Source organism: Paraburkholderia sp. BR10923, assembly GCF_040948765.1.
GTDB classification, from domain to species: domain Bacteria; phylum Pseudomonadota; class Gammaproteobacteria; order Burkholderiales; family Burkholderiaceae; genus Paraburkholderia; species Paraburkholderia youngii.
Genome location: NZ_JBFPKO010000015.1, coordinates 1 through 113,915, shown reverse-complemented (window position 1 = coordinate 113,915; position 113,915 = coordinate 1). Strand labels below are relative to the sequence as shown.

The following is a 113,915-nucleotide window of genomic DNA, read 5'->3' as shown; positions in this document are numbered from 1 at the left end:
CGCGTATTCGGACCCACACACGTTTCTGATGTCGGCCGCGCTGCTCGGGCCCGGGGACGTGGTCGTCGCGATTTCCAACACGGGCCGCACGCGCGACATCATCGATGCCGCGAGGGCCGCGCTGAACGCGGGCGCGAAGGTGATCGCGATCACGCACGGCAACTCGCCGCTCGCCCGGCTCGCGACCGTGGGACTCTTCGCTAACGTCGACGAAGACACCGACATCTTTTCGCCGATGACCTCGCGCGTGTCGCATCTGGCGATCGGCGACATTCTGGCGGTCGGCGTCGCGCTGAGCCGCGGGCCCGAACTGGTGGAGAAGCTCGCGCAGACGAAGGAAGTGATACACCGGCGGCGGGTGGACTCACAGGGGTAATCCGCTCCGATAAGAGTGGAACGACGGGCATAACGAAAAAGGGCGGTGTGCCATTCAACCGGCACACCGCCCTTTGTCTTTTCCAGCGCCCAGCTTAACGCCGTCAGCCGCTCAGAACGGCTTGATGACCACCAGCGCGACCGCCGCGAGCATACCGAGCACCGGCAACTCGTTGAACATCCGATACCACTTGTCCGAGCGGCGATTTTCGCCGCGCTCGAACCTGCGCAGCAGCACGCCGCAATACGCGTGATAGATGACGAGCAGCACGACCACGCCGACCTTCGCGTGAATCCAGCCCTGCCCGCTGCCGATGCCGATCACGAGCCACAACCACAAGCCGCACGCGATCGCGGGCATCGCGATGAAGCTCATGAAGCGGAACAGCTTGCGCGCCATCAGCAGAAGACGCGCCGTCGCGGCGGGTTCCGTTTCCATCGCCAGATTGACGAAGATGCGCGGCAGATAGAACAGGCCGGCAAACCAGGAGGCAATCAACACGATGTGAAACGTCTTTACCCAAAGCATCGGCGGGGGTCCTTGTGGTTCTTGTTGTTGTGTTCGTTGTGGCGGTGCTTCGCTGCGCGCTTATTGACGACCTTCGCCGTGCCCGAGCACGATGTACTTCAGCGAAGTCAGCCCTTCCAGTCCGACCGGGCCGCGCGCGTGCAGCTTGTCGTTCGAGATGCCGATCTCGGCGCCGAGACCGAACTCGAAGCCGTCCGCGAAACGCGTCGACGCGTTGACCATCACGCTCGCCGAATCGACTTCGCGCAGGAAGCGCATCGCGCGGTCGTGGTCTTCGGTAACGATCGCATCGGTGTGCTGCGAGCTATAAGTGTTGATGTGCTCGATCGCCGCGTCGATGCCGTCGACCACCTTGATCGCGAGCACCGGCGCCAGATATTCGGTGCGCCAGTCTTCCTCGGTCGCGTCGACGAGCGGGCCGACGCCCGCATCGGCCAGCACCGCGCGCGCCGCCGCATCGACGCGCAGCTCGACGTCCTTGCCTCGATACAATTGCCCAAGCGGCGGCAGCACTTCGGCCGCGATGCCGCGCGCGACCAGCAGCGTTTCCATCGTGTTGCAGGTGCCGTAGCGGTGCGTCTTCGCGTTGTCGCAGACGTTGAGCGCCTTCGCCAGGTCCGCGCGATCGTCGACATAGACGTGGCAGATGCCGTCGAGGTGCTTGATCATCGGCACGCGCGCTTCGTTCATCAGACGCTCGATCAAACTCTTGCCGCCGCGCGGCACGATCACGTCGACGTATTCGGTCATCGTGATCAGCTTGCCGACCGCCGCGCGGTCCGGCGTCGCGACCACCTGCACCGCGTCCTGCGGCAGACCGGCTGCTTCGAGCCCTTCGCCGATCAGCCTGGCGAGCGCGGTATTGCATTCGAGCGCTTCCGAGCCGCCGCGCAGAATGGTCGCGTTGCCCGACTTCAGGCACAGAGCGGCCGCGTCGATCGTCACGTTCGGGCGCGATTCGTAGATGATGCCGATCACGCCGAGCGGCACACGCATCTGGCCGACCTGGATGCCGCTCGGTCGATACTTCAGATTGCTGATTTCGCCGATCGGATCGGCCAGCGCCGCGACCTGGCGCAGGCCTTCGACGATCGTCTTCAGCGCCTTGTCGGACAGCGTCAGACGGTCGATGAATGCGGCGTCGTGGCCCTTGCCGCGGGCGCGTTCGAGGTCGCGCGCGTTGGCGGCCTTCAGCAGATCGGCATCACGTTCGATCGCCTCGGCAACGGCTGCAAGCGCGGCATTCTTCGCGGCGGTCGACGCCCGCGCCATCGCGCGCGAAGCCTGGCGAGCGCGTTGGCCGAGGTCGGTCATGTACTGGTCGATATCCATGGTCATTCTCGTGATGCCCCGCACGTTGGCGTACGGTGGTCGGGCAAGATTAGCGAAAGATCAAACGATTGTAAGTCGGGTACCGGGGCTTTGCTCGCGAGGGGGCAGCGGGTGCGCTGTGCTGTCGCGGGGTTTGCCGTTGCGTTGTGTTGAGCCCGTGGCATGGGAAACACGGCGGTCTGCATGTGACGCGATTGACGGTTGCTGTGCGATTGCAATCGCCGCTGGAACTCTCCCGCGCCTGGCTGTTTAGATTGGCCGCCGCGCTGGCGCCGCAGTCGGCGCCCGAGCTCGCGGCGGCACTGGCGACGCCGCCGACGGTTTTGGCGCGGCCACCGTCATTGCGAGTTCGAACAGGCCGTCCCACGGATCGGGCGGCGGATCGTTGCGATGATTGCCCGGCGTGCCGCCCGACAAGCCCTTGACCTGCCGGTCGAGCCGCGCCGCCAGCGCGAGCGCCTTCTCGAGCGCCGCTTCGCTGACACGCGACAGCGCCGGTCCGATCAGCCGTTCGCGCGGACCCCACACGCGGTTCTCGCGGGTGAGCATCGCGAGCGGCTTGCCGGCCGCGACGCCGCGCTTGATCCGCAACAGCGTGCGCACTTCCTCGACGACGGCCCACAGCACGAGCACCGCAGCCTCGCCTTCACCGCGCAGGCCGTCGAGCATGCGCGCGAGACGGCCGACGTCGCCCGCGAGCATCGCCTCATTGAGCTTGAACACGTCGTAACGCGCGACGTTGAGCACCGCGTCCTGCACCTGATCGAAGCTCAGCGAGCCGCTCGGATACAGCAGCCCGAGCTTCTGGATTTCCTGATGCGCAGCAAGCAGATTGCCCTCGACGCGCTCGGCGATGAACGCGAGCGCGCGCCGCCCTTCCTCGCCGGCTGCAACGCGCTGACCCTGGGCCGCGAGCCGCTGTCCGACCCAGTTCGGCAGCTGCGCGCGCTCGACCGGATCGATCTTCAGCGCGACGCCCGCATCGGCGAGCGCGGTGAACCATGCCGACTTCTGCGTGGCCGCATCGAGACGCGGCAGCGTGATCATCGTTAGCACGTCGTCGTTGACGGTGGATGCCAGGGCCTTCAGCGCGTCGGCGCCTTCCTTGCCCGGCTTGCCCGATGGAATGCGCAATTCGACCAGTTGACGGTCGCCGAACAGCGACATCGACTGGCTCGCGCCGAGCAGCGAGCTCCAGTCGAAATAGCGCTCGGCCGTGAACACCGAGCGGTCGGTGAAGCCTGCCGCGCGCGCCGCCGCGCGGATGCGGTCGCACGCTTCCTGCGCGAGCAGATGCTCGTCGCCGTACACGACGTACAGTCCGGCGAGGCCTTTGGCGAGATGCGCTTCGAGCGCGTCAGGTCGCAGTTGCATGGCTGGCGGTTGACGGGATGGATGAGATTCGACGACTCACGAACGGCGCGATGCTCACAGCGGCGGCGGCGGCAGCGGCGCGCGCGGCACGATGCCCGGCACGGCCTCGGCCGGCGTCGGATGCAGCGAGCGCACCACGCCGAGACGGCGGATCAGCTGATCGACCGCGTCGTTTTCCATGTCGGCGAACAGGATGTCGGACTCGGCGGCCTTCGCTTGCGAGAACTGGTCGCTATAGGTCATCGCGCGGTTCAGCGCGATAACGCTGCCCGGAATCAGCACGGTGCCGTCCTTGCCGGTCAGCGTGTAGGTCATCTGCAGATTCAGCTGATACTCGGCGACGACGCCCAGCGAATTCAGCGTCAGCGTGCTGAGGTTGCGGTTCTGCGTGATTTGCAGGATCGCGTCGGCATTGGCGACCGAGTTGACCACCACGGTGTCGCTGCCGCCCTGCACGATGCGCGTGAAGCGCGCGATGGCCGCGGGCGAGCCGCCCGACACATAGAGGCGCTTGAACGCGTAGTCCTGCTGGCCGCGCAACTGGAAGCCGCAGGCCGACAACATCATTACGCTGCAAGCGAGCGTCAAAAACGATCTGCGAGTCACATTCGCTCCCGGTTCGCAGTGGATTCGCAATGCCGAGGAACGCCGCCGGACGGGCGGCGCTCCATCTGCCGGATGAGGGCTCGGAACGTCAAACGACCACGTTCACGAGACGGCCCGGCACCACGATGATCTTCTTCGGCGCCTTGCCTTCGCTGAACTTCGCGACCATTTCGTGCGCGGCCGCTTGCTGCTCGATCGCGTCGCGCGATGCGTCCTTCCCTACCGTGATCGCGCCGCGTACCTTGCCGTTCACCTGCAGCACGAGTTCGATCTCGGCCTGTTCGAGCGCCTTCTCGTCGACCTTCGGCCACGGCGCGTCGAGCAGCGGGCCGAATTCCTCGGCATAGCCGAGCTCCTGCCACAGCTGGTACGTCAGGTGCGGCACGACCGGATACAGTACACGCAGCATCACGCCGTAAGTTTCACGCAGCACTGCCGTCTGCGCGCCCTTCGCGCCATCGAGCGCGTTGAGCATCTTCATCGCGGCCGATACCACCGTGTTGTACTGCAGACGCTGATAGTCGAAATCGGCCTGCTTCAGCACGCTATAGATCTCACGACGCAGCGCCTTGTCGGCGTCGTTGAATTGTGCGGCGTCCAACTGGCCGCCCGTGCGCAGCGCGGCTTCGTTCGTGTAGCCGAAGTTCCACACGCGACGCAGAAAGCGGCTCGCGCCTTCGACGCCCGAACCCGACCACTCGAGCTGCTGCTCGGGCGGAGCCGCGAACATCACGAACAGACGCGCGGTGTCCGCGCCGTGCTGATCGATCAGCATCTGCGGGTCGACGCCGTTGTTCTTCGACTTCGACATTTTCTCGACGCCGCCAAGCACGACCGGCTCACCGTCGGCGTTCAGCACCGCGCCGACCGGGCGGCCCTTGTCGTCGAACGAGACGGTGACGTCCGCCGGGTTGTACCAGGTCTTCTTGCCCGCTTCGTTTTCGCGGTAGTAGGTTTCGTTGAGCACCATGCCCTGCGTGAGCAGGTTCTTGGCCGGTTCGCCGAACTTCACGAGGCCGAGGTCGCGCATCACCTTCGCCCAGAAACGCGAGTACAACAGGTGCAGGATCGCGTGTTCGATACCGCCGATGTACTGATCCATCGGCGCCCAGTAATCGGTGCGCTCGTCGACCATCGTCTTCGCATCCGGCGACGCGTAGCGATAGAAGTACCACGACGAATCGACGAAGGTGTCCATCGTGTCGGTTTCGCGCTTCGCCGCGCCGCGGCAGCTCGGGCACGTGCAGTTCAGGAACGCTTCGGACTTCGCGAGCGGATTGCCTGTGCCGTCCGGCACGAGGTCTTCCGGCAGCACGACCGGCAGGTCTTTTTCCGGCACCGGCACGTCGCCGCATTTCGGGCAGTGGATGATCGGAATCGGCGTGCCCCAGTAACGCTGGCGCGACACGCCCCAGTCACGCAGACGCCACGTGATCTGCTTGTCGCCGAGGCCGAGTTCCTTAAGATCGGCGGCGATGCGGTCCACCGCTTCGTCGTACGCGAGGCCGTCGTACTTGCCGCTGTTGACCAGCGTGCCGGCCTTCTCGCCGTACCACTCCGCCCAGGCTTCAGTCGAAAACTCCTTGCCCTCGACCGCGACCACCTGCTTCACCGGCAGACCGTACTTCTTCACGAAAGCGAAGTCGCGCTCGTCGTGCGCCGGCACGCCCATCACCGCACCTTCGCCGTAAGTCATCAGCACGTAGTTGCCGATCCACACCTCGACCTGCTCGTGCGTCAGCGGATGCGTGACGTAGAAGCCGGTGGCCATGCCCTTCTTTTCCATCGTCGCGACGTCGGCTTCGGCGACGCCGCCGCGCTTGCATTCGTCGATGAACGCCTGCAGTTCCGGCTTGTCCTGCGCGAGACGCGTGGCGAGCGGATGCTCGGCGGCGATCGCGCAGAACGTGACGCCCATGATCGTGTCGGCGCGCGTCGTGAACACGCGCAGCAGCTTCTGCTCACCGTCGATTTCATACGGGAAGCCGAAGTTCACGCCAAAGCTCTTGCCGATCCAGTTCTGCTGCATGATCTTCACGCGCTCGGGCCAGCCGAGGCCGTCGAGATCGTTCAGCAGTTCATCGGCGTACTGCGTGATGCGCATGTAGTACATCGGGATTTCGCGCTTTTCGACGAGCGCACCCGAGCGCCAGCCGCGCCCGTCGATCACCTGCTCGTTCGCGAGCACGGTCTGGTCGACCGGGTCCCAGTTCACGGTGCCGGTTTTCTTGTACGCGATGCCCTTTTCGAGCATCTTCAGGAACAGCCACTGGTTCCACTTGTAGTAGTCGGGGCTGCAGGTCGCGACTTCGCGCGACCAGTCGATCGCGAGACCCATCGACTGCATCTGCTTCTTCATGTAAGCGATGTTGTCGTAGGTCCACTGCGCGGGCGGCACGTTGTTGGCCATCGCGGCGTTTTCCGCCGGCATGCCGAACGCGTCCCAACCCATCGGCATCAGCACGTTGTAGCCGTTCATCCGCAGATAGCGGTACATCACGTCGTTGATCGTGTAGTTGCGCACGTGCCCCATGTGCAGCTTGCCCGACGGATACGGCAGCATCGAGACGCAGTAGAACTTGGGCTTGTCGGTGGTTTCCGTCGTCTTGTAGGCGTCGATGGCGCGCCATTGCCCTTGCGCGGCGGCTTCGACGTCGGAGGGAACGTATTTTTCGTGCATGGTGTGATGGGATCGCTAGGTTCGGTGCTTTCGCACCGGCCCGGTGCTCTGCAGAATGTCGTTGCGTCGTTTCCCCTTCGGCGGGGAAAGGGCTGATTATACCGTTCGCGGACGGGTGCGCCGCTACGCGCGGCATGGTGCGGGGCGGGGTGTGCCGGATTCGTCAACGCGCTGCGCGCCCGCCAGCGCCCGGTGATGCTCAGTGCTGCGCGGCGGGCGGCGGCGGGTCCGTCACGAAGCCGATCCGCTCGAGCCCCGCCTGCTGCGCGGCGCCCATCACCTGCGCGATTACTTCGTAGCGCGTCGAACGCTCCGCGCGCAGTTGGATGTCCGGCTGGTCCGCCTGCTTGCCGGCCTCGGCGAACTGCACGCGCATCTGCGCGAGCGTGATCGGCTTGCCGTTCCAGTAGAGCTTGCCGGCGCCGTCGATCGACAGGGAGATGGTTTGGGGGGTCTGGCGCGCGGGCGCCGCCGCGACCTTCGGCAGATCGAGCCGGATCGCGTGCGAGAACAGCGGCGCGGTAATGATGAAAATCACCAGCAGCACCAGCATCACGTCGATCAGCGGCGTCATGTTGATCTCGGCCATCGGCGCGGCCGTCTGCTTCCTCTCGAGTCCGCCGAATGCCATGTCGCCTCCTTGCGTCTGAGCTTGGCCCTGCCCGCCGCACGCCAAGCGTCAGCGGTGCGCCTCGTGCGCCGCCTGCTGCGCGCGGGGCGGCGTCGGCGCATGCTCGGGGGAGCACACGTACGCGTGCAAATCGTGCGCGAAACCGTCCAGCTCCTCGGTTAATTGCCGCACGAGGCGGCCCAGCACGTTGTACCCGAGCACCGCCGGAATCGCGACCACCAGACCGAACGCGGTCATGATCAGCGCCTCGCCGACCGGTCCCGCGACGTTCTCGATCTGCGCCTGCCCGCTCGCCGCGATGCTGCCGAGCGCGTGATAGATGCCCCATACGGTGCCGAGCAGACCGACGAACGGCGCGGTGCTGCCCACCGACGCCAGCAGCACCTGACCGAACTCGAGCCGCCGCTGCGACGCGTTGAGCGCCTGGCGCAGCGCGCGCAGCACCCGTTCGCTGCGCTCGACGCGCGCGAGCAGCGCGCCCGGAATGTCGACCTCGGCCGCATGGAGCGCCGCTTCGGCGAGCGGCGCGAACACGCGCTCACGGTCGGTGCGGCGCAGGATGGCGACGCCTTCGGCGAGCGTCGGCGCTTGCCAGAAGCGCGCGATCGCCCGCGAGGACTGGCGTTTCGCGCGCGCCAGAATCCAGCTCTTGACGATCAGAAAACACCAGCTCGCAATCGACATGGCCAGCAGCACGTAGGCGACGGCATGCGTGATCGCGTCGCTCGTTTGCAGGTAATGGATGATGCCGCTGCTGCCTGCCATCTGACCTCGCGTTAGGAAAGTGACTTCGGGAGGGCGCGCTCGGGATGCGCTGCCCCGCCTATGCGCAACGAACTTCGCTCAACGCAGGCCGAGCACGTCCTGCATGTCGAAGAAGCCGTTGTCGCGGCCTTCGAGGAAGCGTACAGCACGAAGCGCGCCTTGTGCATATGACAGGCGGCTCGCCGATTTGTGCGTGATCTCGATGCGCTCGCCGATGCCTGCGAACAGCACCGTATGATCGCCGACGATATCGCCGCCGCGAATCGCCGAGAAGCCGATCGTCGACGGATCGCGTTCGCCGGTCACGCCTTCGCGGCCGTAGACCGCGCAGTCGTCGAGATTGCGGCCGAGCGCGCCCGCGATCACTTCGCCCATCGTCAGCGCGGTGCCGGACGGCGCATCGACCTTGTGGCGATGATGCGCCTCGATGATCTCGATGTCGTAGCCGGTCGAGAAGTGCCGCGCCGCGTATTCGAGCAGTTTCAGCGTAACGTTCACGCCGACGCTCATGTTCGACGCGAACACCACGCCGATCTTCTGCGCCGCCGCTCGCAGCTGCGCTTTTTGCGCGTTGTCGAAGCCGGTCGTGCCGATCACCATTTTCACGCCATGGCGCTGCGCGGCTTCGAGATGCGCGAGCGTCGCGTCCGGGCGCGTGAAGTCGATCAGGTAGTCGGATTCGGCAAACACGCGCTCGATATCGTCGGACAGCAGCACGCCCGTCTCTTTGCCGAGGAACGCGCCGGCGTCCTGGCCAAGCTGCGCCGCGCCCGTGCGGCAGAGCGCGCCGGACAGCGTCGTGTCGGCGTCGTTGAGGACGGTTTCGATCAGCATGCGGCCCATACGGCCCGATGCGCCTGCAATGGCAATTTTCATGACGATGAGGATTCGAAAAGAGTCAACCGGGATGGAGCCCGGCAAACGCGGCCCGGCGAATGCACCGACCAGTGTGCCGGGGAATGCGCCCGGTCGATATAGGGACAAGCGGCGACAGGCGGCACGGTCTTAGGCCGGGCGGCTCGCTGCTGAAGCCAACGTCCGCGGCCAACCGGGACGGCTCGCTCAGGTGACTGACTGATACCGCCCGCTGCGGCGAGCCACTGCCGCGGCGCACTGCGGCAACAGGTTCATGCGGCCCAAGCGGCGCACTTCCGGCCTCGCCTGACGCCGGACGAACACACATCTGGCGGGCGCCGCACATGCTGCGCGCAGCCCGCCTCACAACACCGACAAGCGGATCAGTTGCTCGTTCCGGACGTTGACGGCGAAGCGCTCGGCGTCGAGCTGTCGCCGCTTTGCGAGCCCGTCGGGCCGACCGGGTTGCTCTCGTTTTCCGGCGCCGGCGGCGGCGGGCGTTTGAACTGGAACTGCGGCTGACCACCGGCCGTCGGGCCTTGCGTCGGGATCCCGCCAGCGCCCGCTCTCGGCACGGCCGGACGCACGGACGGCGCGCCGCTCGGCGTAGACACCGCGCTGGTCGCGCGATTGGCCGCCTGGGCAGCTTCCGCGTTGGCGTCCATGGACGGCGTGGCGGCTTGCTGGGCGCCTTCGACCGACGGCGAGCGCGTCGTGTCCACCGTGACCGGCGCCGCGGCGGCAGCCCCGCTTGCGGCGGCTGCGGCGCTGGCGGCCTCGGCCGCGCTCGCCGCGCTCGGCGGCGTAGCGTTCGAGCGACGGCCACTGCGGTCGCCGTCGATTTCGGCCAGCAATTCGAGATTGGTCGGCAGATCCTCGCCACCCGTCCAGTGGGTCACGGTGTCGCCCGAGAAGAACACGACGAAGTCGCGTTGCTGAACGATCGAGGTGTTGCCACGCTTGAAATAGAACGTGTAGTCCCAGCGATCCGCGTGGAACATGTCGGTCAACAGCGGCGTGCCGAGCACCTGACGCACCTGTGCGCGCGTCATGCCGACCTTCATCTGGCCGGCCATTTCCTGCGACACGAAGTTACCTTGCACGACCGTAATCCGATACGGCGTAATGCTTTGGGCAACGCGCTGGGTCAGGCTGTCGTACGTGGAACATCCGGCAAGAACCGCGACAGTCGCAACCGCGATCAAGGTACCCCGCATGCGGCTCCCCCGGTAGATCAATTGAGATTTAGAAATCATTTCACTCACCGTGCGGGCCCGCTTGCGGGCCGCGCTCATTCCATCGAAAATGACCAGAACGGCAAAACACATTACTATGAGAGCCCAGCATTGTACTCTAGGGATCCCTTGTCATGACCAATCCAACCGATCTCAAGAATATCGGGCTCAAGGCGACCCTTCCGCGCCTCAAAATCCTTGAGATTTTCCAACACAGCCCGGTACGTCATCTAACCGCCGAAGACGTATATCGCAACCTCCTGCACGAGGAACTCGATATCGGTCTCGCCACCGTGTATCGCGTGCTGACGCAATTCGAGCAGGCCGGCCTGCTCTCGCGCAGCAATTTCGAGTCGGGCAAGGCGGTGTTCGAACTGAACGAGGGGACGCACCACGATCACCTCGTGTGCCTCGATTGCGGGCTCGTGGAAGAGTTTTTCGACCCCGAAATCGAAAGTCGTCAGCAGTCCATCGCCAAGGCACGCGGCTTCAAGCTGCAGGAGCATGCGCTGGCACTGTATGGGGCGTGCACGAAGGAAAATTGCCCGCATCGTAAGCACTGATGCATCGCTGGCCGCGTGCGAATACGCGGCCTGGCAAGTCAGAAGAAAGACCCGGCCGATGAGAATCGGTCGGGTTTTTTTGTTCAGGCGACGGACGGCGAATACGGCTATCCGACCGGTTCCACGCTCGGCTCGAAGGCGAGCCGCCACGGCTCGGCCAACTGCAATTCGTCGCAATTCGGCGCGTCGCCGCCACGATCGACGACGATGAAGTCGCTGACCTGATCCAGCGCGAGCAGCGGATGATGCCAGACCCCTTTCGCGTAATTGACACCCTGCCACGCGTCGGTCCAGAACGCGCGCATCCGCGTGGCGTCGAACTCGCCGGCCGGCGCGACCACCACCAGATAGCGGCCCGCGCGTAAGGGAATGAAAGCCTGGCTCCCGAGCGGATGCCGCTCCATCATCGTGATCTCGACGGGGAGCGCGCGCGGCTGCGCGCGAAACAGATTGACGAGCGGCCGGCCGCCCTGCTCCGCCACGTCGACGCGCGCTAGGTCGTGATAGCGCTCGGTGGTGCCGCCATTGATCGGAAAATGACGCGCGCCGTCGAGTTCGATCACGTCGCCGAACGGCGCGAAGGCCGCGCGCGTCAGGCGTTCCATCTGCAGGATCTTCATGCGTGCCGCTCCCTGATGTTGCGTGCGTTAAGCGATCTCGCCCCACAGACGCAGGCGCGACACGCCGCCGTCCGGGAAGATGTTGAAGCGCACGTGCGTGACCGGCCCGAGCGCGGCGAGGTCGTCCGTGAACGTGTGCACGTGGTCCATCTGCAGCTTCTGTTCGCCGAGCAGCACCGGCCAGAACATCGCCTGCGTGACGAGCGAATCGTCGGTGCCCCCCGTCACCGATGCCGCCTGCAGCGAGCAGCGGTCCGGGAAGTTGCCCTTGAAGTGCGCCGTATCCACTTCGATCTTGCGGATCACGCCGGGCCGCGCGAGCGCGACGATCGCCCAGTCGTTGCCCGGCTCGCGACGCCGCCGGGTTTCCCAGCCGTCGCCCATGTTCACGCCGCGGCCTGGCATCAGCATCTGCGAGGCCGGCCCGAAATGCTGGTTGTTCGCGGCGACGAGGTACGCGCCGTTTTCGATCGCGGCGAGATCGAGCAGCGTGCCGCGCTCGACGCGGCTCCAGTCCCGCTGCGGCTGGCCGTACACGCGCAGTCGGGCGAGCCCGCCGTCCGGATAGAGATTCACCCGCAGATGGGTGACCGGGCGCGCGTCTTTCACTTCAACATAGTGATGCTGGTTGCCCTGTAGCGTCGTCGCCGGCACGAGCGGCTGCCAGTCGGCGTGCTCGGGCGGCACGTCAGCGTCGCTGTGACAGGCATCGATCGACGCCGCCGGCGGGAAATTGCCGGTGAAGTGGCTCGTATCGAGATCGACGCCATGCACGACGCCCGGCCGCGCGAGACGGATCACGCAATGGTCGTGGCCGTTCGTGCGCTTGCGGCGCGTCTCCCAGCCGTCCATCCACTTGCCGTGGTCGTCGTATTTGCCGGGGATGAACACCGCCGGCTGCGGCTCGAGCATGCGCTCTTTCGGTGCGAAGAATTCGTCGCTCGCGAACAGCGCCTTTGCGCCGAGGCGCGGATCGGCGAGGTTCATGTAGCGGCGCGTGAAGACGGGGGCGTTCGGGTCGAGGATCGGGTTGGCCATGATGTCGGTCAGTGTGGAAGAGGTCAGAAACGGCCGGCGGCGCCACGGCAGCCGCCGGTTTGCGAAAAAACTCCGTCTGAAGACGATGCCGGTTGGTCTGGTCAGACCAGAGCCGGCGCCGCCGTCAGACTGCCGGCGCGTGTTCGCCCGCACCCGGCTCGGCGAGCGTGTCGTCGACAGCGGGCACATAGCGCAGCGCCGCGTCGCGATTCAGCACGCGGTGCGCGCGCGCCTTGTCGATATCGTTTTCCCACACGGCGACCACCACCGTCGCGACGCAGTTGCCGATCAGGTTGGTCAGCGCGCGGGCGATGCCGACGAACCAGTCGACCGGCAGAATCAGCACGAGACCGAGCACCGGAATCGCGGGAATCGCGGAGAGCGTCGCAGCCAGAATCACGATCGCCGAGCCGGGTATGCCGTGCGCGCCCTTCGACGTCACCAGCGACACCAGCACGACGACGATCAGGTCATGAATAGACAGCGGGGTGTTGGTCGCCTGCGCGATGAACAGCACCGCAAGCGTCAGATAGATCGAGAAGCCGTCGAGGTTGAACGAGTAGCCGGTCGGAATCACGAGACCGACCGTCGAATCCTTGACGCCCATCCATTCGAGCTTGCGCATGATCTGCGGCAGCACGGCGTCGGACGACGCGGTGCCGAGCACGATCGACAGTTCTTCGCGCAGATAGCGGATCAGCTTGAAGATGCTGAAGCCGGCGAGCCGCATCACGGCGCCGAGCACGAGCACGACGAACACCACGCAGCTCGCGTAGAACACCAGCACGAGCATGCCGAGTTGCTTCAGCGACTCGACGCCGTAGGTGCCGGTCGTAAACGCGATCGCGCCGAGCACGCCGAGCGGCGCGAGCTTGATGATGAAGCCCATCACGCGGAAGAACACCTGTGACAGCTCATCGATCAACCCGCTCACGCGTTGCGCGCGCTTGCCGAGCAGCGACAGCGCCGAGCCGAACAGTACCGAGAACACGAGGATCTGCAGGATGTCGCCGGTCGCGAACGCGTTGATCGCCGTGTCGGGGATGATCTTCAGCAGAAAGCCGGCGGTGTCCTTCAGGCTCTTCGCGTGCTCGGTATAGGTCGTGAGCGACGCCGCATCGAGCGAACTCAGGTTCACGTTCATGCCGGCGCCCGGACGCGTCGCGTAAGCGAGCACCGCGCCGATCACGAGCGCGATCGTCGTCATCGCCTCGAAGTAGATCACCGACTTCAAACCGACGCGGCCGACCTTGCGCAGATCGCCCGCATGCGCCATACCGCTCACCACCACGCAGAACACGATCGGCCCGATCACCATCTTGATCAGCTTCAGAAAACCGTCCCCAAGCGGCCGCAAGGACTGCGCGAAATGCGGAAACACGGCACCGAGCACGATGCCGACCACGAGCGCGATCACGACCCGGCCAAATAGCGAATTGAAGAATTTCAACACGGCTTCCTCCTGCGGATGGTTGTCTCGGTCACTTCTGTTCAGACTGGTCCGACCAGAACTGTTATGGCGAATAGTAGGAAGCCGATATAGTCCCGTCAAGGATTGATCGAACAGTGTTTACCCGTTGTTTTTTCGGCGTTTTCGGGTCGGATTCGGGATTTCAGACGGCCGGAAGCGCGCCTTCTTTCTCGTAAGGATTAGAATTGCGGTCAGACCACGCCACCAAGTGAGTTTTTATGAAAAGCGTCCCGCACACCGTCACCGACGCGGCCATCGCGACCGTCCGCGAACGCATCGAAGCGGGCGTCTATCCGGTGGGCAGCCTGCTGCCGGCGCAGCGCCAGCTATCCGATGAACTGTCGATCAGCCGCGCGTCACTGCGCGAAGCGCTCTCCACGCTTGAAGCGCTCGGCCTGCTGGTAATCCGGCCGGGCAAGGGCGTGTACGTGGAAAGCGCGCAGGCGAAAGCCGCTCAGGCGTGGCGTTTCGCCGAGCAGTCGTCGCTGCCCGACACGTATCAGATGCGCTACGCGCTCGAAGGCTTCGTTGCGCGCATGGCGGTGCTCGCGGTCACCAACGACGACCTCGCGTGGCTCGAGGAAAACGTCACCGCGATGCAAAGCGCGCTCGCCTGCGAGGAACTCGACGAAGCGGCGCGGCTCGACTACGCGTTCCATATGCGCATCGTAAGCATCGCAGGCAATGCCGCGATCGAGTCGATCCTGCGCAGCAGCGCCGAGATCATGAAGGAAAGCCAGCGCATGCCGTTCTACCGGCGCGAGCGGGTGCTGTCCACCTACACCGAGCATCGCGCGATTCTCGACGCGCTGAAGGCCCGCGATTCGCTCGCGGCCGGCAAGGCGATCGAGACGCACATCGCGAACGCCGCGCAGCGCGCGGGCGTCTATTTCCCGACGCCGTAGCCGTCGCGCCGATACCGCAGACGAAAAAAAGCCGCTCCGAGGAGCGGCTTTCATGCAGCGTGAAACCCGAAACTTACTTCGCGTTCGCGAGCGCCACAGCCGTGTCCAGCATGCGGTTCGAGAAGCCCCACTCGTTGTCGTACCAGCTCGACACCTTCACGAGACGGCCCGACACCTTGGTCAGCGTCGAGTCGAACGTCGACGAAGCCGGGTTGTGGTTGTAGTCGATCGACACGAGCGGTGCGTCGTTGTAACCGAGAACGCCCTTCAGTGCGCCTTCCGACGCTTCCTTCATGATCGCGTTGACTTCCTCGACCGTCGTGTCGCGCGCGGCGATGAACGACAGGTCGACGACCGACACGTTGATGGTCGGGACGCGGATTGCGTAGCCGTCCAGCTTGCCGTTCAGTTCCGGCAGCACGAGGCCGACCGCCGATGCCGCACCGGTCTTGGTCGGGATCTGGCTATGCGTGGCCGAACGCGCGCGGCGCAGGTCTTCGTGGTACACGTCGGTCAGAACCTGGTCGTTCGTGTACGCGTGGATCGTCGTCATCAGGCCGTTCACGAGGCCGATCTTGTCGTTCAGCGGCTTGACCAGCGGCGCGAGGCAGTTGGTCGTGCACGATGCGTTCGAGATGACCGTGTCCGATGCCTTCAGCACGTTGTGGTTCACGCCGTAGACGACGGTCGCGTCGACATCCTTGCCGCCCGGCGCCGAGATGATGACCTTCTTCGCTCCGCCCTTGATGTGCGCGCTGGCCTTTTCCTTGGTCGTGAAAAAGCCCGTGCACTCCATCACGACGTCGACGCCCAGCTCGCCCCACGGCAGTTCGGCCGGGTTGCGGTTCGCCAGCACGCGGATCTTGTCGCCGTTCACGACGAGGTAGTCGCCGTCCACCGACACCTGGCCCGGGAACTTGCCGTGCGCGGTGTCGTACTGCGTCAGGTGGGCGTTGGTCTTCGCATCGCCCAGATCGTTGATGGCGACGATTTCGATATCGTGCTTCTTGCCGTTTTCATAGAAGGCGCGCAGGGTATTGCGGCCGATCCGGCCGTAGCCGTTGATTGCGACGCGAATCGTCATGATGTATCTCCTGATGGCTAAAAAATCCGTTTATGTTCGCCTGGTCGGACATCCGGTTCGGTGCGTTGCCCCGCGCAACCACGAGGGGCGCGACGGCAACGCGACGCAACCATCAGCCGAGAGCGGCCTTGACCGTCGCCACCACGTGCTCGACGGTGAAACCGAAATGCTTGAACAGCACACCTGCCGGGGCCGATTCGCCGAACGTGTCGATGCCGACCACGCCGCCTTCCAGACCCACGTACTTGCGCCAGAAATCCGACACGCCCGCTTCGATCGCGACGCGGCGCACGCCGTGCGGCAGCACGCGTTCGCGGTACTCGGCGTCCTGCTTGTCGAACACGGTCGTCGACGGAATCGACACGACGCGTGCGGCGATGCCTTCGCGCGCGAGCGGCTCGACGGCCTTCATCGCCAGTTCGACTTCGGAGCCCGTCGCGATCAGGATGATCTTACGCGCGACGATCTCTTCGTCCCAGTCGCGCAGCACGTAGCCGCCCTTCTCGATGTTGGCGATCTGCGCGTCGGTGCGCTCGTTGAACTGCAGGTTCTGACGGCTGAAGATCAGGCACGACGGACCTTCATGTTCGATCGCATGGGTCCAGGCCACCGCGGTTTCGACCGTATCAGCCGGACGCCATGTTTGCAGATTCGGGATCAGGCGCAGGCTCGCGACGTGTTCGATCGACTGGTGGGTCGGGCCGTCTTCGCCGAGACCGATCGAGTCGTGCGTGAACACGAAGATCGACTGCGACTTCATCAGCGCGGCGACGCGCAGCGCGTTGCGGCTGTAGTCCGAGAACGTCAGGAACGTGCCGCCGAATGCCTTATAGCCGCCATGCAGCGCGACGCCGTTGATCGCGGCGCTCATGCCGAATTCGCGCACACCGTAGTTCACGTAGTTGCCGGCGGCACGGCCTTCGGCGTTCACGCGCACCGGCTTCGCGGCCTTCCAGTTGGTCAGGTTCGAGCCGGTCAGGTCGGCGGAACCGCCGAGCAGTTCGGGCAGCACGGCCGACAGGCCTTCGATGGCCTGCTGCGACGCCTTACGCGTCGCGACGGTCTCGGCGCGTTCGTTCGCGCCGGCGATGATCGCCTTTGCCTTGTCCTTCCAGTCGGCCGGCAGCTGCTTCGCGCTGCGGCGCTTGAACTCCGCCGCTTCCTGCGGATACTTGGCCGCGTAGGCGGCGAACGCCTTGTCCCATTCGGATTCGAGGCGCCCGCCCGCATCCTTCGCATCCCATGCCGCGTAGACTTCCTGCGGAATCACGAACGGCTCCCACTTCCAGCCGATCGCTTCGCGCGTTGCCGCGATTTCCTTGTCGCCGAGCGGCGCGCCGTGCGAGTCGTGCGAGCCCGCCTTGGTCGGCGCGCCTTCACCGATCACGGTCTTGCAGCAGATCAGCGTCGGCTTGTCCGACAGCTTCGCTTGCTTGATCGCCGCGTCGACCGCGTCGACGTCATGGCCGACCACGTTCGGGATCACGTTCCAGCCGTACGCGTCGAAGCGCTTCGGCGTGTCGTCGTGGAACCAGTGCACCACTTCGCCGTCGATCGAGATGCCGTTGTCGTCGTAGAACGCGATCAGCTTGTTCAGCTTCAGCACGCCTGCGAGCGAGCACGCTTCGTGCGAGATACCTTCCATCAGGCAGCCGTCGCCGACGAACACGTACGTGTGGTGGTCGACGATCTTCGCGTCGGGCTTGTTGAATTCGGTGGCGAGCAGCGACTCGGCGAGCGCCATGCCGACCGCATTCGCGAGACCCTGGCCGAGCGGACCGGTGGTCGTCTCGACGCCCGGCGTGATGCCATATTCCGGGTGACCCGGCGTCTTCGAATGGAGCTGGCGGAAGTTCTTCAGCTCTTCCATCGGCAGGTCGTAGCCGGTCAGATGCAGCAGCGAGTACAGCAGCATCGAGCCGTGACCGTTCGACAGCACGAAGCGGTCGCGATCGGCCCATTGCGGGTTCTTCGGGTTATGGCGCAGATGACGCGACCACAGGGCAACGCCGATTTCGGCCATGCCCATCGGCATGCCGGGGTGGCCGGAGTTCGCCTTTTGAACGGCGTCCATGGACAACGCGCGGATCGCGTTGGCCATCAGGGAAGTGGGTGCGGGAGACGGGGTCGTCATGTCGAGTCCGGAGACAGAGTCAGAAAGCGGGGCGCGCTTGAGGCCCGGAAGCTCGGCGGCCAGTTCGCTACGGCGCACGATGCGGCGCCAGGAGACGCGAAACGGGCAGAGCAAGCGGACAAGGCTGAAAGCGTCACATTCTAGCAGAAGGTTAACCCCTAGCCGGCCGGAAAGCCGCCCGGCCGCGCGGTTCAACGCACTACGCCCGGCGGCGGCATTCACGATTCGAGCAGCTGATTTGCCCACGCTGCCGATCGAGCCCGTCCGCCGTGAACGCCCCGCTATTGTTCCAGCCTTGTGCCGACGCCGTCTACGGATTTCCTCATGCACGCCTCGATCCGCTCGATGCCCGGATGCCTATCGAGTTCCGCGACGACTCGCCCGATTCACCCGCTCGTCGAACGTCTCGCCGCGCGCGGCATCGATTCGCTGCGTCATGACGAACCAGCCCTGCACGCGGGGCTACTCTCGGCAGCGCGAACGGCGCGCGATAAACTGAGTCCGACGACGAAACCATCCATTTGAAGCGTGGGCACGTGGAGCGAACCAGTTCGAGCGAAGCCGGCATGCCGCGCCCGAGCGAAACCCGCAACAGTCGCACGCTGCCCCACGAAATCCGGAGAACTCCATGACCGCCCCCCGCCCCGCCGGTGTGCCCTGGCTGACCCCCTATCTGACGGTGCGCGACGCGCGCGCGTCGACGGCGTTTTTTTCGGCGGCGTTCGGCTTCGACGTGCGCGACAGCGTGCAGGACGACGGCGTCGTCATGCACGTCGAGATGACTTACCAAGGCCAGTTGATCGTGATGTTCGCACCCGAAGGCGCGTTCGGCTCGACCGCGAAGACGCCGAAAAGCGCGGGCACGATTGCGCCGCAATCGTTCTATGTCTATGTCGAGGACGTCGATGCCGTGTATGCTCGCGCGCTCGCGGCTGGCGCGAAGTCGCTGAGCGAGCCGCAGGACCAGTTCTGGGGCGACCGCTTCGCGCAGGTCGAAGATATCGACGGCTATCGCTGGGCGCTCGCCCGCCACCTTTCCTGAATCCGAGAGTCATTCGTCGATGCCCCGTTTTTTTGTTGACGCGCTGCTTTACCCCGACGACGTGATCGCATTGCCCGACGACGTCGTCCGCCACGTGGCCGTGCTTCGTCTGCAGCCTGGCGATTCGCTCGTGCTGTTCAACGGCCAGGGCGGCGAATACGGCGCCGAACTCGTCGAGGTCGAGCGCCGTTCGGCTCGCGTGAAAATTGGCGAATTTCGCGCGGTCGAGGTCGAGCCGCCGTATCGGCTGACGCTCGCCCAAGGCATCGCCGGCGGCGACAAGATGGACTGGCTGATCGAGAAGGCGGTCGAACTCGGCGCCTCTGGCTTCGTGCCGCTCGCGACCGCACGCAGCGTCGTGCGGCTGACCGGCGAGCGCGCGCAACGGCGGCAGCAGCACTGGCAAGGTGTGGTGCGGGCGTCGTGCGAACAGTGCGGGCGTAATCGGCTGCCGGACGTCATGCCGGTGTGTGAGATTGGCGCTTGGCTCGATACCCTGTCGCGCGAACCGGCACCCGACGAGTTGCGCCTGCTGCTGTCGCCACGCGCGAGCATCGGTTTCACGGCGCTGCCGGACGCGCCGCCGCCTGGCGGCGTGACGCTGCTGATCGGCCCCGAAGGCGGCCTTTCCGCCGACGAGGAAGCCGCCGCCGTTGAACAGGGCTTTGCCGCGGTGGGCTTGGGACCGCGTGTGCTGCGCACCGAGACCGCAGGGATCGCGGTGCTTGCTGCGCTTGCGGCGCGCTGGGGCGGTTGGTAAGCGGGAGCTATGCGCCAAACACCGCCACGAAAGCAAAGGCCCGCCAATTAGCGGGCCTTTAGCGTCTGTAGCGCGATGTTCGCCGTCAGAGCCAATCAACTACGCCTGAACAGGTGAAACATCCTACGAGCCTCAGGCGAACGAGTAAAACACCCGGAACGCGACCTTGCGCTCGGCCCAGAATTCGGCCGCTTCGCGGAACACGTCGAGCAGCGTCTCGCGCCCTTCCTTGTCGAATTTCTGCGCGATCGGCAGGTGTTCGAGCACGATCACGAAGCCGGGCTGCGCGCCGGCCTTGTGCACGAGGTCGGTCAGGCAGTCGTAGAGCGCGTCGTAGTTCTTGCCGAAATGCTTGGGAAACAGGAACGACGTCGCGATCGTCTCGAGCACTTCCTGCTTCGACGCGGCGTTCGCGCAGTATGCATACAGAAAGTGCTGGCCAAGGTGGTTGGCCTCGTCGGCTAGATCCTGCACGCGGAACGCGCGGATCGACTGCACGATGTTCGGCCGCACCGTCCTGAAAAGGCTCATGGGCTCTTCGTTCGATGAAACCACCGTGCCAGCCTCGCTTTGGTTGTCGCGACCCTGCTCGTCGGCGCGCATCTTCATGACGCGTTGGAACAAATTGCCGTCGCCGGCCGCGAAAAGATCCGTCGCGACTCCGGAATCGTGCGCGTAGATGTTGTCGCTCATGCCGTTCATCCCAATGTCATTCAACAATACGGTTAAAACTGGTGTAATGGTCGTCCGAGTAATAACAATTGTCGGTTCGCTGTAGCGGACCTCCGCAGACGATGCGGCGCGCCCCGCGATTGCGCGCGTGAGGCGTGGGGACGGTGTATTCGTGGTAATAGCCGCGCCAATGAGCGGGCAGCACCCGTTCGTAGTTGCCGAATACGATGCCATCCTTCTGATACGGGTAAGGCCCGCCGGTAGCAATGAGGTTCAACGTATCGACCGCTTCGCGCGGCAATTGCGCCAGCGCGATGGTGCCTACCTGCGCTTCCGCCGCAGCTGGCGCCGAGTTGTCTCGCGCCAGCGCCTCGGGCGCCGAACTTGACAACGCGCAGAGCGCGGCAGCACCGATCAGCACGCCTTTCATGCGCAACCAGTTGCGTGCCATGTATCAGGTTTCCCCGCTGTCAGACCACGAGTTTGACGACCATGAAAGTCGTAAGGGTATCGCTAATAGCCTTTGGAATCAACGTTCGACGGCCGGACGACACCCCGCCTCACGGCGCGCAAAGCCGGCCAATCGGGGCTTTGACGACTTTTGACAGAATATTTAGCTCGATCAGGCTAAACTGAGCTCAACCGCGATCGAGCGCAGCGCAAGCGATGCAAGCGGCCGGTGGCCGAGGCGCTCGCTCGCGGTTGTCAAAGCCTGGAACCATTCAGCCGAAAGGCTGTGTCATTGCCATTTTTCGGGGTGGCGATCCCCAGCTTGCCCCGAGGGCGTGCCCATTGCGGGCACGCCTTTTTTTTCAGGGCGCGCCGGTCGGAGAACCGGCGCCGGGCCTGTCGCGGCCCGGTCACGATGCGCGCTTAGCGGGTTGCGCTGACGTCCGCAACCAGCAGCGCCGCCATGTTGACGATCCGGCGTACGGTCGCCGACGGCGTCAGCACGTGCACCGGCTTGGCCGCGCCGAGCAGGATGGGGCCAATCGCGATGTTGTTGCCGGCCGCCGTCTTCAGCAGGTTGTACGCGATATTGGCCGCATCGATGTTCGGCAGCACCAGCAGGTTCGCGTCGCCTTCGAGCGTCGAATCGGGCAGCACTTCGCGGCGCAGATTGGAGTCGAGCGCGACATCGCCGTGCATTTCGCCGTCAATTTGCAGCTCCGGCGCGCGTTCACGCAGGATCTCGAGCGTATCGCGCATCTTCTGTGCGCTCGGCGCGTTGCTCGAACCGAAGTTCGAATGCGACACCAGCGCGACTTTCGGCTCGATACCGAAACGACGCACTTCCTCGGCCGCCATGATCGTGATCTCGGCCAGCTCCTCCGGCGTCGGATCGACATTCACGTGCGTATCGACGAGGAAAATCTGCCGATTCGGCAACACCAGCCCATTCATCGCCGCATACACCTTCGCGCCCGGCTTCTTGCCAATCACCTGGTCGATGAAATGGATATGGCGGTGCGTCGTGCTGACCGTGCCGCAGATCATGCCGTCCGCCTCGCCCTTCCTGACCATCATCGAGCCGATCAGCGTGGTGCGGCGACGCATCTCGAGCTTGGCCATCTGCGTGGTGATGCCCTTGCGCGACATCATCTTCGCGTATTCCTGCCAAAACTCACGGTAACGTTCGTCATGATCCGTGTTGACGACCGTGTAATCCTGCCCGGCGACGAGCCGCAGGCCATAACGCGCGATCCGCTGTTCGATCACGGCAGGCCGGCCGATCAGGATCGGTTTGGCGAGCTTTTCGTCGACGACGATCTGGATCGCGCGAAGCACACGTTCCTCTTCGCCTTCCGCGAACACGATGCGCTTCTTCTCCGGCTCGACGCTGCGGGCGAGCTGGAAGATCGGCTTCATCGTCGTGCCGCTGTGGTAGACGAATTGCTGCAGATGCTGCGCGTACGCGTCCATATCCTCGATCGGACGCTCGGCGACGCCGCAGTCCATCGCGGCCTTCGCCACCGCGGGCGCGACCTTCACGATCAGACGCGGATCGAACGGCTTCGGAATCAGATACTCCGGTCCGAACGACAGATCCTGGATGCCATACGCGGTCGCGACGATGTCGCTCTGCTCCTGGCGCGCCAGTTCGGCGATCGCGTTGACGGCGGCGATTTCCATTTCGCGCGTGACCGTCGTCGCGCCGGCGTCCAGCGCGCCGCGGAACAGGAACGGGAACACCAGCACGTTGTTGACCTGGTTCGGGTAGTCGGTGCGGCCCGTGCACAGCACCGCGTCCGGACGCACTTCGAGCGCGAGTTCCGGCAGGATTTCCGGCGTCGGGTTCGCGAGCGCGAGGATCAGCGGCTTGGCGGCCATCTTCTTGACCATGTCCTGCTTGAGCACGCCGCCAGCCGACAGCCCGAGGAACACGTCCGCGCCGTCGATCACCTCGGCGAGCGAGCGCGCGCTGGTTTCACGCGCGAAACGCTCCTTGTCCGGGTCCATCAGTTCGGTACGGCCCTTGTAGACGACCCCCGCGAGGTCGGTCACGGTGATGTTTTCGAGCGGCAGGCCGAGGTCGACCAGCAGGTCCAGACAGGCGAGCGCCGCCGCGCCCGCGCCCGAGGAAACCAGCTTGACTTCCTTGATGTCCTTGCCAACGACCTTCAGACCGTTGGTGACTGCCGCCGCGACGACGATCGCGGTGCCGTGCTGGTCGTCATGGAAGACCGGAATCTTCATGCGCTTGCGGCATTCGCGTTCGACGATGAAGCAGTCCGGCGCCTTGATGTCTTCGAGGTTGATGCCGCCGAAGGTCGGTTCGAGCGCGGCGATCACGTCGACCAGCTTGTGCGGATCGGTCTCGTTGATCTCGATATCGAACACGTCGATGCCGGCGAACTTCTTGAACAGGACGGCCTTGCCTTCCATGACCGGCTTGGACGCGAGCGGGCCGATGTTGCCGAGACCCAGCACCGCGGTACCGTTCGTGACGACGCCGACGAGGTTGCTGCGCGCAGTGAAGCGCGCGGCGTTCAGCGGGCTCTCGACGATTTCCTCGCACGCAAATGCGACGCCAGGCGAATACGCCAGCGCGAGGTCGCGCTGGTTGATCATCTGCTTGGTCGGGGCGATCGCGATTTTGCCGGGAGTCGGAAACTCGTGGTAATCGAGGGCTGCTTCGCGGAGTTTGGTATTGACGGGATTCGACATAAGGCGGGCTTCGGAGTGCAGATTAGAATAGACGTTCGACGGCATTGTAGCCCCAATTGCCTACGCAATTCCTTCAATACGGGTACAACTGCCGCGACTGAAACAGCGTGAAAGCGCGTTGCCCGTCGCACGGGGTGGTCCGGTGCTTGCGAAGGGGGCATTACGCTCGAACCTGGCCACCTACGCTATTTCTACGATCCTTCTCCGCTCATCGTCCGCCATCATGCTTTCCGAGTTTTCGCTGATCGACCGCTTCTTCGCCCGCCGCGCCGCCCACGCGCGGCCCTCTACTCCCGAAGACGGCACGCTCGGCATCGGCGACGACTGCGCGTTGCTGGCCCCGCCTGCCGGCGAAATGCTCGCGATATCGACGGACATGCTGGTCGAAGGCCGTCACTTCTTCGCCGATATCGATCCCGAAGCGCTCGGTCACAAGGCGCTGGCGGTCAACCTGTCGGACCTCGCCGCGATGGGCGCGCAGCCGCAGGCGTTCACGCTCGCCTTCTCGCTGCCGCAAGCCGACGAAGCCTGGCTATCGGGGTTCAGCGAAGGCCTGTTCGCGCTGGCCGAGCGCTACGGTTGCGAGCTGATCGGCGGCGATACGACGGGCGGACCGCTCAATCTGTGCATCACGGTGTTCGGCAGCGTGCCGCCGCAAACGGCATTGCGCCGCGATGCCGCGCAACCCGGCGACGACATCTGGATTTCCGGCACGCTCGGCGACGCGCGCGCCGGCCTCGGCGTGCAGCGCGGTGAATGGGCCGCCGATCGGAACGACGCCGCGGCGTTCCGCCAGGCACTCGAACGCCCCGAGCCGCGCATCGCGCTCGGCCTCGCGCTGCGCGGCGTCGCACACGCGGCGCTCGACCTGTCGGACGGACTCGCCGGCGATCTGCTGCATATCCTCGAGCGCTCGTCGGTAAGTGCGAGCGTCGACGTCGACGCGGTGCCGCGCTCGGCCGCGCTGCGCCGCCTGCCGCCCGAGGTCCAGCAGCGCTGCACGCTCGCCGGCGGCGACGATTACGAGCTGTGCTTCACCGCGCCCGGCGCCGCGCGCGCCGCGGTCGAGGCCGCCGCGCACAAGGCCGCTGTGCCGGTCACTCGCATCGGTACAATAAGCGCACTGGAGGCGGCCACCGACCGCCCGGCCATCGCGTGGCGCAACGCCACCGGCGTGCCGCTCACTTTGACCTTGCAAGGTTTCGATCACTTTCATGCAGAATGACCCCCCGCTCGGCCCCGCCGACGACTTCCTCGGCAACAAGCCGCCGCAAGTACCAGGACCGCGCGCGCCGAAGCCCGCTAAGCCACGCCGCGCGACCGCGCGCTTCATGCTGTCGCACCCAGTCCACATCCTGTCGCTCGGCTTCGGCAGCGGGCTGTCGCCCGTCGCGCCGGGCACGATCGGCACCCTGTTCGGTTGGGCGTCCTTCGTGGTACTGAGCCGCTATCTGACCGTTATCGAATGGGGCGTGCTGATCGGCGTCGGCTTTCTCGCCGGCATCGCGCTGTGTGGCTTTACGGCGAAGCGGCTTGGCGTCGAGGATCCGTCGGCGGTCGTGTGGGACGAAATCGTCGCGTTCTGGCTCGTGCTGCTGATGGTCACGCCTGCCACGCTCGCCGCTCAGATGTGGGCGTTCGTGATCTTCCGCTTCTTCGACATGGTGAAGCCGCCACCGATCGGCTACTTCGACCGCCGGCTGAAAGGCGGCTTTGGCATCATGTTCGATGACCTGATCGCCGCGTTCTTCACGTTACTCGTGATTGCGCTGTGGCGAATGTCGGTTTGAGCGCTGCCCGACCGCGATCTGAGTACCGTTCGACTCTTTCGGTCGCCACCCGGCCCCTGCCGTTCGCCGCGCCTCACGGCCGGCTTCGTTTTCCGGATTGACTGACGCCATGCCTACCGATTCCGTCGTTCACCAGCTTGCGATCCGCGTGAGCAACCGTCTGCGCGACGAGCGCCTGATGCTCGTGACCGCCGAGTCTTGCACAGGCGGCATGGTCGCGACCGCGATCACCGACATCTCCGGCAGCAGTGGCTGGTTCGAACGCGGCTTCGTCACGTATTCGAACCAGGCGAAGAGTGAAATGATCGGCGTGCCGGCCGACCTGATCGAAAAGCACGGCGCGGTCAGCGAACCGGTCGCGCGAGCGATGGCCGAAGGCGCGCTGCGCAACAGCCGCGCGCAAGTGTCGCTGTCGATAACCGGCGTCGCTGGGCCCGGTGGCGGCACCGAAACCAAGCCGGTCGGCATGGTGTCGTTCGGCTGGACCAACCGGCTGCATACGTCGGTGGAAACGAAGATTTTCAAGGGCGATCGCGAGCAGATCCGCGTGCAGGCGGCAGCGCACGCGCTGCGCGGTCTGCTGGCGCTACTCGACGAACGCGAGCATTGAGCGGCGCCTGACTATTACTGGAGAGGCGGACAATGCCGGATTCGCGCACCATCGCTGATGACCTGATCCGTCGCTTCGACCTGAAGCCACATCCTGAAGGCGGCTTTTTCGCGGAGACTTATCGCTCGGCCGCGCGCGTGCTGCGCGCCGGCGAAGCGAGCGAGACTGAGAACACCCGTGCGGCGTCGACCGCGATCTATTACATGCTGTGCGATCGCGCGCATTCGGCGTGGCATCGGATCCGATCCGACGAGGTCTGGCATTTCTACGCCGGCGAGCCGCTGCTGGTTCACGTGCTCGATGAAAGCGATGCCGGCGGTGCGCTCGTTACGCACCGGCTCGGCAATCCGCTCACGCATCCCGACACGGTGTATCAGGCCGTCGTGCCGGCCGGCATGTGGTTCGCGGCTGAGTGCGCCGATCCGGCGTCGTTCGCGCTGGTCGGCTGCACGGTCGCGCCGGGTTTCGAATTCAGCGAGTTCGAACTCGCGGAGGTCGATGCGCTGAAGGCGCGGCATCCGCGCCATGCGGAGTTGATCGGGCGGCTCGGACCGGCGCGCTGACGCGCCGCACGGCCCGGCGCGGGACCGCCCGCCGAATCAACGAAACGCGTTGATCCGGTCGCGGGTGTCCTTCGCGGCCTGCGCGGCCGCTTGCGCAAAGTCGTCGCCCTTGCCCGCGTAGATGATCGCGCGCGAAGAGTTGATCAGCATGCCGGTGCCGTTCGCGGTGCGTCCGGCGCTCACGGTTGCCTGCACGTCGCCGCCTTGCGCGCCGATGCCCGGAATCAGCAGCGGCATGTCGCCGACGATCCCGCGCACCACTTCGATTTCCTTCGGAAACGTCGCGCCGACCACGAGCCCCAGCTGGCCGCTCGCATTCCACTTCTGCGCGGCCAGTCGAGCGACGACCTGGTACAGCGGCCGGCCGCCCGTCTCGAGAAACTGCAAGTCCGAGCCGCCCGCGTTCGACGTGCGGCACAACACGATCACGCCCTTGCCCGCGTGCTCGAGATACGGTTCGATCGAATCGAAACCCATGTACGGATTGACCGTCACCGCGTCCGCCTGGTAGCGCTCGAACGCCTCGCGCGCGTACTGCTCGGCGGTGCTGCCAATATCGCCGCGCTTGGCGTCGAGAATCACCGGCAGGCCCGGATGGTTCGCGTGAATGTGGGCGATCAGCTGCTCGAGCTGGTCTTCCGCGCGATGCGCGGCGAAGTAGGCGATCTGCGGCTTGAACGACGACGCGTACGGCGCGGTTGCATCGACGATCGTGCGGCAGAACTCGAAGATCGCATCGGCGCGGCCCGCGAGCGCGCCCGGAAATTTGCTGGGCTCGGGATCGAGCCCAACGCACAGCAGCGAGTTCGTGCGCTGCCAGGCGTCGTTGAGTGTCTGGATGAAGTTGGACATGGTGAGTCTCGCGGCGAGCCTGTATTCGGGGGAGGCGCGTATTTTACCCGTCCCACGATCGCCATCCGTCGATGGCGGTCACCGCGCGGCCCGCACCTCATTGGCGGTAGCAGCGCCAGCCGCCCTTCCGGCGGCCCGGCGGCTGCGGCGACAACTACTGCCTGCGCCGCGCGCCACGCCCGCCCGGCATCGAGCGCAGCCCAGTCCGCTCGACGGTGAAGCGGAACGTGCGCGTCAACCGCTCGCCGCGCTTGAGCAGCGTCATGCCGTTTTCGCTCGCGCCGCCGGCCAGGTTCATCGCATTGATCGGATGATCGACCGGCTCGAAGCAGAAGAAGTCTTCGCCGGGCGGCGTGTACAGCACGTAGTAGTCGGTATCGGCGGCGATGTTCAGCGACAGCCGGCGCTTCGGCCACACCACCGCCGCCTGGCCGCTCCAGCCGGTGAACGCGTGATTGACGATCGTCTCCGGCAGCGGATACGCGACGCCGAACTGCCACGCGGGCGGCGCCGGCACGTGGCGCACCGGCAGCCAGTCGTCGCCCGACAGCCACAGGCCGCCAGCCGCCGCCGATAGCTCGGTGTCCGCGTCGCGCACAAAGAATGGATGCACGCCGAGCCCGAACGGCAGCGTCTCACGGCCGGCGTTTTCGATTTCGAGCGCGATGACGAGCGTCGGGCCGTCGAGCGTGTAGGTTTGCGTCGCGCGGAACGCGTACGGCTTGCCTTCGCAGCGCTCGAGCGCGAGGCGCACGTGCTCGCGGCCCGCGTCGAGCACCTCCCATTGCGCGAGCCAGCCGTCGCCGTGAATCGGCAGGGGTTCCTCGGCGCGGTTGCGCGGCACCTCGACGCGCCGCCCGCCCACGCTGAAATGACCGCCGCCGATGCGGTTCGAGTACGGCAACAGCGGATAGCAGGCAAGCTGGTTCGGTTCCGTATCGACGCCGACTTGACTGCAGCGCCGGAAGATCGGCGTCAGTGCGCCGTCGTCGCGCCAGTCGAAGCGGGTCACGCCGCCGCCGAGCGTCGGTGCGACATCGAGACGCAATTGCGAGTTGGCGAGCGTAATGCACGCGACATCGCCGGCACTGCCTTCGCCGAGCGCCACCGCCGACGTGCTCGGGCCCGCCAGCACGGGATTGGCCGCCGCGGCAAGTCGCGAGCGTCGCGTTTGAGAGGTTGGGGATGAGGCTGAAACGAGATTCGCAACAGTCATATCTGGCTCCATCGAGAGGCGTGGGACGTTGCCGTCAGGGTTGACGGGAGTTGCGGGCGACTTTTTATGACCAATTCGCCTCGAGTCCGAACTGCATGCTGCCGATTCGTTGCCGGCCGGTCGCGGGCGTATCGCTCGCGGACCGAAACTGCCACATCGACTTCTGCTTCACCTTCAGGATCGCGGCCCCGGCGCGCGGCCGGGGCTGCGTCATTCTGCGCTAGATAGGCGCGCCCTGGAACAGCGGTTCCGCAACACCACGCCGTGAAAGCGTCGCGACGAACAGGTCGCCCGCGAGCGTATCGGCCGCGCGCGCCGTTGCATCGAGTTCGGCGTAGGCGCTCGTGATGTACAGCGTGTCGAGCGCCGTCTCGCCCCGGGCGCTGCCCGGGGCCTCGCCGAGCGCGGCACCGCCGATCGCGACGCAACTAGGCTGCGTGGTCGGCACGTCGATGCGCTCGGTTTCCACACCGTCGGGACCGTAGCGCACCACGCGCGCGCCGCCCCACTGCGCGTTCCACAGGCCGCCGTCGCTGTCGACGGTCGAGCCGTCGGGGATGCCGTTCGCATCGGTTAGACGCGTGAACAGGCGATCGTTCGCGATGCTGCCATCGGCGCGATAGTCGCACGCGCGGATTTCACGCGTCGGCGAATCGCAGTAGTACATCGTCGCGCCGTCGGGACTGAATGCGATGCTGTTCGAAATTGCCGGCGCTGGCAACGGTAAGCGTTCGAGCGATAGATCGTGATTCAACCGATAGAAGCCGGCGACCGTCTGCCGTTGCCCGCTTTCGTCCTTGGTGCCGAACACGAAGCGCCCTTGCCGATCGCAGCGCCCATCGTTCACGCGCGTGTTCATGCCGGGCTCGACGTCGACGATGTGCTGCGTGCTGCCCTTCTCCAGATCGAAAAACGCGAGATGCGATGCGAGCCCGAGCAGCACGTAGCGCGGGTTTTCGCACAGCGCGAAGGTGGCGAGCCGCTCGGGCATGTCGAACGAATCGCTGCGGCCGTCGGCCGGATCGTAGCGCCACAGCCGCGCGCCTTCGATGTCGGTCCAGTAGAAACGGCCGCTGCGGGCGCACCAGGTCGCGCCTTCGCCGAGTTCGCACTGCGCGTCGAGCAGCAGCGTGGCCCGTTGCACGCGCGGGCTGCCGCTCACGCCCAGCCTCCGTCGACGACGATGTCCTGCGCGGTGATCATGCGGCTGTCGTCGGCGGCGAGGAATAGCGCCATGCGCGCGAGGTCGGCCGGCATCAGCTCGGCGTCGATGCATTGGCCTTCCTTGATCTGCCGGCGGCCGTTGTCGTCGAGCCACAGGCGCAGCTGCTTCTCGGTCATCACCCAGCCCGGCACGAGCGTGTTGACGCGGATATTGAAGTGGCCGAGGTCGCGCGCGAGCCCGCGCGTGAGCCCCTGCACCGCCGACTTCGACATCACGTACACCGGATAGCCGCCGTTCTTCAGCATCCAGCTGATCGAGCCGAGGTTGATGATCGAGCCGCTACGCGCGGCCTTCATGTCTTCCATCACGGCCTGCGCCGCGAAGAACTGGTGGCGGATGTTCACGGCGATGCCGGCGTCGAACGACTCGCGCGTCACGTCGGCGATCTGATGGCGCTTGTCGTTCGCCGCATTGTTGATCAGCACCTGGATCGGACCCAGCGCCGCCTTCACGTCGGCGATCGCTTTTTGCAGTGCGTCGACATCGGTCAGATCGCACGGGAGAAAGAGCGGCTTGTGCTTCGAATCGCCGAGCTGGTCGGCGAGGGCTTCGCCGGCGCTCGCATCGATATCGAAGAAAGCGACGCGCGAGCCCTGCGCCGCGAAGTGCTCGACGAACGATGCGCCGATGCCGGTCGCGCCGCCCGTGATCAGCACCGTACGGTCGACGAGGCTCGGATAGCGCGCGTACGCGGTGTCAGAGAGGCTGGCGTTTGCATTGGCCGGAGACGACATCGTTCGATTCCTTTATGAACTTGGGATGAGATGAAAGCGACTCAGTCGCGCGAGCCGCGGTTCTTCAACTGGTCCAGCAACACGGCCGCGAGCAGGATCGCGCCGCGCACCAGGTACTGGTAGAACGCGTCGATGTTCAAGAGGTTCATCACGTTCTCGACCGTGCCCATGATCAGCACGCCGATCACGACACCGGAGATCGTCGCGCGGCCGCCCAGCAGCGACACGCCGCCGAGCACGCACGCGGAGATCACGTTCAGCTCGAAGCCTTCGGCGGCGTTCGGCTGACCCGACGTGATACGCGACGCGAGAATCACGCCGGCGAGCGCGGTGACGGCGCCCTGGATCAGGAAGATGTAGACGCGAGTGCGCTCCACGTTGATACCGGCCAGGCGCGACGCTTCCGGATTACCGCCGATCGCGAGCGTATTGCGGCCGTACACGGTCTGGTTCAGCATCACGCCGAACACGATGAAGCAGATCAGGGTGACCCAGATCGGCAGCGACACGCCGAAGAACGTCAGGCCGCCCAATGCGATGAAGGTATCCGACGATACGCCGACCGCCTGACCATGCGACACGATGAAACCGAGGCCGCGGACGATTTCCATCGTCGCGAGCGTCGTGATCAGCGCATTGATGCGCAGATAAGCGATCACCGCGCCGTTGACGAAGCCGATCACCGCGCCCGCCGCGACCGCCGCGATGATCGCGATGACCGTGCTGTCGGTCGCGTTGAGCACCATCGCGCACAGCACGCCGGCGAACGCGACGGTCGAGCCGACCGACAGGTCGAAGTCGCGCGACGCGAGACAGAACATCATCGTGCACGCGACCATGCCGATCTGCGAGATCGACAGCGCGAGGCCGAGCATGTTCTCGATCGAGAAGAAATGATCGACGGTCAGCGACATCGTGACGAACATCACGATGAAGATCACGATCAGGCTGTACTCGGTGATCTGCTGCCACCACTTGGCCTTGTCGGTAGGCTGCGGAATCAGCGCGTCGGCCGCGCTCTTGGCGGCCTGCTGCGCGAGGTTTTCTCTGGCTTGCATGTTCAATACTCCTCCCCGTCCCCACGGGTTGCGGACTCTCGTCCGGATAAGGTTCAGGCCGCGCGCGAGCCGCTCTGGTTGGCCGCGTTCGCGTCTGCGTTCGGGTTTGCGGCATCAGGCAGCGCGGTCGAGCTTTGCGGCAGCGCGAGGCTCAGCACCGACTGCTCGGTCGCGTCCTTGCGCGCGAGCTCCCCGGAAATGCGGCCCTGGCGCATCACGACGATCCGGTCGGACACGCCGAGCACTTCCGGCAATTCCGACGAAATCATCACGATCGCGCAGCCGCGCTCGGCGAGCTGATAGATCACGTTATAGATCTCGTGCTTCGCGCCGACGTCGATGCCGCGCGTCGGTTCGTCGAGAATCACGACTTTCAGATCAGGCTCGGCGAGCCAGCGCGACAGAATCGCCTTCTGCTGATTACCGCCCGACAGGAAGCGGATCTTCTGCCGGCGATGCGGCGTCTTGATCTTCAGCAGCTTGATGAAACGGTCCGCCGTCTGCGCCTCTTTCTTGCGATCGAGAAACACGCCCGCGCGCAGATAGTGACGGCGGCAGCTGATGTTGATGTTCTCCGCGACGCTCGCCATCGCGACGATGCCCTCTTCCTTGCGATCCTCGGGGCACAGCACGATGCCGTGTTTGATCGCCTCGCCCGCGCTGCGCACCTTGATCGGCTTGCCGTCGAGCACGAGTTCGCCGCCCTTGCGATGCTCGGCGCCGTACACCAGATGCATCAGCTCGCTGCGGCCCGCGCCGACGAGTCCGAAGAAGCCGACGATCTCGCCGCGCCGCACCTCGAAGCTGGCCGGCTGCGCGAGCGGATGACCTTCGATCGCCTTCGCCGCGAAACGCACTTCGCCGAGCGGCCGCGCCGTATAGCTATAGATGTCCGAAATTTCGCGCCCGACCATCTCACTGACGATCGTGTCGCGCGACACGCCTTCGAGCGTCGGATGCGACGCGACCTTGCGGCCGTCGCGGAAGATCGTGCACGCGTCGCACAGCTCGTAGATCTCGTCCATCCGATGCGAGATGTAGATCATCGCGCGATTGTCGGCGCGCAGATCGCGCACCAGCTTGAACAGCACCTCGGTCTCGCGATGCGACAGCGAGCTGGTCGGCTCGTCGAGCGCGATCACACGCGCGTTGCGCATCAGCGCCTTGCAGATTTCGACCATCTGCCGCTGCGCGATCGACAGCTTGCGCAGTTTCGCGTTCGGATCGAGCGCGACGCCCATCGCTTCGAGCCGCTCGCGCACGAAGCGCTTCGCCTCGCGCTTGTTGACCCAGCCGAGAGAATTGGGCAGCTGGCCGAGCAGCAGGTTCTCCGCGACCGTGAGGTCGGGCACGTACTGAAGTTCCTGGTGAATCACCGCGATGCCGGCACCGATCGAGGCGGCCGCGCTCGGAAAGCGCACCTCGTTGCCGTCGATCATCATGCGGCCCGAATCGGGCTGATACTCGCCGCCGAGAATTTTCAGCAGCGTCGATTTTCCCGCGCCGTTTTCGCCCATCAGGCCGTGCACCTGGCCGACGTTGACGTCGAAGGACACACCGTCGAGCGCACGCACGCCTGGAAAAACCTTGCCGATATTGTCAAAACGTAGCGTCGCTGACACTTCGCCTCCTCATCCCTCATGTAGACCGTACGCGCGCCGCCCTCCGCAACTGGCAGAGAAAGCGGCGCGCCGGCGGTGTACTTCATGTCACCGCAAGACCCGCGATTACTTCGACGCGAGGCCCATCTTCTCGCGCACTTCGCCGACGTTGTCGCGCGTCGCCAGCATGCCGGTCGTGAGCGTCAGCAGCGGCGGCTCCTTGCCCTGGGTGATCCACGAGTACATCAGTTCCGAGGTTTCCTCGCCGTGGCGCTTCGGGCTGATGATCACGGTGCCGAAGAAACCCGTCGGCTGCGGCTTCTTGAACTCGTTCAGCGCGGAGTCCGAGCCGCCGATGCCGATACCGATCATGTTGTCGGCCTTGAAGCCACGGCCTTCCGCCGCGCGCACCGCGCCGAGCACGCCTTCGTCGTTCAGCGCGTAAGCGACCCAGTGCTTGAACTGCGGGTTCTTCGTCAACGCGATGTTGGCGGCGTTGAAAGCGTTTTCGGTGTCGGTCTTCGCTTGCGGCGCGGTGACGATGTTCGCTTTCGGGAAGCCCGCGGCGACGAGGGCGTCGGTCGCGCCGGTGGTGCGGTCATGCGCGGTCGGCAGCTGCTCATAGGTCACGTCGATCGCGCCGACGTCCTTCATGTCCCAGCCGCGCTTCTTGATTTCAGCCGCGATGCCGTCGCCGACCTGCTTGCCGATGTTATACGCCGAGATGCCCATATGCGGCACCGCTTCGATCGGCTTGCCCGCGCCGTCGACGAGGCGGTCGTCGACCGTCATCATCTTCAGGCCGTCGGCCTTCGCCTTCGCGACGATACCCGGCCCGAGCTTGACGTCGGGCGTGCAGATCACGAAGCCCTGCGCCTTCTGCGCGGCGAGGTTATCGATTGCGCTCATCACCTTCTCGCCCGACGGCGCGCCGATTTTCACGAGCGTGAAGCCCTTGTCCTTGGCGGCGATCTCGGCGAACTTCCATTCGTCCTGGAACCACGGCTCTTCCGGCTGCTTCACGACGAAGCCGATCTTGACCGTATCGGCTGCCTGTGCGACCGGCGCATTGAAGAGCACACCCGTCGCCGCCGCTGCCAGCGTGAGGAAAATTCTACGTTTCATGATGCGTGTCTCCTGACTAATTGATAACGAGAAGGTAATCGGCCGCGTCTTCTTATACCGGTCCTGACACACGCGGCCAGCGCGTCGTCCGGTGTTCTGTGCATCTCTTCGCGATGCGAATTCAGTCGTGATACAGCGCCGAGCGGCCGCCATCGACGGTGATGCAGCTCGCGTTGATGAACGGCGCCTCGTCCGACGCGAGGAACACCGCGGTCATCGCCACCTCCTCCGGGCGGCCGATGCGCTTCATCGGTTGCAGATCGAGCGTCGCCTGCTGCGCGGCGGCCGGATCGGGCTGCTCGTTCCACCAGTCGTGCGTCAGCTGCGTCTCGATGTAGCCCGGCGCGATCGCGTTCACGCGCACGTTGCACGGCGCGTACTCGATGCCGAGCGCGCGCGTGAGGCCGATCACGCCATGCTTCGCGACCGGGTACGGAAAGCAGCCCGGAATGATCTTGAACGCGTGGGTCGACGCGATGTTCACGATGCTGCCCGCGCCGCGTTCGACCATCCCCGGCAGTACCGCGCGACAGCCATTCCACACGCCGTCGAGATCGACCGCGAAGCAGCGCCGCCAGTCGGCGTCGGTCATCGTCAGCGGATCGCAAAACACGTTGATGCCCGCGTTGTTGACGAGGATGTCGAGCACACCGAACGCGCGCTCGCCTTCGCTCACCGCATGCCGCAGCGACGGGGGTTGGGTCACGTCGGTCTGCACGGCGAGCACGCGCGCGCCGGCGCCGAGTTCCGCCTCGATCCGCGCGGCCGTGCGCTGCGCCGTGTCGAGATCGAGTTCCGCCAGCACGACCGCCGCGCCCTCGCGCGCGAACGCGAGCGCGATCGCCGCGCCGATGCCGCGCCCGGCGCCGGTCACGAGAGCGGCTTTGCCGGCGAGCCGGTTCATTTCTTCGCTCCTGCGCGAGCGATCCGCAGACCGTTGATGAACGCCTTCGCATGCGACGCGGTCACCGCCGCGCTCTGGCCCGGCTTGTACAGCGCCGAGCCGAGGCCGAAACCGTTGGCGCCGGCGCTCAGGAACGGGCCCATGTTGTCCGGGTTGATGCCGCCGACCGGCACGAGCGGCACCTGCGCGGCGATCACCGCGCGCCATGCCTTGACGACCTGGCAGCCGAGCTGCTCGGCGGGGAACATCTTCAGCACGTCGGCGCCGTTCTTCAGCGCGATGAACGCTTCGGTCGGCGTCGCGACGCCGGGCGCGCAGGCAAGGCCGCGCGCCTTCGCGGCGATCACGACTTCCGGGTCGCTGTGCGGCATCACGACGAGCTCGCCGCCCGCCGACTTCACTTCGTCGACGTAGAGCGGATGCAGCACGGTGCCCGCGCCGACGATCGCGTCGGCCGGCAGCACCTTGCGGATCGCGGAGATGCTGTCGAAAGGCTGCGGCGAATTGAGCGGTACTTCGACGATGCGGAAACCCGCTTCGTACAGCGCTTGACCGTGATCGGCCGCGTCGGCGGGCGTGACGCCGCGCATGATCGCGATCAGCGGACAGACTTCGAACGCGGCGATCAGACCCGCGTGCGGCATGTACGGTCCGGGCAGATTGATATGTGGTTGCATGTCGGTTCCTTGTTTCGTGAGCGTCGTAAAGGGCTCTACCGCCGGTCAGCCCGCGCGCGCCGCCTGCGCGGACGGCTGCACGAGCCCCGCTGCTACGGCAACGCGCCACAGGCCGCGTTCGGTCGCGTGCCTGACCGGCTCCGCGCGCAGACAGCCGAATTGCGCGAGCGCGAGGCGGTAGCGCTCGCACAGCGCGTCGTTGCCGATCAGCCGCAGACTCTGCTGAGCGAGCGAGCTGCCTTGCTGCGCGAGTACCGCTTCGAGGCCGGCGAGTTCGTGTCCGATCAGCAGGCCCGACAGATAGTCGGGCTGTGCCTCGCTCGACAGCGCGCCGGTCAAGCCGAGCGTGCGCGTGCTGAACACGGTCGCGAGCACGCCCGCCTGACCTTTCTCGCGCGCGATGTTCACGCCGCGCAAAAATGCTCCGGTATCCGGCCGATCGGGCGTGACCATCGTGCGGCCGAGAATGGTGTGCTCGCGCAGCGCGGCGAATACCTCGCCGGTCATGAAGGTATGAAAACGCTCGATGCGCTCCGCTTGCACGACCGCCCATTTCGCGTGCGTGCCAGGCAGGCCGATCAGTGAACGGGCGGTACTGTCGACCGCGCTCGCGTCTTGCGCGCCGTTCGCGTCCGCGCTGAGCGCGCCGAAAATCTGTGTCTCCTCACCGCGCATCACGTTCGGCAACTCGCCGCGTTGCAGCACGCCCGGCACGATGTGCAGCGTCGCGCCGCGCGCGGTCGGCACGCGGACGATGCCGGCCACCAGCGCATCGGCGTTGGCGGGCGTCTCGACATACGGCGCTTCGAGCCAGCCTTGCGCGCTGCCCACCATCCCCGCCGCGATCACCGGCACGCCGCGCGCGTGCTCGAGCCACGCGCCGCAGGCGTCGTCGAACGCCGCGTCGAAGCCGCTCTCGGCCGCGCTGCGCGGCAGATTCATGATGCCGGCCGTCGATGCGCGCGTCGCCAGCACGCGACCGTGCGCGTCGAACAGATAGGCGCGCAGCGACGTCGTGCCCCAGTCGAGCGCGATCAGCGCGGCATGCGTGAAATCGACGGCGGCGGTATCTGTGCCATCGGTCGCGTCCGGCTCCCCGCCCGAGGTGGGCGCGGCGGGCGCCTGGTGGTTCGCCAGCGTGGCGGTGCCCGCTTGTTTCATCGCTTGATCCTGCGCGTGGCCGGTTGCGGTGCGCGCCAACCAAGTTCTTCCGAAATCGCGCGCGCCTCGCGCTGCACGACCGGAATCAGTTCGTCCATCCGTTCGAGCGGCATATACGGAATCGTGCTCGCCACCGACAACGCCGCGACGATCGCGCCCGACGCATCGCGCACTGGCGCCGCGACGCAACGGATCGACGCTTCGTTCTCTTCGAGATCGAACGTGTAGCCGCCGGCCGCGTAGTTCGTCATGCGCTGCAGGAAGGTCGGCGCGTCGGGGCGGTTGTCGGGCTTGAAGCTGACCCCCGCGAGCGCGCGGCGCGACGCGTCGAACAGCGACTGCCATGCGTCCGGCGCGAGGTCGAGCATCATCGCCTTGCCGATGCCGGTCGACGCGAGCGGCATCCGATGGCCGACGCGCGAGCGCATTTCGAGGCCGCGCGTGCCAGGGATCTTGTCGATGTACAGCACGTCGTCGCCATCGCGCACGCCGAGGTGGATCGTGTCGAGCGTCTGCTCGGCCAGCGACTGCAGATGCGGACGCGCGACGGCCGTCAGCGGCATCTGTTCGAGCGCGATCGTGCCGAGCTCGATCAGCTTCGGCCCGAGCAGATAGCCGCCCTGCACCTGACGCAGATAGCGCGCCTGCACGAGGCTGCTAACGAGTCGATGCGTGGTGCTGCGGGTGGTGCCGAGCGCGGCGCCGAAGCTGCGCAGATCGCGCACGCCGGCCGCCGCCGCCTCGAGAATCGCGAGGCCGCGCAACAGTGTCTGTGTGCCGGCCTGCTGCGGCGTGATTTCCAGCAATGTGACCGGCAGCCCGAGTCCGTCGACGGTTGCCGCGCGCTGCACCGGGCGCGACGCCCTCGCGGTAGCGGACGCACTGGCGGCGACATTGGCGGTGACGGCTGAAGCCTCGCGCGGCGCGGGATTCGCGGCACTGTCCGGCCCGCCGTTCGACCCCGGCGCCGCCTCGGCCGGGCTAGCCCCGTGAGTAGGCATCGCTTTGTTCATGGCGATTCGCTTTCCGATGGTTTCTGCGCTTAGCGCGCGGGGCCGGAGCACAGGGCGGGAATGCGTGCGGCGCCGCGCTCGCGCGGCTGCTGTGGTTGGCTGCCAGACATGTTGGCCTCGTCTCCGGTTTTTCTGTCGCAGTTCGCTGTTTCGGCGCGCTGGAGCGTCTACTTGCGATGCATGTTGGCTTGGATTGTAGGGCGACTTTTGAGAATCACCAATATGTGAATGTTGAGTCCAGATACTGAGATTTTAGTGGGCGATCAACTGTTTAGCGGGACGCCATGCCCTGCGAAAAGACACAAAAAAACCCGCGCGAGGCGGGCTTCGGAACCGAAAACCAGGGAGATCGACGGCGCTTTTCAATCCGGCAATTCGGCCGCGCCCATCCGCCGCGCGATGACTCGCGCGCGTTGTGCGAGATACGCCGAATTCCTGTGTTCATCGAAATATTTGGGGCGCGGCAGCATCACCGCGAGCCGCGCGGACTGCGCGGCCGTGAGTTTGCTCGCCGAGGTCTTGAAATAGTACTGCGCGGCCGCCTCGGCGCCGTACACGCCGTTGCCCCATTCGACCGAGTTCAGATAGATCTCGAAGATGCGCTGCTTGTCCATCAGCGTTTCGAGCATCCACGTGATGATCAGCTCCTGGCCCTTGCGGATATAGCTTTTCTCGCGCGACAGGAACAGATTGCGCGCGAGTTGCTGCGAGATCGTCGAGCCGCCGCGCACGATCCGGCCTTGCGCCTTGTTGCGCTCCCATGCCTGCAACATCGCGTCGGTTTCGTAGCCCTTGTTGTTGACGAAGTTCGCGTCCTCGGACGCGATGATCGCGCGCTTCAGGTTGCGGGAAATCTGCTCGTACGGCACCCACGTGCGCTGCACCGACAGATCCGGCCGGTCCTGCGACAGACGCCACGCGTCCGAGCGCATGAACGCGGTCGAGCGCGGATTGACGACGTTCCAGATCGCGATCTGCGCGAAGTAGTACGCCTGCGTCGCGAGCCAGGCGATGGCCACGACCGCGATCAGCCAGGCGAGCCAGCGCAGCGGGCCGGCCTGGCCGCGCGAACCGCTGGCGCGCCGCGTCGCTGTCATGGTGCGTGCTGTCCGCGCGCTGACGTTATGCGGGCGACGGCGCCGTCAGCAGCGCCCGCAATTCGGCGAGCACCGGCGCGCCATCGGGGCGCACACCGCGCCACACATAGAACGATTCGGCCGCCTGCTCGACCAGCATGCCGAGACCGTCGGCGCCGCGCGCGCCGAGCTTCGCCGCGTGCTGCATGAAGACAGTTGGATGCGCGCTGTACATCATGTCGTAAGCGAGCGTGCCGTTGCCGAACGCGCGGTCGTCGCACTCGGGCAGCGACGCATCGAGGCTGCCCGCGGTCGCGTTGACGATCACGTCGTACTGGCCCGCTTCGATCGCGCGGGCGCTGCCGCCGCTCAGCCGGCAGCGCGCGTCGCCGGCTGCCTGCGCGAACTGATCGACCAGCGCCTCGGCCTTCTGCGCCGTGCGGTTGACGATCGTCAGCGTATGCGGCGCGCGGTCGAGCATCGGCAGCACGACACCGCGCGCGGCCCCGCCCGCGCCGAGCAGCAGGATGCGCGCGCCTTTCAGCGACACCCCGAGATTCACCTCGATGTCGCGCACGAGGCCGAAGCCATCCGTGTTGTCGCCGTAGATGCCGTCGGCGTCGACCCTCAGCGTGTTTACCGCGCCGGCCGCCGCCGCGCGCGGCGACAGCGTGTTCGCGAACGCATGCGCGTCGAGCTTGAACGGCACCGTCACGTTCAGGCCGCGCCCGCCCGCTTCGATGAACGCGCGCACGTGCGGCACGAACGCGTCGACCGGCGCGAGCAGATGACCGTACTCGATCGGCTCGCCGGTTTGCGCGGCGAAGCGGCCGTGGATGAACGGCGACTTGCTATGCCCGACCGGGTTGCCGATGACCGCGTAGCGATCGCGCGTTGGGTTGCCGTTCATCGTCCCGGCTCCGTGATGTGTTGGTCGTTGTCGGCGGTGTTCGATGCGTCGTTGCCGTTGCCGCTGCCGTTGCCGCTTGCCGCGGATTCGTCGGCGCCGGGGTTGTCGTTCGGATTACCGCCGTCGGCTTCCGCTTGCGCCTCCGCTTCGCTTTCGGCGCTGTCGTCCGCTGCGTCGAGCAACTCTTCGTCGCCCTCGTCCTCGCCTTCTTCGGCTTCGGCGCCGCTCGTCACGGTCGGCGCATCGAGCACGTGCAACAGACGCACAGACGCTTCGATCGTCAGTTCGTCGATCGACATCACTTCCAGCTGCAAACGCGTGCCGCGCGCATGCACGCCGAGACCCGGCACGTGCAGCAGCAGCGGAATTTCCTCTAGACGCACGAGATCGCCCTTCACAACCGATGCGACTACCTGCTTGCGGTTTTCCTGCGTGAGCCAGCGCAGACACCAGAAGTACTCCATGCGGCGCTGGTAGTCGGCATATGCGGTATAGGTGTCGTCGAAGCCCTGCACGACCGCGAACAGATCGGCGTCCTTCGGCTTGAACGGCGCGGCGAGCTTGGCAGTCACGCCATGCTGCACGCAGGCGATCAGCTGCCACTGGTTCACGAGGTCGACGTAGCGGCGCAGCGGCGACGTGCTCCACGCGTATTGCGAGACGCCGAGCCCTTCGTGCGGCGCGGCGTTGGTCTGCATGCGCGTGCGCTTCGGGCCGCTTGGCGCGCCGAACGCGCGCTGCGTGCGATAGATGCCCGGCACGCCGTGATCGTGCAGGAACGCGCCCCACGACGAGTTCGCGAGAATCGCCAGCTCGGCGACGATCGTGTCGAGCGGCGAGCCGCGCCGGCGCGGCGTAATCGTGATGTGCTCGCCGTCGACGTAGAAATTGAAATCGGTATTGCGCTGCACTTCGCGACGCAGGCCGTAGCCGGCGCGCGCGGTCTGGCGCTTTTCGAACAGCGCCTGCGCGAACGGCCACAGCACGGCGATATCGTCCTTGTGCGGATACTCGCCGGTGCCCTCGGCGAGCGCCTCCTCGGTGACGACTTCGTCGAGCGTGTTGTGGCGCAGGTTGCTCTTGACGAACACGCGCTCGGCGCGCGTTTCGCTCGCGACGATCTCCTGCGTCTCGCGATTGACGATCACGTACAGCGATAGCGCTGGCCGATAGTCGCCCTCGCCGAGCGTGAAGGTGTCGACGACGCTGTCGGGCAGCATCGTGATCTTGTCGCCGGGCATGTAGACCGTCGACAAACGCGCACGCGCGATCGCATCGACGTCGTCGCCGCGCTGGATGCCGAGCGCCGGCGCGGCGATGTGCACGCCGATCCGCACACGGCCGTCGGCCAGATGCTCGACCGAAAATGCGTCGTCGATTTCCGTCGTGGTGATGTCGTCGATCGAGAACGCTTCGACGTCGGCCTGCGGCAGATCGTCGGGCACGTTCGCGGCCGCAACGGACGGGAAGCCGGTGCCATGCGGGAAGTACTCGGACAGGAATTTCGCTTCGTGCAGCGCGCGCGGCGACGCGATCGCGCCGCATTCGAGCATCAGCCGCGCCTGCGAGATGCCGCGCGCGGCCGCGGCGTTTTCGAGCGCCTTGTACTCGATCGTGTTCTTGTCGGGCTTCGTCAGGAGCGCGAGGCCCTTGCCGCCCGCGAACGCTTCCGGTAGACGGCCTGCCTTCAGCTCTTCTTCGTACTGCGCCTGCACGAGCGCCTGCTGGCGCTTGCGCTCGAGACCCGCGAGCGCCATCTTCAGCTGCTCTTGCGGCGCGCGCTGGTACATGCCGCGGCCCTTGCGCCGGAAGTACACCGGCGAGCCGTGCATGCGCAGCACCAGCGCCGCGCGCTCGACCGCGCCGAAGCTCGCGCCGAAGTACTCGGCGCCCAGCGTCGCGAACGGGAATTCATCGTCCGGCGCGCATTCCCACAGGAAGTCCAGATCGATCTCCTGCGCCAACGTGTCGGCCTGCTGCATCAGTTCGGCCGCAGTGGGTTTCTCGAACTCGATCAGCACATCTTTCGCGCGCACCTTCGCGCGCCGGCCGCCCGGCAACTCGACCTGAAACGCGTCACCCTGACGCGACAGCACGCTGCCGGCCTTGAAACTGCCCGATTCCTCGAAGAAAACGTTCACTCAATACTCTCGTTCTGACTTGCATCTGCCGGCGCGCCCGACGCCCTGTGGCGATCGATCACTGCATGCGCGGCACGGCAACCTGTTCGTGATAGTGAATCCGCGGCGCGCACTGCGCGTGCCAGCGGGTTGAATCTTGCGACCAGCGGTTGCGGTCGGTGTGTCTTTACGGCTGATGTCCTTGCAGGCATCGGTGCCGCCGCCCTGGCGCGCCGTCAGGCCGCCGCGCGCGGCGCCGGCGGCTCGACGTCTTCGCCGTCGCAGAAGGCCAGCACGTCGTCGAGGTACTGCGCGAACTCGCTGATCGCATGGTCACTGCCCTCGATCAGCGTGGTGCGCGCGCCCGGATAGTGCGCGAGCATTTCGCGGTAGTCGAGCACTTCGTCGCCGGTGGCTGCCATCAAATAATAGCGTTCGGGCCGCGTGATCGACGCGACGCCGAGCGCGCGCAATTCGTCCAGATGATGCGGCTCGACGACGATGCTGCCGCCGCCATGCCACAACGGCTGCTCGCCGAGATACGCGCTCAGGTCGCGCTGCGGCACGACCGCCGGGTTCAGCAGCACGGCCGGCCAGCCGTGCTTCTCGGCCAGGTGCGTGGCGAAGTAGCCGCCCAGCGAACTGCCGATCACGGTCACTTGTCGTGCATCGCCCTTCGCGCGTGCGTCGGCGACCAGCGATTCGGCGAGCACCACGGTTTCGAACGGCGACACCGGCAGCATCGGGCAGCACCACTCGTCGGCGCGGCCCAGTTCGGCAAGACGCGCCGCGAGCAGACGCGCCTTGAACGAATTCGGCGACGAACGGAAACCGTGCAGATAGAGAATCACGACGCGCCTCGCGTCGAAAGACCGTCGAGCAGCTTCTGATGCACGCCGCCGAAGCCGCCATTGCTCATCACCAGAATCTGATCGCCGGGGCGCGCCGCGTGGACCACCGCTTTCACGAGCGCGTCGAGGTTGTCGAACGCCTGGGCCTTGCCGTCGAGCGGCGCGAGCGCTTCGCCGAGGTTCCAGCCGAGCGCGTCGCGCCCGCTCGGCGCACCGTAGCCGAACACGAGGTCGGCGTCGGCGAGGCTTGCCGGCAGTTGCGCTTTCATCACGCCGAGCTTCATCGTGTTCGAGCGCGGTTCGAGCACCGCGAGAATTCGCGTGTTGTCGCGACCGACGCGCGCACGCAGCCCGGCCACCGTCGTCTCGATCGCGGTGGGGTGATGCGCGAAGTCGTCGTATACGGTCACGCCGTCGACGCTGCCCCGCACTTCCATGCGGCGCTTCACGTTGCGGAAGCTCGACAGCGATTTCGCGGCCTGCGCGGGCGGCACGCCGACGTGGCGGGCGGCGGCAATCGCGGCGAGCGCGTTCATGCGGTTATGTTCGCCCTGCACCTGCCAGTCGACCACGCCGACGCGCTCGCCGTTGTGATAGACGGCAAACCGTTCGTCAACGGGCACGCCCTGCTCCGCCGGCTGGATCTCCCAGCCACCCTGGACGCCAAAGCGCTCGACCTCGCTCCAGCAGCCGCGCGTCAGCACGCGCTCGAGCGCGTCCTCGCGGCCGTTCGTGACGACCCGGCCGAGGCGCGGCACCGTGCGGATCAGATGATGGAACTGGGTTTCGATCGCGGCGAGATCGGGGAAGATGTCGGCGTGATCGAATTCGAGGTTGTTCAGCACCGCCGTTTTCGGGCGGTAATGGACGAACTTCGAACGTTTATCGAAGAATGCGGTGTCGTATTCGTCGGCTTCGATCACGAAGAAGCTCGAATCGGTGAGCCGCGCCGACACGCCGAAATTCAGCGGCACACCGCCGATCAGAAAGCCCGGATTCAGGCCTGCGTCTTCGAGCAGCCAGGTCAGCATCGAGCTCGTGGTGGTCTTGCCGTGCGTGCCGGCCACGGCCAGCACCCATTTGCCGTTCAGCACGTGCTCGCCGAGCCACTGCGGACCGGACACGTACGGCAGGCCGCGGTCCAGAATCGCTTCCATTAGCGGGTTGCCGCGCGTGACCACGTTGCCGATCACGAATAGATCCGCGTTCAGGCCGTTCAGCTGTTCCGCGTCGTAACCCTCGATCAGGCGGATGCCTTGCGCCTCGAGCTGCGTGCTCATCGGCGGATAGACGCCGGCGTCGCAGCCGGTCACCGTGTGGCCCGCATTGCGCGCGAGCACCGCGAGTCCGCCCATGAAGGTGCCGCAGATGCCGAGGATGTGGATATGCATAAGCCTGTCGTGCCGTGGGGGCGTTTTTTGCGAGGGATGGGAGGCCGCAGGACGGCCGGAACGACCGTCTGCAAAGGACGCCTATTGTAACCGACACGGCGCGCGCCGCCCCTGCGGGCCACGCCCGGCGCCGCCCCGTCCGGGCCGCCCGAGCGCGTCACCCGACCGCGTCGCCAGGCCCGATCTAGTATGATGCAGGGATGGTCCGCAAATCACATTTCGATCCGCAACGCGTGCGCGAGGAAATCGCGATCGCGGCTGCGCGCCTGATTGCCGAAGACGGTCTGGACTACGCCAGCGCGAAGCGCAAGGCGGCCCGGCAGGTCGTCGGCGAGACCCGTGTCGCCGGCGAATGGCTGCCGGACAACGACCAGATCGAAGAAGAAATCCGCGAATATCAGTCGCTGTTCCAGGGCGACAGCCAGCCGGCGCTTTTGCGGCGGCTGCGTGTGATCGCGGTCGAATGGATGGAGCGGCTCGCGCCGTTCAATCCGTATCTGACGGGCGCGGTGCTCGGCGGCACGGCCGGCGAGCATTCGGACGTCCATCTGCAGGTGTTTTGCGACAACCCGAAGGAAGTCGCGATCTATATGCTGAACGCGAACATCCAGTACGACGTGTCGGAAACGCGCCATTTCGCGGGACGCGGCTATGTGGAGACGCTGAGCTTTCTGTGGCGCCCGGCAGACGATCGCAACGCCGAGCCGGTCGGCATCCACGTCGCGCTGTATGAAACCGACGACCTGCGCGGCGCGGTGCGCGCCGACGCGCGCGGCCGCACGGCGCGGGCGAATTTGCCGGCGGTGCAGGCGCTGCTCGACGGCGACCAGGTGCCGTCCTTCACCAATTGACCAGACAGAACGGAGCACGATGAACACAAGACGTATGCTGGCGGGCGCGGCCGTCGCGCTGGTCGCCGCGGGCGGCGGCGTGCTGGCCAATCACTGGCTCAATCGCGGTACCGACGTCGCGTACGCGGCGCAGGGCGGATCACAGCCTGACACCCATGCGAGCCCCGTCCAGCAGCTGTGGAGCGCGCCGGTCACGAATGTCGACGGCAAGCCGCAGTCGCTGAGCATGCTCAAGGGCCACCCGATCGTCGTCAACTTCTGGGCGTCGTGGTGTGGCCCGTGCGTCCAGGAAATGCCTGAGCTGTCGCAGATCCAGCGCGAATACGCGAAGAAAGGCATCCAGTTCGTCGGTCTCGGCGTCGACTCGGAAAAGAACATCCAGACCTTCCTGCAGAAGGTCAAGGTCGCGTACCCGATCTACGTGACCGGCTTCGGCGGCGCCGACCTCGCGCGCGCGTTCGGCAACAATGCGGGAGGTTTGCCGTTTACCGTCGTGATCGACGCAAAAGGCAACATCCGCTCGACAAAATTGGGCCAGATCGACCCCACGGCCCTGCGCCAGACGCTCGACACGCTGTAAATTTCCCCGATTTCTGACGCTGCGCTTTTGGCACCCGCTTGCGTGCAGAACGAGCGAAAATGCGCGGATATTCCCCGAATTTGAGTGAAGTTCGGCTCACGGTTGGGCGGCGGCCCGCCCCGGCCGTCGCCGCGTACGCGCACGAAACTAGACAAGTTTCTCTAATCAGCGCTAAAGTGCGCGCAATTCCACGGAAAAAGAAGCGACCATGACGCGCCTGCTGGTACTGCACGGACCCAACCTCAACCTTCTCGGTACCCGGGAACCCGAGGTCTACGGTCGCGTGACCCTGCCGCAGATCGATCAGGCGCTAGCGGACCGTGCAGCCGATGCAGGCGTCGAGCTTGCGTCGTTCCAGAGCAATCACGAAGGCGCGCTGGTCGACCGCATTCAGGCGGCCCGCACCGAGCAAACCGATTTCATCCTGATCAATCCCGCCGCGTACACGCACACCAGCGTGGCAATTCGGGACGCACTAGCGGGGGTTGGCATCCCGTTCGTCGAGATTCATCTGTCGAACGTGCATCGCCGGGAACCGTTCAGGCATCACTCGTATTTCTCCGACCAGGCAGAGGGCGTAATTTGCGGCCTCGGCTGGAAGGGGTACCTGTACGCGCTCGAATTCGCGCTCGACCGGCTCACCGCCGGCACGTCGCGCGGCTGAATCCAAACACGTCCAATTTGAGCCGGCTACTGCACGTTTGCACGCGCCGGCACACTACGCATTGAAAGGGGCACCCTGATGGATCTACGTAAACTCAAAACTCTGATCGACCTCGTCTCGGAGTCCGGTATTTCCGAACTCGAAGTGACCGAGGGCGAAGGCAAGGTCCGCATCGTCAAGAATGCGCCGCCGGTTTACGTCCAACCGTCCGCCTCGTACGCTGCACCGCAATTCCCGCAAGCCGCGCCGGCAGCAGTCGAAGCGCCGGCCGCCGCGAACGCTCCCGCTACGCCGGCAGCCGCCGCGCCGCAGGGTCACGTCGTCACCTCGCCGATGGTCGGCACGTTCTACCGCGCGCCGTCGCCGGGTGCCGATCCGTTCGTGCAGGTCGGCGACACGGTCAAGGAAGGCCAGACCATCTGCATCATCGAAGCGATGAAGCTGCTCAACGAGATCGAGGCGGACAAGTCGGGCGTGGTCAAGGAAATCCTCGTCGAAAACGGCCAGGCGGTCGAGTACGGCCAACCGCTGTTCGTGGTCGGCTAACGCGGCACGCACCATTCGCCGCCCGCGCGCCGCTCATCCCGAGGCGCGCGACCGGTCCTCTGCGGCAGCCGGCGTCTTGACCGACCCGGCGCCCATTGATGAGTCGAAAACCCGCTATGTTTGAAAAAATCCTCATTGCCAATCGCGGCGAGATCGCGCTTCGTATCCAGCGCGCCTGCCGCGAGCTCGGCGTCAAGACGGTCGTCGTCTACTCGGAAGCCGACAAGGAAGCCAAGTACGTGAAGCTCGCCGACGAGGCGGTCTGCATCGGCCCGGCCCCGTCGAATCTGAGCTATCTGAACATGCCCGCGCTGATCAGCGCGGCCGAAGTCACCGACGCGGAAGCGATCCACCCCGGCTACGGCTTCCTGTCGGAGAACGCCGACTTCGCCGAGCGCGTCGAGCAGTCCGGCTTCACCTTCATCGGCCCGCGTCCGGAAACGATCCGCATGATGGGCGACAAGGTCACCGCCAAGCAGACCATGATCAAGACCGGCGTGCCCTGCGTGCCGGGTTCGGAAGGCGCGCTGCCGGACGATCCGAAGGAGATCGTGAAGATTGCCCGCCAGATCGGCTACCCGGTCATCATCAAGGCGGCGGGCGGCGGCGGCGGCCGCGGCATGCGCGTGGTCCACACGGAAGCGGCGCTCGTCAACGCGGTCAACATGACCCGCGAGGAAGCCGGCCGCGCGTTCGGCAACCCGCAGGTCTACATGGAGAAATTCCTCGAGAACCCGCGGCATATCGAAATCCAGGTGCTGGCCGACTCGTTCAAGAACGCCGTGTGGCTCGGCGAGCGCGACTGCTCGATGCAACGCCGTCACCAGAAAGTGATCGAGGAAGCGCCGGCGCCGGGCATCGCGCGCCGTCTGATCGACCGCATCGGCGATCGTTGCGCGGATGCGTGCAAGAAAATGGGCTATCTCGGCGCGGGCACATTCGAGTTCCTGTACGAAAACGGCGAGTTCTACTTCATCGAGATGAATACGCGCGTGCAGGTCGAGCATCCGGTGACCGAACTGATCACAGGTGTCGACATCGTGCAGGAACAGATCCGCATCGCGGCCGGCGAGAAGCTCGCGTTCCGTCAGCGCGACATCCAGTTCCGCGGCCATGCGATCGAATGCCGGATCAACGCCGAAGATCCGTTCAAGTTCACGCCGTCGCCGGGACGCCTGACGTCGTGGCATATGCCGGGCGGTCCCGGCATCCGCGTCGATTCGCACGCCTACAATGGTTATTTCGTGCCGCCGAACTATGATTCGATGATCGGCAAGCTGATCGCTTACGGCGCCACGCGCGAACAGGCGATCAGCCGGATGCGCATCGCGCTGTCGGAAATGGTGGTCGAAGGCATTCAGACCAACATCCCGCTGCACCGCGAGCTGATGCTCGACGCGAAGTTCGTCGAAGGCGGCACCAGCATCCACTACCTCGAAAACCGGCTGGCCGCGCGTCAGCAGGTCGCGGAAGAAGCGTAAGTCATGAGTTATCGGGAACTGGTCGCCGAACTGGCGCGCGAGCACGCGGAGGAGTTGTCCGACGCGCTGCTCGAGCTGGGCGCGCTGTCCGTGTCGGTTGAAGATGCCGACGCCGACACGCCCGACGAGCAGCCGCTGTTCGGCGAGCCCGGTCTCACGCCGGATCGCACGGCGTGGCAGCATTCGCGCGTGATCGCGCTGCTCGCACCGGAGCACGATCCGGCCGCGCTGCTGACCGCCGCGGCCAACGAAATCGGACTCGATGCCGCGCCGGCCTATACCGTGCGCGAGGTCGAGGAGCAGGACTGGGTGCGGCTCACGCAGTCGCAGTTCGATCCGATCCAGATCGGCGAGCGCATCTGGGTCGTGCCGTCGTGGCACGATGCGCCGGACCCCGACGCGCTCGTGCTCGAACTCGATCCGGGCCTCGCGTTCGGCACCGGCAGCCACCCCACCACGCGTCTGTGCATGGAGTGGATCGAGCAGTCGATCAAGCCCGGCCAGTCCGTGCTCGACTACGGCTGCGGCTCCGGCATTCTCGCGATTCTCGCGAAGAAGTGCGGCGCCGATCCGGTGATCGGCATCGACATCGATCCGCAGGCCGTCGAATCGGCGCGTCACAATAGCGAGCGCAATCACGCCGAAGTCACCTATGGCCTGCCCGATGCCTGCCCGGCCGGCGAATTCGACGTGGTGGTCGCGAACATTCTGTCGAATCCGCTGAAGCTGATGGCGTCGATGCTGTCGTCGAAAGTGAAGCCGGGCGGTCGCATCGCGCTGTCGGGCATCCTTGCGCGCCAGGCCGACGAAGTCGCGCAGGTCTACGCGCGCTGGATCGATATCAGCGTGTGGCGGGAACATGAAGGTTGGGTGTGCCTCGCCGGAACGCGCCGCGAAAGCAATTAGAATAAGGCGTATTGTCAACCTAACGGCCTCTGGCTCAACGGCTCGATATGCACCTGGCGACGCGTTGCCCCTTCTGCGAAACTGTTTTCCGTCTGCAACCGGCGCAGCTTGCTCAGCGCCGCGGCCTCGTGCGGTGCGGGCACTGTCAGGAAGTCTTCGACGCGTCGAGCAGTCTGTTCGACGTCCCGGAAGGCGGCGATTTTTCCACGGCCAAACCGGTTGCCGCCGCGGCAGCGATCGAAGCGCTGTCGGGAGTGCGGCAACCAGGCCCGGACTTTAGTGATGACGCATGGGCCCCGGGCGCACCGGCTCCGGAACAGGACTCGACCAGCATTTCACGCAGCACGCTCGACTCCCGTTTGCGCGACCACGCGAGCAGCGTGCCGCTCGCGCCGCTGCCGCTTGGCGGCACCGGGCACGCAACAGTCACGTCGGGCACGCCGCGCCAGGCCACCGAACCTGAACTGCGCGCTGGCGCTTTCTCGGCGCCGCTACCCGCGGACGATGAGCCGACGCTGGCCGACGCGCCGCTCGAACCGTTCGCCTATCCCGCCGACGAAGCGGTCGATGAACCGCCTGTCGCCCCGCCCTCCGCGCCTGCTGCCCCACCGCGAGTCGAAAACGAAGCGCAACGCGTCTGGCGCAAGGTCGAACGCCCCGAACCGTCCACGCTCGACGAACCCGCGCGGCGCGAGCCAGCAGGCCTGCATGACATGCGCGACAACGAACCGCATTTCGGTGCGGCCGGCTTAGGTGCGGCCGGCTTCGGCGCGGCCGGCCTAGGCGCGGGCGCGGCCGCGGGCGCTTCCGGCGCCGGCGGCCCCGGCGGCCCGCGCCCGCCGGGAGGTCCGGCGCCCACCCCATCGAGCGGCGAGCCGTTCTCGGTCAATCCGCCGATCAGCGCTGGCGACGATCCGGTCCCGGGGATGCGCGAAACCCGCCCGGTGGACGCCGGGCGCGTCGGCTGGATCGTCGCCGGCGTGGTGCTCGCCGCGCTGCTCGTCATTGCGCTGCTCGCGCAACTCGCGTGGTGGCAACGCGAGACCATCATGGTCAACGTGCCGCGCTCGCAGATCCTGTATGCGCAGGCCTGCGCGCATCTCGGCTGCCAGCTGACGCCGCCGCACGACATCGAAGGCTTGCTGGTCGAGCCCTCCGATCTGCGGCAGATCGACGGTCCGCACAAGCTCGAGCTGAAGATGCCGCTGCACAACCGCCTGAACATCGCGCTCGCCTATCCCGCGATCGAACTCACGCTGCTCGACGATCAGAACAACGTCGCAGTGCGGCGCGTGCTATGGCCGCAGGATTACGTGCCACCCGGCACCGTGATCGCGGCCGGCCTGCCCGCGCACGCGACGCAGACGATGATCGTGCACCTCGACACCGGCACCGCAATCGCCTCCAATTTTCGCGTACAGATTTTTTATCCGTAACGCACCCTCGCGCGCCCGCTCCCGAGCGGGCGCATCATTGTCGTCACTGACGCCCTTTTCGGAGCACAACACATGAGTCAAGTCACGCTGGGTGGCAACCCGATCGAAGTAAGCGGCACGTTCCCGTCGGTCGGCCAGCAGGCCGCCGCATTCTCGCTGGTCGGCCGCGACCTGAAGCCGCTGACGCTCGCCGACTTCGCCGGCAAGCGCAAGGTGCTCAACATCGTCCCGAGTCTCGACACGCCGACCTGCGCGACGTCGACGCGCAAATTCAACGAAGCCGCCGCGAAGCTCAGCAACACGGCCGTGATCGTGGTGTCGGGCGACCTGCCGTTCGCGGCGTCGCGCTTTTGCACGACCGAGGGCATCGAGAACGTGGTCACCGCGTCGACGTTCCGCGGCCGCGAGTTCGCGCAGGCGTACGGCGTCGACGTGACGAGCGGTCCGCTGACCGGCCTGACCGCGCGCGCGGTCGTCGTGCTCGACGAGAACGACAAGGTCGTGCACGCCGAGCTGGTCGGCGAGATCAAGAACGAGCCGAATTACGACGCAGCGCTCGCCGCGCTGAAGTAAGCCCTCTCGCGCGCGAACGACGGCGCCGCGCCTCGCGCGGCGCCGCCGGCGCGGCGCGTCTGTCTTCCCATCCCACCGTTTTCATACAGGAACGCTCGCCTTGGCTACGCTCATCTGCGGCTCGCTCGCGTACGACAACATCATGACCTTCGAAGGCCGCTTTCGGGAGCACATCCTGCCGGAGCAGGTCCACATCCTGAATGTAAGCTTTCTCGTGCCGACCATGCGTCGCGAGTTCGGCGGCTGCGCGGGCAACATTGCGTATGCGCTGAATCTGCTCGGCGGCGACGCGCGCATCATGGGCGCGATCGGCGCCGTCGACGCGCAGCTCTATCTGGACCGGCTCGCAGAGCTCGGCCTGTCGACGGAAAACGTGCTCGTCGTGCCCGACACCTACTCGGCGCAGGCGATGATCACGACCGACCTCGAGAACAACCAGATCACCGCGTTCCATCCGGGCGCGATGATGCAGTCGCATCAGAACCGCGCCGACGAGGTGAAGGGCCTGACGCTCGGCATCGTTGCGCCGGACGGCTATGACGGCATGGTTCAACACTCCGAGCAGCTGGCCGCCGCAGGCGTGCCGTTCATCTTCGATCCGGGCCAGGGCTTGCCGCTGTTCGACGGCGAGACGCTGCGGCGCGTCATTGAACTTGCTACCTATGTAGCGGTCAACGATTACGAAGCCGCGCTGGTGAGCAACAAGACCGGCTGGTCGATCGAGCAGATCGCGAGCAAGGTCGATGCGCTGATCATCACGCTCGGCGAGAAGGGTGCTCAGATCCATCACGGCGGCGGTATCGAAGAGATCCCGGCGGTCACGGCCAGGCGGGTACTCGATCCCACCGGTTGCGGCGACGCGTTTCGCGGCGGCTTGCTCTACGGTATCGAGAAGGGCCTCGGTTGGGCCACCACCGGCCGTCTCGCCAGCCTGATGGGCGCACTGAAGATCGAGCATCAAGGCCCGCAAAACTACGCGCCCAGCCGGGCGGAAATCAACGAGCGGTTCAAGCAGGCCTTCGGATACGACCTGCACTGATATCGCGTGCTATGGGAGTTTGGGAATGAGAACCTCGAGTCGCCTGATCGTCGCCACCGTGATCGCCGGTTCGCTGGCCATGTCGGGATGTGCGGTCAACAGCAGCTCTCCCGACGTTTTCACCGCTTCGCAGGCGCAGCGCGAACAGACGGTTCGCATGGCCACGGTGGAGAGCGTACGCGCGGTGCGCATCAGCACGAACGAAGGTCAGCCGATCGGCATCGGCGCACTCGGCGGCGCTGCGCTCGGCGCGCTCGCCGGCACTGCGTTCGGCGGCGGACGTGGCCAGGTCGCGACGGGTATCGTCGGCGGCATCGGCGGTGCGGTCGCCGGCAATGCGATCGAAAACCGTGTGGCGATGCGCGACGGCATTGAAATCACCGTGCGGCTCGACAACGGCGACATGCGCGCCATCACCCAGACTGCCACCGGCGAAATCTTCCGCGCCGGCGATCGCGTGAGGCTGCTGTCGAGCGGCGGCGTCACGCGCGTCACGCACTAAGCGCAGTTCCCCCTCCCGCGCGGCCGCGCGTAGTTCAGCGCCGCGACGACGACATCACACGCATGCGCCCTCACGGGTCCATGCGTGTTTTTCTTTCAGGTGAGGGCAAAAAAAAACCCGCCACCGGCACACCGGTAACGGGACATTGACCGGGTGGCGCTCGCAACAGCTCGAGCACGACCCGGTCATCCGACACATCGTGCGATGAGTCGACGTACTGCTACAGCTACCGCTTACGGACGGCTGCCCGTCGGGAACGGCCATGCCGCTGCCGGGTTCAGCGCGGTCTTCACCGTCGCCGCCGGTGCGCTCGAGACAGCAGGCGCAGCAGCGGGAGCAGGCGCGGCCTTCTTGGCGACAGCCTTCTTCGCAGGTGCAGCCTTCTTCGCAGGCGCAGCGGCCTTCTTCGCGGCAGCCTTCTTGGCAGGTGCAGCTTTCTTGGCTGCAGCCTTTTTCGCAGGCGCGGCCTTCTTGGCAGCGGTCTTCTTCGCCGTGGCCTTCTTCGCCGGTGCTGCCTTCTTCGCTGCGGCCTTCTTCGCCGGTGCCGCCTTCTTCGCTGCGACCTTCTTTGCTGCGACCTTCTTCACCGCGGCTTTCTTCGCCGGTGCTGCCTTCTTCGCCGCGACCTTCTTGGCTGCGACCTTCTTCGCCGCGACCTTCTTCACTGCGGCTTTCTTCGCCGGTGCTGCCTTCTTTGCCGCGACCTTCTTCGCTGCAACCTTCTTCGCTGCGACCTTCTTCACTGCGACCTTCTTCGCGGCGACCTTCTTGGCCGGAGCAGCCTTCTTAGCCGGAGCAGCCTTCTTGGCTGCGGTCTTCTTTGCTGCGGTCTTCTTGGCCGCGGCTTTCTTTGCAGTTGCCATCATTTTCTCCTTCAGGTTTTCAGATGAGGTCAGTTCAAACTACACCCTTCGTCAAAACCCGCTTCCCGCGGACGCTTCTCAGGGCGCGCGCTACGAAGCGGGCTATTCATCGGCGTACGCAGGTGCAACGCGCTTACGCTAATGAATGCGGTAAGGCGCGCCGTGCCCCAAGGCACCGCGCGCCAAATCTGGTCGGCGTCGCGACGCGACGCCGGCAATTGCTTGATCGGGCCGCCGGCAACGACGCCAGCGGCTTTTTCCGGGGGGAAGTTTGCCCATCCCACTGAAGGGTCCGCAAAGTGCCTGTCATGTTTGTGGGCCGTCAAGGCACCGGGCACGCTTTGCATCAGGCCGTTCTGCTCCTAACCCGGGGCGCCGCGGCCACAGGCGGCGGCATCCCCATCAATGAAACCATCCGCGACGCGAATCCCGGCTCACTCCCAGGAAAGCGCACCGCCAGTCTGATATTCGATCACTCGCGTCTCGAAGAAATTGCGTTCTTTCTTCAGGTCGATCATCTCGCTCATCCACGGGAACGGGTTTTCCTCGTTCGGGTACAGCGGATCGAGACCGATCTGCTGGCAACGGCGGTTGCAGATAAAGCGCAGATAGCTCTTGAACATCGACGCGTTGAGGCCGAGCACGCCGCGCGGCATCGTGTCTTCGGCGTAGCGGTATTCGAGCTCGACCGCCTGCTGGAAGATCGCGCGAATTTCGGCGCGGAACTCAGCCGTCCACAGGTGCGGGTTTTCGAGTTTGATCTGGTTGATCAGGTCGATGCCGAAGTTGCAGTGCATCGACTCGTCGCGAAGGATGTACTGGTACTGCTCCGCCGCGCCGGTCATCTTGTTCTGGCGGCCGAGCGCCAGGATTTGCGTAAAGCCAACGTAGAAGAACAGGCCTTCCATCACACAGGCGAACACGATCAGCGAGCGCAGCAGCGTCTGGTCTGCTTCGAGCGTACCGGTCTTGAAGGCCGGGTCGGTCAGCACGTGGATGTACGGAATCAGGAATTCGTCTTTCGCGCGGATCGACGGGACCTCGTGATACGCGTTGAAAATTTCGCCCTCGTCGAGACCGAGCGACTCGACGATGTACTGGTAAGCGTGCGTGTGGATCGCCTCTTCGAACGCCTGGCGCAGCAGGAACTGGCGGCATTCGGGCGCCGTGATGTGGCGGTAAGTGCCCAGCACGATGTTGTTGGCGGCGAGCGAGTCGGCCGTCACGAAGAAGCCCAGGTTGCGCTTGACGATGCGGCGCTCGTCTTCGGTCAGCCCGTTCGGGTCTTTCCACAGGGCGATGTCGCGCGACATGTTCACTTCCTGCGGCATCCAGTGGTTGGCGCAACCCGCCAGATACTTTTCCCAGGCCCACTTGTACTTGAACGGCACCAGCTGATTGACGTCAGTCTGGCCGTTGATGATGCGCTTGTCGGCGACATTGACGCGCGCTTCGGAAGCGGCCGCCGCGTTGGCAGCATGAGCGACGGGAGCGACAGCGATGTCGTTCGCGAAGACTTCTTGAGCGGATGGAGCATGAGGAGCGGAACGCGTTCCGATTTGCGAACCCACAACCGACCCCGCAGCGTTGCGCAACACGTTCGGTTGCGTCGCGCTCGAGGGAGTTACGGCAGTGATCTCGTCATCCCAGTTGAGCATAAATGTCACCATCAATTTAGAACGGTTTGTACCATCTTTTCACGAGCGATAAAAGAGCTCACTCGCGAAAATTCCTGTTTTCGATTCGCGTTGCTACGTTCATACAACACTTTGTTCGACATGCTGCGTGTGACTCATGCAGTCACGCATCGAGTGACGCGTGATGATCGCGTGTTGAACATGTGTTGCCGAGGTCCTTTGCGAACTCGAAGAGCAACGTTTCGAGACGACGTTTCGTTGCTCTATCTATATGTATTGCGCAGCGTGTTCGCGGCATCCGCCGACTGATCGATGGACCGGTCGATGCCGCGCGAATCGCTCATCGCGAGAGTCGGCGGTGAGCCGCGTCGAGCGTGTTGCGTCAGCGTTGGCGGTTGAGGTGCGATGCCATGTCGAGCGATCGTCTGGTGTTGCCAACTGCTGTGTTGCTTCGCTGCATCGACGAGCGGTGAGACTTCGATACTGCTCACCGCTCATCGACCTGCTTCTACTTCATTAACGGGGCGCGTCGCTCGCCGCCTGCGGGTCATCACCTACGACCCTCGTGTGCAGTTAGCAAGCATCGCTCCCGCTGCTTGCCTCTAGTTACTGGCAAGCCTCGCACTCGTCGAAGCCGGGATCGCCCGGACGCATCATGCAGACCGGACCATCCGCTTCGGGTGCCGCTTCGACTGCGACCGCGGCAGTCGCTGCCGCTGCCTGGAAGCCGCCGCTCACGCCACCCGCCGCGCCGCCCACGCCGAAGCCGCCTGCCGCGCCGCCTGCGCCACCCGAGCCGTCATGACCCGAGCTCACCGCGTTCAGCGCGCCGTGCGCGACCGTCGACTTCTCGACGTGCGTCGCCGCCATCGTGCGCAGATAGTAGGTGGTCTTCAGACCGCGCAGCCATGCGAGCTTGTAGATCTCGTCGAGCTTCTTGCCCGATGCGCCCGCCATGTAAATGTTCAGCGACTGCGCCTGGTCGATCCACTTCTGACGACGCGAGGCCGACTCGACGAGCCACACCGGATCGACTTCGAACGCGGTCGCGTAGATCGCGCGCAGGTCGGCCGGGATGCGGTCGATGCGCGACAGCGTGCCGTCGAAGTACTTCAGGTCGGCGACCATCACTTCGTCCCACAGACCGCGCGCCTTCAGGTCGCGCACCAGGTAGTCGTTGACCACCGTGAACTCGCCCGACAGGTTCGACTTCACGTACAGGTTCTGATAGGTCGGCTCGATGCACGCCGACACGCCGATGATGTTCGAGATCGTCGCGGTCGGCGCGATCGCCACGCAGTTCGAGTTGCGCATGCCGTAGGTCGCGATGCGCGAGCGCAGCGCCGGCCAGTCCATCGACTCGCTCGAATCGACCTCGACATAACCGCCGCGCGCTTCGGCGAGCAGCGCCACCGAATCCTGCGGGAGGATGCCGCGATCCCACAGCGAGCCGCGGTAGCTCGAGTAGCGGCCGCGCTCTTCGGCGAGCTCGGTCGACGCGTAGTACGCGTAGTAGCAAACCGCTTCCATCGAGCGATCGGCGAACTCGACCGCTTCCTGCGACGCGTACGGCGTGCGCAGCACGTGCAGGCAGTCCTGGAAGCCCATGATGCCGAGGCCGACCGGACGGTGCTTCAGGTTCGAGTTACGCGCCTTGGCGACCGCGTAGTAGTTGATGTCGATCACGTTGTCGAGCATGCGCATCGCGACGCTGATCGTGCGCTTGAGCTTGTCGTGGTCGAGCGCCACCGTGCCGTCGGCCTGCTCCTTCAGGTGCGCGACGAGGTTCACCGAGCCGAGGTTACAGACGGCGATTTCGGCGTCGCTGGTGTTCAGCGTGATTTCCGTGCACAGGTTCGACGAGTGAACGACGCCGACGTGCTGCTGCGGCGAGCGCACATTGCACGGGTCCTTGAACGTGATCCACGGATGGCCGGTTTCGAACAGCATGCCGAGCATCTTGCGCCACAGTTGCGCCGCCGGAAGCTTCTTGAACAGCTTGATCTCGCCGCGCGCGACCTTGTCTTCGTAAGCCGTGTAAGCCGCTTCGAATTCGGCGCCGAACTTGTCGTGCAGATCCGGGCAGGTGGACGGCGAGAACAGCGTCCAGTCGCCGCCTTCCATCACGCGCTTCATGAACAGGTCGGGAATCCAGTTCGCGGTGTTCATGTCGTGCGTGCGACGACGGTCGTCGCCGGTGTTCTTGCGCAGCTCGAGGAACTCCTCGATGTCGAGGTGCCACGACTCGAGATACGCGCACACCGCGCCCTTGCGCTTGCCGCCCTGGTTCACCGCGACCGCCGTGTCGTTGACGACCTTCAGGAACGGCACCACGCCCTGCGACTTGCCGTTGGTGCCCTTGATGTGCGAGCCGAGCGCGCGCACACGCGTCCAGTCGTTGCCGAGACCGCCGGCGAACTTTGACAGCAGCGCGTTTTCCTTGAGTGCTTCGTAGATGCCGTCGAGGTCGTCGTCGACCGTGGTGAGGTAGCACGACGACAGCTGCGAGCGGCGCGTGCCAGAGTTGAACAGCGTCGGCGTCGAGCTCATGAAGTCGAAGCTCGACAGCACGTTGTAGAACTCGATCGCGCGCGCTTCGCGGTCGATCTCGTTCAGCGACAGACCCATCGCGACACGCATAAAGAATGCCTGCGGCATTTCGATACGCACGTTGTCGTGATGCAGGAAGTAGCGGTCGTAGAGCGTCTGCAGACCGAGGTAGCCGAACTGCAGATCACGGTTCGCGTCGAGCGCGGCGCCCAGACGCTTCAGGTCGAACTGCAGCAGCTTGTCGTCGAGCAGCTCGGCTTGCACGCCGCGCTTGATGAACTGCGGGAAGTACTCGGCGTAGCGCTCGCCCATTTCGGCTTGCGTGACTTCTTCTTCGAGGATCTCGCGGCGGATCGTGTGCAGCAGGATGCGCGCGGTGACCTGGCTGTAAGCCGGGTCCTTTTCGATCATCGTGCGGGCAGCGAGGATGGCCGAGTCGTACACCTGGCTCATCGGCACGCCGTCGTACAGGTTCTTCACCGTTTCCGCGACGATCGGCTCGGCGCTCACCGCGTCGCCGAGGTTCGCGCATGCGGACTCGATGATGCCGCGCAGCGCGGCCATGTCCAGCGGACGCGTGATGCCGTTGTCGGTCACGTTCAGGCCCGGCGTGCTCGCGGCATCTGCATGGTCGTCATGTGCGCGCGCCTGGTTGCGCTTCTCGCGATACAGCACGTAAGCACGCGCGACGTTGTGCTCACCGCCGCGCATCAGCGCGAGTTCGACCTGATCCTGAATGTCTTCGATATGGAACGTGCCGCCGTTCGGACGGCTGCGCAGCAGCGCGCGCACCACGTTCTGCGTGAGTTGCTCGACCAGTTCGCGCACCCGTGCCGACGCCGCGCCCTGACCACCGTTGACGGCGAGGAACGCCTTCGTCACGGCGATCGCGATTTTCGACGGCTCGAACGACACCACGGTGCCGTTGCGGCGGATCACCTTGTAGTCGGCGTAGCTCGCTTGCGGCGCGAGCGACTGTGCGCCGTGAGTCTGGCCGAAAGCCTGGCCAGTCGGTGAGCCCTCGTACCGGGTCGTCACGTTGTCGGTGGTTTGCATGTGCAAAGCTCCTGGTCTTGGAAATGGCGGCGGGTGCCGCGGATTAAATCGAACGCCGCGCCGTCGCGTGCGCGAGCGATGAGGTGCAGGAAGGCCGGCTACGCCGGTTGGCGGGATGCAACTGCGAGGAAGCCTGGTTCGATTTGATGACGGTCTTCATCGGGTCGGTCGCGATCACTGGCTGGTCCTTTCCTGAATGCTTCTGGATGCGGCCGGAGATCCCCCAACGGCTGCGCCCCAGGAATTTTTTTCGCTGCCTGGAATGCTTGCGGCGCCGTGCTCGGGGAGCGGGGCGCCGCAGACTTATCCACTCTTATTCACTCGGTTATGCACATGGTTATTCACAGCACAACACAAGATATAGTGCGAAACTCAGTTGTCGGCACCAAGTATAGTGGAGATTCGAGACAGGTCAAACCGTTTTATTTGCGTTCGAAGTCTTGACTTTTGCGTCGCGCGACGCGCATAAGCTCCCCGGAGAAGCAGGCTGCGCCTCGTTCTCTGCGGATCACGCAAGATCGTGCGAAGGGGGATTACCGCGTTTCGGAAAACTTGAGATAGGGGAAATACCGACCGTCGAGCAACGTGTCGCGTTGCAGCCGCGGCCACTCGAAATGTGGACCGGGATCGGTCTTGCGACCGGGCGCGATGTCGGAGTGACCAGCAAGCGCGTCGATCGGATAGCGCGCCTTCAGTGCGCTCACTAGCGCGGCGAGCGTGCGGTATTGCGCCGCTTCGAAGGCGGTGGTGTCGCTGCCTTCAAGCTCGATGCCGATCGAGAAATCATTGCAGCGCTCGCGGCCGAAAAAATTCGACGGTCCCGCGTGCCACGCGCGCTCGTTGCACGACACGAACTGCTCGAGCGCGCCGTCGCGATGAATCACGAAATGCGCGGACACACGCACGCCGCGCAGATGCGAGTCGTAGTACGGGTGAGCGTCACAGTCGAGCGTGTTCTGGAACAGCTCGGCAATCGCGGTGCCGCCGAACTCGTTCGGCGGCAGGCTGATGTTGTGAACGACGATCAGGGTCGGCACCGCGCCTTGCGGCCGCGCTTCGAAGTTCGGCGAGGGGAGCTTGCGTGCGGCGGGAACCCAGCCGTCGGCATCGACGGTGAAGACGTCGCTCATCGGGCGTCGCGGCCGCTCGGACGCGCGCCGTGACGCTGCGCGTGCGCGGCGCAACAGAACGCCTGCCCCGCGACGCTGACCGAATCGCTCTTCGGTGCGTGCACGCCGCACTCGACGCAGCGAATCATCGGTTCGGCAAGCTGCGGCTGTTGTCCATTCGAAGAACGCGCGCCGCCATTCGCGGCGCCGGCACCGTTGGCGCCGCGCGCGCCGGTGCGTTGCGTGTCGTGGCGGCGCAGTGCCTTCACGAGCCACTGTCCGACGATGAACAGCAGAATCAACAAAAAGATTTGTCGCATGGGGACGCTCACACTACAGGCCGGTGCAACAGCACCTCTAAAACGAAACGGCTGCCGACGTACGCGAGCAACAGCGCGACGAACGAGGCCAGCACCCAGCGCAATGCCGCACGGCCGCGCCAGCCGGACACCTTGCGCGCCGTCAGCAGCGCGCCGAACATCACCCACGAAAGAATCGCGAACACAGTTTTGTGATCGAGCCGCAACGCGCGGTCGAGCAGTTGCTCGCTGAACAGGATGCCCGACAGCAGCGTCAGCGTAAGCAACACGAAGCCGGCGCCGATCAGACGGAACAGCAGCTTCTCGAGTGTGAGCAGCGGCGGCAGCGTGTCGAGCCAGCTCGACCACCAGCCGTTGCCCGACGCCGCGTGTCGCTGCGCGAGAGCGCCGCGCATCGAATGCAAACGCCGCTCGACCGCCAGCATCAGCACCGCGTGCAGCGCGGCGATCGCGAACAGACCGTACGCTATGTTCGCGATCAGGAAGTGCAGCTTGAACATCGGCGCGGCCGCATACGGCAGCACGCGCACGCCGCCGAACGCGAGCGGCAGCAGCGATGCGGCGCACGCGAGCGGCAACACCAGCAGGCGCAGTCCGTCGAGCGGGAAGAAGAAGCTTTCGATCCAGTAGATGCCGGCGCCGAGCCAGAACATCGCCGACAGCGCGAACGCGAAGCCGAACACCATCGCGTTCTGCGGGAAGATCGTGGTATGCAGCAGTACGCCGTGAGCGAGCAGCGCGACGAATAACAGCGCGCGCCCGGGCGCGCTCATGCCAGAGGCCACCAGAGCGCCCGCGTGCACGGCTTGATCGGGCAGCGGCGGCACGCTCTCGAGCAGCGGACGCACGGCCGCGTGCCGGTGCGAGCGCCAGCCGGCCACGGCAAGACCGCCGTAGAGAAGCGCGGTGAGGGCATACAGTACAATATCCATATTCGAAGTTTACACTAGGGCCCTTCCCCGCGACGCCTTCTGCTTCGCGCGCTGCGCGGGCCCCACCGTTCATCGCTCCCCATGCTCGACAATCTGACTCAACGGATGGCGCGCGTCGTCAAGACGCTGCGCGGCGAAGCCCGGCTCACCGAGGCGAACACCCAGGAAATGCTGCGCGAGGTGCGTCTCGCACTGCTCGAGGCCGACGTGGCGCTGCCCGTCGTGCGCGAGTTCATCGCGAAGGTCAAGGAGAAGGCGCTCGGCGAGGAAGTGATCGCCAGCCTGTCGCCGGGTCAGGCGCTCGTCGGCGTGGTGCAGCGCGAGCTGACCGCGGTGATCGGCGGCGATTACGAGGGCAAGGCCTCCGAACTCAATCTCGCCGTCACGCCGCCTGCGATCATCCTGATGGCGGGTCTGCAGGGCGCCGGTAAAACGACCACGGTCGGCAAGCTCGCGAAGCTGCTGCGCGAGAAGTACAAGAAGAAGGTGCTGACGGTTTCGTGCGACGTCTATCGTCCCGCCGCTATCGCGCAGCTGAAAACGGTGACCGAGCAGGTCGGCGCGGACTTCTTCCCATCGGAGCCGAACCAGAAGCCGGTCGACATCGCGCGCGCCGCGGTCGACTGGGCCAAGCGCCACTATCACGACGTGCTGCTCGTCGACACGGCCGGACGTCTCGGTATCGACGAAGCGATGATGCAGGAAATCGCCGCGCTGCACGCCGAGCTGAAGCCGGCGGAAACGCTGTTCGTCGTCGACGCGATGCTCGGTCAGGACGCGGTCAACACCGCGAAGGCGTTCAGCGATGCGCTGCCGCTCACCGGCGTCGTGCTCACCAAGCTCGACGGTGATTCGCGCGGCGGCGCGGCGCTGTCGGTGCGTCACGTGACGGGCAAGCCGGTCAAGTTCGTGGGCGTCGCCGAAAAGCTCGACGGCCTCGAAGTATTCCACCCCGACCGCATGGCGAGCCGGATTCTCGGCATGGGCGATATTCTCGCGCTCGTCGAGGAAGCGCAGCGCGGCGTCGACGTGCAGGCCGCGCAGAAGCTCGCCGACAAGGTCAAGAAAGGCGGCGACTTCGACCTCAACGATTTCCGCGCGCAGCTCTCGCAAATGAAGGGCATGGGCGGCTTGTCGTCGCTGATGGACAAGCTGCCCGCGCAGTTCCAGCAGGCCGCCGCCGGCGCCGACATGAGCCAGGCCGAGAAGCAGATGCGCCGCATGGAAGGCATCATCAACTCGATGACGCCGGCCGAGCGCGCCAAACCCGAACTGATCAAGGCGACCCGCAAGCGCCGCATCGCCGCGGGCGCGGGCGTGCAGGTGCAGGAAGTCAACCGCATGCTGAACCAGTACGAACAGATGCGCACGATGATGAAGAAGCTCAAGGGCGGCAACCTGCAGAAGATGATGCGCGGCATGAAGGGCATGATGCCCGGCATGCGCTAAGCTTGATGGGACCGGCGCGCGCTCGCGCCGATGCGCGGCGTGGCTGACTTCGGCATCGTGCGGGTTTATTCTGTAGCGCATCGCGTCGTCCCTCGCGGGAACGTCCCTCGGGATGTTGCCACTCACACTATGTATACAGTTATCGGCCGTCAGACGTCATGAACCGCGAAGAAGCCCTGCAGATTTTTCAACATTCCGAAGAGATCGTTTCGGCCTCGGACGTCACTGCGTCAATCACCCGCATGGCGGCCGCCATCCGCGACGAGATGAGCGAGGACTTCCCGCTCGTGCTGTCGGTGATGGGCGGCGCCGCGGTGTTCACCGGCATGCTGCTGCCGCACCTCGATTTCCCGCTCGAGTTCGACTACATCCATCTGACGCGCTACCGCAATACGACGAAGGGCAGCAACGAGATGCAATGGCGCGTCGCGCCGGCCGAGTCGGTCAAGGATCGCGTGGTGCTCGTGCTCGACGACATCCTCGACGAAGGCGAGACGATGGCCGCGATCCGCGACCGCATTCTCGCGATGGGCGCGAAGCGCTTCCTGTCCGCGGTGCTGTGCGAGAAGATCATTCCGAAGGCGAAGCCGCTGCGCCCTGATTACTGCGGCTTCGAAGTGCCGGACCGGTACGTGTTCGGCTGCGGGATGGATGCGAAGGGCTACTGGCGCAATCTGCCGACCATTCGGGCGTTGACCGAGGGGGCGTGAGCGGCGCATCCGCGTACCGGCGAAAAAAAGCAGCCTGCCCGGCTGCTTTTTTTATGGCTGCGACGGTGGCGGCTCGCGCACCGGCTCCCGCCTTACAACTTGTGCACGAAAGAGCGGATCCCGCCGAGCATCATCTCGACTGAAATCGCGACGAGCACCAGCCCCATCAGCCGCTCGAACGCCGCCATCACCCGTTCACCGAGCCACGCCTGAATGCGCTCGGCGAGCATCAGCACGATCGCGCAGATGATCATCGTGACGGTCAGCGCGCCGACCCACTCGAACGTCTTGCCCGGCGCCTGCGAGGTCAGCAGCATGACGGTCGCCAACGCCGACGGACCTGCGAGCGCCGGAATCGCGAGCGGCACGATCAGCGGCTCGCCGCCGCGCGCGTCGCCGCCGAATGGACCGTCCGGATGCGGAAACACCATGCGCAGCGCGATCAGAAACAGCACGATGCCGCCGCCGATCCGCAGCGACTGGTCACTCAGGCTCATCATGCGCAGAAAGCTCTGCCCGAGCACCATGAACACCAGCAGGATCGCAAACGCGATCGCGACCTCGCGCAGGATCACCACCGTGCGGCGCTCCGGCGACACCCCACGCAGACAGCTGATGAAGATCGGGATGTTGCCGAGCGGATCGGTGATCAGGATCAGCAGCACCGTCGCGGACAGGAAGGTGTACTCCACTGCCCGCCCCGCTTAGTTCGCGAGCGCCGCGCGCACTTTGTCGATCACGGTCTGCGCGGCGTCCGCGACTGGCAGCAGCGTCGCTTCGGCGTCGCGACGGCCCTGATACTCGATCTTGCCGTCCTTCAGCCCGCGGTCGCCGATCACCAGCCGATGCGGCACGCCGATCAGTTCCCAGTCGGCGAACATCACGCCCGGACGCTCGCCGCGATCGTCGAGGATCACGTCGATGCCGGCCGCGACGAGTTCCGCGTACAGCTTGTCGGCCTGCTCACGTACCGCGTCGCTGCGGTCGTAGCCCATCGGGCACAGCACGACTTCGAACGGCGCGATCGACTCCGGCCAGATGATGCCTTTGTCGTCGAAATTCTGTTCGATCGCGGCGCCGAGAATACGCGTGACGCCGATACCGTAACAGCCCATTTCCATCGGCCGCGGCTTGCCGGTTTCGTCGAGACAGGTCGCGTTCATCGCTTCGGAGTACTTCGTGCCGAGCTGGAACACGTGGCCCACTTCGATGCCGCGGCAGATGTCGAGCACGCCCTTGCCGTCCGGCGACGGATCGCCCTTCTTCACGTTGCGGATGTCGGCGACGACCGGCTCCGGCAGGTCGCGGCCCCAGTTCACGCCGGTGGTGTGATAGTCGACCTCGTTCGAGCCGACCACGAAGTCGCTCATGTTCGCGACCGTGCTGTCGGCGATCACCTTGACCGGCTTCTTCGTGTTGATCGGACCGAGATAACCCGGCGGCGTGCCGAACGTCTCGATGATCTCGGCTTCGGTCGCCATGCGGAAGTCGGCGAGGCCGGGCAGCTTGCCGACCTTGATCTCGTTCAGGTCGTGGTCGCCGCGCAGCATCAGCAGCCAGATGGTCGGCTCGGCGCCTTCGTTTTCGGTGGCGAGAATGACCGACTTGATCGTGCGCTCGAGCGGAATGTTCAGCAGTTCGGCGACCGCCTCGCACTTCGCCTTGCCGGGCGTCGCGGTCTTTTTCATGTCCTCGGCCGGCGCGGCGCGTTGCGCGATCAGCGGCAGCGCGTCGGCGGCCTCGACGTTCGCGGCGAAATCGGAACTCGGGCAATAGGCGATCGCGTCTTCGCCGGTGTCGGCGATCACGTGGAACTCATGCGAGCCGCTGCCGCCAATCGAGCCGTTGTCCGCCGCGACCGCGCGGAACTCGAGGCCGAGGCGCGTGAAGATGCGCACGTAAGCGTCGTACATCTTGCGATACGACTCGCGCAGACCTTCCGCGTCCTTGTCGAACGAGTACGCGTCTTTCATGATGAATTCGCGGCCGCGCATCACGCCGAAACGCGGACGGATCTCATCGCGGAACTTCGTCTGGATCTGATAGAAGTTGACCGGCAACTGGCGATAGCTCTTGATCTGGTTGCGCGCGATGTCGGTCACGACTTCCTCGTGCGTCGGGCCCATCACGAAATCGGCCTGCTTGCGGTCCTTGAAGCGCAACAGCTCGGGACCATACTTTTCCCAGCGGCCCGATTCCTGCCACAGTTCGGCCGGCTGCACGGCCGGCATCAACAGCTCGATGGCGCCTGCCCGGTTCATTTCCTCGCGCACGATCGCTTCCACCTTGCGGATCGAACGCAGGCCGACCGGCAGGTAGTTGTAGATACCGCCCGCGACGCGGCGGATCATGCCCGCGCGCACCATGAGCTTGTGGCTGATGATTTCGGCGTCGGCGGGCGCTTCTTTGAGGGTGCCGATAAAGAAACGGGAAGCTTTCATTCAAGGTGTCCAAAAGCGGCGGCTTCCGGTGGGACCGCCAGAAAAGGTGAAAACATGGGGAAAATCGACACAGATCAGCGGCGAAGCCAGCGGGGTTCGCCCGACTGGCGGCGCCCTGCCCCCGTGCGGCGCCGAAACCGCCGCGCAAAGCCTCTCGCAAGGGATCGGGCACGCAAAACCGACAGGCTACCGCAAACACGGGCTGTTGCGGCGAATCGCGGCAATCTCATGCGATTCGGTGCGTAGGGTCCGTTATCTGTTTATAATCAAAGCAATTTTAAAGGATTCGAAGGTGGTTGTATGCTGGATCGTGAAGGCTTTCGCCCGAACGTCGGCATCATCCTCTTGAACGCGCACAACGAGGTGTTTTGGGGCAAACGGCTCCGTGAACATTCCTGGCAGTTTCCGCAAGGGGGCATCAAATATGGCGAGACCCCCGTGCAAGCGATGTATCGGGAGTTACACGAAGAGACCGGACTGCTTCCTGAGCACGTCAAGGTGATCGGTCGCACGCGCGACTGGTTGCGTTATGAGGTGCCTGACAAGTTCATCAAGCGCGAAGTACGCGGTCATTACCGCGGCCAGAAACAAATCTGGTTTTTGCTCCGGATGGTAGGACGCGACTGCGACATCTGTCTGCGCGCCACCGACCACCCTGAGTTCGATGCGTGGCGTTGGAACGAGTATTGGGTACCGCTCGACTGTGTGATCGAGTTCAAGCGGGATGTGTATCAGTTGGCGCTGACGGAGTTGTCCCGTTTCATGCGCCGGCCTGCGCCGCGTGCGGAAAAACCTGGCGGGCATCATGGGTCGCGTTATCCTCGGATAGCGTCGTCGATGCAAAGCCCGCCGGATTCCGCGGTAAGCACGGTGGTCACCACCGTCACTACCGTAAGTTCGGTCAGTGTCGAAACTTCGACGCGCGTGCTGGTCGTGCCGGATTGCGGCCCCGGCTCACCGGATGCAAACATTGCACCGGAGCATGAGCACGAAACGGCCGAAGCCGACGAGGTCGGCGCCCCGTCAGTCCGACGAGGGGTGCGCGATTAACCATTCCAAGGCGGCGGCTCACGCCGCCTCTCTCTGGCGCGGCCTTCGGGCCGCGTCCGTCTTTCGAGGGAATCAGATTGAAAGCATTTGCACTCGCCGTGGCATGCGTCGCCACCGGCGCCCTGCTGGCAGGCTGTTCGAGCGCCGGCAAACCGACCAATAAAGACGACAGCGAGTTCGTCTATCTGCTGGATCGTAAGAGCAACTGGGTTGAAAACAAGGTCGACACGTTGCCGCCGCTGCCCACCGACACGAACCTGCTGCCGTTCGAGGTCTCCGGCAATACGCCGCTGCAATTCGCGATCGACCCGAAATCGGTCAGCGTCGGCGACGACGGTGTCGTGCGTTACACGGTGGTCGTCACGAGCCCGGGCGGCGCGCGCAACGTCAATTACGAGGGCATCCGCTGCGATACGTATGAATGGCGTCAGTACGCGGGCCTCAACGCCGATCACGACGGCTGGGACACGACGGTCGCGAACCAGTTTTCGCGCATCGAAAACGGTGCGCTGAACGCGTACCAGGCCGCGCTGTATCAGGACTATATGTGCGCGAACAAGATTCCGACCGGCAACGCGCAGCGCATCGTCGAGAACATTCGTTACAAGCGCACGCAGACGTCGCAGATTCATTGAGGCCGTTTGTGCGGCACACCTGATTCAGGCGCCGTTGCCTACGCATGACGACAAAAAGCCGTTCCAGCCTGCGCCGGAACGGCTTTTTTGTCGGCGCTTTGTGCGCTCGCATCCTGAAAGATCAAATCAGCACGAGATTGTCGCGGTGAATCAGCTCGGGCTCCAGCATATAGCCCAGCACCGACTCGATTTCGCCGCTCGGACGACGCTGGATCAGCTTGGTTTCCGCGCTGCTGTAGTTCGTCAAACCACGTGCGACTTCACGGCCCGACGCGCTCAGACACGCGATCACCTCGCCGCGCGCGAAAGCGCCCTGCACGCCGACGATGCCGATCGGCAGCAGGCTCTTGCCGCCGGCGGTCAATTTTTCGACCGCGCCGTCATCGATCACGACGTGGCCGCGCACCTGCAGGTGATCGGCCATCCATTGCTTGCGCGCCGCCATGCGCGCGGTGCGCGCGATCAGCTGCGTGCCGATCGCCTCGCCGGCCGCCAGTCTCAGCAGCACGTCCGCTTCGCGCCCACTCGCGATCACCGTATTGGCGCCGCTATGGGCTGCGCGCTTCGCGGCAAGAATTTTGGTCAGCATGCCGCCGCGGCCGAGGCTCGAGCCCGCGCCGCCCGCCATCGCTTCCAGATCGGGCGCGCCGGCGTCGGCTTGCTGGACGAGCGTCGCGTTCGGGTTCTTGCGCGGATCGGCAGTGAAGAGCCCTTGCTGGTCCGTCAGAATGATCAGCGCGTCGCCCTCGATCAGATTGGCGACCAGCGCGCCGAGCGTGTCGTTGTCGCCGAACTTGATTTCGTCGGTGACGACCGTGTCGTTCTCGTTGATGATCGGTACGACACCGAGCCGCAGCAGCGTGAGCAGCGTGGAGCGCGCATTCAGATAGCGCTCGCGGTCGGCGAGGTCGGCGTGAGTGAGCAGGATCTGCGCAGTCTGGATGGAATGCTCGGCAAAGCGGCTTTCGTACACTTGCGCGAGGCCCATCTGGCCGACCGCCGCAGCCGCCTGCAATTCATCGATTTCACGCGGCCGCTTGTTCCAGCCGAGCCGCTGCATGCCCTCGGCGATCGCGCCCGAACTGACCAGCACGACTTCCTTGCCCTGCGCGCGCAGTGCGGCAATTTGCGCGGCCCAGCGGCCGATGGCCGCATGATCGAGGCCGCGTCCGTCGTTTGTGACGAGGCTCGAACCGACTTTGACGACCAATCGCCGTGAATCTGCGATGACGGAACGCATTGTGCGCTGTCTCCCAAGATGACGCGTGATGCATGCCGACACCCGCCGCAGGCGCCGGCGCTCGAGTTGTTATTCCTGCGGATCGGTGCCGGCTTCGCGGGTCGCGGCCGGTACTTGCGTCCCCTCGCGGAAACGCACGTCGGAGGCGAGGTCTTCGGCTTCGGCCGCGCGTTGCGCGTCCGAGTGCTCGGCGAGGTAGTCGAACACCGCATAGCAAAGATTTTCACAGCCCTGGCCGGTCAGAGCCGAGATCTCGAACACCGGACCATCCCAGCCGAAACCTTCGAGGAAAGCCGCCACGCGCGCTTCGCGATCGTCCTCAGGCACCATGTCCAGCTTGTTCAGCACGAGCCAGCGCGGCTTCTGATAGAGCTCTTCGTCGTACTTGCGCAGTTCGTTGACGATCGCCTTCGCTTCCGCGACCGGATCGATCGATTCATCGAACGGTGCGATGTCGACGATATGCAGCAGCAGCCCGGTACGTTGCAGGTGACGCAAGAATTGATGGCCGAGGCCGGCGCCTTCCGCCGCGCCTTCGATCAGCCCCGGAATGTCCGCAATCACAAAGCTGCGGCTCGGTCCGACGCGCACGACGCCGAGGTTCGGCGCGAGTGTGGTGAACGGGTAATCGGCAATTTTTGGCTTCGCGTTCGACACCGACGAGATGAACGTCGACTTGCCTGCATTGGGCATGCCGAGCAGACCGACGTCGGCCAACACTTTCAGTTCGAGGCGGACCATGCGGCGCTCGCCCGGCTTGCCGTCGGTCTTTTGACGCGGCGCGCGGTTCGTGCTGGACTTGAAATGGAGGTTGCCGAGACCGCCGGCGCCGCCTTGCGCGATTTGCACGCTCTGGTTGTGCTCGGTCAGATCTGCGATCAGCTCGCCGGTTTCCATGTCCGTGATGGTCGTGCCAACCGGCATGCGCAGCGTGATGTCGTCGCCGCCCTTGCCGTAGCAATCGGAGCCGCGGCCGTTTTCGCCGTTGCGCGCCAGATGTTTTTTCGCGTAGCGGTAGTCGATCAGCGTGTTGATGTTGCGGTCAGCAACCGCGATCACGCTGCCGCCCCGGCCGCCATCACCGCCATCGGGACCGCCGAACGGAACGAACTTCTCGCGGCGCATCGACGCGCTGCCATCCCCTCCGTCGCCGGCGATGACTTCAATCCTCGCTTCGTCAATGAACTTCATGCGTTACTCCGTCCCGTGGTGTACTGCCCGATTCGATGCAGGGGTTGATACTGATTGGATGCTTGCTATTTTGCCGCGCGCGCCGCGCGTTGATCAATCGACCGAACGGCATAGTCGCCGGTGATGAGCTGTCGGCTGCGCGGCTTCGGCGCCACACGAAAGAGGCGCCGCAATAAAAAAAGCCCCGCGAACTTCGCGGGGCCTTTTCCGGTCCTGAAGCCCGTGCCTGATTAAACTCAGGCTGCCGGGACGACGGAAACGGTGTGCTTCTTCGCCGCGCCCTTCGTCGAGAACTGGACGTGGCCGTCCTTCAGCGCGAACAGGGTGTGATCCTTGCCCATGCCGACGTTCTCGCCAGCGTGCATACGCGTACCGCGCTGACGCACGATGATGCCACCAGCGTTGATAGCCTGGCCGCCGTAAACCTTAACGCCGAGGCGCTTCGATTCGGAGTCGCGGCCGTTCCGGGACGATCCGCCTGCCTTTTTGTGTGCCATTTGATTTGCTCCTTAACCGGTGCGCTTACGCGTTGATCGCGTCGATGCGCAGTTCGGTATAGTTCTGGCGGTGGCCGCCATGCTTCTGGTAGTGCTTCCGGCGACGCATCTTGAAGATCGTCACTTTGGCGTGACGCCCTTGCGACACGACGGTAGCCTTGACGGAAGCCCCACTGACCAGCGGCGTACCGAACTTAATCGATTCGCCTTCGCCCACTGCGAGAACCTGGTCGAGCGTGATTTCAGCGTCAATGTCTGCCGGTATCTGTTCTACTTTAAGTTTTTCGCCGACGGCAACCTTGTACTGCTTGCCACCGGTTTTTATGACCGCGTACATTGAAAACCTCACTCTGTATTCATTTTTCCCACGCACCGCGCGCGGAAACTCTCAATTATACATAGAGTTAGCTGCTCGGTCAAAACCTGCTTACCAAACCGACTATCGTTCGGGCTCGCCCTCTCTCGCAGGCGCTCGCAGAGACTAAACCAGCGACGCGCGGCGGCCCGCAGACGCCCTTGGCGAGCGGCCCTCGCACCATGCGGAAAGCATCCGCACGGCAGCCGACGACCCGGAAGCGCCCCGATCGCCTTATAATTCGCGGCACTACCCAATTCAGCCATCATGTCGTCGACTGCCACCACCTCCCCCAACGTCGCCAGCCTGCTTGCTCCGATCGCCGAAGACATGCAGCAGGTCAATCGCGTCATCCGGCAACGTCTTGCGTCGGACGTGATGCTGATCAACCAGATTTCCGAGTACATCATCAGCGCCGGCGGGAAGCGGCTGCGGCCCGCGCTGCTGTTGCTGGTGGCGGGCGCGCTGGGCGACACGACGGGACACCGGCACGAGCTTGCCGCGGTCGTCGAATTCATTCACACGGCCACGCTGCTGCATGACGACGTGGTCGACGAGTCCGACCTGCGGCGCGGCCGCCAGACCGCCAACGCGCTGTTCGGCAACGCCGCGAGCGTGCTGGTCGGTGATTTCCTGTATTCGCGCTCGTTCCAGATGATGGTCGGCGTGGGCAAGATGCGCGTGATGGAAATTCTGTCGGAGGCGACCAACATCATCTCCGAAGGCGAAGTGCTGCAGTTGTTGAACATGCACGATGCCGACGTCGACGAAGCCCGCTACATGCAGGTGATCCGCTACAAAACCGCAAAGTTGTTCGAGGCGGCCGCCCAACTCGGCGCGGTGCTCGCCGGCGCGGACGCGAAAACCGAAGCCGCCGCCGCCGAATATGGCCGCCGCATCGGCACCGCGTTCCAGATCATGGACGACTGGCTCGACTACACGGGCACGGCCGAGTCGATGGGCAAGAACGCCGGCGACGATCTGCGCGAAGGCAAACCGACGCTGCCGCTCATCTATCTGATCGAACGTGGCACGCCCGAGCAATCGGCGCTCGCGCGCGAAGCCATCGAGCAAGGTGGCACCGACCGTTTCGATACGATTTTCGACGCGATCACGCGATCGGGCGCGCTCGACCACACGCTCGAGTGCGCGAAACAGGAAGCGCAAGCAGCCGCGGCAGCAATTTCTTCATTTCCCCATTCCATTTTCAAAGAGAGCCTGCTAGAATTATGTTCTTACTCGACGGCAAGACAGTCTTGAACGAGACTGAAACGACGAATTAGTCCGAGTCGAGTCAGCAGTACCAAATCGGGGTGTAGCTTAGCCTGGTAGAGCGCTACGTTCGGGACGTAGAGGCCGGAGGTTCGAATCCTCTCACCCCGACCAGATTTCCCCTTGTTAGCTCAAGGTTCAAAAACCGCCGCAGCAATGCTCGGCGGTTTTTTGTTTTGCGCGGCACCTTTTTGCTACTGTCGTGCTGCCTTTCGCTGCATTCTTTTCCTCCGGCTAGACAGGCCCAGCGCGCACGTCGCGACGTTGTCGTTCGAGCGGCGTCAGCCGCCGTTCACGGCGGAGCGCGTGGCCCCCTCTGCTATATTCTCTCCATCCTTTCCCTTATTTTTCACGACGCGTGGAACAACTTCCCTTATGGGCGCAGATCGGCGCCGTCCTTCTGCTGCTTGTCTGCTCCGCCTTCTTTTCCATTTCCGAGACAGCGATGATGGCGCTGAACCGTCATCGGCTCAAACATCTCGCCAGCAAAAACACCCTCGGCGCGAAAACTACCCAGGGACTGCTTGCGAAAACCGATCAGTTGCTGAGCGTGATCCTGATCGGCAACAACCTGTTCAACACGATCATTCCGGTACTGACTACATCGCTCGCGTTGCATACGTTCGGCCGCAATAGCCTCGTGCTGTCGATCGCGACCGGTATCGTCGCCTTCCTAATCATCGTGTTCGCAGAAATCACGCCGAAGATCGTCGGCGCAACCTTTCCCGAGAAAATCGCGCTGCCCGCGAGCCTGCTGATCGCGCCATTGATGCGCATCGCGAAACCGGTGATCTGGTTCGTCAACCTGTTCGCCACCGGCATCCTGCGCGTGCTGCACATTAATACGAAGGGCGCGCGCGATCAGCGCCTGTCCACCGAAGAACTGCGCACCATCGTGCTCGAGTCGGGCAGCTTCATGCCGACCAAACACCGCAGCATCCTGCTGAATCTGTTCGACCTCGAAAACATCTCGGTCGATGACGTGATGATCCCGCGTCGCCGCATCGAAGCGCTCGACTTCGATGCACCGTTCGAACAGATCCTGCATCAACTGGAGACCTGCTATCACAACAAACTGATCGTCTACCAGGGCGACATCGACCGAGTGCTCGGTGTGCTGCACGTGCGCAAGACCCTGTCAGCGCTGCACAACCAGGAGCTCGAACGCGATACCTTGCGCGAGCTGCTCGCCGAACCGTATTTCGTGCCAAGCGGCACGCCGGTGTTCCCGCAGTTGCAATACTTCCAGGAGAGCCGGCACCGCATCGCGCTCGTCGTCAACGAATACGGCGAACTGCAAGGCCTCGTCACGCCGGAAGACATCATCGAGGAGCTGATCGGCGAATTCACCACGTCGATTCCGCGTGGCGCCAGTTCGCGCGGCGGCTGGAACGAAGCGGGCGAATGCATCGTCGCCGGCAGCATGCCGTTGCGCGAGCTGAACCGCTGGCTGCAACTCGCGCTGCCCACCGATGGCCCCAAAACGCTCAACGGCCTCATTCTCGAAATTCTCGAAGACATTCCCGACGGCGACGTCTGCGTGCGCATCGGCGACACCAAGCTCGAAGTGATGCGCAGCGACGATCAGGCAATCCGCACCGTCAAGCTGTTCAAACCGCCGTCGCGCACCAAGGCCGGAAAAGCAAGGTCAGGCTGAAGCCCGCACAGTCGCTCGCTAATTCATGGTCAGCATTGCACGGGCTCGCGACGCGCGCCATTAGCCGAATGGCCGAATGGCATTCGGACGCCCGCATCCGGAAGATGAAGCCGTCATGTTCTACAGGCGGTTCATCACCGGTCTCTCATGCAAACACCCTTTGCCACCGCTGCGGCATTGCCGCGCCCACTCGCTGCCGACGGCGAATCCAACGCAACGAATCTGAACGATCCGGACAACGCCCCGGCCGTGCGTCTGTTGACCGACACGTTGCACGAAGCGACGCGGCGCAATGCGTCCGATATCCACATCGAGCCGGCCGAGCACGGCTGGCGTGTGCGGCTGCGCATCGACGGCGTACTGCATGAAATCCCGCGGCCGCCCGCGCATCTACGCGATGCCTTCGTCACGCGGGTGAAGGTGCTCGCGCGCATGGACATCGCCGAGCGACGCGTGCCGCAAGACGGCCGGCTACGCCTCGCGACGTCGCCCGGGCGACTCGAGGATTACCGCGTCAATTCACTGCCGACGCTGTTCGGCGAAAAGCTCGTGCTACGACGGCTCGACGCGCTGCCCGCTGATCTTTCGCTCGATTCGCTCGGCCTCGATCCGCGGCAGCGCGAAGCCGTGGACGCCGCGATCCGCGCGCCGCACGGTCTGATGCTCGTCACCGGACCAACGGGCAGTGGCAAGACGCTGTCGCTGTACTGCTTCCTGAATCTGCTGAACGGCGAGGCACGCAACCTCTGCTCAGTGGAAGATCCGGCCGAGATCCAGCTGGCCGGTATCAACCAGGTCAGCGTGCGCGAAAAAGCCGGGCTAACGTTCGCGGTCGCACTGCGCGCGTTCCTGCGTCAGGACCCGGACGTGATCATGGTCGGCGAAATCCGCGATAACGAAACCGCCGACGTCGCCGTGAAGGCCGCGCAAACCGGCCACCTCGTGCTGTCCACGCTGCATACGAACGACGCGCCCGCGGCCATCGCGCGGCTCATCGATATCGGTGTCGAGCCGTACAATCTTGCAGCCGCGCTGCGGATGGTGACCGCGCAGCGGCTGGTGCGGCGACTATGCGTCGCGTGCCGCGCACCCGCGCCGCATTCGGCGACGGCGCTCCACGCCGCTGGCTTCGGCGAACAGGAGCTCGACGGCTGGCAACCGTATGCGGCGACCGGCTGTGCGGCTTGCCATGGCATCGGCTATAGGGGGCGCGTCGGCATCCATCAGGTGATGCCCGTTTCCGAAGCGATGCGCGAGCTGATCGTCGCAAGCGCGGGTGCGCACGAGCTGGCCCGCCTCGCGCAGACCGAACAGGTCGCGACATTACGCGACGCGGCGCTAGCGCGCGTACGCGACGGCACCACCAGTCTCGCCGAAGCGCTCGCCGCCACGGAGGTCGCATGAGTACCGCCGCGCAGTCACCGACACGGCCCGTCTCAGCCGACCTGCGCTTCAGATGGCGCGGCGTCGACGCGGACGGCAAGCGCCATAGCGGCACGCTGATCGCGCCCGACGCGAGCGCCGCGCGCACGCTGCTCAAACGCGACAGCCTCTTTATCGTCGAAGTCGCAACGCAAGGCCCGGCGCCACGCCCGAAGACCAGCGCGGCCGATGTCACGCTGTTCACGCGGCAACTTTCCAGTCTCCTGCGTGCCGGCTTGCCGCTCGCGCCCGCGCTCGAACTGCTCGCACAGACGCCGGCGTCGGGGCAGCGGCAAGGCATGCCGCGCATCGTCGGCACGGTCGCGCGCGACATCACCGCCGGCCTGCGGTTTTCGGCGGCCTTGGAGCGGCACCCGGCGCAGTTCAATGCGCTGTATTGCCAACTCGTCGAGGTGGGCGAAGCGGCGGGCGCGCTCGTCACCGTGCTCGCCCGCCTCGCCGACGATCGCGAACGCGCCGCCGCACAGCGTGCAAAGGTGCGCGCGGCTCTCACCTATCCAGTCGCGATCCTGCTGCTCGCGATCGCGATAACCGCCGCGTTGCTGGTGTGGGTCGTGCCGACGTTCAAGCAGATCTTCGATGGCTTCGGCGCCAGGCTGCCCGCGCCGACGCAGTTCGTGCTGGCGCTCTCGGCGGGTGCCGCGCGCTGGAGTGTGCCGCTGTTCGTGCTGATGCTCGCAATGAGCTCGGCCATCACATTCGTGCTGCGTCGATCGATCAGCGCGCGCATCCGCTTCGCTCGCCTGTCGCTCAACCTGCCAGTGGCCGGCCCGCTGCTGCGCACGCTGTGCGCAGCGCGGTGGAGTCGCGCGCTCGGCACCCTGCTGTCCGCTGGCACACCGCTCGCCGACGCGTTAGATTCGCTCACGCAGGCAACCGGCAATGCCTTCTTCGACCGGGCGACCGCGAGCATCGCCATTAGACTGCGGCGCGGCGAAAGGCTCGCCGCGGCGATGCGCGCGGCCCGCTGCTTTCCTGCCGAGGTCGTGCAGCCCGTTGCGGTCGCCGAGGAATCCGGCGCGCTCGACAGCATGCTGCTCGATGTCGCGTCGCTTGCGGATCGCCAGGTCGACGACAGGATCGGCACGCTATCGAGCCTGTGCGAACCGCTCGTGATCGTCGTGCTCGGCACACTGGTCGGCGGCCTCGTCATCGCGATGTATCTTCCCATTATTCAACTCGGCAACGTGGTGTAGCATCGCAGCCGAATCCAATTCATGACCATACAGGCTCCTCCACCGCTCGTGCCACAAACTTCCTCCAGCCTGCTCGCGGGCTTACTGCCAGGCCGCTTTGCAGGCGATATCGGCCTCGCGCTCGCGAGTCTGCCCGCCGGGGCGCAGATCGCGTTCGCGATCGTGCTCGGCCTCGTGATTGGCAGCTTCCTGAATGTGGTCGTGCATCGGCTGCCGATCATGCTCGAGCGTGCGTGGCGCGCCGAAATCAGCGAGGCCACCGACGCGCCGCAGCCCGGCGACGGACTGCCCGAGCGCTACAACCTGTGGGTGCCGCGTAGCGCGTGCCCGCATTGCGGCCACGTGCTGAGCGCGTGGGAAAACTTGCCGGTGCTGAGCTACCTGCTGTTACGCGGCCGCTGTTCCGCATGCGGCACGCACATCAGCGCACGCTATCCGCTGCTCGAAATCGCGAGCGCAGCGTTCGCGGCAGGCGCACTGATGGCGTTCGGCCCGACGCTGATGGCACTCGCCGCGTTCGGCCTGTGCGCGACGTTGCTTGCGATGAGCGCGATCGATATCGACACGCATCTGCTGCCCGATTCCTTGACCTTGCCGCTGTTATGGGCCGGCCTGATCGTCAATTTCAACGGCATGTTCACGAACCTGCATGATGCGGTGCTCGGGGCTGTCTTCGGATATCTGGCGTTATGGGCCGTGCATTGGGCGTTCAGGCTCGTGCGCGGTATCGAAGGCATGGGCTATGGCGACTTCAAACTGCTCGCGGCGCTCGGCGCGTGGCTCGGCTGGCCAGCGCTGCCGCAAATCGTGCTGGTCGCCGCGGTGGCCGGTGCCGTGATCGGGCTCGCGGCGACGTGGCGCGGCCGTATGCGCTTCGAGGAGCCGCTGCCGTTCGGGCCATTTCTTGCGGCGGGCGGTGCGCTCACGCTATTTGCCGGCACGCCGCTTTACCTTGCTTTGGGAGGCTGAAGCATGTTCGTTGTGGGACTCACCGGCGGCATCGGTAGCGGCAAGTCGACGGTTGCCAATCTGTTCGCCGCGCGCGGCGTGCCGCTCGTCGATACCGACGTGATCGCGCATCGCATCACCGCGCCGCATGGCCTGGCGATGCCGCACATCGCCGCCGAATTCGGCGCGGAGTTCGTCGCCGCCGACGGCTCGCTCGATCGCGCGCGCATGCGCACGCTCGTGTTCAGCGACGACACCGCGCGCAAACGTCTCGAAGCCATCACGCATCCGCTGATTCGCGCGGAAACCGAGCGCGAAGAGCGCGAAGCGAAAGGACCCTATGTGATCGTCGTGGTGCCGTTGCTGGTCGAGTCCGGGACCTGGAAGAACCGTGTGAATCGCGTGCTCACCGTCGATTGCAGCATCGACACGCAAGTCGCGCGGGTGATGAGCCGCAACGGCTTCAGCCGTGAGCAGGTGCTCGCGATCATCGCGCGCCAGGCCACGCGCGAAGCGCGCCTCGCCGCCGCCGACGACGTGATCGTCAATGACAACGCGCCGCCCCTGGAGCTCGAAGCGCAGGTGGACGCTCACCATCAAGCGTATCTGTCGCTCGCGAAGGGTGAGGCCGCGTCATAGCGCGCGGAGGCCCCAGGTCGGCCTCGCTGCAAGCATCAAGCGCACGATGCCCTGTGAAGGCAGATACGCATCTTCGGCACGCGTCGTCACCGACACAATTGAACTTTGCGCGCATGCGAGAGCCGAAGCGCTCATAACACCGGGAACTGACAAAAAAGTTGCGAAAGCACGCGGAAAGCGTGCGTGATTGCCTGGGTAGTCCCACGGCATTAGAATGTTTTGCATTCCTGTCACCGACCACGCCCGAGGCGAGCCCGCTTGATCCTTTACGAGTACCCCTTCAATGAGCGAATCCGGACGCTGTTGCGACTCGAAGATCTGTTCGAGCGCTTCACGTTCTTTCTGACTCAGGAAGACGCGCGGGAACATCACGTCGCACTGACAACGCTGTTCGAAATCTCCGAAGTAGCTGGCCGCGCGGATCTGAAGTCGGATCTGATGAAAGAACTCGAACGCCAGCGGCAAACGCTCGCGCCGTTTCGCGGCAATCCGGGCATCGAGCAGAACGCGCTCGAAGCGGTACTCGGCGAAATCGAGCAGACCCTTGCGGGGCTCACGCAGATGCAAGGCAAAACCGGCCAGCATCTTGCAGACAACGAATGGCTTGCAAGCATTCGCAGCCGCGCGATCATCCCCGGTGGCACCTGCAAATTCGACCTGCCCTCGTATTACGCGTGGCAACAGTTGCATCCCGATCAGCGTCGCCAAGACATCGCCAAGTGGGTCACGCCGCTTTTGCCGCTGCGCGACGCGGCCACGATCGTGCTGCGGCTCGCGCGCGAGTCGGGCCAGGCGTCGAAGGTGATGGCGATGCAAGGCAGCTATCAGCAAATGCTGTCGGGCCGCTCGTATCAATTGATGCAGGTTCGTGTCGCGCCCGAATTGCGCGTGATTCCCGAAGCGAGCGCCAACAAGTACATGCTGTGGGTGCGCTTCACGGTGCAGGACGGCGATCTGCGGCCGCGCGCGGTTGACGTCGACGTGCCGTTCCAGCTCACGCTCTGCAGCCTGTAACCGCCTGACAATCGCCGCGCACCGAGCAGCGCACACCGGATTTGACCGAACGCGCCTTTGAAGCGGCGCGAAATAGCCCTATATTCGTTACTTGTTCCGTTTGCGATTGACCGTCCGACCGTATGCCTACCGTCGTCAAATGTCCTACTTGCGGTAAAGATGTCCGCTGGACCTCCGAGAGCCGCTTCCGTCCTTTCTGCTCCGAGCGCTGCAAGCAGATCGATCTCGGCGCATGGGCCGCCGAAAAATACCGGATTGGCGGCAACGAACAGGAAGGGTCTTCGTCCGAAGAGGAAACGCCGCGCGGCGACTACAACCCGCACTGAGCGAGCCAGTAAAAGCCACGCGAACCGCGACGCTGCCGAGACAGCGCCCGCTATCGCGTGGCTTTTTCAGTCGCTCTGTTTCAACCAATCACCTGTTCTCGGCCGCGAGCCACTCCAGCACCGGGATTGTGGCCGGCAGCAATGGCGAGACGTCCGCAGGCAAGCTCTGCCACACGAAGGCCTGGCCTTCACGCCCGTGCGGCTCGCCCGACCATTGCGTCACCTTGCAGAAGAAGAGGCGCACATAGGCGTGCGGATAATCGTGTTCGAGCGTATGCCACAGATGGCTCGCCTCGACCTCGATTCCCAGCTCCTCGTGCAGCTCGCGCGCAAGCGCGGCCTCGATCGATTCGCCCGCTTCCAGCTTGCCCCCCGGAAACTCCCAGTAGCCCTCGTACGGCTTGCCCGCCGGACGCTGCGCGAGCAGATAGCGGCCATCCGGCTGCACCAGCACGCCGACCGCGACTTCGGTGACGGGACGGCCGGCGCCGTTGGTGCCGGCACTATTGCCCGCGTTTTTGCTAGCGTCACTCATGCCGGCGTCTTACGGCCGGACCAGTCGCGCGCAAACTGCCACGCGACCCGCCCCGAGCGCGAACCGCGTTCGAGCGCCCACACGAGCGCATCGCCGCGCGCCGATTCGATCTCGGCGTCGTCGCAACCGAAATGACGCAGCCAGTGCGCGATGATCGTCAGATAGTCGTCCTGCTTGAACGGATAGAAGCTGACCCACAGCCCGAAACGCTCCGACAGCGAAATCTTCTCTTCGACCAGTTCACCCGGATGAATCTCGCCGTCCGACGTGTGCTTGTAAGTCTCGTTGTCGCTCATGTACTCGGGCAGCAGATGGCGGCGGTTCGACGTCGCGTAGATCAACACGTTGTCGGACTGCGCGGCGACCGAGCCGTCGAGCGCGACCTTCAGCGCCTTGTAGCCCGACTCGCCTTCTTCGAACGACAGGTCGTCGCAGAACACGATGAAGCGCTCCGGGCGCTTCGCGATCAGATCGACGATGTCGCCGAGGTCGTGCAGATCGTCCTTGTCCACTTCGATCAGACGCAGGCCGTCTTTCGCGTACGCGTTCAGACACGCCTTGATCAGCGACGACTTGCCGGTGCCCCGCGCGCCCGTCAGCAGCACGTTGTTGGCCGGCTGGCTGCGCACGAACTGGCGCGTGTTCTGTTCGATCAGCCCTTTCTGGCGATCGATGTTCTGCAGGTCGTCGAGCGTGATCGACGAAATGGCGGGCACCGGCTGCAGGTAGCCGCGCCCCTGGCGCTTGCGCCAGCGAAAAGCGACCGCGGCCGACCAGTCGATGTCCGGCGCGGCGGGCGGAAGCATCGCTTCCAGGCGGCCGAGCACGGCTTCGGCCCGGGTCAGAAACTGTTCGAGTTTGTCCATGGTAAGTGGGCGGCCAGCGGCCGCGCTTTGAACCTGATTACGAGCGGTAGTCGGCGTTGATGCTCACGTAGTCGTGCGACAGGTCGCAGGTCCAGATCGTGGCTTGCGCATTGCCGCGGCCGAGCACGACGCGAATCCCGATCTCGCTCTTTTTCATCACGCGCTGGCCGTCTTCTTCGCGGTAGGCCGGGTTGCGGCCGCCGGCAGTCGCGACCAGCACGTCGTCTAGATACAGATCGATCTTGCCGACGTCGAGATCATCCACGCCGGCATAGCCGATGGCCGCGAGAATGCGGCCGAGGTTGGGGTCCGATGCGTAGAAGGCCGTCTTGACGAGCGGCGAGTGGCCGATCGCGTAGGCGATCAGGCGGCATTCGCCGACGCTCGAGCCGCCCTCGACATGCACGGTCATGAACTTGGTCGCGCCTTCACCATCGCGCACGATCAGCTGCGCGAGGCTCTGCGCGACCTCGGTCACCGCGTCGCGCAGCGCTGCATAAGCGGGCGAATCGGTGGACGTGATCGCGGGCAGGCTCGATTTGCCCGATGCGATCAGGATGAACGAATCGTTGGTCGACGTATCGCCATCGATCGTAATGCAGTTGAACGAGCGGTCCGCGACGTGCTTCACGAGCTCGTCGAGCACGGGCTGCACGACGGCCGCGTCGAACGCGAGGAAGCCGAGCATGGTCGCCATATTCGGCTTGATCATGCCGGCGCCCTTGCTGATGCCGGTCAGTGTGACCGTGTGGCCGTCGATCGTGACCTGGCGCGAGCTCGCCTTCGGCAGCGTGTCGGTCGTCATGATCGACTGGGCCGCGTCGTACCAGTTCGCTTCCTTGCGGTTCGCGAGCGCGGCCGGCAAACCGGCCTTCAGACGATCGACCGGCAGCGGTTCGAGAATCACGCCCGTCGAGAACGGCAGCACCTGCTCGGGCGCGATGTCGGCGAGACGCGCGAGTTCCGCGCAGGTTTCGCGCGTCGCCGCGAGGCCCTGCTCACCGGTGCCCGCGTTCGCGTTGCCGGTGTTGATCACCAGCGCGCGAATCGGCTTGCCGCCCGCGCGCACGCGCTGCAGGTTCTCCCGGCAGACCGTGACGGGCGCCGCGCAGAAGCGGTTCTGCGTGAACACGCCGCCGACCGTCGCGCCTTCGTCGACGGAAATGACGAGCACGTCCTTGCGGTTCGGCTTGCGGATATGCGCTTCCGCCCAGCCTAGCGTGACGCCGGCGACGGGGTGGAGTTGAGCGGGATCGATCGAGGGAAAGTTGACAGCCATGGTCGCGACCTGTCGAAGAAAATGCCGGCGGACGCCGGCATCGGGGAAACGGAACTGATGACCCGGGCGTGTTGCCGGGTCACCCGCGAAATCAAAATGGCCAAGCGGCACTCAAAAACGACGCGGCGCGCCCTGAAGCGCGCCGCGTCGGCAATTATGCGATCTTGCCGTGGCACTGCTTGTACTTCTTGCCGCTACCGCACGGGCACGGGTCGTTGCGGCCGACCTTCGGCACGTTATCGGTATGCATATGCACGGCCGCCTGCGGCGCTGCGCCGTGGCCATGGCTCATCGCGTCGCCGATCATCGCGGCGGTGGCCGCTTCGGCTGCAACCGGCGCGGCGGCGCCGGCTTCCGCGAACTCCGCATGACGGAACTCGACATTCTCCAGATGACCGCCCTGCTCTTCCATTTGCTCCGCGGCCGCTTCGAGCTGCTCCGGCGACTGGATCTGCACGTTCATCACGATGCGCGTAACTTCGAGCTTCACCGCGTCGAGCATCGCGGCGAACAGTTCGAACGCCTCGCGCTTGTATTCCTGCTTCGGGTTCTTCTGCGCATAGCCGCGCAGATGGATGCCCTGACGCAGATGGTCGAGCGCGGCCAGATGCTCGCGCCACGCGCGGTCGAGCGTCTGCAGCATGATCGAGCGCTCGAACGCGCTGAACGATTCGCGGCCCACCAGCTGGACCTTCGCCTCGTACCCCTCGTCCGCGGCGGCTTCAACCGCTTCGAGAATCTCGTCCGGGCTGATCGAGTTCGACTCGTTGATCATTTCCTGGATCGCGAGATCGAGCTGCCATTCGTTGCGCAGCACTTCTTCGAGCTCGGGCACGTCCCACTGTTCTTCGATGCTGCCCACCGGCACGAACTGATGCACGATGTCGCCGATCACGCCGTGACGCATCGCGGTGATGGTCTCGGTGATGTCGTTCGCTTCGAGCAATTCGTTGCGCTGCTGGTAGATCACCTTGCGCTGGTCGTTCGACACGTCGTCGTATTCGAGCAATTGCTTACGAATATCGAAGTTGCGCGCCTCGACCTTGCGTTGCGCCGATTCGATCGAACGCGAGACGATGCCTGCTTCGATCGCCTCGCCTTCCGGCATCTTCAGGCGGTCCATGATCGCGCGCACGCGGTCGCCCGCGAAAATGCGCAGCAGCGGATCTTCCAGCGACAGATAGAAGCGCGACGAACCCGGGTCACCCTGACGGCCAGCACGGCCGCGCAGTTGGTTGTCGATCCGGCGCGACTCATGACGCTCGGTGCCGATGATGTGCAGACCGCCCGCGGCCTTCACCTGATCGTGCAGCGTCTGCCATTCGTCATGCAGCTTCTGGATGCGGCGTTGCTTTTCGTCGTCGGAGAGCGTTTCGTCCTGCTCGATGAACGACGCCTGCTTCTCCGCGTTGCCGCCGAGCACGATGTCCGTGCCACGGCCGGCCATGTTGGTTGCGATCGTGATGCGTTGCGGACGGCCCGCTTCGGCGACGATCGCCGCTTCGCGCGCGTGCTGCTTCGCGTTCAGCACTTCGTGCGGCAAGCCGGCCTGCTTCAGCAGATGCGACAGCAGCTCCGAGTTCTCGATCGACGTCGTGCCGACCAGCACCGGCTGCCCGCGCTCGTAGCACTCGCGGATGTCGCGGATCACCGCGTCGTAGCGTTCCTTCGCGGTCTTGTAGATCTGATCCTGCTTGTCGATCCGCTTGGGCGGACGGTTGGTCGGGATCACGACCGTTTCGAGACCGTAGATCTCGTTGAATTCGTACGCTTCGGTGTCGGCCGTGCCGGTCATGCCGGCCAGCTTCGCGTACATGCGGAAGTAGTTCTGGAACGTGATCGACGCGAGCGTCTGATTCTCGCTCTGGATCTTCACGTGCTCCTTCGCCTCGACCGCCTGGTGCAGACCGTCCGACCAGCGGCGGCCGGCCATCAGACGGCCGGTGAATTCGTCGACGATGATCACTTCGCCGTTCTGCACGACGTAGTGCTGATCCTTGAAGAACAGCGTGTGCGCGCGCAGCGCCGCGTACACGTGATGCATCAGCGTGATGTTCTGCGGCGCGTACAGGCTTTCGCCCTCGCCGATCAGGCCCCACTCGGAGAGCAGCCGCTCCGCCTTTTCGTGGCCAGACTCGGTCAGGAACACCTGACGGCCTTTTTCGTCCAGCGTGTAGTCGCCCGGCTTCTCGACGCCGGTGCCGTCCGCCTTCTCTTCGCCGATCTGGCGCTCGAGCAGCGGCGGCAGCGCGTTCATGCGCACGTAGAGTTCGGTGTGATCTTCGGCCTGGCCGGAGATGATCAGCGGCGTACGCGCTTCGTCGATCAGGATCGAGTCCACCTCGTCGACGACCGCGAAGTTCAGGCTACGCTGCACGCGCGCGTCGGTCTCGTAGACCATGTTGTCGCGCAGATAGTCGAAGCCGAATTCGTTGTTGGTGCCGTAGGTGATGTCGGCGGCGTACGCTTGCTGCTTCGCCGCGTGCTCCATCTGCGACAGGTTGATACCGACCGACAGACCGAGGAAGTTATAGAGACGCGCCATCCATTCGGCGTCGCGCTGCGCGAGGTAGTCGTTGACCGTGACCACGTGCACGCCGCGCCCCGACAGCGCGTTCAGGTAGACCGGCAGCGTCGCGACGAGCGTCTTGCCTTCGCCGGTGCGCATTTCGCTGATCTTGCCGTAGTGCAGCGCCATACCGCCGATCAGCTGCACGTCGAAGTGGCGCATCTTCAGCACCCGCTTGCTGGCCTCGCGGCAGACCGCGAACGCCTCCGGCAGGATCTTGTCGAGCGATTCGCCGCTCGCGACGCGCTGGCGGAACTCACCCGTTTTGGCGCGCAGTTGGTCATCCGTCAATTCCTCGATCTGCGGCTCGAGCGCATTGATCGCCGCGACGGTCTTTTGATATTGCTTGACAAGCCGCTGATTACGGCTGCCAAAAATCTTCTGTAGAAAACCGGTGGTCATCGGATCGGTGTCTGCGTCGCGGCTTCGGCTGGCTCGCGGTGTGCGCTACATGCATACCGCGCCTGGGTCGGAAAGTCCTCGGCGGCTTAGTCCAAGAGTGAATTCGAATCGGGCATTTTAGCACGCGCCTCCGGCTGCGCTCGTGTCGTAGCCGTGACGGCGCCGGCTCTGGCCGGCCCTGTCGGGCAACCTTCGGCGCGGCGCTGACCGGCATCGCAAGCTGCCCGCGCGGTACAATCGCGGCGTGAGCGCGCATGGGGCGAGCTCACGTGTCAATGCCAAACATGAGCCGTTTTTCGTCCTTTTCAAGGCCGCCGAAGCAGTTCGATCTGCGCCGCCCGCAACCGCTCGCCGAGGTTCTCGGCCGCACGGACGCGTTCGCGGCGCTGCGCGCGGGCGTCGAACAGATCGCCGCGCTCGAGAAGGACCTGCGCGAGCTTTTGCCCGATTATCTGGCGACGAGTGTCGAGCCCGGCTTCATCAAGGAGGGCGTGCTGGCCCTATTCGCCGCGCACAACGCGCTTGCGGCGCGTCTGCGGCATCTGGAGCCGCGGCTGCTGGTGGATTTGCAGCAGCGCGGCTGGCCCGTGCAGTCGCTGAAAATTCGCGTGCGGCCGCAGCCGCTGAAAGAACCGCCGCCCGTCAAACAGGCGCGCATGACGCCGGCCGGCGCCGCCGCGCTGCAGGCGTTGAGCGAATCGCTCGAGCCGTCGCCGTTGCAGGAAGCGCTTGCGCGCATGGCCGCGCGGCATCGGCGCAATCGCTGAACGCTGAACGAAAAAAACGGCCCCGAGGGGCCGTTTTTCATTTGCCTGCCTGTCACGCTGGCTTTATGCGAACGCCGTCTGCGTTTCGTACGCGAAGCCGCGCGGGGCTTTCTGCGTGTCTTCGAAGGTGACGATTTCGTACGAGTCTTCGTGCGCGAGTAGCTCGCGTAGCAGCGCGTTGTTCAGGCCGTGGCCCGACTTGTACGCGGTGTACGACGCGAGCAGCGGGTGACCGACCACGTACAGGTCGCCGATTGCGTCGAGCATCTTGTGCTTGACGAACTCGTCGTCGTAACGCAGACCGTCGTTGTTCAGGATGCGGTACTCGTCGAGCACGATCGCGTTGTCCATGCTGCCGCCGCGCGCGAGGCCGAGCTCACGCATCATTTCCACTTCATGCGCGAAGCCGAACGTGCGGGCGCGCGCAATTTCGCGCACGTACGACGTGTTGGCGAAATCCACTTCCAGCGCCTGACCGGTTTTGTCGACGGCGGGGTGACGGAAGTCGATCGTGAACTTGAGCTTGAAGCCGAAATACGGATCGAGGCGCGCGAACTTGTCGCCGTCGCGGATTTCGACCGGCTTCGTGACCTTGATGAATTTCTTCGGCGCGTTCTGCTCTTCGATACCCGCCGACTGGATCAGGAACACGAACGAACCCGCGCTGCCGTCCATGATCGGGATTTCTTCGGCGGTGACGTCGACGTAAAGGTTGTCGATGCCAAGACCGGCGCAGGCGGACATCAGATGCTCGATGGTCGACACGCGCGCGCCGTCTTTCTGCAACACGGAAGCCAGACGCGTATCGCCAATCGCCATCGCCGACGCAGGAATGTCAACCGGCGTGGGCAAATCCACGCGCGAAAACACGATGCCAGTGTCCGGCCCCGCCGGACGGAGCGTCAGATTGACTTTACGGCCGGAGTGCAACCCGATGCCGACAGTCTTGACGATCGATTTGATTGTGCGCTGCTTCAACATGGTGGTCTTCTGTTCGATTGGAAATCCTAATCAGGATTTTTTATTCCATAGCCGCAATTATACTCCAATCCCCTGACCAGCGTCTTTGCGGGGAACGTGACAATCTGTTTCGCTGCATTACCCATTGGGCTTAGCGACGGAAAGCGTGACGGGCCGATGCCCCGGAACGGAGGCGTTTCCGGTCATCGGCCCGCGTAACGGCCTGTCACAAAAGCGTCGTAATCACCGTTGCCGTCGCGCCACGCGACACACGCGGGACGCGGCGAAGGTGCGACGTCAGCAACTAGCTCAACGTGGCGAGAATACTGGCGGCATCGCTGACTTCGAATTTGCCGGCAGCCTCGACGTTCAGCGTCTTGACCACGCCGTCGTCGACCACCATCGCGTAGCGCAGGGAACGAATCCCCATGCCGCGCGCCGACAGATCCTGCTCCAGACCAAGCGCCCGTGTAAAAGCCGCACTACCGTCCGCCATCATGCGCACCTTGCCCGAGGTGTGCTGATCGCGTCCCCACGCGCCCATCACGAACGCGTCGTTGACGGACACGCACCAGATTTCGTCGATGCCGGCAGCGCGCAACTGCACGGCATGCTCGACATAGCCCGGTACATGTTTGGCCGAACAGGTCGGCGTGAACGCGCCGGGCAATCCGAAGATCACCACGCGTTTGCCCGCCGTCTGCTCGCGCACGTCGAAACTGTTCGGTCCGATCGTGCAGCCCGCCCGGTCGTCTTCGACATACTCGAAGAGCGTCGCGTCGGGCAGCTTTTCACCTTCCTTGATCATGCTCAGTCCTTTGCATCGATGCGAAGCACGCTCGCACGTCATCGTGTCGCAGTGAATATCGGTTCGGCCCTTTCAACTATAAGCCAGACCGTGCGGCGACAGTCACTCCGTCCGCTTCGCGAATCCGCAGAGGGCAGTTGCCCCCGCCGCGAACCAGACGATACGCGACCTGCTTGCCGTTCACCCGCCACGCTCGTGCATTCGTCCGCCAGCGCTGCACCTGCGATGCGACTCGCAGCGCGGCAACGAAGCCTGCCCGCGCGCTCAGTCCGCCTGCTTGCGCAGGAATGCCGGAATGTCGTACGTATCGACGCCCTTTTCCTGCAGCGCCTGCACGTGCGAGGCCGCCGTATCGCGCGACGTGCGCCACACCGCCGGCGTGTCGAGCGCGCCGTAGTCGGCCGTGCTGGCATGGCCTGCCGCCGGTGCGTACGCTGCGTGCGCCATCGCGCCGACCGGCTGGTTGTCGGTGCCGGTGCGCAGCAGCGTCATCGGTGCCGATTGCTGCTTCTTCGCCGCACGGCCGAGACCCGTTGCCACGACCGTCACGCGCAGCGCGTCGCCCATCGCATCGTCGTACACGGCGCCGAAGATCACCGTGGCATCTTCCGCGGCATAGCTCTTGATCGTGTTCATCACTTCGCGCGTTTCCGACAGACGCAGCGAACGGCTCGACGTGATGTTGACCAGCACGCCACGCGCGCCCGACAGATCGACACCTTCCAGCAGCGGGCTCGCGACGGCCTGCTCGGCCGCGAGACGCGCGCGATCGACACCGGCGACCGTCGCCGTGCCCATCATCGCCTTGCCCTGCTCGCCCATCACGGTCTTCACGTCTTCGAAGTCGACGTTCACAAGACCGTCGACGTTGATGATTTCCGCAATGCCCGCGACCGCGTTGTTCAGAACGTCGTCAGCGCACTGGAAGCACTTGTCCATCTCGGCGTCGTCGCCCATCACCTCGAACAGCTTGTCGTTCAGCACGACGATCAGCGAGTCGACGTGATCCTCCAGTTGCTGCGAACCGGCTTCCGCCACGCGCATGCGCTTGCCGCCTTCGAATTCGAACGGCTTGCTGACGACGCCGACGGTCAGAATACCCATTTCCTTCGCGATCTGCGCGACGACCGGTGCCGCGCCCGTGCCCGTGCCGCCACCCATGCCGGCGGTGATGAACACCATGTGCGCGCCGCGCAGTGCGTCGGCGATACGCTCGCGTGCTTCTTCAGCGGCGGCGCGGCCCATTTCCGGCTTGGCTCCTGCGCCCAGCCCCGTGTTGCCGAGCTGGATCACCGCGGTGGCGCGCGAGCGCGACAGAGCCTGCGCGTCCGTGTTCATCACGATGAAGTCGACGCCTTGCACGCCTTTGTTGATCATGTGCTGAACGGCATTGCCGCCAGCGCCACCGACTCCGACGACCTTGATGATGGTGCCGCTCGTTTCGGTTTCCAGCATCTGGAATTCCATGTTGCCTCCGTCAAGATAAAAAGTTACTGCCACTCGGCGTTATCCGGCAGGAGATCGGGCAACCTCCTGTCGCGCACCGGCCGCCGGCACCAGCGCGAATTTCTCGAAACCCTTGCTCAGAAGTTGCCGAGGAACCAGTCCTTCATGCGCGAGAACACCTGTCCCATCGACCCCGACTGCACCGCAACCTTGCGCCCGCGCATCCGCTGCGAGCGCCCTTCGACGAGCAGGCCCATCGCCGTCGAATAGCGCGGATTGCGCACGACGTCAGCGAGACCGCCCGCGTACTCCGGCACGCCAATGCGCACCGGCTTCAGGAAAATGTCCTCACCGAGCTCGACCATGCCGATCATCATCGACGCGCCGCCCGTCAATACGACGCCTGAGCTCAGCAGTTCTTCGTAACCCGACTCGCGCACCACCTGCTGCACGAGCGAAAACAGTTCTTCGACGCGCGGCTCGATCACGGCCGCCAGCGCCTGGCGCGACAGCGTGCGCGGACCGCGCTCGCCGAGACCCGGCACCTCGATCATCTCGTCCGGATCGGCGAGCGCCTGCTTGGCGATGCCGTAATCGACCTTGATGTCTTCGGCATCCGGCGTCGGCGTGCGCAGCGCCATCGCGATGTCGCTGGTGATCTGATCGCCGGCGATCGGAATCACGGCGGTGTGGCGGATCGCGCCTTCGCTGAAGATCGCGATGTCCGTCGTGCCGCCGCCGATGTCGACCAGCACCACGCCCAGTTCCTTTTCGTCTTCCGTCAGCACTGCGAGCGACGACGCGAGCGGCTGCAGGATCAGGTCGTTCACTTCGAGGCCGCAGCGGCGCACGCACTTGACGATGTTCTGCGCCGCGCTGACCGCGCCGGTGACGATATGCACCTTCACTTCGAGGCGGATGCCGCTCATGCCGATCGGCTCGCGCACATCTTCCTGACCGTCGATGATGAATTCCTGCGTGAGGATATGCAGCACCTGCTGATCGGTCGGGATGTTGATTGCCTTGGCCGTTTCGATCACGCGCGCGACGTCGGCCTGCGTGACTTCCTTCTCCTTGATCGCGACCATGCCGCTCGAATTGAAGCTGCGGATATGGCTGCCGGCGATCCCGGTGAACACGTTCGTGATCTTGCAGTCGGCCATCAGCTCGGCTTCCTCGAGCGCGCGCTGAATCGACTGCACGGTGGCTTCGATATTCACCACCACGCCCTTCTTGAGCCCCTTCGATTCGCTCTGGCCGAGACCGATCACCTCGTAGTGACCCTCGCCCTTCAACTCGGCGACGATGGCCACTACCTTCGACGTCCCGATGTCGAGGGCGACCAGCAGATCCTTATAGTCTTTACTCATAGCGTGCTCAGTGCGTGTGATGTCCGTTTACTTCTTGCCCTTGTCGGGTTCGCTGATGAAGCGCATGCCAGCGGCACGAATCGCGAAACCGTTCGGATAGCGCAAGTCCGCATTCTCGATATCCTTTCCCCAACGTTGCGTCACCGCGCCCCATGCCGCGGTCAGGCGTTTGCTGCGATCGGCCAGCGTGTCCTGATTGCGTTCGCGGCCCAGCTCCACCCGCGTGCCGTTCGACAGCTTCACCGTCCACGCATAGCGCGGCGACAGCGTCACTTCCTCGGGCGTCGCGTTGATCGCCGCGAACCACTTCTGGAAGTCGTGATACCGCGCGACGACTTCCTTCGCCGTACCGTCCGGGCCGTCGAACGCGGGCAGTTCTTCGTCGAGCTCGCCCTGGTTCGCGGTGAACAGCTCGCCGTCCACGCTCACCAGCTGATCGCTGCCCCACGTCCCTAGCGGCTTGTACTCCTCGAGCGTGACAGCCAGTGCATTCGGCCACACGCGCCGCACGCTCGCGTGACGCACCCACGGCATCTGTTCGAACGCCTGCCGCGCGGCGTCGAGATCGACCGTGAAGTAGTTGCCCTTCAGGCGCCCCACCACGCCGGCGCGCACCGTCGGCGAATTGATGTGCTCGGTGTCGCCGTCGATCTGGATCTCGCGCAGCGCGAAATTCGGGCGCTGGATCATCCAGTAACCGCCCGCCGCCAGCAGCACGAGCACCAGCAACGCGTGCAGCGCGTTGGTGGCGAGATTGAGCTGGCGAACGTTGTTCCACATGGTGTTGCTTGCGCTTACCCTGGTTAATCCTGCAGCGTCAGCGCCAACACGCCGACCACGAGTTCCTGATAGCTGATGCCGACCGCGCGCGCCGCTTTCGGCGGCAGCGAGTGATCGGTCATGCCAGGCGCCGTGTTCACTTCGAGGAAGTACGGCTTGCCTTCGCCATCGAGCATGAAGTCCGCGCGGCCCCAGTCGGTGCAGCCGAGCACGTCGAACGCGCGGCGTGCGAGCACTTTCAGGCGCGCTTCCTCTGCGGCGCCCAGACCGCACGGAATCAGATACTGTGTGTCGTTGGCGATGTACTTCGCGTGATAGTCGTAGAACTCGCCGGCCGGCACGATGCGGATCACCGGCAGATCCAGATTGCCGGCGATGCACGCGGTGTACTCGCCGCCGCCTTCGATGCTCTTCTCGACCACGACGATACGGTCGTACTTCACGGCCTCGATCAGCGCGGCCGGCAGCGCGTCCGCGCTCTTCACCTTGATCACGGCGACGCTCGAACCTTCGCTCGCCGGCTTCACGAACAGCGGCAGACCGAGCTTCGCGACGATTTCTTTCGCGCGCGCTTCGTAGTCGTCACCGCGCAGCACCGCTTCGAACGGCGGCGTCGGAATGCCGAGCTGCTGCCACACGAGCTTGGTGCGGAACTTGTCGAGACCGAGCGCGGAGCCGAGCACGCCGCTACCGGTGTAGCGGATGCCGTAAAAATCGAGCGCGCCCTGGATCTGCCCGTTTTCGCCGTAGCCGCCATGCAGCGCGTTGAACGCGCGCACGAAGCCCTCTTCCTTCAATGCCGACAACGGACGCTCGGCCGGATCGAACGGATGCGCGTCGACGCCGGCGTCGCGCAGACCTTGCAACACGAGGCGTCCGGAATTGAGCGACACTTCGCGCTCGGCGGAATTACCACCGAGCAGCACGGCCACCTTGCCGAATTGTTTGGCGAGTTGATCCTGATTAATACTGCTCATCTCACACCTTCAGTTCCTGAGCGAGGCGACCCGGCACACCGCCGATCGAACCCGCGCCCATCGTAATCACCACATCACCGTCGCGCACCACCGTAGAGAGCGCGTCCGGCACTTCATCGACCGTATCGACGAACACCGGCTCGACCTTGCCCGCGACACGCAGCGCGCGCGCCAATGCGCGGCCGTCCGCGGCGACGATCGGCGCTTCGCCGGCCGCATAGACTTCGGTCAGCACGAGCGCGTCGACGGTCGACAGCACTTTCACGAAATCCTCGAAGCAATCACGCGTACGCGTGAAGCGGTGCGGCTGGAACGCCAGCACCAGGCGCCGGCCCGGAAATGCGCCGCGCGCCGCCGCCACCGTGGCGGCCATTTCGACCGGGTGGTGACCGTAGTCGTCCACCAGCGTGTAGGAGCCCGCGGCCTGGCCGTCGCTGACGACCGGCACTTCGCCGTAACGCTGGAAGCGTCGGCCGACGCCGTTGAAATCCGCGAGCGCTCGCTGGATATCGGCATCTTTCACTTCAAGTTCAGTCGCAATTGCAATGGCGGCCAACGCGTTCTGCACGTTGTGCTCGCCCGGCAGGTTCAACGTGACGTCGAGCGGCGCCGCGTCTTCGCGCATCACGGTGAAATGCATGCGGCCTTCGCGCGCTTCGACGTTGACCGCGCGTACCTGCGCCTCGGCAGCGAAACCGTAGCGGATGATCGGCTTCGACACGAACGGCAGGATCTCCTTCACGTTCGGATCGTCGACGCACAGCACCGCGATGCCATAGAACGGCAGACGGTGCGTGAATTCGATGAACGCCTGCTTCAGACGCGCGAAGTCGTGACCATAGGTATCCATATGATCGGCGTCGATGTTCGTGATGACTTCGATCACCGGGAACAGGTTCAGGAACGACGCGTCCGATTCGTCCGCCTCGGCGACGATGAAGTCGCCGGTGCCCAGACGCGCATTCGCGCCTGCACTGATCAGCCGGCCGCCGATCACGAAGGTCGGATCGAGCCCGCCCGCGGCGAGCACGCTCGCGACCAGCGACGTGGTCGTGGTCTTGCCGTGCGTGCCGGCGATCGCGATACCCTGCTTGAGTCGCATGAGTTCCGCGAGCATCACCGCGCGCGGCACGATCGGAATGCGGCGATGACGCGCGGCCAGCACTTCCGGGTTGTCGCTGCGCACCGCGGTAGACACCACCACCGCGTTCGCGCCTTCGATGTTCTCCGCCGCGTGCCCGATCGAAATGCGCGCGCCGAGCCCGGCGAGGCGCTCGGTGACCGCGTTGCCCGACAGGTCCGAGCCGCTCACCTGATAGCCGAGATTGACGAGCACTTCGGCGATGCCGCTCATGCCGACGCCGCCGATGCCGACGAAATGAATGTGTTTGACGATGTGTTTCATTGCTTTCCTTCTGGGCTCACGCCCGCCATCGAACCCGCACCTGCCACCGTCGCGCAGATCTGCGCGACCTGTTCGGTGGCATCCGGTTTCGCGAGCGAGCGCGAACGCTCCGCCATTTCCGCGAGACTTTCCCGCGTCTGGCTGCGCAACCAGTCGGCGAGCTTTTCCGCCGACAGGTCGCGTTGTTGCACGACCAGCGCCGCGCCGTTGTCGGCGAGAAACGCTGCATTAGTGGTCTGGTGATCGTCGACCGCGTACGGGAACGGCACGAACAGCGCCGCGACGCCGACCGCCGATATCTCCGACACCGTCATCGCGCCCGAGCGGCAGATCACCAGATCGGCCTGCGCATAGGCGCTCGTCATGTCGTCGATGAACGGCACGAGCGACACGTCCGCGCCTGCCTGCAAGCCTGCGGCCGCGTAGTTCTCGCGCAGCGCGTCGATATGCTTCGCACCCGCCTGATGCACGATGCGCGGTCTTTCATTGGGCGCTAACAGCGCGACCGCACGCGGCACGACTTCGTTCAACGCGGCGGCGCCGAGACTGCCGCCCACGACGAGCACGTTCAGCGGACCGTTACGCTGCGCGTAGCGTGCTTTGGGTGCATTCGCGCGCGCAAGTTCCTCACGAATCGGATTGCCGGTCCATTCGCCGTGCGGCAGCGCATTCGGAAACGCGACCAGAACGCGTTTCGCGAGCTTCGCGAGCACCTTGTTCGCGAGACCGGCGATCGAATTCTGTTCGTGCAGCACGAGCGGGCACCCGCTCAGCGCGGTCATCAGCCCGGCCGGGAACGTGATGTAGCCGCCCATGCCGAGCACGACGTCGGGTTTCACGCGACGCAGCACACTCAGGCTCTGCGTGCACGCGCGCAGCAGGTTGACCGGCAGCATCAGCTTGGTCTTCAGACCTTTGCCGCGCACGCCGCCGAAGCGCACGTACTCCATCGGAATGCCGTGCCTCGGTACCAGCGTCGCTTCCATGCCCGCGGGGTTGCCGAGCCATACGACTTTCCAGCCCCATGCCTGCATCAGATGCGCGACCGCGAGCCCCGGGAACACGTGTCCCCCGGTGCCGCCGGCCATCACCATCAGCGTGCGTTGTGGCAGAGCCGTCATACCTTGCCCCCGCGCATCAACACACGATTCTCGTAATCCACTCGCATCAGCACGGCGATCGCGACACAGTTCAGCAAGATGCCCGACCCGCCGTAGCTGACGAGCGGCAACGTGAGGCCTTTGGTCGGCAAAAGACCGAGGTTCACGCCCATGTTGATGAAGGTCTGCGCACCGAACCAGATGCCGACGCCCTTCGCGACCAGCCCCGCGAACGTGCGATCGAGCGCAAGCGCCTGGCGGCCGATCTCGAACGAGCGGCGCACGATCCAGTAGAACATGAGGATCACGACGAGCACGCCGACGAAACCCAGTTCCTCGCCGATCACCGCGAGAATGAAGTCGGTATGCGCTTCGGGCAGATAGTTGAGCTTCTCGACGCTGCCGCCGAGACCGACGCCAAACCACTCGCCACGCCCGAACGCGATCAGCGAGTGCGTCAGCTGATACGCCTTGCCCTGCGCGTAGCGATCGTCCCACGGATCGAGGTACGCGAAAATCCGCTCACGACGCCAAGGCGACGCCCACACCAGCAACGTGAACGTGCCCACCGCGGTCGCGACGAGACCGCCGAACAGCTTGCCGTTCACGCCGCCGAGGAACAGCACGCCCATCGCGATCGCCGCGATCACCATGAACGCGCCCATGTCCGGCTCGAGCAGCAGCAGCGCGCCGACCAGGCCGACCGCGACAGCCATCGGCAGAAAGCCCTTGGCGAAGCTGTGCATGTATTCCTGCTTGCGTACCGTGTAGTTCGCCGCGTAGATCGTCACCGCGAGCTTCATGATTTCCGACGGCTGCATGTTCGTGATGCCGAGCGGAATCCAGCGGCGCGCACCGTTCACGCCCTTGCCGACGTGCGGGATCAACACGATCACGAGCGCGACGAGCGAGATCAGGAAGAGCTTCGGCGCGTACTTGTCCCACGTCGAAATCGGAATGCGGAACGATACGATGCCGACCGCCGAGCCCATCAGCACGAAGACGATCTGGCGCACGAGGAACGCCCAGTCGCGGTACGACGCGTACTTCGGCGAATCGGGCATCGCGATCGACGCCGAGTACACCATCACGATGCCGAGTCCGAGCAGCGCGACGACGACCCACAGCAGCGAGTGGTCGTAGTCGAGCATGCGCGAGCGCAGCGGCCGCACGCCGTTGACCGCGCTCGCGAGACCGCTGCCGCCCGTGCGGGTGGTCGTGCGGGTAGACGTACCTGCGGCGGCGCCGTTGCCGCCGGTGGCTTCGCGCGAGCCGAAACGTTCCGACCAGCTCATATCATCGTCCCCCGTTCGGCCGCGATATCTTCGACCGTGCTGCGGAATACCGCCGCACGATGTGCATATCCCTTGAACATGTCGAAGCTCGCGCACGCGGGCGACAACAGCACCGCGTCGCCGGGCTGCGCGACGGCGGCGGCCGCGCGCGTCGCTTCTTCGAGCGTCGCGTGATCGGTCATCGCGACGCCGCAATGTTCGAGCGCCTCGCGAATCTGCGGCGCGTCACGGCCGATCAGCATCACCGCGCGGCACCAACGCATCACCGGCGCGGCGAGCGGCTCGAATTCCTGGCCCTTGCCGTCGCCGCCCGCGATCAGCACGACGCGCTGCGCGAGACCATCGAGCGCGGCGACCGTCGCGCCGACGTTGGTGCCCTTGCTGTCGTCCACGTAGTCGATGCCGTCGATCGACGCGATCAGTTCCACGCGATGCGGTTCGCCGCGGTATTCGCGCAGGCCGTGCAGCAGCGGCGCGCCGGGCAGACCGATCGCACGCGCGAGCGCGTACGCGGCTAATGCGTTGGCGGCGTTGTGCAGGCCGCGGATGCGCAGCGCGTCGGCGGGCATCAGACGCTTCAGCGCGATGTCGGGCGTTGCGGCTGCTTCGTTCTTGCGACGGCGCTTCGGCGTGGACGCCCCGAAGGAAGTCCCCTTGGGGGATTCGTCGGTCGCATCACGATCTTGTGCTTCGACGAGCCACACCATGCCGTTGTCGCGCAACAGGCCGTAGTCACCGTCGTTCTTCGGCTCGGTCACGCCGAACGTGATGACCTCCGCCTCGCCGCTGGTGGGCGCAAGCGACATCACACGGGCGTCGTCGCGATTCAGCACGCGCACCGTTCGTGTACCGAAGATGCGGCCCTTCGCGGCCGCGTACGCATCGAGTCCGCCGTGCCAGTCCAGATGATCCTGCGTGATGTTCAGCACGACCGCCGCGTCCGGCGTAAAGGTATGCGAGGTCTCCAGCTGGAAGCTCGACAGTTCGAGCACCCACACGTCGGGCAGCGCGGTCTGATCGATCGCTTCGGACAGCTTGTCGAGCAGCGACGGGCTGATGTTGCCCGCCACCGCGACCTTCTTGCCCGCGCGTTCGCAAAGCAGGCCGGTCAGGCTCGTGGTCGTGGTCTTGCCGTTCGTACCGGTGATCGCGATCACCTTCGGCGCGTAGCCGGACTCACCGAGCGTGCGCAGCGCCTGCGAAAACAGTTCGAGTTCGCCCCACACCGGAATGCCCCGCTCGCGCGCCGCCGTGATCAGCGGCAGCAAATCGGCGGAGAGCGGCGACAGCCCCGGGCTGATCGCGACCAGTTCGACACCTTCGAGCAGCACCGGCGAAAACGGACCGCCGACGAAATCGGCATCGACACCATGCGCTTCGAGCGCGGACAGGTTCGGCGGCACTTCGCGCGTATCTGCCACGCGCAGCCGACAGCCGTGCCTGGCGCACCAGCGCGCCATCGCGAGACCGGATTCACCCAGTCCCAGCACGAGCACCATCGGCTTTTGCCGATCCCGAAACTTCTCGCCGAACATCGCCTGCTTCCTTAAATACTGCTGCTTAACGCAATTTGAGAGTGGACAAACCGAATAGGCACAACATCAACGTGATGATCCAGAACCGCACGACCACCTGTGTTTCCTTCCAGCCCGACAATTCGAAATGATGATGCAGCGGCGCCATCTTGAAGAACCGCCGCCCTTCGCCGTAACGGCGCTTCGTGTATTTGAACCACGTGACCTGCAACATCACCGACAGCGTCTCCGCAACGAAAATGCCGCCCATGATGAACAGCACGATTTCCTGACGCACGATCACCGCGACCGTGCCGAGCGCGCCGCCGAGTGCGAGCGCGCCGACGTCGCCCATGAACATCTGCGCCGGGTGCGTGTTGAACCACAGGAACGCAAGCCCCGCGCCACCCATCGCCGAACAGAAGATCAGCAATTCGCCCGCGCCGGGAATGTGCGGAAACAGCAGGTATTTCGAGTAGACCGAACTGCCCATCACGTACGCGAACACACCGAGCGACCCGCCGACCAGCACGACCGGCATGATCACGAGGCCGTCGAGGCCGTCGGTCAGATTCACCGCGTTGCTCGCGCCGACGATCACCAGATACGTCAACACGATGAAGCCCCACACGCCGAGCGGATACGTGATCGACTTGAAGAACGGCAGCAACAGGTCGGCGCGCGCGGGCAGGCCCATCGACAGGCCACTGCGCACCCACGCCATGAACAGGTCGAACACGCGCACGTTGCTCGCCTCGGACACGCTGAATGCGAGATACACCGCCGCGAACAGGCCGATCACCGATTGCCAGAAATACTTCTCGCGCGATGACATACCGCGCGGGTCCTTGTAGACGACCTTACGGTAATCGTCGACCCAGCCGATCACGCCGAAGCCGAACGTGACGAGCATCACGATCCAGATGAAGCGGTTGGTCAGATCGGCCCACAGCAGCGTGGCCACGCCGATGCCGAGCAGGATCAGCACGCCGCCCATCGTCGGCGTGCCCGATTTGACGAGATGAGTTTGCGGGCCGTCCTTGCGAACGGCCTGGCCGACCTTCATTGCGGTCAGCTTGCGAATAACCGCCGGGCCGCAGACGAGCCCGATCAACAACGCGGTGATGGTCGCCATCACCGCGCGAAACGTCAGATAACTGAACACGCGCAAGAAGCTTGCGTCATTCTGCAGCCATTGCGCCAGCGCCAGTAGCATGCCTGGATCCTTCTTTTAATGTGCGGCGGGCGTCGAGCCCGCGGCGTTGGGTTGTGGACTCGTAACGGCGTCCACCACGCGCTCCATTTGCATGAAACGCGAGCCTTTCACGAGAAGCGTTGCGGCAGCGCCGAAACCGGCCTGCTGCAGTTGCGCGACCAGCGCGCCGACATCGGCGACGTGGTGCGCGCCCGCGCCGTATGCGGTGCAGGCGTCGCGCGAGGCGTCGCCCATCGCGTACAGCGCGTCGATACCGCGCTCTTTCGCATACGCGCCGATTTCGCGGTGAAACGCCGGGCCGTTGTCGCCGACTTCGCCCATGTCGCCCATCACGAGCACACGCGGCGATTCACGCGACGCGAGCACGTCGATCGCGGCGCGCATCGAATCGGGATTCGCGTTGTAGGTGTCGTCGATCACGGTTGCGCCCGCGAGCGAGCCGAGCGCGGCCTGCTTGACCTGCAGACGGCCCTTCACCGGGCCGAACGATTCGAGTCCGCGCTGGATCGCGTCGAGCGACACACCCGCGGCCAACGCGGCCGAGGTCGCCGCGAGCGCGTTGTGCGCGTTGTGATCGCCGAGCACCTGCAGCGTCACGTCGAGACGGCCTTGCGGCGTGTCTATGCTCAAACGCTTGCCGTCGAAGGTGCCCTGCACCGCGGCTTCGGTCGTGCGCTCCGCGCTGTTCAGCGCAAAGTCGATGATGCGGTTGCCGGTAGCGGCGACGCGCCAGATGCTCGCGTACGCGTCGTCGGCGGGGAACACTGCCGTGCCTTCGGGCGACAGCGCGTGAATCACGCTCGCGTGTTCGAGCGCGACCGCTTCGACGGTCGCCATGAATTCCTGGTGCTCGCGCTGCGCGTTGTTGACGACGGCGACCGTCGGCTCGGCGAGCTTCGCGAGCAGTTCGGTTTCGCCCGGATGATTCATGCCGAGCTCGACCACCGCGAGCCGATGCGCGGCATGCAGACGGAACAGCGTGAGCGGCAGGCCGATGTCGTTGTTGAAATTGCCAGCGGTCGCGAGACGCGCGTCCGTGCCGACCGCGGCCGCGAAGATCGACGCGATCATTTCCTTGACCGTGGTTTTGCCGTTGCTGCCCGTGACCGCAACGAGCGGCAGGTCGAACTGACGACGCCAGCCGCGCGCGAGCGCGCCGAGCGCTGCGCGCGTATCAGCGACGCGGATCGCCGGCACGCTCCAGTTCTCCGGCGTGCGCGCGACCAGCACGGCCGCGACGTTGCGCTCAGCGACTTGCGGCAGGAAGTCGTGCGCGTCGAATCGATCGCCCTTGATCGCGATGAACAGATCGCCGGGGCCGGCGCTGCGGCTGTCGGTCGACACGCGTTCGAACCGCACGCTGTCGTCGCCGGTGACGCTCGCGCCGGGAATCTGCGCGGCGGCTGCGCGTAGCGAGAACATCGTCATTCGCCACCTCCGCGAGTTTGCGTGGCCCGCGCGGCGAGCGCGAGGCGGGCGTGGTCCTGATCGGAGAAAGCGCGTTTCTTGCCCATGATTTCCTGTGTGGCTTCGTGCCCCTTGCCGGCCAGCACGATCACGTCTTCACGCGCGGCGCCGCGGATAGCCTGCAGGATCGCGCTCGCGCGGTCCTCGACGCGGCGCGCCTGCGACGCATCCTGCATGCCCGCCGCAATTTGCTCGATGATCGCGAGCGGATCTTCGCTGCGCGGGTTGTCGCTCGTCACGACGACGTTGTCCGCCAGCCGCTCGGCGATCGCGCCCATCAGCGGACGCTTGGTCGCATCGCGGTCGCCGCCGCAGCCGAACATGCAGACGAGTTCGCCGCCGCGCGCGGTCGCGATCGGGCGCAGGGCCTCGAGCGTTTTTTCGAGCGCGTCGGGTGTGTGCGCGTAATCGATCACGACGAGCGGCTCGTCGTTTTGCAGTCGGCCGCCCAAACGCTGCATGCGGCCGTTCACCGGCTCCAGCTTGGCGAGTTCGGCGAGCGCCGCGTCGAACGGCACTTCGGCGGCGAGCAGCACGCCGAGCACCGCGAGCAGATTGCTCACGTTGAAGAGGCCGAGCGTTTGCACTTCGACGTCGGCGTTGCCCCAGTCCGACGTGCTCAGATGAAAGGCGGTGCCGGTCGCAGTCGCACGCACGTTCGATGCGGTCAGCCACGCGTCCGCTTCTGGCGCATTCGTGGCGCCGGCGTCGCCGTGCTCGCCCTCGATGCCATAAGCGATGGTGCGAGCGTGACCACGCGTGCTCGCGAGCAAACGCCGGCCGGCGGCATCGTCGCGATTGATCACGGCCGCGCGCAGCTCTGGCCATGCGAACAGGCGCGCCTTGGCGGCTTCATAGGCCTCGAACGTGCCGTGATAATCGAGATGGTCCTGCGTCAGATTCGTGAACACCGCGATGTCGAAAGCGGTGCCGTTCACGCGCCCCTGATGCAGCGCATGCGACGACACTTCCATCGCCACCGCCTGCGCGCCCGCGTCACGCAATTGCGCGAGGCTGCGCTGCAATTGCGGCGCGTCGGGCGTCGTGAAGCCGGTGTGCACGAGCTGGCCAACGAGGCCGGTGCCGAGCGTGCCGACGATCGCACAGCGCGTGCCGCGCGCGGACAGCGCCGCGGCGACCCATTGGCTGCACGAGGTCTTGCCGTTCGTGCCGGTGATGCCGACCGCGAGCATCGCGTCGCTCGGATCGCGATACCACGCGCTCGCGATCGTGCCGGCGAGTTCGTTCAATGCCGGTACCGCATGCGCGACGGACGCGTCGAGCTTGCCGGCGAAGCCTTCGGGTTGCACGAGCACGGCGGCCGCGCCGCGCTCAATCGCCGCGTCGATGAACGCGCGATTGTCCGCGCCATCGACCGCGTACGCGAAGAACGCGTCGCCGGCCGCGAGCGAGCGCGTGTCGGCGTGCAGATGCGCGCCTGGCTGCACGTGCGCGTGCAGCCAGGCGAGGGCGTCGGCGATCTGCCGGTGCGCTGGATGTTGCTCGCGCAGCGCGCTCATCGCTCGACTCCTGGATGGGTTTTCGGGTTGGCGGAAATGGTCATCTTCTTCACGCCGGGGTTCGTCGCCAGCTTCTTCGCCCCGGCCGGCGCGGACGGCGCGCCGGGCGCGGGCGGCGCCGAATCGTCGGACACCACCATCTGCTTGACGGGCATGTCGGGCGGCACGTTCAGCGCGCGCAGCGTATCGCCGACGATGCCCGAGAACACCGGGCCCGACACCTGGCCGCCAAAGTGGCTACCCGCCGTCGGCTCGTCGACCGACACGGCGACGACGATGCGCGGATTCGGCATCGGCGCCATGCCGACGAACGACGCGCGATATTTGGAGTGGTCGTAGCCGTGCGGCCCGTGCTTGTACGCGGTACCGCTCTTGCCGCCGACGCGATAGCCGGGCACCGCCGCATCCGGCGACGTGCCCTGCGCGGACACGACGGTTTCGAGCATCGCGCGCACTTCGCGCGCGGTGGTAGGCGAAAAGATCTGCGGACCGGTGGCCGGCTGGTCGCCCGGCGCATGGAAAATCGTCACCGGCATGATCTGGCCGTCGTGCGCGATCGCGGTGTACGCGCGGCCGAGCTGGAACAGCGACACCGACAGGCCGTAGCCGTACGACATCGTCGCCTGCTCGATGCGGCGCCAGCTCTTCCACGGACGCAGGCGGCCCGCCGCCGCGCCAGGAAAACCGACCTTCGGCGCCTGGCCGAGACCGATGCTGGTATACATATTCCACATTTCTTCGGGCCGCAGCTGCATCGCGATCTTGGTCGCGCCGATGTTGCTCGACTTCTGGATCACGCCGCCGACCGTCAGCACGCCGAAGCCGCTGTCGTCGGTAATCGGCGCGCCGTCGAGTACGAAGTGACCGTTGCCCGTATCTACCAGTGTAGTCGGCGTCACCCGGTGCAGATCGAGCGCGAGCGACACCGTGAACGGCTTCATGATCGAGCCCGGCTCGAAGGTGTCGGTCAGGATGCGGTTGCGCAGCTGTTCGCCCGTCAGGTGCGAGCGGTCGTTCGGGTTGTACGTCGGGTAGTTGACGAGTGCGAGCACTTCGCCGGTGCGCACGTCGATCACCATTGCCGCGCCGGCCTTCGCCTTGAATTTCTCGACGGCCGCTTTCAGGTTCGTATAGGCGATGTACTGGATCTTGCTGTCGATCGATAGGTCGACGTCCTTGCCATTGTGCGGCACGACCTGCTCGTCGACATCCTCGATGATGTGACCAATCCGGTCCTTGATCACGCGACGGCTGCCCGATGTGCCCGCGAGCAGCTTCTGGTCGCCGAGCTCGACGCCTTCCTGGCCCTCGTCCTCGACGTTGGTGAAGCCGATCAGGTGAGCGGTGATCTCGCCTTCCGGGTAGAAGCGCTTGTACTCGGCGCGCGAGTAAATGCCGGGGATGTCGAGCGCCGCGACTTTGTCGGCGACGTCGACGGGCACCTGGCGCTTCACGTAGACGAAGGTCTTGTCTTCCGACAGCTTCGAGCGCAATTCCTTCGCGGTCATGCCGAGCAGTTTGCCGAGCGCGTCGAGCTTGTCGGCGCCGAGGTCGTCCGGCACCGATTCGGGAATCGCCCAGATTGCGCGCACCGGCAGACTCGTGGCGAGCACGAGGCCGTTGCGGTCGAGAATCTTGCCGCGCGTGGCCGGCATGTCGATGCGGCGCTGATAGCGGATTTCGCCCTGCTTCAGATAGAACGCGTTGCCCGGCCCCTGAATCCAGAACGCGCGCGCGGCGAGCGCGACGAACGCCATGAACAGCAGGAACACGACGAGCTTCGAGCGCCACATCGGCAGGCGCACCGACAGAATCGGGTTGGCCGAAAACGCAACGCTCTTGTGCGCCGACGATTTTTTCATCGCGTGGCTCCGCGACGGGTCGCGACCGGCGCCGAGGCGGGCGCGGAGGTCGGAATGGGAGCGTCGATCGCCGTTGCGGCACCCGGGGCGAGCGTCAGGTACTGCGTGCGGCCCGTGGTGGCCGACTGCATCTTCAGCGAGGCGGTGGCGAGTTGCTCGATGCGCGACGTTTTGGACAGCGCGCTCTGCTGATATTGAAGCTGCGAATAGTCCTGCTGCAGCTGACGCTCCTGCGACTGCGCGCGCTGCAGCTGGATAAAGATCTGACGCTGCTGATTGGTCGCGTTGACGACCGACAAGGCACAGCCCATCACGATGATCAGCAGGAAGATATTGAGGCGGTTCATGGCGCGATCCGCTCCGCCACGCGCATCACGGCAGAACGGGCGCGCGGGTTGTCGGCGACTTCTGCGTCGCTCGCAAAGACGCGGCCGATGATCTTGAGCGGAGGGCTCGGCAGGTCGACCGCGCGGATCGGCAGGCGGCGGTCGACCGCCGGCGTACTTGCGTGCGCCTGCATGAATCGCTTGACGATACGGTCCTCGAGCGAATGAAAGCTGATGACCACCAGCCGCCCCCCTTGCTCCAACAACGACAACGCTGCTTCTAGAACGACTTGCAGCTCCGCAAGCTCTTGATTGACGTGAATCCGTATAGCCTGAAAGGTGCGGGTTGCCGGGTCCTTGCCCTTCTCACGGGTTTTGACGACGTTAGCCACGATTTGGGCAAGCTCGCCCGTGCTGATGAGAGGCCCAAGACGGTCGGACTCTGCCCGGCGAGCAACAAGCGCCTTTGCAATCTGAAAAGCAAACCGTTCTTCCCCATAATCTCGTATCACCTCCGTCAGTTCCTGCACCGTAGCCCGCGCGAGCCAGTCAGCCGCGGATTCGCCGCGCGTCGGGTCCATCCGCATGTCGAGCGGGCCGTCGGCGCGGAAGCTGAAGCCCCGCTCCGGATCGTCGACTTGCGGCGACGACACGCCCAGATCCAGCAACACCCCCGACACACGCCCTACCCCGCGCTCCGCCATCGCGGCGCGCAGTGAAGCAAAACTCTCGTGGACGATGGCAAAGCGCGGATCGGCGATCTTCTGCGCCGTCGCGATCGCGAGCGGATCTTTATCGAACGCGATCAATCGCCCCGCTTCGCCGAGCCGCTCCAGCACGAGGCGGCTATGGCCGCCACGGCCGAACGTGCCGTCCACATACGTGCCGTCAGCGCGCGTGACCAGCGCATCGACCGCTTCGTTCAACAGCACCGTGCGATGCTGCAATTCGTTTCTCATCGCAGAAGCCATATAAATAAGCCGCGATCAGAACGTGAAGTCTTTCAACGCGTCGGGCATGCCCTCGGCGATCGCCGCCTGTTCCTTCGCCGCGTAAATCTGTGCATCCCACAGCTCGAAGTGACGGCCCATGCCGAGCAGCGTCACCTCTTTCTCCAGCGAGCCAGCCGCGCGCAACTCGGGCGACACGAGCACACGGCCTGCGCCGTCCATATCCACATCCATTGCATTGCCGAGAAAAATGCGTTTCCACCAGGCTGCGTTCATGGGCAGCTTGTCGACCTTGTCACGGAAGATTTCCCATTCGGGGCGCGGAAAGAGCAACAGGCAGCCGTCCGGATGCTTGGTGATCGTCACCCGGCCCTCTGCCTGTGTTTGCAGCGCATCCCGATAACGAGAGGGAATCGACATCCGCCCTTTCGCATCGAGCGTCAGCGCCGACGCCCCTTGGAACACTTCGCTCTCCCCTATTGCGGTGCTGTTTGCGCCACCCGCCCGGTCCGTGAAAATCTACCTGAAAGTGATGCCGAGAACACACAAAAATACACTTTCTCACACTGTCTCCCACTTTAGAGGAACGCTAAACACGGGTCAAGGGAGCGGCCCGCTTTTCGGGCGGATTTTGTTTGTTAGAACAAGGACTTAGCGCGACTCCCTCAGGTCCCGTATAAAACGGAAAACCGTTATAAATGAATGGGCTAGTGCAACTTGTGAAGGTGATACGTGAGCAGTGCGAGGAAACAGCGCGGATTGAAAGAGATCGTTAAGGGAATTTGAAAGGAAAAAGGCGGCGCTGCGGGGACGGTTGACGAACGGCGTGCGCGGCGCCGTCCCACTTGCGAATAATGCGTTCAGCGATGGTCGACGCGATACGCGCGGTGCTCCGGTCGGCGAAGCAAAGCAGGCGAAACGCTCATATGTAATAGGCGGTGCGCGTCATCACCTTCGACATCGCGCGCATCAACGCGCGCGCCGCAAACGGCAACTCAATGCCGCCCGCGTCCATCGCTGCCTTGCCGTGCTGCGCTTCATCGGCACGCATCTGCTCGACGATCGCGCGCGATTCATGGTCCGCGGCCGGCAGCTGATCTAAATGACTGTCGAGATGCTGCTCGACCTGGCGCTCCGTTTCGGCCATGAAGCCGAGACTCACGCGATTGCCGAGACGTCCCGCGGCGAGCCCGATCGCGAGTGCGCCGGTATACCACAGCGGATTGAGCAGACTCGGACGCGAGTCGAGCGCCTCCAGGCGTTTGGCGGTCCACGCCAGATGATCCTCTTCTTCCGACGCGGCGTGATCGAACATGGCGCGCAATGAAGGCGAGTCGGTAGCGAGTTTCTGCGCCTGGTAAAGCGCCTGCGCGCACACTTCGCCGACGTGGTTCACCCGCATCAAACCAGCCGCATGCGCGCGCTCCGCGGGCGAGAGTTCGGGAGCCTCGGCCGTCGCCGGGCAAGCCTGCGGAAGCGGCAGCGGACGGCTCATCCGCGAGACCCCCGTCAGTGAGCGTAAACCCCGATCAAACTCGCCAATCAACTCGTCCAGCAACATAAAGCGCTCCCTGATTCGACAACCGCCGCATCGTTCCGGAAGGTCCGTGCGACAAGGCCTTGCGACGCGAAACCCGCGGTCCGACAGGCATCAATCCGCATGAAATGGGCGGTTAATTTCGGATTCTAGACCATGTTGCGTAAACGAAACAGCGGCCGTCCGGAGCGCCTCCTTTTTCTTTGTCGCATGTATGCCTTTTGTTACATTACGTGGCAACTTCTCGCGAAGTTGGATAAGCAAGGCCTCAGCACTTACTAAATATTTCGCCTTGAACAAAAGATTCGTAATCCTTGGAGATCATTCGATGAAAAAGTCGCTTCTCGCTCTCGCAGCACTGGGCGCATTCGCAGGCGTCGCTCATGCGCAGAGCAGCGTGACCCTGTACGGCATTGTTGACGTTGGTATCAACATGAATACCAACGCTGGTGGCTTTCACAAGTACGACATGTCTAGCGGCGTCCTGCAAGGCTCGCGTTTCGGCCTGCGTGGCACGGAAGATCTGGGCGGTGGTCTGAAGGCGCTGTTCGTTCTGGAAAACGGCTTTGACGTGACCAACGGCAAGCTCGGCCAAGGCGGCCTGATGTTCGGTCGTCAGGCATATGTCGGTCTGTCGAGCACCTTCGGCACGGTCACGCTGGGTCGTCAGTACGACTCCGTCGTCGACTACGTGGGTCCGTTCGAATCGGGCGATCAGTGGGGCGGCTACATCGCCGCTCACCCGGGCGATATCGACAACTTCAACAACGCGTATCGCACCAACAACACGATCAAGTACACGAGCGCGAACTACAACGGCCTGACGTTCGGCGGCACGTATAGCTTCGGCGGCGTCGCTGGTGACTTCACGCACAACCAGATCTGGTCGTTGGGTGCTGGCTATAACAATGGCCCGCTGGCATTGGGCGTTGGTTACCTGAACGCACGTACGCCTGCAGCATCGGGTGGTCTGTTCAACAACGGCGGCACGATCGCAACGAACACACCGGCAGTGGGTACTACTCCGGCTAGCTTCGCAGTCACGAGCCCGATTTACGCTGGCTTCGCATCGGCTAACACGTATCAGGTCGTCGGCGCAGGCGGTGCGTACACGTTCGGCGCGGCAACTATCGGCCTGACGTATTCGAACATCCAGTTCGGCAACCTGGGCAAGACCTTCACGTCGCCGTTCACTGGCCAGAAGGCTACGTTCAACAACGGCGAAATCAACTTCAAGTACCAGTTGACCCCGGCACTGCTGGTCGGCGCAGCGTATGACTACACGCGCGGCACGCAGATCGAAGGCAACTCGCGTGCTCAGTACCATCAGGGCGCACTGGGCGTGGATTACTTCCTGTCCAAGCGTACCGACGTGTACCTGGTCGGCGTGTATCAGCACGCTCTGGGCGACACGGTCAACGCAACGGGCCAGGTGGTCGCAGCAACGGCAGGCATCAACGGCCTGACCGGTTCGTCGACCAACAACCAGTTCACGGCTCGTGTTGGTATCCGCCACAAGTTCTAATAAGTCGTAAAAAAGCAGTTTGCCTCAAAGGCGCCTTCGGGCGCCTTTTTTTATGCGCGGGTTTTGATGGCGCAACGAAAAAGCCCGGCGCACTTTCGTGCGCCGGGCTTCTGTTCTTTGCTCGCTTAAGCCCTGCCGTCGCGCAACTCGCGCCGCAGGATCTTGCCGACGTTGCTCTTCGGCAGCTCGGTGCGGAATTCGACGATCTTGGGCCGCTTGTAGCCGGTCAGTTGCGTTTTGCAGTACGCGAAGATCTGTTCGTCGGTCAGCGACGGGTCCTTCTTCACGACGAATAGCTTCACGGCCTCGCCCGAATGCTGATCGGGCACGCCGACCGCCGCGACTTCGAACACGCCCGGCAGCTTTGCGACGACGTCCTCGACTTCGTTCGGATATACGTTGAAGCCGGACACCAGAATCATGTCCTTCTTGCGATCGACGATCTTCACGAAGCCGTCCGCGCTCATGATGCCAACGTCACCGGATTTAAAGAAGCCGTCGGCCGTCATCACCTTGGCGGTTTCGTCGGGCCGGTTCCAGTAGCCCGCCATCAGCTGCGGGCCGCGGATGCAGATCTCGCCTGCCTGGCCGGCCGGCACTTCGTTGCCTGCGTCGTCGCGAATCGAGATCTCGGTCGACGGCAGCGGCAGGCCGATCGTGCCGCTGTATTCGGTGGCGGTGACAGGGTTGCAGGTCACGCACGGCGACGTTTCCGACAGCCCATAGCCTTCGACGATCGGCGTGCGCGTCCGCTCGAACCAGCGCTTCGCGACCGCCTCCTGCACCGCCATGCCGCCGGCGTTCGCGGTCAGCAGCTTCGAGAAGTCGAGCTTGTGGAAGTCGGGGCTGTTCAGCATCGCGTTGTACAGCGTGTTGACGGCGGGAATCGTCGTGATGGCATAACCCTCGAGCGACTTGATCATGCCGGGGATATCGCGCGGATTCGGGATCAGCACGCCGAGACCGCCAGTGCGGATCGTCAGCAGCCCGCACACGGTCAGCGCGAACACGTGATACAGCGGCAGCGCGACGACCGTGATGAACTGGTCGATATCGGTGCGGTTCGCGCGCACCGGATTGAGCCAGACCTCCGACTGCAGCACGTTCGCGATCAGGTTCCGGTGCAGCAGCGTCGCGCCCTTGGCCACGCCGGTGGTGCCGCCCGTGTATTGCAGAAACGCGATATCGTCAGGTCCCTGCTGGACCGGCTTGAACGTCAGGCGCGCGCCCTCCGAGACCGCGTCGTTGAACTTGACGTGCCCGGGCAGGCTCCACGCCGGCACCATCTTCTTGACCTTGCGCACCACGAAGTTCACGAGCGGGCCTTTGATGCCCATCAGGTCGCCCATCGTCGCGACGACCACATGCTTGACCGGCGTATTGCGCACGATTGCCTGCAAGGTCCCCGCGAAATTCTCGAGCAGGATGATCGCCTCAGCGCCGCTGTCCTTCAGTTGGTGTTCGAGTTCGCGCGGCGTATACAGTGGATTCACATTCACGACCACATAGCCCGCGCGCAGAATCGCGGCAATTGCGACCGGATACTGCAGCACGTTCGGCATCATGATCGCGACACGCGCGCCGCGCGCGAGCCCTTTCGACTGCAGCCACGCCGCAAGATCGCGCGAGAGCTCGTCGAGTTCACCATAGCTGATCTGCTTGCCCATGCACACGAATGCCGGCTTCGTGCGGTGTTCGCGAAAGGCTTCCTCGAGTAACTCGGCCACCGACGAATAGCGAGTCGGGTCGATCTCTGCGGGAACGCCGGGCGGATAAGACTTCAGCCAGATTTTCTCCATGCAGCGTCTCCTGAATTATTTTCGAATGATCGTGCTAAAAACGCATCGTAGCATGGGCATATTGCGGCCAATGGCCAAACCGATGGGGTTAGACGGCAGCCTCGAACTTGCGAGGCTCGCCGTCGGCTTCAAGGTGCGGTGCGGCTTTCAGGCCCGCTCGACTTCGACGAGGCAGTCGTAAAACGTCGCGGAACCGCCGAGATCGGTCAGTGCCTGGCTCGTCAACTGGTTGGCGTTGCGGCCGTCCGGCGCGAGCTTCTTCCACCAGATCGACAACCCGACGACGAGACCTTCGCGCGCGCGGTCCGTCACGCGGGCCCGCGCCTGCATCGAGCCGCGGTCGTTGAAGATGCGCACCTGATCGCCGTCGCCGATGCCGCGCGCGTGCGCGTCGGCAGGGTGGATGTCCAGATGCGGCTCGCCTTCCGTCGCGCGCAGACTCTCGATGTTCACGAAGGTGCTGTTCAGGAAGTTGCGCGCGGGAGGCGAAATCATCGCGAGCGGATAGCGGGCCGCCAGTTCGGGCGCGCCGTCGGCCGATTCGTAGGGTGGCAGATAGTCCGGCAGCGGGTCGAGGCCCTGTTGCGCAAGGCGCTCGCTGTAGAACTCGCACTTGCCGGATGGCGTGCGAAAACCGCCGTCGGCAAATGGCGCGTCGGGCAGATCGAGACGGGCCCAGCCGGCTTGCTTCAGCATCGGCCAGTCGACACCGCCCAGTGTCTTGTCTTCCCATCGAAATGCGGCTTGCGCGACGGCTTCGTCGCTGTCGAAGAGCGACGGTTCCGTCAGGCCCATGTGGCGCGCGAGGCCGCGAAAGATCTCGGTATTCGGGCGTGCGTCGCCAAACGGCGCGATGGCGGGCAGGTTGACCATCACGTGCGTGTGGCCGTATGACTTGTGCACGTCGAGATGCTCGAGCTGCGTCGTGGCGGGCAGCAGCAGGTCGGCGTAATCCGCGGTGTCGGTCTGGAAATGCTCGAGCACGATCGTGAACAGATCCTCGCGCGCAAAGCCAGCCGCGACGCGTTCGGAGTCCGGCGCGACCGCGACCGGATTCGAGTTGTAGACGACGATCGCCTCGACCTTGGGACCGAACGTCGCGTCGCCCAGATGCAGCAGCGCATCGCCGATCGCATTCATATTGATCACGCGGCTCGGCTTCGACGGCCAGCCCGGCATCAGATCGGGACGCTGCAACGCGTGCGAGTCGACCGGCGCCCAACCGCTCGACGACAACAGCGCCCCGCCCGCGCGCTCGCGCCATGCGCCGGTCAGCGAAGGCAAACACGCGATCGCGCGCACTGCATTGCCGCCGCCGCGCACCCGCTGCAGACCGTAGTTCAAGCGGATCGCGGCTTTCTTCGTGCTGGCGTAAAGTCGCGCAAGCTCGGCGATTTCCTCCTCTTTAACGCCACAAATTTCGCTAACGCGTGACAGTGGATAGCTGAGCGCGCGCAGCTTCAAGGCAGCGAAGCCCAGCGTGTGCGCGGCGATGTACTCGTGGTCGAGCAGATCCTCGGTGATCAGCACGTTCATGATGCCTAGCGCGAGAGCCGCGTCGGTTCCGGGCTTCAGCGCGATGTGCTGATGGCATTTCTCCGCGGTCAGCGAGCGATACGGATCGATTGCGATCAGCCGTGCGCCGCGACGCTTGGCTTCCTGCGCGCGCGTCCAGAAATGCAGATTCGATGCGATCGGATTGGCGCCCCAGATCAGGATCACTTCGCTTTCGGCGAAAAACTCGGTGTGCATACCGACGCCGGCGCCATACGTGTATTTGAGGCCAGCTGCGCCGGCAGCCGCACAAATCGTTCGATCCAACTGCGATGCGCCGAGCTTGTGGAAGAAGCGTTGCGCGATGCTGTCGCCCTGCACCAAGCCCATCGTGCCAGCGTAGCTGTAAGGCAGAATCGCTTCCGGCGCGCGACGGGCAATTTCGCCGAGGCGGTTTGCGGCAAAGTCCAATGCTTCGTCCCAGCTGACCGGCGCGAAGCGGCCCTCGCCCTTGCGGCCGACACGCTTCATTGGCGTCGTCAATCGGTTCGGATGGTATACACGCTCTGCGTACCGGCTGACCTTCGTGCACAGCACGCCCTGAGTCGGCGGATGGTCGGGATCTCCGGCGACCTTGATCGCGCGTCCGTTGTCGACGGTCACGCGCATCGCGCAGGTGTCGGGGCAATCGTGCGGGCACACGGCGCGCGCGAGTTCGGTCGGGGCGTTCATCGGCAAGGTGTCCTGGCGAGCAGTAAGCGATCGGGCAAAATGGGATTTTATTACGTCAATACGCCGTCGACCCGGGTCGTGCCGCCAAAAATGCCTTCGGCGTAGAATGAATTATCCGCAGTGCCCGGGCCCACGCGGTCCGCGGCGATCTCATGCTCGTCGAGCACAAACGCATAATCACTCCATCATGAAACTCATCCCCGAAATTCAGGCCGCTCGCGGTGAAATCCAGACCCTTCGACGAACCATCCATGCCCACCCGGAACTGCGCTACGAAGAGACGGCGACCGCTGATCTCGTCGCGCGTTCGCTTGAGTCCTGGGGCATCGAGACCCACCGTGGTTTGGGCAAGACGGGCGTGGTCGGCGTATTGAAGCGCGGGAACGGCTCGCGCGCGATTGGTATGCGCGCCGACATGGATGCGCTGCCGATCCAGGAGCTCAACAGCTTCGATCATCGTTCGACGAACGACGGCAAGATGCACGCGTGCGGGCATGACGGACATACTGCGATGCTGCTCGGTGCCGCACGCTACCTGGCCAAACATGGTGATTTCGACGGCACGATCGTGTTCATTTTCCAGCCGGCCGAAGAGGGAGGCGCGGGCGCGAAGGCGATGATCGACGACGGCCTGTTCACCCAATTCCCTGTGGACGCCGTGTTCGGCATTCACAACTGGCCGGGCATGCCGGCGGGCCACTTCGGCGTGACCGAAGGCCCCATCATGGCGTCGAGCAATGAATTCCGCATCGAAATCAAGGGCGTCGGCTCGCATGCGGCACTACCTCACAATGGCCGCGACCCGGTCTTTACGGCAGTGCAAATTGCCAGCGGACTGCAAAGCATCATCACGCGAAACAAAAAGCCGCTGGATACCGCGGTACTGTCGATTACGCAAATACATGCCGGCGATGCGGTCAATGTCGTGCCGAACGACGCCTGGATCGCGGGAACGGTGCGGACCTTCACTACAGAAACGCTCGACCTGTTCGAGTCACGCATGCGCAAGATCGCGCAGAGTACAGCCGAAGCATACGATTGCTCCGTTCAGATCCAGTTCCACCGGAACTATCCGCCGACGATCAACAGCAGCGAGGAAGCGCGTTTTGCGGCGTCGGTCATGAAAGAGATCGTTGGCGCGGAAAATGTCGATGACGCAGTTGAACCGACGATGGGCGCCGAGGATTTCTCGTTCATGCTGCTGGCGAAACCGGGCTGCTATGCGTTTTTGGGCAACGGCGATGGCGGACACCGCGAAGCCGGCCACGGCGCGGGCCCTTGCATGCTGCACAACGCGAGTTATGACTTTAACGACGAGCTATTGCCGGTGGGGTCGACGTATTGGGTTCGACTGGCGCAAAAGTTTCTGGCTCAGGGTAAGTAGAGGGTTGAGACGCATTGAGGCGGGTGGAGGTTTTCGCTTACTTCAATGCTGTTTGTTAATTTCGGCCGCGTAAACGCAGAAACCCCACCGCTGGGCGGTGGGGTTTCTGGCTTTGGGGGAGCCTGACGATTACCTACTTTCACACGGGCAATCCGCACTATCATCGGCGTGGAGTCGTTTCACGGTCCTGTTCGGGATGGGAAGGG

The 113,915-nt window shown here is 64.8% G+C and carries 104 protein-coding genes and 1 tRNA gene (1 of these 105 running past the window's edge); 35 read left to right on the top strand and 70 right to left on the bottom strand.

What is annotated here, in order from left to right; all coding sequences use genetic code 11:
* On the top strand, positions 1-376 hold the 3' portion of the coding sequence (locus AB3X94_RS25495; RefSeq protein WP_176121829.1) for a MurR/RpiR family transcriptional regulator. It extends 470 nt beyond the left edge of the window; 376 of the gene's 846 nt are visible here — the last part of the coding sequence; its start codon lies off the left edge, out of view; its stop codon occupies positions 374-376.
* Positions 377-487: 111 nt separating this feature from the next.
* Here AB3X94_RS25495 and AB3X94_RS25490 read toward each other — a convergent pair whose 3' ends face one another.
* From AB3X94_RS25490 to bamE, 9 genes are all read right to left on the bottom strand, one after another.
* Positions 488-904 carry a CopD family protein gene (locus AB3X94_RS25490; RefSeq protein ID WP_368613070.1) on the bottom strand — a complete coding sequence of 139 codons (417 nt, stop codon included), beginning with the start codon at positions 902-904 and terminating at the stop codon, positions 488-490.
* A 60-nt stretch (positions 905-964) separates the two neighbouring features.
* A complete protein-coding gene (locus AB3X94_RS25485) occupies positions 965-2,236 on the bottom strand; it encodes a glutamate-5-semialdehyde dehydrogenase (RefSeq protein ID WP_368613069.1) in 1,272 nt (423 codons plus the stop codon).
* Between the two features lie 249 nt (positions 2,237-2,485).
* A complete protein-coding gene (holA, locus tag AB3X94_RS25480; RefSeq protein WP_176105064.1) occupies positions 2,486-3,610 on the bottom strand; it encodes a DNA polymerase III subunit delta in 1,125 nt (374 codons plus the stop codon).
* Between the two features lie 54 nt (positions 3,611-3,664).
* A complete protein-coding gene (lptE, locus tag AB3X94_RS25475; protein WP_176105063.1) occupies positions 3,665-4,216 on the bottom strand; it encodes an LPS assembly lipoprotein LptE in 552 nt (183 codons plus the stop codon).
* An 88-nt stretch (positions 4,217-4,304) separates the two neighbouring features.
* On the bottom strand, positions 4,305-6,896 hold the full coding sequence (leuS, locus tag AB3X94_RS25470) for a leucine--tRNA ligase (protein ID WP_368613068.1): 2,592 nt from the start codon (positions 6,894-6,896) through the stop codon (positions 4,305-4,307).
* A gap of 199 nt (positions 6,897-7,095) precedes the next feature.
* Entirely contained in the window at positions 7,096-7,527 is a 432-nt protein-coding gene (locus AB3X94_RS25465) for an ExbD/TolR family protein (protein WP_368613067.1), read from the bottom strand.
* A 48-nt stretch (positions 7,528-7,575) separates the two neighbouring features.
* On the bottom strand, positions 7,576-8,292 hold the full coding sequence (locus AB3X94_RS25460) for a MotA/TolQ/ExbB proton channel family protein (RefSeq protein WP_368613066.1): 717 nt from the start codon (positions 8,290-8,292) through the stop codon (positions 7,576-7,578).
* A gap of 78 nt (positions 8,293-8,370) precedes the next feature.
* A complete protein-coding gene (gene dapB / locus AB3X94_RS25455) occupies positions 8,371-9,168 on the bottom strand; it encodes a 4-hydroxy-tetrahydrodipicolinate reductase (protein ID WP_368613065.1) in 798 nt (265 codons plus the stop codon).
* Between the two features lie 362 nt (positions 9,169-9,530).
* A complete protein-coding gene (bamE, locus tag AB3X94_RS25450; RefSeq protein ID WP_368613064.1) occupies positions 9,531-10,364 on the bottom strand; it encodes an outer membrane protein assembly factor BamE in 834 nt (277 codons plus the stop codon).
* 152 nt (positions 10,365-10,516) lie between these two features.
* Between bamE and fur the strand changes: the two genes are divergently transcribed.
* Positions 10,517-10,945, top strand: a complete 429-nt coding sequence (gene fur, locus AB3X94_RS25445) for a ferric iron uptake transcriptional regulator (RefSeq protein ID WP_027198845.1) — start codon at positions 10,517-10,519, stop codon at positions 10,943-10,945.
* A gap of 107 nt (positions 10,946-11,052) precedes the next feature.
* Here fur and AB3X94_RS25440 read toward each other — a convergent pair whose 3' ends face one another.
* From AB3X94_RS25440 to AB3X94_RS25430, 3 genes are all read right to left on the bottom strand, one after another.
* Positions 11,053-11,565 (bottom strand): ureidoglycolate lyase, encoded by a 513-nt coding sequence (locus AB3X94_RS25440; RefSeq protein ID WP_368613063.1) that lies wholly within the window; start codon positions 11,563-11,565, stop codon positions 11,053-11,055.
* A 27-nt stretch (positions 11,566-11,592) separates the two neighbouring features.
* The gene (gene alc / locus AB3X94_RS25435) at positions 11,593-12,603 is read right to left on the bottom strand and encodes an allantoicase (protein ID WP_368613062.1); all 1,011 of its coding nucleotides are present in this window, start codon (positions 12,601-12,603) and stop codon (positions 11,593-11,595) included.
* A gap of 124 nt (positions 12,604-12,727) precedes the next feature.
* Entirely contained in the window at positions 12,728-14,056 is a 1,329-nt protein-coding gene (locus tag AB3X94_RS25430; RefSeq protein WP_176105053.1) for a C4-dicarboxylate transporter DctA, read from the bottom strand.
* A gap of 236 nt (positions 14,057-14,292) precedes the next feature.
* Between AB3X94_RS25430 and AB3X94_RS25425 the strand changes: the two genes are divergently transcribed.
* Positions 14,293-14,979 (top strand): FadR/GntR family transcriptional regulator, encoded by a 687-nt coding sequence (locus AB3X94_RS25425; protein ID WP_368613061.1) that lies wholly within the window; start codon positions 14,293-14,295, stop codon positions 14,977-14,979.
* Between the two features lie 73 nt (positions 14,980-15,052).
* On the opposite strand, the gene gap is transcribed toward AB3X94_RS25425, so the two are convergent.
* Both gap and tkt read right to left on the bottom strand, forming a co-directional pair.
* The gene (gene gap, locus AB3X94_RS25420; protein WP_176121843.1) at positions 15,053-16,063 is read right to left on the bottom strand and encodes a type I glyceraldehyde-3-phosphate dehydrogenase; all 1,011 of its coding nucleotides are present in this window, start codon (positions 16,061-16,063) and stop codon (positions 15,053-15,055) included.
* 112 nt (positions 16,064-16,175) lie between these two features.
* Positions 16,176-18,197: a transketolase gene (tkt, locus tag AB3X94_RS25415; protein WP_176105049.1), complete on the bottom strand. Its 2,022-nt coding sequence runs from the start codon at positions 18,195-18,197 to the stop codon at positions 16,176-16,178.
* Positions 18,198-18,825: 628 nt separating this feature from the next.
* Here tkt and AB3X94_RS25410 point away from each other — a divergent pair.
* Positions 18,826-19,239 (top strand): glyoxalase/bleomycin resistance/extradiol dioxygenase family protein, encoded by a 414-nt coding sequence (locus tag AB3X94_RS25410; RefSeq protein ID WP_008923880.1) that lies wholly within the window; start codon positions 18,826-18,828, stop codon positions 19,237-19,239.
* A gap of 19 nt (positions 19,240-19,258) precedes the next feature.
* Positions 19,259-19,999 (top strand): 16S rRNA (uracil(1498)-N(3))-methyltransferase, encoded by a 741-nt coding sequence (locus AB3X94_RS25405; RefSeq protein WP_368596380.1) that lies wholly within the window; start codon positions 19,259-19,261, stop codon positions 19,997-19,999.
* A 132-nt stretch (positions 20,000-20,131) separates the two neighbouring features.
* Here AB3X94_RS25405 and AB3X94_RS25400 read toward each other — a convergent pair whose 3' ends face one another.
* The 3 genes from AB3X94_RS25400 to AB3X94_RS25390 form a co-directional block, all read right to left on the bottom strand.
* Complete coding sequence (locus AB3X94_RS25400; protein WP_013090542.1) at positions 20,132-20,692, bottom strand: barstar family protein; 561 nt, start codon at positions 20,690-20,692, stop codon at positions 20,132-20,134.
* A 16-nt stretch (positions 20,693-20,708) separates the two neighbouring features.
* The gene (locus AB3X94_RS25395) at positions 20,709-21,122 is read right to left on the bottom strand and encodes a ribonuclease (protein WP_368613060.1); all 414 of its coding nucleotides are present in this window, start codon (positions 21,120-21,122) and stop codon (positions 20,709-20,711) included.
* Between the two features lie 422 nt (positions 21,123-21,544).
* The gene (locus AB3X94_RS25390; protein WP_368613059.1) at positions 21,545-23,884 is read right to left on the bottom strand and encodes an NADP-dependent malic enzyme; all 2,340 of its coding nucleotides are present in this window, start codon (positions 23,882-23,884) and stop codon (positions 21,545-21,547) included.
* Between the two features lie 178 nt (positions 23,885-24,062).
* On the opposite strand from AB3X94_RS25390, the gene thiL reads away from it, so the two are divergent.
* The 4 genes from thiL to AB3X94_RS25370 all read left to right on the top strand — a co-directional run bounded on the left by thiL (position 24,063) and on the right by AB3X94_RS25370 (position 26,802).
* Positions 24,063-25,064, top strand: coding sequence for a thiamine-phosphate kinase (gene thiL, locus AB3X94_RS25385; protein ID WP_368613058.1), 1,002 nt, complete (start codon positions 24,063-24,065; stop codon positions 25,062-25,064).
* Entirely contained in the window at positions 25,054-25,629 is a 576-nt protein-coding gene (locus AB3X94_RS25380) for a phosphatidylglycerophosphatase A (protein WP_368613057.1), read from the top strand. The genes thiL and AB3X94_RS25380 overlap by 11 nt, the downstream gene beginning before the upstream one ends.
* A gap of 109 nt (positions 25,630-25,738) precedes the next feature.
* Positions 25,739-26,239 carry a CinA family protein gene (locus tag AB3X94_RS25375; protein WP_013090547.1) on the top strand — a complete coding sequence of 167 codons (501 nt, stop codon included), beginning with the start codon at positions 25,739-25,741 and terminating at the stop codon, positions 26,237-26,239.
* Positions 26,240-26,271: 32 nt separating this feature from the next.
* Entirely contained in the window at positions 26,272-26,802 is a 531-nt protein-coding gene (locus AB3X94_RS25370) for a cupin domain-containing protein (protein ID WP_176105042.1), read from the top strand.
* Positions 26,803-26,838: 36 nt separating this feature from the next.
* On the opposite strand, the gene pyrF is transcribed toward AB3X94_RS25370, so the two are convergent.
* From pyrF to mpl, 16 genes are all read right to left on the bottom strand, one after another.
* A complete protein-coding gene (pyrF, locus tag AB3X94_RS25365; protein ID WP_368613056.1) occupies positions 26,839-27,654 on the bottom strand; it encodes an orotidine-5'-phosphate decarboxylase in 816 nt (271 codons plus the stop codon).
* Positions 27,655-27,808: 154 nt separating this feature from the next.
* Entirely contained in the window at positions 27,809-28,870 is a 1,062-nt protein-coding gene (locus AB3X94_RS25360; RefSeq protein WP_368613055.1) for an aldose 1-epimerase, read from the bottom strand.
* A gap of 220 nt (positions 28,871-29,090) precedes the next feature.
* Positions 29,091-30,032 (bottom strand): SMP-30/gluconolactonase/LRE family protein, encoded by a 942-nt coding sequence (locus tag AB3X94_RS25355; RefSeq protein ID WP_176105040.1) that lies wholly within the window; start codon positions 30,030-30,032, stop codon positions 29,091-29,093.
* Entirely contained in the window at positions 30,029-30,829 is an 801-nt protein-coding gene (locus AB3X94_RS25350) for an SDR family NAD(P)-dependent oxidoreductase (RefSeq protein WP_368613054.1), read from the bottom strand. Before AB3X94_RS25350 ends, AB3X94_RS25355 begins: the two co-directional genes overlap by 4 nt.
* A 41-nt stretch (positions 30,830-30,870) precedes the next feature.
* Positions 30,871-31,887 (bottom strand): L-arabinose ABC transporter permease AraH, encoded by a 1,017-nt coding sequence (gene araH / locus AB3X94_RS25345; protein ID WP_176105037.1) that lies wholly within the window; start codon positions 31,885-31,887, stop codon positions 30,871-30,873.
* 53 nt (positions 31,888-31,940) lie between these two features.
* On the bottom strand, positions 31,941-33,509 hold the full coding sequence (araG, locus tag AB3X94_RS25340) for an L-arabinose ABC transporter ATP-binding protein AraG (protein WP_368613053.1): 1,569 nt from the start codon (positions 33,507-33,509) through the stop codon (positions 31,941-31,943).
* A gap of 105 nt (positions 33,510-33,614) precedes the next feature.
* A complete protein-coding gene (locus tag AB3X94_RS25335; protein WP_176105035.1) occupies positions 33,615-34,613 on the bottom strand; it encodes an arabinose ABC transporter substrate-binding protein in 999 nt (332 codons plus the stop codon).
* A 121-nt stretch (positions 34,614-34,734) separates the two neighbouring features.
* Positions 34,735-35,517, bottom strand: a complete 783-nt coding sequence (locus AB3X94_RS25330; protein WP_176105034.1) for an SDR family oxidoreductase — start codon at positions 35,515-35,517, stop codon at positions 34,735-34,737.
* Positions 35,514-36,194, bottom strand: coding sequence for a 2-dehydro-3-deoxy-6-phosphogalactonate aldolase (locus AB3X94_RS25325; protein ID WP_176105033.1), 681 nt, complete (start codon positions 36,192-36,194; stop codon positions 35,514-35,516). Before AB3X94_RS25325 ends, AB3X94_RS25330 begins: the two co-directional genes overlap by 4 nt.
* Before the next feature lie 45 nt (positions 36,195-36,239).
* Positions 36,240-37,355: a 2-dehydro-3-deoxygalactonokinase gene (locus tag AB3X94_RS25320; RefSeq protein ID WP_368613052.1), complete on the bottom strand. Its 1,116-nt coding sequence runs from the start codon at positions 37,353-37,355 to the stop codon at positions 36,240-36,242.
* Positions 37,352-38,368, bottom strand: a complete 1,017-nt coding sequence (locus tag AB3X94_RS25315; RefSeq protein WP_176105030.1) for an IclR family transcriptional regulator — start codon at positions 38,366-38,368, stop codon at positions 37,352-37,354. Before AB3X94_RS25315 ends, AB3X94_RS25320 begins: the two co-directional genes overlap by 4 nt.
* A gap of 362 nt (positions 38,369-38,730) precedes the next feature.
* Complete coding sequence (mtgA, locus tag AB3X94_RS25310) at positions 38,731-39,465, bottom strand: monofunctional biosynthetic peptidoglycan transglycosylase (RefSeq protein WP_176105029.1); 735 nt, start codon at positions 39,463-39,465, stop codon at positions 38,731-38,733.
* Between the two features lie 25 nt (positions 39,466-39,490).
* Entirely contained in the window at positions 39,491-40,354 is an 864-nt protein-coding gene (gene aroE, locus AB3X94_RS25305; protein WP_176105028.1) for a shikimate dehydrogenase, read from the bottom strand.
* Positions 40,351-42,495 (bottom strand): ribonuclease catalytic domain-containing protein, encoded by a 2,145-nt coding sequence (locus AB3X94_RS25300; protein WP_368613051.1) that lies wholly within the window; start codon positions 42,493-42,495, stop codon positions 40,351-40,353. Before AB3X94_RS25300 ends, aroE begins: the two co-directional genes overlap by 4 nt.
* A gap of 215 nt (positions 42,496-42,710) precedes the next feature.
* The gene (locus tag AB3X94_RS25295; RefSeq protein WP_176105024.1) at positions 42,711-43,325 is read right to left on the bottom strand and encodes a YqiA/YcfP family alpha/beta fold hydrolase; all 615 of its coding nucleotides are present in this window, start codon (positions 43,323-43,325) and stop codon (positions 42,711-42,713) included.
* Positions 43,322-44,716, bottom strand: a complete 1,395-nt coding sequence (mpl, locus tag AB3X94_RS25290; RefSeq protein ID WP_176105023.1) for a UDP-N-acetylmuramate:L-alanyl-gamma-D-glutamyl-meso-diaminopimelate ligase — start codon at positions 44,714-44,716, stop codon at positions 43,322-43,324. The genes AB3X94_RS25295 and mpl overlap by 4 nt, the downstream gene beginning before the upstream one ends.
* A gap of 200 nt (positions 44,717-44,916) precedes the next feature.
* Here mpl and AB3X94_RS25285 point away from each other — a divergent pair, with 200 nt between their 5' ends.
* From AB3X94_RS25285 to AB3X94_RS25240, 10 genes are all read left to right on the top strand, one after another.
* Positions 44,917-45,567 (top strand): UDP-N-acetylmuramate--alanine ligase, encoded by a 651-nt coding sequence (locus AB3X94_RS25285; RefSeq protein ID WP_176105021.1) that lies wholly within the window; start codon positions 44,917-44,919, stop codon positions 45,565-45,567.
* Positions 45,568-45,586: 19 nt separating this feature from the next.
* Positions 45,587-46,147: a TlpA disulfide reductase family protein gene (locus tag AB3X94_RS25280; RefSeq protein WP_176105020.1), complete on the top strand. Its 561-nt coding sequence runs from the start codon at positions 45,587-45,589 to the stop codon at positions 46,145-46,147.
* A 208-nt stretch (positions 46,148-46,355) separates the two neighbouring features.
* Positions 46,356-46,811 (top strand): type II 3-dehydroquinate dehydratase, encoded by a 456-nt coding sequence (gene aroQ / locus AB3X94_RS25275; protein WP_176105019.1) that lies wholly within the window; start codon positions 46,356-46,358, stop codon positions 46,809-46,811.
* A gap of 78 nt (positions 46,812-46,889) precedes the next feature.
* Positions 46,890-47,357: an acetyl-CoA carboxylase biotin carboxyl carrier protein gene (gene accB, locus AB3X94_RS25270; protein WP_176121879.1), complete on the top strand. Its 468-nt coding sequence runs from the start codon at positions 46,890-46,892 to the stop codon at positions 47,355-47,357.
* A gap of 116 nt (positions 47,358-47,473) precedes the next feature.
* Positions 47,474-48,838, top strand: a complete 1,365-nt coding sequence (gene accC, locus AB3X94_RS25265; RefSeq protein ID WP_013090569.1) for an acetyl-CoA carboxylase biotin carboxylase subunit — start codon at positions 47,474-47,476, stop codon at positions 48,836-48,838.
* A gap of 3 nt (positions 48,839-48,841) precedes the next feature.
* Positions 48,842-49,744, top strand: coding sequence for a 50S ribosomal protein L11 methyltransferase (prmA, locus tag AB3X94_RS25260; protein ID WP_368613050.1), 903 nt, complete (start codon positions 48,842-48,844; stop codon positions 49,742-49,744).
* Positions 49,745-49,791: 47 nt separating this feature from the next.
* Positions 49,792-51,180, top strand: a complete 1,389-nt coding sequence (locus AB3X94_RS25255; RefSeq protein ID WP_368613049.1) for a zinc-ribbon and DUF3426 domain-containing protein — start codon at positions 49,792-49,794, stop codon at positions 51,178-51,180.
* A 72-nt stretch (positions 51,181-51,252) separates the two neighbouring features.
* On the top strand, positions 51,253-51,753 hold the full coding sequence (gene tpx / locus AB3X94_RS25250; protein WP_176105014.1) for a thiol peroxidase: 501 nt from the start codon (positions 51,253-51,255) through the stop codon (positions 51,751-51,753).
* Positions 51,754-51,853: 100 nt separating this feature from the next.
* Positions 51,854-52,792, top strand: coding sequence for a carbohydrate kinase family protein (locus tag AB3X94_RS25245; protein ID WP_018437645.1), 939 nt, complete (start codon positions 51,854-51,856; stop codon positions 52,790-52,792).
* A gap of 25 nt (positions 52,793-52,817) precedes the next feature.
* Positions 52,818-53,294 carry a glycine zipper 2TM domain-containing protein gene (locus AB3X94_RS25240; protein ID WP_176105013.1) on the top strand — a complete coding sequence of 159 codons (477 nt, stop codon included), beginning with the start codon at positions 52,818-52,820 and terminating at the stop codon, positions 53,292-53,294.
* Between the two features lie 233 nt (positions 53,295-53,527).
* Here the strand turns inward: AB3X94_RS25240 and AB3X94_RS25235 are convergent, their stop codons facing one another.
* The 7 genes from AB3X94_RS25235 to AB3X94_RS25205 form a co-directional block, all read right to left on the bottom strand.
* Entirely contained in the window at positions 53,528-54,157 is a 630-nt protein-coding gene (locus AB3X94_RS25235) for a histone H1-like DNA-binding protein (protein ID WP_176105012.1), read from the bottom strand.
* A 29-nt stretch (positions 54,158-54,186) separates the two neighbouring features.
* Positions 54,187-54,504, bottom strand: a complete 318-nt coding sequence (locus AB3X94_RS25230; protein ID WP_176105011.1) for a hypothetical protein — start codon at positions 54,502-54,504, stop codon at positions 54,187-54,189.
* 87 nt (positions 54,505-54,591) lie between these two features.
* A complete protein-coding gene (locus AB3X94_RS25225; protein WP_176105010.1) occupies positions 54,592-55,815 on the bottom strand; it encodes a ribonucleotide-diphosphate reductase subunit beta in 1,224 nt (407 codons plus the stop codon).
* 585 nt (positions 55,816-56,400) lie between these two features.
* A complete protein-coding gene (locus tag AB3X94_RS25220; protein ID WP_368613048.1) occupies positions 56,401-59,400 on the bottom strand; it encodes a ribonucleoside-diphosphate reductase subunit alpha in 3,000 nt (999 codons plus the stop codon).
* Positions 59,401-59,933: 533 nt separating this feature from the next.
* Positions 59,934-60,530, bottom strand: coding sequence for a 1,6-anhydro-N-acetylmuramyl-L-alanine amidase AmpD (gene ampD, locus AB3X94_RS25215; RefSeq protein WP_176105008.1), 597 nt, complete (start codon positions 60,528-60,530; stop codon positions 59,934-59,936).
* Positions 60,527-60,829, bottom strand: coding sequence for a PP0621 family protein (locus AB3X94_RS25210; protein WP_176105007.1), 303 nt, complete (start codon positions 60,827-60,829; stop codon positions 60,527-60,529). The genes ampD and AB3X94_RS25210 overlap by 4 nt, the downstream gene beginning before the upstream one ends.
* An 8-nt stretch (positions 60,830-60,837) precedes the next feature.
* Positions 60,838-61,761: an inner membrane protein YpjD gene (locus AB3X94_RS25205; RefSeq protein ID WP_176105006.1), complete on the bottom strand. Its 924-nt coding sequence runs from the start codon at positions 61,759-61,761 to the stop codon at positions 60,838-60,840.
* An 81-nt stretch (positions 61,762-61,842) separates the two neighbouring features.
* On the opposite strand from AB3X94_RS25205, the gene ffh reads away from it, so the two are divergent.
* Both ffh and AB3X94_RS25195 read left to right on the top strand, forming a co-directional pair.
* Complete coding sequence (gene ffh / locus AB3X94_RS25200) at positions 61,843-63,210, top strand: signal recognition particle protein (RefSeq protein WP_176105005.1); 1,368 nt, start codon at positions 61,843-61,845, stop codon at positions 63,208-63,210.
* Between the two features lie 158 nt (positions 63,211-63,368).
* Entirely contained in the window at positions 63,369-63,920 is a 552-nt protein-coding gene (locus tag AB3X94_RS25195) for a hypoxanthine-guanine phosphoribosyltransferase (RefSeq protein WP_176105004.1), read from the top strand.
* A gap of 92 nt (positions 63,921-64,012) precedes the next feature.
* On the opposite strand, the gene AB3X94_RS25190 is transcribed toward AB3X94_RS25195, so the two are convergent.
* Together AB3X94_RS25190 and AB3X94_RS25185 are read right to left on the bottom strand one after the other, a co-directional pair.
* Positions 64,013-64,612: a MarC family protein gene (locus AB3X94_RS25190; protein ID WP_176105003.1), complete on the bottom strand. Its 600-nt coding sequence runs from the start codon at positions 64,610-64,612 to the stop codon at positions 64,013-64,015.
* Positions 64,613-64,624: 12 nt separating this feature from the next.
* Entirely contained in the window at positions 64,625-66,361 is a 1,737-nt protein-coding gene (locus AB3X94_RS25185) for a proline--tRNA ligase (protein WP_176105002.1), read from the bottom strand.
* 300 nt (positions 66,362-66,661) lie between these two features.
* Here AB3X94_RS25185 and AB3X94_RS25180 point away from each other — a divergent pair, with 300 nt between their 5' ends.
* Positions 66,662-67,411: an RNA pyrophosphohydrolase gene (locus AB3X94_RS25180; RefSeq protein ID WP_176105001.1), complete on the top strand. Its 750-nt coding sequence runs from the start codon at positions 66,662-66,664 to the stop codon at positions 67,409-67,411.
* 77 nt (positions 67,412-67,488) lie between these two features.
* A complete protein-coding gene (locus AB3X94_RS25175) occupies positions 67,489-68,046 on the top strand; it encodes a CNP1-like family protein (protein ID WP_176105000.1) in 558 nt (185 codons plus the stop codon).
* 121 nt (positions 68,047-68,167) lie between these two features.
* On the opposite strand, the gene proB is transcribed toward AB3X94_RS25175, so the two are convergent.
* The 4 genes from proB to rplU form a co-directional block, all read right to left on the bottom strand.
* Positions 68,168-69,286: a glutamate 5-kinase gene (proB, locus tag AB3X94_RS25170; RefSeq protein ID WP_368613047.1), complete on the bottom strand. Its 1,119-nt coding sequence runs from the start codon at positions 69,284-69,286 to the stop codon at positions 68,168-68,170.
* Between the two features lie 69 nt (positions 69,287-69,355).
* Positions 69,356-70,477: an Obg family GTPase CgtA gene (gene cgtA / locus AB3X94_RS25165; RefSeq protein WP_176104998.1), complete on the bottom strand. Its 1,122-nt coding sequence runs from the start codon at positions 70,475-70,477 to the stop codon at positions 69,356-69,358.
* 236 nt (positions 70,478-70,713) lie between these two features.
* Complete coding sequence (rpmA, locus tag AB3X94_RS25160; RefSeq protein WP_008923994.1) at positions 70,714-70,974, bottom strand: 50S ribosomal protein L27; 261 nt, start codon at positions 70,972-70,974, stop codon at positions 70,714-70,716.
* A gap of 25 nt (positions 70,975-70,999) precedes the next feature.
* The gene (gene rplU / locus AB3X94_RS25155) at positions 71,000-71,311 is read right to left on the bottom strand and encodes a 50S ribosomal protein L21 (RefSeq protein ID WP_007180329.1); all 312 of its coding nucleotides are present in this window, start codon (positions 71,309-71,311) and stop codon (positions 71,000-71,002) included.
* Positions 71,312-71,596: 285 nt separating this feature from the next.
* Here rplU and AB3X94_RS25150 point away from each other — a divergent pair, with 285 nt between their 5' ends.
* The 9 genes from AB3X94_RS25150 to yacG all read left to right on the top strand — a co-directional run bounded on the left by AB3X94_RS25150 (position 71,597) and on the right by yacG (position 79,824).
* On the top strand, positions 71,597-72,589 hold the full coding sequence (locus AB3X94_RS25150) for a polyprenyl synthetase family protein (RefSeq protein ID WP_026229109.1): 993 nt from the start codon (positions 71,597-71,599) through the stop codon (positions 72,587-72,589).
* Between the two features lie 49 nt (positions 72,590-72,638).
* Positions 72,639-72,715, top strand: a tRNA-Pro gene (locus AB3X94_RS25145).
* A 244-nt stretch (positions 72,716-72,959) separates the two neighbouring features.
* Positions 72,960-74,258 (top strand): HlyC/CorC family transporter, encoded by a 1,299-nt coding sequence (locus AB3X94_RS25140; RefSeq protein WP_176121904.1) that lies wholly within the window; start codon positions 72,960-72,962, stop codon positions 74,256-74,258.
* 147 nt (positions 74,259-74,405) lie between these two features.
* Positions 74,406-75,662, top strand: coding sequence for a GspE/PulE family protein (locus tag AB3X94_RS25135; RefSeq protein ID WP_368613046.1), 1,257 nt, complete (start codon positions 74,406-74,408; stop codon positions 75,660-75,662).
* Positions 75,659-76,897 carry a type II secretion system F family protein gene (locus AB3X94_RS25130; RefSeq protein ID WP_368613045.1) on the top strand — a complete coding sequence of 413 codons (1,239 nt, stop codon included), beginning with the start codon at positions 75,659-75,661 and terminating at the stop codon, positions 76,895-76,897. Before AB3X94_RS25135 ends, AB3X94_RS25130 begins: the two co-directional genes overlap by 4 nt.
* A 27-nt stretch (positions 76,898-76,924) precedes the next feature.
* Complete coding sequence (locus tag AB3X94_RS25125; protein WP_368613092.1) at positions 76,925-77,866, top strand: A24 family peptidase; 942 nt, start codon at positions 76,925-76,927, stop codon at positions 77,864-77,866.
* A gap of 3 nt (positions 77,867-77,869) precedes the next feature.
* Positions 77,870-78,484: a dephospho-CoA kinase gene (coaE, locus tag AB3X94_RS25120; protein ID WP_368613044.1), complete on the top strand. Its 615-nt coding sequence runs from the start codon at positions 77,870-77,872 to the stop codon at positions 78,482-78,484.
* A gap of 258 nt (positions 78,485-78,742) precedes the next feature.
* Positions 78,743-79,498, top strand: a complete 756-nt coding sequence (gene zapD / locus AB3X94_RS25115) for a cell division protein ZapD (protein WP_008921182.1) — start codon at positions 78,743-78,745, stop codon at positions 79,496-79,498.
* A 122-nt stretch (positions 79,499-79,620) separates the two neighbouring features.
* On the top strand, positions 79,621-79,824 hold the full coding sequence (yacG, locus tag AB3X94_RS25110; RefSeq protein ID WP_090801947.1) for a DNA gyrase inhibitor YacG: 204 nt from the start codon (positions 79,621-79,623) through the stop codon (positions 79,822-79,824).
* Positions 79,825-79,912: 88 nt separating this feature from the next.
* On the opposite strand, the gene AB3X94_RS25105 is transcribed toward yacG, so the two are convergent.
* From AB3X94_RS25105 to secA, 4 genes are all read right to left on the bottom strand, one after another.
* Entirely contained in the window at positions 79,913-80,359 is a 447-nt protein-coding gene (locus AB3X94_RS25105) for an NUDIX domain-containing protein (protein ID WP_176380944.1), read from the bottom strand.
* Complete coding sequence (locus tag AB3X94_RS25100) at positions 80,356-81,225, bottom strand: ATP-binding protein (RefSeq protein WP_368613043.1); 870 nt, start codon at positions 81,223-81,225, stop codon at positions 80,356-80,358. Before AB3X94_RS25100 ends, AB3X94_RS25105 begins: the two co-directional genes overlap by 4 nt.
* Before the next feature lie 37 nt (positions 81,226-81,262).
* Positions 81,263-82,504: a bifunctional glutamate N-acetyltransferase/amino-acid acetyltransferase ArgJ gene (argJ, locus tag AB3X94_RS25095; protein WP_368613042.1), complete on the bottom strand. Its 1,242-nt coding sequence runs from the start codon at positions 82,502-82,504 to the stop codon at positions 81,263-81,265.
* 154 nt (positions 82,505-82,658) lie between these two features.
* Positions 82,659-85,475 carry a preprotein translocase subunit SecA gene (secA, locus tag AB3X94_RS25090; protein ID WP_368613041.1) on the bottom strand — a complete coding sequence of 939 codons (2,817 nt, stop codon included), beginning with the start codon at positions 85,473-85,475 and terminating at the stop codon, positions 82,659-82,661.
* Positions 85,476-85,759: 284 nt separating this feature from the next.
* On the opposite strand from secA, the gene AB3X94_RS25085 reads away from it, so the two are divergent.
* Positions 85,760-86,242, top strand: a complete 483-nt coding sequence (locus AB3X94_RS25085) for a DciA family protein (protein ID WP_176104989.1) — start codon at positions 85,760-85,762, stop codon at positions 86,240-86,242.
* A gap of 63 nt (positions 86,243-86,305) precedes the next feature.
* Here the strand turns inward: AB3X94_RS25085 and lpxC are convergent, their stop codons facing one another.
* The 18 genes from lpxC to coq7 all read right to left on the bottom strand — a co-directional run bounded on the left by lpxC (position 86,306) and on the right by coq7 (position 106,799).
* Positions 86,306-87,223 carry a UDP-3-O-acyl-N-acetylglucosamine deacetylase gene (gene lpxC / locus AB3X94_RS25080; protein WP_176104988.1) on the bottom strand — a complete coding sequence of 306 codons (918 nt, stop codon included), beginning with the start codon at positions 87,221-87,223 and terminating at the stop codon, positions 86,306-86,308.
* 283 nt (positions 87,224-87,506) lie between these two features.
* Positions 87,507-88,010, bottom strand: coding sequence for a peroxiredoxin (locus AB3X94_RS25075; protein WP_176104987.1), 504 nt, complete (start codon positions 88,008-88,010; stop codon positions 87,507-87,509).
* Between the two features lie 264 nt (positions 88,011-88,274).
* Positions 88,275-89,477 carry a cell division protein FtsZ gene (gene ftsZ / locus AB3X94_RS25070; protein WP_013090606.1) on the bottom strand — a complete coding sequence of 401 codons (1,203 nt, stop codon included), beginning with the start codon at positions 89,475-89,477 and terminating at the stop codon, positions 88,275-88,277.
* Positions 89,478-89,593: 116 nt separating this feature from the next.
* Positions 89,594-90,826 (bottom strand): cell division protein FtsA, encoded by a 1,233-nt coding sequence (gene ftsA, locus AB3X94_RS25065; protein ID WP_008921172.1) that lies wholly within the window; start codon positions 90,824-90,826, stop codon positions 89,594-89,596.
* A 27-nt stretch (positions 90,827-90,853) separates the two neighbouring features.
* Complete coding sequence (locus tag AB3X94_RS25060) at positions 90,854-91,606, bottom strand: cell division protein FtsQ/DivIB (protein ID WP_368613040.1); 753 nt, start codon at positions 91,604-91,606, stop codon at positions 90,854-90,856.
* Positions 91,607-91,629: 23 nt separating this feature from the next.
* A complete protein-coding gene (locus AB3X94_RS25055; protein ID WP_176104985.1) occupies positions 91,630-92,583 on the bottom strand; it encodes a D-alanine--D-alanine ligase in 954 nt (317 codons plus the stop codon).
* Between the two features lies 1 nt (position 92,584).
* Positions 92,585-93,988, bottom strand: a complete 1,404-nt coding sequence (murC, locus tag AB3X94_RS25050; RefSeq protein WP_018437615.1) for a UDP-N-acetylmuramate--L-alanine ligase — start codon at positions 93,986-93,988, stop codon at positions 92,585-92,587.
* Complete coding sequence (murG, locus tag AB3X94_RS25045) at positions 93,985-95,109, bottom strand: undecaprenyldiphospho-muramoylpentapeptide beta-N-acetylglucosaminyltransferase (RefSeq protein WP_368613039.1); 1,125 nt, start codon at positions 95,107-95,109, stop codon at positions 93,985-93,987. Before murG ends, murC begins: the two co-directional genes overlap by 4 nt.
* Positions 95,106-96,383, bottom strand: a complete 1,278-nt coding sequence (gene ftsW / locus AB3X94_RS25040) for a putative lipid II flippase FtsW (RefSeq protein WP_176104982.1) — start codon at positions 96,381-96,383, stop codon at positions 95,106-95,108. The genes murG and ftsW overlap by 4 nt, the downstream gene beginning before the upstream one ends.
* A complete protein-coding gene (gene murD, locus AB3X94_RS25035; RefSeq protein ID WP_176104981.1) occupies positions 96,380-97,918 on the bottom strand; it encodes a UDP-N-acetylmuramoyl-L-alanine--D-glutamate ligase in 1,539 nt (512 codons plus the stop codon). The genes ftsW and murD overlap by 4 nt, the downstream gene beginning before the upstream one ends.
* 25 nt (positions 97,919-97,943) lie before the next feature.
* Positions 97,944-99,113 (bottom strand): phospho-N-acetylmuramoyl-pentapeptide-transferase, encoded by a 1,170-nt coding sequence (mraY, locus tag AB3X94_RS25030; protein ID WP_176104980.1) that lies wholly within the window; start codon positions 99,111-99,113, stop codon positions 97,944-97,946.
* A 15-nt stretch (positions 99,114-99,128) separates the two neighbouring features.
* Positions 99,129-100,541: a UDP-N-acetylmuramoyl-tripeptide--D-alanyl-D-alanine ligase gene (gene murF / locus AB3X94_RS25025; RefSeq protein WP_368613038.1), complete on the bottom strand. Its 1,413-nt coding sequence runs from the start codon at positions 100,539-100,541 to the stop codon at positions 99,129-99,131.
* On the bottom strand, positions 100,538-102,100 hold the full coding sequence (locus AB3X94_RS25020) for a UDP-N-acetylmuramoyl-L-alanyl-D-glutamate--2,6-diaminopimelate ligase (protein ID WP_368613037.1): 1,563 nt from the start codon (positions 102,098-102,100) through the stop codon (positions 100,538-100,540). Before AB3X94_RS25020 ends, murF begins: the two co-directional genes overlap by 4 nt.
* Positions 102,097-103,962, bottom strand: coding sequence for a penicillin-binding protein 2 (locus tag AB3X94_RS25015; protein ID WP_176104977.1), 1,866 nt, complete (start codon positions 103,960-103,962; stop codon positions 102,097-102,099). Before AB3X94_RS25015 ends, AB3X94_RS25020 begins: the two co-directional genes overlap by 4 nt.
* A complete protein-coding gene (gene ftsL / locus AB3X94_RS25010) occupies positions 103,959-104,309 on the bottom strand; it encodes a cell division protein FtsL (RefSeq protein WP_176104976.1) in 351 nt (116 codons plus the stop codon). The genes AB3X94_RS25015 and ftsL overlap by 4 nt, the downstream gene beginning before the upstream one ends.
* Positions 104,306-105,259: a 16S rRNA (cytosine(1402)-N(4))-methyltransferase RsmH gene (gene rsmH, locus AB3X94_RS25005; RefSeq protein ID WP_368613036.1), complete on the bottom strand. Its 954-nt coding sequence runs from the start codon at positions 105,257-105,259 to the stop codon at positions 104,306-104,308. The genes ftsL and rsmH overlap by 4 nt, the downstream gene beginning before the upstream one ends.
* 15 nt (positions 105,260-105,274) lie before the next feature.
* Positions 105,275-105,703 (bottom strand): division/cell wall cluster transcriptional repressor MraZ, encoded by a 429-nt coding sequence (mraZ, locus tag AB3X94_RS25000; protein ID WP_013090620.1) that lies wholly within the window; start codon positions 105,701-105,703, stop codon positions 105,275-105,277.
* Between the two features lie 457 nt (positions 105,704-106,160).
* Positions 106,161-106,799, bottom strand: a complete 639-nt coding sequence (gene coq7 / locus AB3X94_RS24995; RefSeq protein WP_368613035.1) for a 2-polyprenyl-3-methyl-6-methoxy-1,4-benzoquinone monooxygenase — start codon at positions 106,797-106,799, stop codon at positions 106,161-106,163.
* A 304-nt stretch (positions 106,800-107,103) separates the two neighbouring features.
* Here coq7 and AB3X94_RS24990 point away from each other — a divergent pair, with 304 nt between their 5' ends.
* On the top strand, positions 107,104-108,300 hold the full coding sequence (locus AB3X94_RS24990; protein ID WP_176104973.1) for a porin: 1,197 nt from the start codon (positions 107,104-107,106) through the stop codon (positions 108,298-108,300).
* A 125-nt stretch (positions 108,301-108,425) separates the two neighbouring features.
* Here AB3X94_RS24990 and AB3X94_RS24985 read toward each other — a convergent pair whose 3' ends face one another.
* The gene (locus AB3X94_RS24985; protein WP_176104972.1) at positions 108,426-110,099 is read right to left on the bottom strand and encodes a long-chain fatty acid--CoA ligase; all 1,674 of its coding nucleotides are present in this window, start codon (positions 110,097-110,099) and stop codon (positions 108,426-108,428) included.
* A 147-nt stretch (positions 110,100-110,246) separates the two neighbouring features.
* The gene (locus tag AB3X94_RS24980) at positions 110,247-112,325 is read right to left on the bottom strand and encodes a molybdopterin-dependent oxidoreductase (RefSeq protein ID WP_176104971.1); all 2,079 of its coding nucleotides are present in this window, start codon (positions 112,323-112,325) and stop codon (positions 110,247-110,249) included.
* Positions 112,326-112,512: 187 nt separating this feature from the next.
* Here AB3X94_RS24980 and AB3X94_RS24975 point away from each other — a divergent pair, with 187 nt between their 5' ends.
* Positions 112,513-113,709 (top strand): M20 aminoacylase family protein, encoded by a 1,197-nt coding sequence (locus AB3X94_RS24975; RefSeq protein ID WP_368613034.1) that lies wholly within the window; start codon positions 112,513-112,515, stop codon positions 113,707-113,709.
* The last annotated feature ends 206 nt before the right edge of the window (positions 113,710-113,915 follow it).

Excerpts from the sequence above, each read along its gene's own strand:
- AB3X94_RS25490 (WP_368613070.1), bottom strand. The coding sequence starts at position 904 with ATGCTTTGGGTAAAGACGTTTCACATCGTGTTGATTGCCTCCTGGTTT.
- AB3X94_RS25485 (WP_368613069.1), bottom strand. The coding sequence starts at position 2,236 with ATGGATATCGACCAGTACATGACCGACCTCGGCCAACGCGCTCGCCAG.
- holA (WP_176105064.1), bottom strand. The coding sequence starts at position 3,610 with ATGCAACTGCGACCTGACGCGCTCGAAGCGCATCTCGCCAAAGGCCTC.
- leuS (WP_368613068.1), bottom strand. The coding sequence starts at position 6,896 with ATGCACGAAAAATACGTTCCCTCCGACGTCGAAGCCGCCGCGCAAGGG.
- AB3X94_RS25465 (WP_368613067.1), bottom strand. The coding sequence starts at position 7,527 with ATGGCATTCGGCGGACTCGAGAGGAAGCAGACGGCCGCGCCGATGGCC.
- AB3X94_RS25460 (WP_368613066.1), bottom strand. The coding sequence starts at position 8,292 with ATGGCAGGCAGCAGCGGCATCATCCATTACCTGCAAACGAGCGACGCG.
- dapB (WP_368613065.1), bottom strand. The coding sequence starts at position 9,168 with ATGAAAATTGCCATTGCAGGCGCATCGGGCCGTATGGGCCGCATGCTG.
- bamE (WP_368613064.1), bottom strand. The coding sequence starts at position 10,364 with ATGCGGGGTACCTTGATCGCGGTTGCGACTGTCGCGGTTCTTGCCGGA.
- fur (WP_027198845.1), top strand. The coding sequence starts at position 10,517 with ATGACCAATCCAACCGATCTCAAGAATATCGGGCTCAAGGCGACCCTT.
- AB3X94_RS25440 (WP_368613063.1), bottom strand. The coding sequence starts at position 11,565 with ATGAAGATCCTGCAGATGGAACGCCTGACGCGCGCGGCCTTCGCGCCG.
- alc (WP_368613062.1), bottom strand. The coding sequence starts at position 12,603 with ATGGCCAACCCGATCCTCGACCCGAACGCCCCCGTCTTCACGCGCCGC.
- AB3X94_RS25425 (WP_368613061.1), top strand. The coding sequence starts at position 14,293 with ATGAAAAGCGTCCCGCACACCGTCACCGACGCGGCCATCGCGACCGTC.
- gap (WP_176121843.1), bottom strand. The coding sequence starts at position 16,063 with ATGACGATTCGCGTCGCAATCAACGGCTACGGCCGGATCGGCCGCAAT.
- tkt (WP_176105049.1), bottom strand. The coding sequence starts at position 18,197 with ATGACGACCCCGTCTCCCGCACCCACTTCCCTGATGGCCAACGCGATC.
- AB3X94_RS25410 (WP_008923880.1), top strand. The coding sequence starts at position 18,826 with ATGACCGCCCCCCGCCCCGCCGGTGTGCCCTGGCTGACCCCCTATCTG.
- AB3X94_RS25405 (WP_368596380.1), top strand. The coding sequence starts at position 19,259 with ATGCCCCGTTTTTTTGTTGACGCGCTGCTTTACCCCGACGACGTGATC.
- AB3X94_RS25400 (WP_013090542.1), bottom strand. The coding sequence starts at position 20,692 with ATGAGCGACAACATCTACGCGCACGATTCCGGAGTCGCGACGGATCTT.
- AB3X94_RS25395 (WP_368613060.1), bottom strand. The coding sequence starts at position 21,122 with ATGGCACGCAACTGGTTGCGCATGAAAGGCGTGCTGATCGGTGCTGCC.
- AB3X94_RS25390 (WP_368613059.1), bottom strand. The coding sequence starts at position 23,884 with ATGCCGTCGAACGTCTATTCTAATCTGCACTCCGAAGCCCGCCTTATG.
- thiL (WP_368613058.1), top strand. The coding sequence starts at position 24,063 with ATGCTTTCCGAGTTTTCGCTGATCGACCGCTTCTTCGCCCGCCGCGCC.
- AB3X94_RS25380 (WP_368613057.1), top strand. The coding sequence starts at position 25,054 with ATGCAGAATGACCCCCCGCTCGGCCCCGCCGACGACTTCCTCGGCAAC.
- AB3X94_RS25375 (WP_013090547.1), top strand. The coding sequence starts at position 25,739 with ATGCCTACCGATTCCGTCGTTCACCAGCTTGCGATCCGCGTGAGCAAC.
- AB3X94_RS25370 (WP_176105042.1), top strand. The coding sequence starts at position 26,272 with ATGCCGGATTCGCGCACCATCGCTGATGACCTGATCCGTCGCTTCGAC.
- pyrF (WP_368613056.1), bottom strand. The coding sequence starts at position 27,654 with ATGTCCAACTTCATCCAGACACTCAACGACGCCTGGCAGCGCACGAAC.
- AB3X94_RS25360 (WP_368613055.1), bottom strand. The coding sequence starts at position 28,870 with ATGACTGTTGCGAATCTCGTTTCAGCCTCATCCCCAACCTCTCAAACG.
- AB3X94_RS25350 (WP_368613054.1), bottom strand. The coding sequence starts at position 30,829 with ATGTCGTCTCCGGCCAATGCAAACGCCAGCCTCTCTGACACCGCGTAC.
- araH (WP_176105037.1), bottom strand. The coding sequence starts at position 31,887 with ATGCAAGCCAGAGAAAACCTCGCGCAGCAGGCCGCCAAGAGCGCGGCC.
- AB3X94_RS25335 (WP_176105035.1), bottom strand. The coding sequence starts at position 34,613 with ATGAAACGTAGAATTTTCCTCACGCTGGCAGCGGCGGCGACGGGTGTG.
- AB3X94_RS25330 (WP_176105034.1), bottom strand. The coding sequence starts at position 35,517 with ATGAACCGGCTCGCCGGCAAAGCCGCTCTCGTGACCGGCGCCGGGCGC.
- AB3X94_RS25325 (WP_176105033.1), bottom strand. The coding sequence starts at position 36,194 with ATGCAACCACATATCAATCTGCCCGGACCGTACATGCCGCACGCGGGT.
- AB3X94_RS25320 (WP_368613052.1), bottom strand. The coding sequence starts at position 37,355 with ATGAAACAAGCGGGCACCGCCACGCTGGCGAACCACCAGGCGCCCGCC.
- AB3X94_RS25315 (WP_176105030.1), bottom strand. The coding sequence starts at position 38,368 with ATGAACAAAGCGATGCCTACTCACGGGGCTAGCCCGGCCGAGGCGGCG.
- mtgA (WP_176105029.1), bottom strand. The coding sequence starts at position 39,465 with ATGACAGCGACGCGGCGCGCCAGCGGTTCGCGCGGCCAGGCCGGCCCG.
- aroE (WP_176105028.1), bottom strand. The coding sequence starts at position 40,354 with ATGAACGGCAACCCAACGCGCGATCGCTACGCGGTCATCGGCAACCCG.
- mpl (WP_176105023.1), bottom strand. The coding sequence starts at position 44,716 with ATGCATATCCACATCCTCGGCATCTGCGGCACCTTCATGGGCGGACTC.
- AB3X94_RS25285 (WP_176105021.1), top strand. The coding sequence starts at position 44,917 with ATGGTCCGCAAATCACATTTCGATCCGCAACGCGTGCGCGAGGAAATC.
- AB3X94_RS25280 (WP_176105020.1), top strand. The coding sequence starts at position 45,587 with ATGAACACAAGACGTATGCTGGCGGGCGCGGCCGTCGCGCTGGTCGCC.
- aroQ (WP_176105019.1), top strand. The coding sequence starts at position 46,356 with ATGACGCGCCTGCTGGTACTGCACGGACCCAACCTCAACCTTCTCGGT.
- accB (WP_176121879.1), top strand. The coding sequence starts at position 46,890 with ATGGATCTACGTAAACTCAAAACTCTGATCGACCTCGTCTCGGAGTCC.
- accC (WP_013090569.1), top strand. The coding sequence starts at position 47,474 with ATGTTTGAAAAAATCCTCATTGCCAATCGCGGCGAGATCGCGCTTCGT.
- prmA (WP_368613050.1), top strand. The coding sequence starts at position 48,842 with ATGAGTTATCGGGAACTGGTCGCCGAACTGGCGCGCGAGCACGCGGAG.
- AB3X94_RS25255 (WP_368613049.1), top strand. The coding sequence starts at position 49,792 with ATGCACCTGGCGACGCGTTGCCCCTTCTGCGAAACTGTTTTCCGTCTG.
- tpx (WP_176105014.1), top strand. The coding sequence starts at position 51,253 with ATGAGTCAAGTCACGCTGGGTGGCAACCCGATCGAAGTAAGCGGCACG.
- AB3X94_RS25240 (WP_176105013.1), top strand. The coding sequence starts at position 52,818 with ATGAGAACCTCGAGTCGCCTGATCGTCGCCACCGTGATCGCCGGTTCG.
- AB3X94_RS25235 (WP_176105012.1), bottom strand. The coding sequence starts at position 54,157 with ATGGCAACTGCAAAGAAAGCCGCGGCCAAGAAGACCGCAGCAAAGAAG.
- AB3X94_RS25230 (WP_176105011.1), bottom strand. The coding sequence starts at position 54,504 with ATGCAAAGCGTGCCCGGTGCCTTGACGGCCCACAAACATGACAGGCAC.
- AB3X94_RS25225 (WP_176105010.1), bottom strand. The coding sequence starts at position 55,815 with ATGCTCAACTGGGATGACGAGATCACTGCCGTAACTCCCTCGAGCGCG.
- AB3X94_RS25220 (WP_368613048.1), bottom strand. The coding sequence starts at position 59,400 with ATGCAAACCACCGACAACGTGACGACCCGGTACGAGGGCTCACCGACT.
- ampD (WP_176105008.1), bottom strand. The coding sequence starts at position 60,530 with ATGAGCGACGTCTTCACCGTCGATGCCGACGGCTGGGTTCCCGCCGCA.
- AB3X94_RS25210 (WP_176105007.1), bottom strand. The coding sequence starts at position 60,829 with ATGCGACAAATCTTTTTGTTGATTCTGCTGTTCATCGTCGGACAGTGG.
- AB3X94_RS25205 (WP_176105006.1), bottom strand. The coding sequence starts at position 61,761 with ATGGATATTGTACTGTATGCCCTCACCGCGCTTCTCTACGGCGGTCTT.
- ffh (WP_176105005.1), top strand. The coding sequence starts at position 61,843 with ATGCTCGACAATCTGACTCAACGGATGGCGCGCGTCGTCAAGACGCTG.
- AB3X94_RS25195 (WP_176105004.1), top strand. The coding sequence starts at position 63,369 with ATGAACCGCGAAGAAGCCCTGCAGATTTTTCAACATTCCGAAGAGATC.
- AB3X94_RS25185 (WP_176105002.1), bottom strand. The coding sequence starts at position 66,361 with ATGAAAGCTTCCCGTTTCTTTATCGGCACCCTCAAAGAAGCGCCCGCC.
- AB3X94_RS25180 (WP_176105001.1), top strand. The coding sequence starts at position 66,662 with ATGCTGGATCGTGAAGGCTTTCGCCCGAACGTCGGCATCATCCTCTTG.
- proB (WP_368613047.1), bottom strand. The coding sequence starts at position 69,286 with ATGCGTTCCGTCATCGCAGATTCACGGCGATTGGTCGTCAAAGTCGGT.
- cgtA (WP_176104998.1), bottom strand. The coding sequence starts at position 70,477 with ATGAAGTTCATTGACGAAGCGAGGATTGAAGTCATCGCCGGCGACGGA.
- rpmA (WP_008923994.1), bottom strand. The coding sequence starts at position 70,974 with ATGGCACACAAAAAGGCAGGCGGATCGTCCCGGAACGGCCGCGACTCC.
- rplU (WP_007180329.1), bottom strand. The coding sequence starts at position 71,311 with ATGTACGCGGTCATAAAAACCGGTGGCAAGCAGTACAAGGTTGCCGTC.
- AB3X94_RS25150 (WP_026229109.1), top strand. The coding sequence starts at position 71,597 with ATGTCGTCGACTGCCACCACCTCCCCCAACGTCGCCAGCCTGCTTGCT.
- AB3X94_RS25135 (WP_368613046.1), top strand. The coding sequence starts at position 74,406 with ATGCAAACACCCTTTGCCACCGCTGCGGCATTGCCGCGCCCACTCGCT.
- AB3X94_RS25130 (WP_368613045.1), top strand. The coding sequence starts at position 75,659 with ATGAGTACCGCCGCGCAGTCACCGACACGGCCCGTCTCAGCCGACCTG.
- coaE (WP_368613044.1), top strand. The coding sequence starts at position 77,870 with ATGTTCGTTGTGGGACTCACCGGCGGCATCGGTAGCGGCAAGTCGACG.
- yacG (WP_090801947.1), top strand. The coding sequence starts at position 79,621 with ATGCCTACCGTCGTCAAATGTCCTACTTGCGGTAAAGATGTCCGCTGG.
- AB3X94_RS25105 (WP_176380944.1), bottom strand. The coding sequence starts at position 80,359 with ATGAGTGACGCTAGCAAAAACGCGGGCAATAGTGCCGGCACCAACGGC.
- AB3X94_RS25100 (WP_368613043.1), bottom strand. The coding sequence starts at position 81,225 with ATGGACAAACTCGAACAGTTTCTGACCCGGGCCGAAGCCGTGCTCGGC.
- argJ (WP_368613042.1), bottom strand. The coding sequence starts at position 82,504 with ATGGCTGTCAACTTTCCCTCGATCGATCCCGCTCAACTCCACCCCGTC.
- secA (WP_368613041.1), bottom strand. The coding sequence starts at position 85,475 with ATGACCACCGGTTTTCTACAGAAGATTTTTGGCAGCCGTAATCAGCGG.
- AB3X94_RS25085 (WP_176104989.1), top strand. The coding sequence starts at position 85,760 with ATGAGCCGTTTTTCGTCCTTTTCAAGGCCGCCGAAGCAGTTCGATCTG.
- lpxC (WP_176104988.1), bottom strand. The coding sequence starts at position 87,223 with ATGTTGAAGCAGCGCACAATCAAATCGATCGTCAAGACTGTCGGCATC.
- AB3X94_RS25075 (WP_176104987.1), bottom strand. The coding sequence starts at position 88,010 with ATGATCAAGGAAGGTGAAAAGCTGCCCGACGCGACGCTCTTCGAGTAT.
- ftsZ (WP_013090606.1), bottom strand. The coding sequence starts at position 89,477 with ATGGAATTCCAGATGCTGGAAACCGAAACGAGCGGCACCATCATCAAG.
- ftsA (WP_008921172.1), bottom strand. The coding sequence starts at position 90,826 with ATGAGTAAAGACTATAAGGATCTGCTGGTCGCCCTCGACATCGGGACG.
- AB3X94_RS25060 (WP_368613040.1), bottom strand. The coding sequence starts at position 91,606 with ATGTGGAACAACGTTCGCCAGCTCAATCTCGCCACCAACGCGCTGCAC.
- AB3X94_RS25055 (WP_176104985.1), bottom strand. The coding sequence starts at position 92,583 with ATGAGCAGTATTAATCAGGATCAACTCGCCAAACAATTCGGCAAGGTG.
- murC (WP_018437615.1), bottom strand. The coding sequence starts at position 93,988 with ATGAAACACATCGTCAAACACATTCATTTCGTCGGCATCGGCGGCGTC.
- murG (WP_368613039.1), bottom strand. The coding sequence starts at position 95,109 with ATGACGGCTCTGCCACAACGCACGCTGATGGTGATGGCCGGCGGCACC.
- ftsW (WP_176104982.1), bottom strand. The coding sequence starts at position 96,383 with ATGAGCTGGTCGGAACGTTTCGGCTCGCGCGAAGCCACCGGCGGCAAC.
- murD (WP_176104981.1), bottom strand. The coding sequence starts at position 97,918 with ATGTTCGGCGAGAAGTTTCGGGATCGGCAAAAGCCGATGGTGCTCGTG.
- mraY (WP_176104980.1), bottom strand. The coding sequence starts at position 99,113 with ATGCTACTGGCGCTGGCGCAATGGCTGCAGAATGACGCAAGCTTCTTG.
- murF (WP_368613038.1), bottom strand. The coding sequence starts at position 100,541 with ATGACGATGTTCTCGCTACGCGCAGCCGCCGCGCAGATTCCCGGCGCG.
- AB3X94_RS25020 (WP_368613037.1), bottom strand. The coding sequence starts at position 102,100 with ATGAGCGCGCTGCGCGAGCAACATCCAGCGCACCGGCAGATCGCCGAC.
- AB3X94_RS25015 (WP_176104977.1), bottom strand. The coding sequence starts at position 103,962 with ATGAAAAAATCGTCGGCGCACAAGAGCGTTGCGTTTTCGGCCAACCCG.
- ftsL (WP_176104976.1), bottom strand. The coding sequence starts at position 104,309 with ATGAACCGCCTCAATATCTTCCTGCTGATCATCGTGATGGGCTGTGCC.
- rsmH (WP_368613036.1), bottom strand. The coding sequence starts at position 105,259 with ATGGCTTCTGCGATGAGAAACGAATTGCAGCATCGCACGGTGCTGTTG.
- coq7 (WP_368613035.1), bottom strand. The coding sequence starts at position 106,799 with ATGTTGCTGGACGAGTTGATTGGCGAGTTTGATCGGGGTTTACGCTCA.
- AB3X94_RS24990 (WP_176104973.1), top strand. The coding sequence starts at position 107,104 with ATGAAAAAGTCGCTTCTCGCTCTCGCAGCACTGGGCGCATTCGCAGGC.
- AB3X94_RS24985 (WP_176104972.1), bottom strand. The coding sequence starts at position 110,099 with ATGGAGAAAATCTGGCTGAAGTCTTATCCGCCCGGCGTTCCCGCAGAG.
- AB3X94_RS24980 (WP_176104971.1), bottom strand. The coding sequence starts at position 112,325 with ATGAACGCCCCGACCGAACTCGCGCGCGCCGTGTGCCCGCACGATTGC.
- AB3X94_RS24975 (WP_368613034.1), top strand. The coding sequence starts at position 112,513 with ATGAAACTCATCCCCGAAATTCAGGCCGCTCGCGGTGAAATCCAGACC.